We start from the raw sequence: 115,343 nt of genomic DNA, 5'->3' as shown, positions 1-115,343 counted from the left end.
TACACCGCATGCACGATCCCTGGGATGTAGCCCAACAGGGTCAGCAGTATGTTCAGCCAGAACGCCCCGCCAAACCCCACCTGCAGAAACACACCCAGCGGCGGCAGGATGATGGCGATGATGATGCGAATGAAGTCCATGCGGGTCTCTCCTGAAGGGGTTACAAGGAAGACCCGTTGCGCTTGCTGGAGGTTCCACAGGCAAAAAAAAACGCCCCGGGCCAAATGAAACAGGCACGGGGCGATGCGCAGAAACGCCAGACGGTTCGTAGAATTCTTGATCAGGCCGGCATTTCGCGGCGGGCCTGTTGTTGCGCATGTAAGCGGGCAAAGGCCCGGGCCAGGCGCAGGAGCATCTCGTCGATGTTGCCCTTGCTCACGGTCAGCGCTGGCGAGAAGCGCACGACATCGGCCTGCGGCGCGTTCAGCAGCAAACCTTCGTGCAAGGCAGCCTCGACCAGTTCCTTGGCCAGGTTTTCCTGCAACTGCAGCGCCCACAAAAGCCCCTGGCCGCGCACTTCGCCCTGGCCATAGCGGCCGGCCAGACGGCTCAGGCCATCTCGCAGATGACGACCACTGTCCTGCACCTGACCGAAGAAACCCGGCTCAAGCAAGGTTTCCAGCACAGCCAAACCCGCAGCGCTCATCAGGGCATTGCCGTGATGGCTGCCCTCCAGTTCGCCAGGTTCCGCACAGCAGGCTGTCCCGCGAGCGAGCAAGGCTGCCAGTGGCACGCCGCCACCCAGGCCCTTGCCCAGCGTGATGATGTCGGCACGTACACCGTAGGTTTCTTCGGCCAGCAATGCCCCACAGCGGCCAATGCCCGTCTGCACTTCGTCGAGAATCAGCAGAATGCCCAGTTCCCGGCAGAGCTTTTCCACGCCCTGCAAGTACTCACGTGTCGCCGGGATCACCCCCGCCTCGCCCTGGATCGGCTCGAGCATGATCGCCACGGTGCGCGAATCGACCTCGGCATGCAGCGCCGCCAGGTCGTTGAACGGCACTTTGCTGAACCCCGGCAGGCCCGGCTCGCAGCGGTTGCACGGCAGCGGGTCGGAGGCCGACAACGCGCCCAGGCTGCGGCCATGGCAGGCCTGGCTGGCAGTAATGATGTGGTAGGCGCCGTTACGGTGCAGCTGGCCCCACTTACGCGCCAGCTTGATCGCCCCTTCACAGGCCTCGGCACCGCTATTGAGCAAGTAGGCCTGGTCGCTACCCGTGCTCTGGCACAGGCGGTTGACCAGCTCCAGCAGGCCACGGCTGTGGTAGCCCGCGCCCGGGTTGATCAGCGCCTGGGCCTGGTTGCCCAGCGCCTTGACCAGCGCCGTCGGGCTGTGACCGAGACTGTTGACCGCGCCGCCCTGGGTGAAGTCCAGGTAGGCATGCCCTTCGTTGTCCCACAACCAGGAACCTTGGCCACGCACAAACACTTGCGCCGCACGTTCGGTGCTCGGCATCAGGCGCTCGCGCGACAACTGCGGCGCATCCGCCACGATCACCGGCGCACGCTTGGGCTCGGCAACCGCGGCAGGGGCCGAACGGCGCAGGTTGAACAGGTTCATTGGGGCTCCAACCAATCACGGTAAAGGGGCGGCCAGGGGTCCGGTCTTGCTGCCGGCGCTGGATAATTTTGCCTTTCCTATCAAAAGTGTTTTTCAAACGCGGTAACAATGAGCTGATTGATCGCTGTAACCCGTTGGAATACGGCGATAGACTAGGCCTCGGCGGCGTTTGCGGCCATTTCGTTTTCTCAGCTTTTTCGATAAGTGTTACTTATGGATTTTCGCCAACTGCGTTATTTCGTCGCGGTGTATGAAGAAGGCCACGTTGGCCGCGCCGCCGAACGCCTGTCGCTGTCGCAACCGGCTCTGTCACAACAGATTCGCCAGCTTGAGCACAGCCTCGACCTGAGCCTGTTCGAACGCAGCAACAAGCGCCTGCTGCCGACCCTGGCTGCACACACCCTGTACAACCATGCCCTGCCGCTGCTGGATGGCCTGCAGCGGGCCCACGAGGCCATGCGCAACTTCAAGGGCCAGTCACTGCGCACCCTGGCCATCGGGGTACTGCAGACCGTACGCCCAAGCCTGGTGCCACAGCTGCTGGAACGTGTGCGTAAGGCCCAGCCGCATCTCGTGGTGCAGATCTACGAACTGTCGGGGCTGGAGATCGAACGGCGGCTGCTCAATGGCAACCTGGACATCGGCATCAGCTACCTGCCACCACGCCAGCCAGGGCTGCACGGCTCGCTTCTGTACGAAGATGAATTGCAGGTTGTCATCCCGGATAACCACCCTCTGAAGGACTTCAAGAAAGTCTCCATCAAGCAGGCCGCCGAATTACCCATGCTGATGCTCGGCGAGGAATTCCAGATCCGCCAGATCTGGAAGGAGCAGCTGGCGGCACAAGGACGCAGGCCGCAGGTGCAAGCCGAGATGAACAACATGGCGGGGATTCTCGACAGCCTGGCGCACACCGCGCTGGCGACCATCCTGCCTGGGCGGGCCAAGGATGCCGCCGAGGATGAACAAGGTTTACTGTGGAAACCGTTGAGCGAGCCACGCGTGCCGCTCAAGGTCGGCTTGGTGTTCCGAGATGCCCAGCGCCAACAGGCGTCGGTTGAACTGCTGCGCACGTTGCTGGAGGAAGAGGCTGACGCCCGGCAATTGGGTACCACGCCGCTGGATGTGCTTGGCTGAAAAAACGCAGACGAAGAAAACCCCGCCGAAGCGGGGTTCTCTAGACTGTTTCCCTGTGACATCCCTATCGCCCCGCCATCCTGGCAGGAAATCCTTCGTTGTCCCTGTTCTGTCCTTTGCGCTTCCTGCGCAACGTCCATGTAGAAAGATTAACTGTGGATCCAATCTGGCGCCAGTGGCGAAAAGTCACCACGTCATGTAGGAAAAGGCTTACAACAAGTAATCTTTCGCAAACATTTCAAAACTGTTCGGCATCCAGCAGGTACAGCGATTCACTGCCCGCCTTCACCGAGGCCACCAACGAATTCACCCGTGGCAGCAAGCGCGCGAAGTAGAACCGTGCAGTGCCCAGCTTGGCCGAGTAGAACGCCTCGTCGCCCTCACCCGCCATGGCCGCACGCGCCATCAGTGCCCACATGTAGGCATAGGCGACATAACCAAAGGCCTGCAGATACTCGACCGACGCGGCACCGATCTCATTCGGATTACCCTTGGCCTGCTCCAGCACCCACTCGGTCAACCCGTCGAGCTGATCCAGGTAGGCGCCCAGCGGCTTGGTAAATTCGCCCAGCTGACCATCAGCACTGGCAATGAACTGGCGAATCTCGTCAGAGAAGAGCTTGTAGTACGCGCCACCGCTGGCCACCACCTTGCGCCCCATGAGGTCCAGCGCCTGGATACCGTTGGTGCCTTCGTAGATCTGGGTGATACGCACATCGCGCACCAGTTGCTCCTGGCCCCACTCGCGAATGTAGCCGTGGCCACCGAATACCTGCTGGCCGTGCACCGTGCACTCAAGGCCAAGGTCGGTGAGGAAGGCCTTGGCCACCGGAGTCAGCAGCGCCACCAGCTCTTCGCTGCGTTTGCGTGTGACCGGGTCTTCGCTGTACTTGGCGCTGTCGAGCTGCATCGCCACATAGGTGGAGAAGGCACGACCACCCTCGATCAGCGCCTTCATGGTCAGCAGCATGCGCCGCACATCCGGGTGGACGATGATCGGGTCGGCGGCCTTGTCCTTGGCCTGCGGCCCGGTCGGGGCGCGACTCTGCAGGCGATCACGGGCGTACTCCACGGCGTTCTGGTAGGAACGCTCGGCCGACGCCAGGCCCTGGATACCTACGCCCAGGCGTTCGTAGTTCATCATGGTGAACATGGCCGCCAGGCCCTTGTTCGGCTCGCCGACGATGTAGCCGATGGCCTCGTCGAAGTTCATCACGCAGGTCGCCGAAGCCTGGATGCCCATCTTGTGCTCGATCGAGCCACAGGTGGCCGGGTTGCGTGCGCCGAGGCTGCCGTCTTGGTTGACCAGGAACTTCGGCACTAGGAACAGCGAGATGCCTTTAGGCCCCGCCGGTGCGTCCGGCAGCTTGGCCAGCACCAGGTGGACGATGTTCTCGGTCAGGTCATGCTCGCCGCCGGTAATGAAAATCTTGGTGCCGCTGACCTTGTAGCTGCCATCGGCCTGGGGCTCGGCCTTGGTGCGGATGATGCCCAGGTCGGTGCCGGCATGCGGTTCGGTCAGGCACATGGAGCCGGCCCAGACGCCGGCGTACATGTTCGGCAGGTACTGTTCCTTCAGCGCTTCACTGGCGTGGGCGTTGATCGACAGGCAGGCACCGGCAGTCAGCATCGGGTACAGGCCGAAGGCCAGGCTCGAGGCGTTGACCATTTCCTCGACTTGGGCCGAGATCGCCTTGGGCATGCCCATGCCACCGAATTGCGGGTCACCGCCCACGCCCACCCAACCGCCTTCGGCGTAGGTGTTGTAGGCCTCGATGAAGCCGGCTGGCGTACGCACCGCACCGTTGTCCCAGTGGCAGCCTTCTTCGTCGGCGGCGCGGCTGAGGGGGGCAATGGTCTTGCTGGTGACCTTGCCGGCTTCTTCCAGCACAGCCATGGCGGTATCCGCGTCGACCGCCTCGGCCAGTTCGGGCAATTGCGCCCACAGCTCGGCCACATTGAAGACTTCATTCAGTACGAAGCGCATGTCGCGCAGGGGCGCTTTATAGTCAGCCATGACAACCTCTCGCTGGTCGGGACGGGGCGGCTCGTGAAAAAAGCAACCCGGGGTTGAATCCAGTGTAACCGAACAACTTTTGCGAGACATAGGGTCATTACGCGACCGCATAGTCTTTTCCGGTCACGCCATCCGCACGGCCCCGCGCTGGGATTGTTGACCATAGACCATGACACAGTTACGCCCGGCTCCCTTGGCACTGTAAAGCGCCTGGTCGGCGGACTTGAGCACTTCCTCCGGGTTGCGGTGGTCGACCAATCGCTCGGCGACGCCGATGCTGATGGTTACCGAGACCGTTCCGCCGGCGCTGCCGCTGCGACGCTGACGCCCGGTGGAATCGTCCTGCGGGCGGCTGTTCTGGTCACGCAGGTGCATGGTGTAGTTGGCGATCATCTCGCGTACCGCTTCCACGTGCGGTACGCACTCTTCGGCGGTCTTGCCGGCAAACACCAGGGCGAATTCCTCGCCACCGTAACGATAGGCGCGGCCACCGCCAGTGACCTTGGACAACCGGCTGGCGACCAGTCGCAGCACCTGGTCACCGACATCATGGCCGTGGGTGTCGTTGAATTTCTTGAAGTGGTCGACGTCGGTCATCGCGATCACGTAATTGCGACCCAGGCGTTGCATGCGCTCGTTCAACGCACGGCGCCCAGGCAAACCGGTCAGTTCGTCACGGAAGGCCATCTGGTAGGCCTCGTGCGATACTGCGGCGGCAATCATCAGCATCACCTGGCTGCACATGATGTTCAGGGTAAAGGGCAGGATGAACGTCTTGGGCAGCATCCAGAAGATACCGACCAGGCCGATCAGCTGCGCCGCATGCAAGGGCCGGGGCTCGCGCAGGTATTGCACGACCAGCAGGACAAACACCACGAAGAACACCGGGTAGACCATCTGGATCAGGCTCATCCACTGGCCATGCAGCGACGGCCAGCGGATCTCCGCCAACCAGGCCAGCAGCGCCTGCGGGAAGCTTTGTTCCAGGGCCACGGCCACGCTGCCGACGGCAAACAGCACGGCGAAGCGCGCCAGCAGGTCCTGGGCCAGGTGGGTGCGCTCCTGCCAGGCCCCGAACAGCCCGTACAAGGCGGGCAACAGCAGGCACACCAGGTGGAAGATCACGGCCGCATCCTCGCGCACGCGGCCGTTGTCACGATAGAAGTCGGTCTGGGTATCGAGCAGGAAATAGGCGATGTACACCGTGACCATCAGGAACAGCTCACGCTGGCGGCGATACACAGCGCAGTAGGCACCGCCCAGCAGCAGGACCAGGGTGGGGAGGACATTGAACAGTGACGTGAAGAAGACGCTGAGGTCTCTTACATAGGCCGCCGCAAGCCCAGCCAGCAGCAAAAACAGCGAAGGCAGGAAATGGCTCGCGCGAACAGCGTTTAGACGAAACAAGGGCAATCTCCGACCCGGCAGATCAATAATAGCATTGTGCCTCTACTTCATCGGCAGCACACGTGAATAGATGAGTACAACGGTGGGGTTAACGGCAGCGGGTGTGGAGGGCTTGAGCTTTTCCCGTGATTGAAGTCATCTCGATCCCTGTGGGAGCCGAGCTAGCCGCGGTTCGTCGCCACGACAAGCGCGGCCTCACATGAACCGCGCAGCCACAGAGATATCCCTACAGGTCGTTATTGAATGGCAGCAGCGGCCCCTGCAGCGTGGAGCGACCTGAGGCACCGACAGCATTGAGCTGGAACTCGGCGTCCAATGCTTGCCGTGAGCTATTGCCCGGCTTTTGCGTAACCGCGTTTTCGTCACCCTTCTCACCCTGCGGCAGTATCAGTGACGGGTGATCGAACGGTGCCCGCTCCCAAGCGACACGCGGGTCGGTCAAGCCAACCTCCATGAACTTGACCAATGCATCCACTTCATCCGGGGTCAGGTTCAGCGCGGTCATGTCTGGATCAAGGTTGGAGCCGTTGTGCTGATTGACTGCCGGGTGCTCGAAGCCGCTGGTGTTGCTGGCGTCTTCGCCACGCCGGTCACCGCCGCGGTTGTAGAACTCCATCACCTGCTGCAGCGTTGCCCGGCTGCCGTTGTGGAAGTACGGCCCGGTCAAGGCAATGTTGCGCAGGGTCGGGGTCTTGAAGGCACCATCGACCGAGTCGCGGAAGCCGACACTGGGCTTGAGGGTCGGGTCGCAGGGGACCGCAGCGCTCAGCGGCGCCTCGAAGGTGCACACATCGACTTCCAGTGGGTCAGGAATATTCCCGCCTTGCAGGTGGGTGTTGTACTGACGGGTGAAGGACAGAGGATTGCCCCAGGCATCTGAGCCACCCAGCGCCAGGTCCTCGGAGGTCGGGCGCACACCGGTGTTGTAGAACCCGTTGTCGTAGAGCGTGGTCAGGCCGTCGGCCATGACCATGCGCTCGATGCGCTCATGAGGCTGGAACAGCAGCCGGCTGCCCGCGTTGGTCAACTCGGCACCTCCATGGCAGGCGACACACTTGCCCTTGCCCAGGAACAGCTCCATGCCTTGTACCTGCTGAGCGTTCATGGCGGTGTGGTCGCCCTGCAGATAGGCATCCAGTGGCGCCTGGTCGGAGATCAGCGTGGACTCGTACATCTGGATAGCCAGCCCGAAGAACAATGGGAAGTTCGCTTCCATCTGGGTATAGGGCTCACTGCCCAGCAGAACCTGCTGCGTGGCATTCCACAGGCGGGGCTGGAAGGCGTTCTTGATCAGTTCGCGATAGGTCGGCCGACGGGCACTGGAGACAGGCCCGAGTACCGAGTCGGTGGGCGAGATCTTCTGCCCCTTGAGCATCATGGTGTCGAGCATGCGCCGGCCAATGTCGGCGAAGGTGCGCCCGCCACAGGACATTTCCACCGCGCTGCCGGGAGGCCCGACGGCTTGCGAGGCGGCCGAGGCATCCTTGAGGGCCAGCCGCACCTTGACCGCCACGCCACTGGCATCTTTGGTCACGAAGATCCCTGCGTCAGGGTCGCGATTACCGAACGGCGAGAGGCCGTTGAATACGTTGTTGGCCCGGCCATCCCAGAAGTTGCGCACGTTGAATGCCGCGTTGATCACCGACGGCGCGTTGCGCCCGGTGGCGCGGCGCACGTTGATGCCGCCCACCTGGAAGATGCCGTCCGCTTGCTGGGTGCACTTGTCGAAGCGCGATTGACGGGGTTTGACGAAGTTGGCATCGAACACACCTTGCGAGCCGATGACGTCATCACTCGAATAGACGATCGCCGAGTTGCGATCCAGGGGATCGGCCAGCACGTGGGTCGGAAAGTCGCCCTTTTTCAACGTGTAGTTAGGGCCGCCCTTGCCACCGGAACGCATGGCGTAGCTCGGCACGTCGCCGGGAATATCAGCGGCCGTGAACGGCTTGTTGAAGATCGACGTGACGTTGGCATTGGTATTGGCCTGGCCGGGGTTGATCTGGTTGGTGACCCGGTGATCGACACCTGCGTGGTAGTGACAGGAAGCGCAGGCGGTGGCGCCGTCACTACCGATCGCCATGTCCCAGAACAGGGCCTTGCCCAACAGCACCACCGCCCCGCGATTGATCACATAATCGGACATCAGGTCGACCTTGCGGCCACCTTCGGTACCCGAAGGGTCCGGCGGCGTCATGCCGCGCAGTGACTGCAGGCTGGGCACATCCGGCACCACCGGAGCGGTCCCGGCCGGGTCTGCAGCCCGAGCGCTGGTCAAAGGGAGGCCGGCGGCGAGGGTCATCGCTATCGCACAGGCCAGACGGGGGATTCGCAAGTTACTCAGATAGTCGACCATGATGGACTTCCCGACGGCTCAGGTTTTTCAGGCTTATCGTTCACGCAACTAAGTGCGCTTAATGCCACCATAGCTGTAACAAAGTATTTCGGCGCGTAACATTCAGTGATTTTTTATACCGGTTTATTTAGGCACTCATACCAATAAATACTGACCACCCAACTTACTCAGTTCCGGTGTAAATTCGCCCCCACTAGTGGGTGGCATTCCCCATGCTGCGTTCACAAAGCGTTCACAGACGCCAGAAAGCCCCAGCCTACAGGCATCCTGAGCTTAGGTTAAACCTGGCAACGTATTTGCTATCTCATACAGAACGGCTGGCCTATAGTTGGAGAAGTGTGGAATAAAGCCAAGCTGAAACTTGGAAGAGCGAAAGCGATACGCGCACGAAAGTTGCGCCGCGCCAGCCATGCTTATTTAAAAGTGCTGAAACAACAACGACAGGCCCGAGCAGCTCTGATTAAATTTAAAGCAAAAAAAACGCCGCTCACTAGGAGCGGCGTTTTTTCAGTAGCTCACCAGGGCTTAGTAACCCAGCGAGAAGTCTTCTTCTTTCATGTCCATCAGGTTGTTGGCGCCCGACAACATGGTGGCCACGTGAGCACGGGTGCGCGGCAGGATGCGCTGGAAGTAGAAGCGCGCGGTCTGCAGCTTGGCGGTGTAGAAGCCTTCTTCGCTGGTGCCGGCTGCCAGTTTTTCAGCCGCCAGGCGGGCGATGTCAGCCCAGAAGTAAGCCAGGCACGCATAGCCGGAATACATCAGGTAATCCACCGACGCAGCACCGACTTCCTCACGGTCCTTCATCGCAGCCATGCCCACTTTCATGGTCAGCTCGCCCCACTCCTTGTTCAGCGCAGCCAATGGCTGGACGAACTCCTTGACCGCGTCATTGCCTTCCTGCGCCTGGCAGAACTTGTGCACGATCTTGGTGAAGCCCTTGAGCGCTTCGCCCTGGGTCATCAGTACCTTGCGGCCCAGCAGGTCGAGGGCCTGGATGCCGGTGGTGCCTTCGTACAGCATGGAGATGCGGCTGTCGCGCACGTTCTGCTCCATGCCCCACTCGGCGATGAAGCCATGGCCGCCGTAGATCTGCACACCGTGGTTGGCAGCCTCGAAGCCGACCTCGGTCATGAAAGCCTTGGCGATCGGGGTCAGGAACGCCAGCAGGGCGTCGGCCTTCTTGCGCTCTTCCTCATCCTGGCTGTACTTGACGATGTCCACCTGCTTGGCGGTGAAGTACACCATCGCGCGGTTGCCCTCAGCGAAGGCCTTCATAGTCAGCAGCATGCGACGCACGTCCGGGTGGACGATGATCGGGTCAGCGGCTTTGTCCGGTGCTTTCGGGCCGGTCAGGGAACGCATCTGCAGGCGTTCACGGGCGTATTTCAGGCCGCCCTGGAAGGCCACTTCGGCGTGGGCCAGGCCCTGCAGCGCAGTCCCCAGGCGTGCGGTGTTCATGAAGGTGAACATGCAGTTCAGGCCTTTGTTGGCCGGGCCGATCAGGTAGCCGGTGGCAGCGTCGAAGTTCATCACGCAGGTGGCGTTGCCGTGGATGCCCATCTTGTGCTCGATCGAGCCACAGCTCACGCCGTTGCGCTCACCCACGCCGCCTTCGGCGTTGGGCAGGAACTTCGGCACGATGAACAGCGAGATACCTTTGGTGCCCGCCGGAGCATCCGGCAGACGCGCCAGCACGATGTGGACGATGTTGTCGGCCATGTCGTGTTCGCCGGCCGAGATGAAGATCTTGGTGCCGGAGACTTTGTAGCTGCCGTCGGCCTGTGGCTCGGCCTTGGTGCGCAGCATGCCCAGGTCGGTACCGCAGTGTGGCTCGGTCAGGCACATGGTGCCGGTCCACTCGCCGGACACCAGCTTGGTCAGGTAGGTGTGCTGCTGCTCGGCGGTGCCGTGGGCGGAGATGGTGTTCATCGCGCCGTGGGACAGGCCTGGGTACATGCCCCACGACCAGTTGGCACCACCGACCATTTCGCTCAGGGCCAGGCCCAGCGACTCTGGCAGGCCCTGGCCGCCGTGCTCGACGTCGTGCGCGAGGCTCGGCCAGCCACCTTCCACGAACTGCTCGTAGGCCGCCTTGAAACCGGTCGGGGTCTTCACGCCCGACTCGCTCCAGGTACAGCCTTCCTGGTCACCGACACGGTTCAGCGGCGACAGCACCTGCTCACAGAACTTCGCGCCTTCTTCCAGGATCGCGTCGACCATGTCCGGTGTGGCGTCCTGGCAACCCGGCAGGCTCTGATAGTGCGCCTCGTAGCCGAGCAGCTCGTCGCGAACGAAACGAATATCACGCAAGGGGGCTTTGTAATCAGGCATTGCGATGAACCTCTGTGATGAGTTCGGTAGGGGACCGCTGATACCGACCAGCGCTTGTCGGCTTTCGGTCAAACAGTTGTTTGAAACTTACGTTTAGGACCGCCCGATGTCAAGGAGGGACTATAGTGCCATTTACGCCGCGAAAGATGGCGTTTATGCCATTTCGTGAAACCGCAGGCAGAAACGACTGTGGGAGCCGGTTTACCCGCGAAAGGGCCCGCCCGAGATCAGCGATTTCGGGTGGACGCATTCGCGGGTAAACCGGCTCCCACAGGGTTCGCCAAGGAGGCTGGAGTCAGGCGTAGGTATCGATGAACCGCCCGAGCATTTCGTCGGAAGCCTTGGCCACCTTGGCGCCGAGTTCGACCTCGGTCTTGCCCAGGTTCAATTGCACGGTGCTGGTTGCCAGGTCCATCTGCTGGCTGCGGTCGACCCCACGCAGGCGCTCGGCCTGGAAGTCGCTGGACTGGCTGGTGGCGGCGCGCTCGACCGAGGCATTGGCGATCTGCCCGGCGGCCTGATCGACGCGGTTCTGGCCGTTGTAGATGGCGTTGAGGCCGGCGTAGTACGCGGTGCTGCCGGTGATTTCCATGTCAGAACTCCAATGACGCTGGATATGAACAGGGCTAATTAAAGCAGGCCAGGCGCGAAAAGGCCCGTTTAAATCCCTAATGGCCCAGTGCTACTTGATAGGCCATGGGCATACCTGCCAACGCTCAATCCAGCAAGTCGAGTTGCAGGTGCTCCGCCACGGCATCCGCCGTAGCGTGCTTGAGCTTCGGCACCCGTCCCAGGCACGGCGCTGGCAAACGCTCGGCCAGGCTGGCCAAGTTTTCCTCCAGCCGCGAAGTCCGCGGTTCGATGATGTTCGCTACCCAACCCGCCAGCTGCAGCCCGTCCCGGGCAATGGCTTCGGCACTGAGCAGCGCATGGTTTATGCAACCCAGGCGCACCCCGACCACCAGAATCACCGGCAGCTTGAGGGCAATTGCCAGGTCCGACAGGTTGGCGTGGTTGGACAATGGCACCCGCCAACCGCCCGCACCTTCGACCAGGGTGAAGTCTGCCCTCTGGTCCAGCACATGGCGCATGGCCCTGGACAACACGGCGACTTCCAGCGCAACACCCGCCTCCCGGGCAGCCACGTGCGGTGCAATGGCCGGTTCGAAGGCAAACGGGTTGACCTCTTCGTAGGCGAGCTTGACCGAGCTTTCGTCGATCAGCGCCTGGGCATCACTGTTGCGCAGGCCCTTGGCCGTCATCGTGCAACCTGAAGCAACCGGCTTCGCGCCCAAGGTACTCAGCCCCTGCAACCGTGCCGCATGCAGCAGCCCCGCGGCGATGGTGGTCTTGCCGACATCGGTGTCGGTCCCGGCTATGAAATAGGCCTGGCTCATGTCGCTCCTCTCATGCCTGTGGCTTGCGCAACACACCATAGACCACCTGATAGGTGGCTGGCAGCCCCTGGGGCTGGCGAAACGCTTCATAGGCCTGCAACAGGCCTTGCATGCGCGCACGACCGGTCAGGCCAGAAGGCCGCCCAGGGTTGAGGTTGTGAGCGCCGAGCGCCTTGAGCTCGTGAGTCAGGCTGCGCACATCAGGGTAGTGCAGCACATGGGCCTGACGCTGCAGGCTGACCTGTGCGAGGCCACTGGCTGCACACAGGCGCTGATAGACTTCAAACCTGCGGAAACGATTGACATGCACCATGCCATCCACCGCCTGCCAGCTGGCACGCAACTCATCGAGCGTACCGACGCACAGGCTGCTGAAGGCCAGCACCCCACCCGGACGCAATACGCGTCGGGCTTCGTCCAGCACGCTGGCGAACTGACCGCACCACTGCACCGCAAGGCTGGTGAATACCAGGTCGACACAGGCATCACGCAGCGGCAGGCGCTCGGCATCGCCGGCCACGTAATACCGCGCCCCAGCCGGCTCACCCCGTGCGTGGCAGAGCATGCCTTCGGCGATATCCACGGCAACTCCGGTTGCCTGGGCAAAACGTTCGCCCAGCACCCGGCTGAAATGCCCCGTGCCACTGCCAAGGTCGAGCCAGCGCGTCGGCGCCATGTCGTCCGGCAACTGGTCCAGCAGGCTAACGCCCACCGCACGTTGCAGGGCCGCAACGCTGTCGTAGCTGGCAGCCGCACGGGAGAAGGAGGCGGCCACCTGGCGCTTGTCCGGCAGCGCACCGGGCAGGTTTGGACGGGAAAGGTCAGTCATCGCCACTCTCATGCAGGAAACTCTTGATGCCCGCCGCCAGCTCCTGTGGATATTCCAGCAGGAAGGCGTGGGAACTGTCTTCGACCAGGCCGACTTCCACGTCGGGAAGCAGCTCGCTCAGCGCTTTGGCCGCCTCGGCCGGCACCAGCGCATCGCTGCCGGCGAACAAGTGCAACTGCGGGCCGCCATAGGCCTGCAGGGCCTCGCGGGTATCGAGCCTGGCAAGCACTTCCAGGCCGGTGGCCAGGTACAGCGGGTCGGTGTCCGGCACGCCGACACCCAGTTGGCGCAGCAGCGTGCGAGGTTGCAGGGCACCATCGCTGCACAGGGTGCGGAAGCGCTTGAGGGTCACCGAGGTGTGGCTGCGGCAACCATCGAGAAACGTGCCGAACGTGTCCTCGGCCATGCCATGTGGCCAATCGGCGCGGGCCACGAAACTGGGGTTGCTGCCCAACGTCAGCAGGCCGCAGCAGTGGTCGCCCCGCTTGCGCGCCAGTTCGCTGGCGAGCATGCCGCCGAGCGACCAGCCACCCAGCCAGGTATCGCTGGGCAACTTGCGGTCAAGGTAGTCTACCCACGCCTGCACATCGGCATCGGCCAGTTCCGGCAGGGGCATCAGTTCGACCTGCAGACGTGCGTCCTGGGCCCGCAGGCTGGCGGCGAGCGGCTCGAGGGCGGCGGTGCCCAGCCCCCAGCCGGGAAGAAGTATCAAACGGTTACGCATCGGCGGCCTCCAGCTGTGGATAACACTCGGCCAATGCATTCAACAATAGCTGTACCTGCGCCTCGCTGTGCGCGGCGCTCAGGGTGACCCGCAGACGGGCGCTGCCAGCAGGCACGGTAGGCGGGCGGATTGCGGTCACCAGCAGGCCGCGGTCACGCAGCATGCGCGACAGCTTGAGGGCCTGGGCACTGTCGCCGATCAGGATCGGCTGGATCGGTGTCGGGCTGTCCATCAGCTGCAGGCCGATTTGCTCGGCGCCCTGGCGGAACTGGCGGATCAGCGCAGCCAGGTGCTCGCGGCGCCAGGTTTCGCGGCGCAGCAGCTCCAGGCTCTTGAGCGTGGCGCAGGCCAGCGCCGGCGGCTGGCTGGTGGTGTAGATATAGGGCCGGGCGAACTGCACCAGTGCTTCGATCAGCTCTTCGCTGCCGGCAACGAAAGCGCCGGCGGTGCCACAGGCCTTGCCCAGGGTGCCGATCAGCACCGGCACGTCGTCGATGCCCAGGCCGAAGTGCTCGACGATGCCGCCACCCTGAGCCCCCAAGGTCCCCAGGCCATGGGCATCGTCGACCATCAGCCAGGCACCGCGGGCGCGGGCCACAGCGGCCAACGCTGGCAGGTCAGTAAGGTCACCGTCCATGCTGAACACGCCGTCGGTGACTACCAGGGTGTTGCCGGTGGCCTTGCCCAGGCGGCTGGCCAGGCTGGCAGCGTCGTTGTGCAGGTAGCGGCTGAAACGGGCACCACTGAGTAGCCCGCCATCAAGCAGCGACGCGTGGTTCAGGCGGTCCTGCAGCACGGTGTCGCCCTGCCCCACCAGTGCAGTGATGGCGCCAAGGTTGGCCATGTAACCCGTGGAGAACAGCAGCGCACGCGGGCGGCCGGTCAGTTCGGCCAGAGCCTCTTCAACGGCATGATGTGGCGAGCTGTGGCCAATCACCAGGTGCGAGGCTCCACCACCGACCCCCCAGCGCTCGGCGCCAGCCTGCCAGGCAGCGATCACTTCAGGGTGGTTGGCCAGCCCCAGGTAGTCATTGCTGCAGAAGGCCAGCAGGCGCTGGCCATCGACCACGACTTCCGGCCCCTGCGGACTTTCCAGCAACGGCCGCTGCCGATACAGGTCTGCGGCGCGCCGTTCGGCCAGGCGCGCCGCCAGGTCGAAGGCCATCTCAGACCATTGCTGCGTCGTAGAACAGCTCGCTGCTGCGTTGCTCGACCAAAGCCTGCTCGATGGCCGCCTGGTGCACTTCGTCGGCATGCTCTTCGCGCGCTTCGGGCTTGATGCCCAGGCGGGCGAACAGTTGCATGTCCTTGTCGGCCTGCGGGTTGGCGGTAGTCAGCAGTTTCTCGCCGTAGAAGATCGAGTTGGCGCCAGCCATGAAGGCCAGGGCCTGCATCTGCTCGTTCATCTGCTCACGGCCGGCGGACAGGCGCACGTGCGACTTGGGCATGAGAATACGGGCGACTGCCAGCATGCGGATGAAGTCAAACGGGTCGACGTCTTCTTCCTCGGCCAGCGGGGTGCCAGCAACCTTGACCAGCATGTTGATCGGCACCGACTCCGGGTGCTCGGGCAGGTTGGCCAGCTGGATCAAGAGGCCAGCGCGGTCGTCCAGCGACTCGCCCATGCCGAGGATGCCGCCAGAGCAGATCTTCATGCCGGCATCGCGCACGTAGGCCAGGGTTTGCAGGCGTTCGCCGTAGGTGCGGGTGGTGATAATGCTGCCGTAGAACTCAGGCGAGGTATCGAGGTTGTGGTTGTAGTAGTCCAGGCCGGCCTGGGCCAGGGCCACGGTCTGCTCCTGGTCGAGCTTGCCGAGGGTCATGCAGGTTTCCAGGCCCATGGCCTTTACGCCTTTGACCATCTCCAGCACGTAAGGCATGTCCTTGGCCGACGGGTGCTTCCAGGCCGCACCCATGCAGAAGCGGGTGGAACCGATGGCTTTGGCGCGAGCAGCTTCCTCGAGCACCTTCTGCACTTCCATCAGCTTCTGTTTTTCCAGCCCGGTGTTGTAGTGGCCGGACTGCGGACAATATTTGCAATCTTCCGGGCAGGCACCGGTCTTGATCGAAAGCAGCGTCGAAACCTGTACGCGGTTCGGGTCGAAATGCGCGCGATGCACGGTCTGCGCCTGGAACAGCAGGTCATTGAATGGCTGCTGGAACAGTGCCTTGACCTCAGGCAGGGACCAGTCGTGACGTGTTGTTGCAGTTGTGCTGGCGCTCATCGGCGTTTCCTTGTTTAGGCTGTAACTGGCGCCGAGGCACAAGTGCCCGCCAGCGCATCACGGTTAGCTCGCATAGTCATGGAAGGCCTATGAACTGTCAACCTTGGTTAAAAGCACTGGTTTACAAGTGTATAAATATTAATCACACCTGCTTGCTGTGCGGTGAACTCGCCGAACAGCGCTACCCGCTGTGTGTCGCCTGCGAGCAGGAACTTCCGTGGCTCGATGAACATTGCCTGCGCTGCGCCCTGCCCTTGCCGATGGCCGGCCTGATCTGCGCCCAGTGCAACCGCCGCCCGCCGGCTTTCGATCAGGTTGTCGCGCCTTGGCACTATGGGTTCCCGCTGGACACGCTGATCAGCCGTTTCAAGCACAACGGTCAATGGCCGCTGGGCCGGTTGATGGCTGAAATGCTCGGCCTCAATTTGCACCATCGCTACCAGGATGGCCTGGCCAGGCCAGACTTGCTGTTGCCTGTCCCGCTGGCCCGGCGTCGACTGCGCGAGCGCGGTTTCAACCAGGCCGGCATGCTCGGGCGGTGGCTGTCGAAGGCCCTGGCTATCGAATGTGATGAGCGGTTGTTGCTGCGCACACGCGAAACACCGGCACAACAGAACCTCGATGCCCGGGCACGCCGAGGCAACCTGCGCGAGGCTTTCGCGCTGGCCAGCGCGGCATCGCTCAAGGGCAGCCACGTGGCCGTGGTCGATGACGTGTTGACCACCGGCGCCACCGCGCAGGCTGTCGCGCAACTGCTGCAAGAGGCCGGCGCACGCAGGGTCGATGTGTATTGCCTGGCACGCACGGCAAAACCGGGGCAAGCTTGAGGGGTCAGTTCCAGATAGGCGCCACCCATGTCCCTGCCCGCACTCCTCACCCAGCACATTGCCCGCCGCCCGCAGCGCATCGCCCTGCTCCAGCACATCGCCGAACAAGGCTCGATCACCCGCGCGGCCAAGGCTGCCGGCATCAGCTACAAGGCTGCCTGGGACGCGATCGACGAACTGAACAACCTGGCCAGCCAGCCCTTGGTCGAGCGCAGTACGGGCGGACGTGGCGGCGGTGGCGCAAGGCTCTCGGTAGAAGGTGAACGGGTGCTGCGCCTGTACCAGAAAGTGCAGGCACTGCAGGCACAGATTCTCGAAGCGGCGGAAGAGTCCAGCGACCTTGACCTGCTTGGCCGCCTGATGCTGCGCACCAGCGCACGCAATCAGCTGCAGGGGCAGGTCAGCGGGCTGCGCAGGGAGGGCCGGCATGACCGGGTCAGCCTGGCGCTGGGCGGCGGGCTGGAAATCGACGCATTGATTACCCATGACAGCACGGCGCGGCTAGAACTGACCCTGGGGACCACGGTGATGGCGCTACTCAAGGCCGGATGGGTGCAGTTGCTGGGAGCGGAGGATGAAGCCGAGGCCGGCAGCAATGTGCTCAGCGTCACCGTTGAAGAGGTACTGGCGGATGTGCAGGGCGACAGCGAAGTGCGGCTGGCGCTGGGCAATGGGCAGACGTTGTGTGCATTTGCCGGAGCGCAATGGATGGCCGGAAAGGCTGTCGATGAAGGGAGCAGACTGCGGGTGCAGTTTCATCCTTCCTATGTACTGCTCGGGGTACCGGTTTGACCTGTGCCGTCCTCTTCGCGGGTGACCCCGCGAAGAGGACGGCACAGGCAACATCTGGGCAACTCCCGGAATGGGGTACCATGCCAACACGCCGCCACCCCCGGAGCCCCCATGTCTCACCCCTTCGATACCCTCACCCCCGACCTGGTCCTGGACGCCGTGGAAAGCCTGGGCTTTCTCAGCGATGCCCGGGTCCTGGCGCTGAACAGCTACGAGAACCGCGTCTATCAGGTGGGCATCGAAGATTCTCAACCGTTGATCGCCAAGTTCTACCGCCCGGGCCGCTGGAGCGATGCGGCAATTCTCGAAGAGCACCAGTTCACCGCCGAACTCGCCGACTGCGAAGTGCCCGTGGTCGCGCCGCTGCAACACGGCGGCCAGACCCTGTTCGAGCACAAGGGCTTCCGCTTCGCCCTGTTCCCGCGCCGGGGTGGCCACGCGCCGGAGCCCGGCAACCTCGACCAGCTTTACCGCCTCGGCCAGTTGCTCGGCCGTCTGCACGCGGTTGCCGCAACTCGCCCGTTCGAACACCGCGAAACATTGGCTGTGGACAACTTCGGTCACGCTTCACTGCAAACACTCCTGGAGGGCGATTTCGTCCCGCGTGAGTTGCTGCCTGCGTTCGAATCCGTAGCCCGCGAACTGCTCAAGCGGGTCGAAGATATCTACGCACGCACTCCGCATCAGGTGATGCGCCTGCACGGCGACCTGCACCCTGGCAACCTGATGCATCGCGACGACGTCTATCACGTCGTCGACCTGGACGACTGCCGCATGGGCCCGGCCGTGCAGGACCTATGGATGATGCTGGCTGGCAGCCGCGAAGAGCGCCTTGGCCAATTGGCCGAACTGATCGACGGCTACAACGAGTTCCACGACTTCGACCCACGCGAACTGCCACTGATCGAGCCCCTGCGCGCCCTGCGCCAGCTGCACCACAGCGCCTGGCTGGCACGGCGCTGGGATGACCCGGCGTTCCCGCGCAGCTTCCCCTGGTTTGGCCAACCGCGTTACTGGGGTGACCAAATCCTCGCCCTGCGAGAGCAGACGGCGGCTCTGGACGAACAACCATTGAAATTGTTCTAGATAGCCGCAGGGGTCTGTCTACAATAGGCGTCGCTGTATTTAGCTACCTAAGCAAGGATTCTGCATGCAAGCCGCAAACCCGCGTCGCGGGTATATTCTTGGCCTGTCGGCCTACATCATCTGGGGTTTGTTCCCCCTGTATTTCAAAGCCATCCAGAGCGTCCCGGCGGTGGAGATCATCGTCCACCGGGTGCTTTGGTCCGCGTTGTTCGGCTCCCTGCTGCTGCTGGTGTGGAAACACCCAGGCTGGTGGCGCGAGCTGCGCGACAACCCCCGCCGCCTGGCGATTCTGGCCCTGAGCGGGACGCTCATCGCTGCCAACTGGCTGACCTACGTGTGGTCGGTGAACAGCGGTCGCATGCTTGAAGCCAGCCTGGGCTACTACATCAATCCACTGATCAATGTACTGCTGGGCATGCTCCTGCTCGGAGAACGCCTGCGCCGCCTGCAATGGCTGGCCGTGGGCATGGCTGCGGTGGGCGTGGCGCAACAGGTGTGGCAGGTGGGTAGCCTACCGTGGGTGTCGCTGGCGCTGGCATTGACCTTCGGTTTCTATGGGTTGATCCGCAAGCAGGCTCCGGTAGCAGCGCTTCCGGGGCTGGTGGTGGAAACCTGGATGCTGGTGCCACTGGCACTTGGCTGGTTGCTGCTGAACCCCACGGCAGTCAGTGCCCAGAGTGAGTTCTATACCAGCAGCGAAGCACTGTGGCTGATGGCAGCAGGCCCAGTGACGCTGGTGCCGTTGGTCTGCTTCAACGCCGCCGCTCGTCACTTGCCTTATACCACCCTGGGCTTCCTGCAGTACCTGGCGCCAACGCTGGTGCTGCTGCAGGCAGTGCTGCTTTTCGATGAGCATTTGTCTTCGAGCAGCCTGGTGGCCTTCATCTGCATCTGGGCGGGCCTGGCGCTCTACAGCGTCGATGCCTGGTTGAATCTGCGCAAGCGCGCCTGATCAAAAAACGATCAAAACTGCGCAGACCACGTCGTTCGTGGCCTGTAGCAACCTCTCCAAAGGTTATCCACACCCTCGTCCCCGCGCTTTGTGCACAAGCGACTGATTTTTGCGCGTTTTTTGCCCAAACCTCTGGAAGGCTTGCCGCTCCTGGGCTAGCGAGGTGCGCCCCCAGGTTATCCACAGGGCCTTCCCCGTGAAATCGGGATAACCGCAAGGGGCTGCTTCGCAGCCCCGGCAATCTCGAATCAGTCCTCCGGCCGCAGCTTCAACTCCACCATCAAGTCATCCGCCAGGCTCTCCAGCCTCTGCTGCAGGTCATCCAGAGACAAGGTCAACGGTAGCGCCAGCAGCGCATCGGCATGGAACAGCGGCTCACTGCTCATCGGTGCCGGCCGCACTTCGGTGGTGAAGCGCTCCAGGTTCACGCCCTGGTCCGCCAGCAGGCGGGTGATATCACGCACGATGCCTGGGCGATCATTGCCCACCAGCTCCATGGCAATAGGCTTCCAGGTACATGACGGCTCAATGCCACTCTCGGCGATGAGCACGCGAATATCGTATTGCCCCAGCGCCTGCAGCGACTTCACCAACTCGTCGTAGTTTTCCGCCGGCACCGCCACCCGCAGGATCCCGGCAAACTGCCCGGCCATCCGCGACATGCGGCTCTCCAGCCAGTTGCCGTTATGATCGGCGATGCACTGGGCAATGCGCTCGACCTGGCCGGCCTTGTCCGGGGCAATCACGGTCAGTACAAGATGATCCACAGGCCCTTCCTCTGCGTCGGGCCGCCCAAGGCGGCGAAAATACGGGGGATCGACTCAGTATAGGCAAGGCGCGTCAACCTGCCGCAGGGCAATCCGCACAAACAATCGTGTACTGTTTCAAGATTTATCTGGAACAATCCACTGCTTTTTTGCGAACATACGTTCTCCCAGCGTGACCATACGCGACCAACCGGTCGCATAACGGCGCTTTTAGTCTGATTTTGCCTCGCCTACTGCTTCATGTAGTATCCCGTGGCGCGGACTACAAAACGTCGTTTGGATGTCTGCCAAGGCGCCTGTGAAAATACGCACACTGTCTGCCAGCCTGTCTGGCCGGCTGCACCCAGCCGCCTTCGGGTCTAGTCCGATGGCAAGCACTGGTACGTGTTTAGAGAAGCGCTACAGGCTTAATACAGAAGAGCGAAATAGCTGAGCAGAGGTGAGGCAAGCAATGACTGGATACGTTCAAGTCGGTGGCCTTCAGGTCGCCAAGGCCCTGTACGACTTCGTCAACAACGAAGCGATTCCTGGAACCGGCATCGACGCCGATAAGTTCTGGGCAGGGGCGGCAGAGATCATTAAAGACCTCGCTCCAAAGAACAAAGCCCTGCTCGCCAAGCGCGACGAGCTGCAAGCCAAGATCGACGCCTGGCACCAGGCACGCAAAGGCCAGGCACACGACGCCGTAGCCTACAAAGCATTCCTCCAGGAAATCGGCTACCTGCTGCCACAAGCCGACGATTTCCAGGCCACCACCCAGAACGTGGACGAAGAAATCGCCCACATGGCCGGCCCACAGTTGGTCGTCCCGGTGATGAACGCCCGTTTCGCCCTGAACGCCGCCAACGCCCGTTGGGGCTCGCTGTACGACGCCCTGTACGGTACCGACGCCATCAGCGATGAAGGCGGCGCCGAGAAAGGCCAGGGCTACAACAAGCTGCGCGGCAACAAGGTCATTGCCTTCGCCCGCGCCTTCCTCGACGAAGCCGCACCACTGGCGGCCGGCTCGCACGTCGACTCCACCAGCTATCGCATCGAAGGCGGCAAGCTGGTCGTCGCCCTGAAAGGCGGCAGCAACAGCGGCCTGCGTGATGACGCCCAGCTGATCGGCTTCCATGGCGACGCCAAGGCGCCGACCGCCGTGCTGCTCAAGCACAACGGCCTGCACTTCGAGATTCAGGTCGACGCCAGCACGCCTGTCGGCAGCACCGATGCCGCCGGCGTCAAAGACATCCTGATGGAGTCGGCCCTGACCACCATCATGGACTGCGAAGACTCGGTCGCCGCCGTCGATGCCGATGACAAGGTCATCGTCTACCGCAATTGGCTGGGCCTGATGAAAGGCGACCTGGCCGAAAGCGTGAGCAAGGGTGGCAAGACCTTCACCCGCACCATGAACCCAGACCGCGAATACGCAGCGCCCAATGGCGGCAGCGTAACCCTGCACGGCCGTTCGCTGCTGTTCGTGCGCAACGTCGGCCACCTGATGACCAACCCGGCGATTCTCGATGCCCAGGGCAACGAAATCCCCGAAGGTATCCAGGACGGCCTGTTCACCAACCTGATCGCCCTGCACAACCTCAACGGCAACACCAGCCGCAAGAACACCCGCAGCGGCAGCGTGTACATCGTCAAGCCGAAGATGCACGGTCCGGAAGAAGTCGCCTTCGCCGCCGAGATCTTCAGCCGCGTCGAAGACCTGCTGGGCATGAAGCGTAACACCGTCAAGGTCGGCATCATGGACGAGGAGCGCCGTACCACGGTCAACCTGAAGTCCTGCATCAAGGCGGCCGCCGAGCGCGTGGTGTTCATCAACACCGGCTTCCTCGACCGCACCGGTGACGAAATCCACACCTCTATGGAAGCCGGCGCCGTGGTGCGCAAGGGCGCCATGAAGAACGAGAAGTGGATCGGCGCCTACGAGAACAACAACGTCGACGTCGGCCTGGCCACCGGCCTGCAAGGCCGTGCGCAGATCGGCAAAGGCATGTGGGCCATGCCCGACCTGATGGCCGCCATGCTCGAGCAGAAGATCGCTCACCCGCTGGCCGGCGCCAACACTGCCTGGGTACCGTCGCCGACCGCCGCCACCCTGCACGCCCTGCACTACCACAAGGTCGACGTGCAAGCGCGTCAGCGCGAACTGGCGTCGCGCACCCCGGCATCGGTCGATGACATCCTGACCATCCCGCTGGCAGCCGACACCAACTGGTCGGCCGAAGAGATCCGCAACGAGCTGGACAACAACGCCCAGGGCATCCTCGGCTATGTGGTGCGCTGGATCGACCAGGGTGTGGGTTGCTCGAAGGTACCGGACATCAACGATGTCGGCCTGATGGAAGACCGTGCCACCCTGCGCATCTCGGCCCAGCTGCTGGCCAACTGGCTGCGCCATGGCGTGGTCAGCCAGGAGCAGGTGCTGGAAAGCCTCAAGCGCATGGCTGCAGTGGTCGACAAGCAGAACGCCGGTGACGCCCAGTACCGCCCGATGGCGCCGAACTTCGACGACAACATCGCGTTCCAGGCGGCCATCGAGCTGGTGGTCGAAGGTGCCAAGCAGCCGAACGGCTACACCGAGCCAGTGCTGCACCGCCGCCGTCGCGAGTTCAAGGCGCGTAACGGTTTGTAAGCAACATCAGTGAAAGGGGCCGCTTTGCGGCCCCGATCCTGTGTCACTCGATCTTGAGTTCCTTCTTCACCAACCCCAGCAGTTTCCCCAGATCCACCGGCTTCAGCAAAAAATCCACCACCCCCAGGTGCATCACGTCCACCGCCTCCTTCACATCGGTGTCGCCCGACACCACGATGATCGACAACGCCGCTCGTTCCGACTCACGAATCTCCCGGATCAGTTCCAGGCCGTCGCTGGGCTGCATACGCAGGTCGGTAATCATCAGCGCGATGCGCGGTTCGTAATGCAGCTTGAACATCGCTTCCTGCGCGCCGTCAGCGGTCATGCACTCGATGCCCTTGCTTTTCAGGTACAGCTTCAACGCCTCGCTGTTCACTGTATTGTCATCGACAATCAGCACCACCGGGCTGGATGCTACAGGTGCGCTCACCACGGCCAACGCCTCGCGTTCGGCGTCACTCAGAATGTCGTCATGCTCAGCCATGGTCATCTCGTCAAAAAAATCCCGCTCAGTGGTTAGGACCGCAAAAGCCTTGTAACCCGGCTCGCCTTTCGTCGGGTCTTTGACAGCGCCACTCATAGACTTACGTCCAATGGGCACCACCCCGCTGCCAGCCGACCATGGGGACCGAAAACAACAAGGCCGCTCCTATATATAGATATATATAGTTCGGCGTAGCGATACGGTCAGTGTCATGAGCAAAAAGGACGCCTACAGTCAGGCAGGAAGAACGGCAGTACTGCAGAACATCCAGGGCACATTGCAGTTCCTGCAGCGTTTCCCGCCTTTCAACCAGATGGAGCAGAGCCACCTGGCCTTCCTGGTGGAACAATGCCAGCTGCGCTTCTATGCCAGCGGCGAAAGCATCATCAAACCTACGGATGGGCCAGTCGAGCACTTCTACATTGTCAAGCAGGGCCGGGTCGTCGGCGAGCGCCAGCACCTGGTCAAGCCTGGGGTGGAAACCACCTTCGAGATCACCGGCGGCGAATGCTTCCCGCTGGCAGCGCTGCTCGGCGAGCGGGCGACACGCACCGAACATTTGGCCGGCGAAGACACCTTCTGCCTGCAGCTGAACAAGGCCGCGTTCATCCGCTTGTTCTCGATGTCGGAAGTGTTTCGAGATTTTGCACTGCGTGGTGTCAGCAGCCTGCTCGACCAGGTCAACCAGCAGGTCCGCCAGCGCGCAGCGGAAAACCTCGGCACCCAGTACTCGCTGAATACCCCGCTGGGCGAACTGGCCATGCGTCACCCAGTGGTCTGCGCGCCGGATACACCGCTGCGCGAGGCTGTGCGGATGATGCATGAACAGCAGGTCGGCAGCATTGTCGTGGTCGACCCGCAGCGCCACCCGCTGGGCATCTTCACCCTGCGCGACCTGCGCCAGGTGGTGGCCGCCGCCGATTCCGACCTCGGCGCGCCAATCGAGCAGAACATGACCGCCAAGCCGTTCTACCTCAGCCCCCAAGCCAGCGCCTTCGATGCGGCCATGGCGATGACCGAGCGGCATATCGCCCATGTCTGCCTGGTGGACAACCAGCGCCTGTGTGGCGTGGTGTCCGAACGCGACCTGTTTTCCCTGCAGCGGGTCGACCTGGTGCACCTGGCGCGTACCATCCGCCATGCGCCACGCCTCGACTCGCTGGTGCAGCTGCGTGGCGAGATCGGCCAGCTGGTCGAGCGCATGCTCGCCCACGGCGCCTCCTCGACGCAGATCACCCAGATCATCACCCTGCTCAACGACCACACGGTGTGCCGGGTGATCGAGCTGGCCATTGCCGAACGTGGCGACCCCGGTGTGCCGTTCAGCTGGCTGTGCTTCGGCAGCGAAGGGCGCCGCGAACAGACCCTGCACACCGACCAGGACAACGGCATCCTCTTCGAAGCCACCGACGACGCCGAAGCCGAGGCCATTCGCGCACGCCTGCTGCCCTTGGCGCAGTACATCAACCAGTGCCTGGCCCAGTGCGGTTTCACCCTGTGCAAGGGCAACGTCATGGCCGGCAACCCCGAGCTTTGCCTGTCACGTGCGCAGTGGGCGCGGCGCTTTGCCAGCTTCGTGCGCGAGGCCAGCCCGGAGAACCTGCTGGGTTCGAGCATCTACTTCGACCTGCGCGTGGTCTGGGGTGATGAACAGGGCTGTGAACAACTGCGCCGGCAGCTGCTGGAGCAGGTGGCGGACAACCGCATCTTCCAGCGCATGCTGGCCGACAACGCCCTGCGCCAGCGACCTCCGGTGGGCCGCCTGCGCGAGTTCGTGCTGACCCGCCAGGGCAACGACAAGGCCGCCACCCTCGACCTCAAGGTCCAGGGCCTGACACCTTTCGTCGATGGTGCCCGCCTGCTGGCCCTGGCCAACGGCATTGGTGCGTGCAACACTCTGGAGCGCCTGCGCCAGCTGGTCGACAAAGGGGTCATCGAAGCGCTCGACGGCGCAGCTTATGAAGAGGCCTACCACTTCATCCAGCAAACCCGCATGCAACAGCACCAGCGCCAGACCCGCGACAACCTGCCGTACTCCAATCGCCTCGATCCGGACAGCCTCAACCACTTGGACCGGCGCATCCTGCGCGAATCGCTGCGCCAGGCCCAGCGCCTGCAGAGCAGCCTGGCCCTGCGGTATCAATTATGAGCCTGTTCGCCTGGTTACGCCCCGCTGCCCCGCCGCTGGACGATGCCTTGCGTCAGCGCCTGGCAGGGCTACCCAAGGCCAAGCCGCCAGGGGTGTGTTCGTTGCGCGAGCAGCGCTGGGTGGTGCTCGACCTGGAGACCAGTGGCCTGAACCCGAATCGCGACCAAGTTCTGTCGATCGGCGCGGTGGCCATCGAGGACGGCGCCATTGATTTCGCCCAGCAATTCGAACGCACCCTGCACCGACCCGAACAGAAAACCAACGCCAGCGTGCTGATCCACGGCCTCGGGCCAAGTGCCCTGGCCGCTGGCTGCGACCCGGCCGAAGCTTTGCTAGAGCTGCTCGAATTCATCGGCGACAGCCCGGTGCTGGCGTTCCATGCACCGTTTGACCAGCGCATGCTTGCCCGCGCCTTGAAGGAGAGCCTGGGCCATCGCCTGCAGTTGCCGTTCCTCGACGTGGCAGAACTGGCGCCGATGCTCAACCCCGACACCGTGTTGCGCGAAGCCGGGCTGGATGACTGGGTAACACACTTCGGCCTGCAGGTGGATGAGCGTCACCATGCCAGCGCCGATGCGCAGGTCACGGCGGAACTGGCGCTGATCCTGTTCAGCCAGGCCCGGCGCCAGCAGCTCGACAGCCCGCTGCAGCTGGAGCAGCGGCTGGGCGGCTGGCGGCGGCGCAAGGCGCATCACCACGGTTTTTGATGATGGCCATCCGATAAGCGTCCATTGCACCGACACCCTCCCCTCTGTAACAATCGCGAATAATTATCGTTAGTTAATGCATTCGTTCCGGGGGGACGCTGCGTGTCTTCTGTCCACAGCCCACACGCCGAACTGGTTGGCTCGCTGTACCGCGACCACCGCAGCTGGCTGCTCGCCTGGCTGCAGCGCAGCATGGCTTGCCGCCAGCGTGCCGAAGACCTGAGCCAGGACACCTTCGTGCGCCTGCTCGGGCGCGAGCAATTCGACACCCCGCGCGAACCGCGTGCCTTCCTCGCCGCCGTGGCCAAGGGCCTGATGTTCGACCACTTCCGCCGCGCGGCGCTGGAGCAAGCCTACCTGGCCGAACTGGCGCTGATCCCCGAAGCCGAACACCCGTCCGCGGAAACCCAGCACCTGATCCTCGAAGACCTCAAAGCCATCGACCGCCTGCTCAGCAAGCTGTCGAGCAAGGCCCGCGCAGCCTTCCTGCACAACCGCCTGGATGGCATGGGCCACGCCGAAATTGCCGAACGCCTGGGCGTTTCGGTGTCACGCGTGCGCCAGTACATCGCCCAAGGCATGCGCCAGTGCTATGTGGCCCTGTACGGGGAACCGACGTGAACAACACACCGGTTTCGTCGCGGGTGCTGGAAGCCGCCATTGCCTGGAAAATGAGCCTGGACGATGGCAACGACACCCCTGACGAGCGCAACGAATTCATCCGCTGGCATGCTGCCAGCGAGGAACATGCCCGGGCCTGGCGCCAGCTAGGCGCCCTCGACCAACGTGTCAGCGTCGCTGCCGGCCCGGCTCGCCAAGCCCTGCTGCAATCGCGCGTCAGCCTGCGACGTCGGATCGGCAAGGCCGGAAGCGGGCTTGCCGGCCTGTTTCTGCTCGGCGCGATACTCAGCTGGGTCGGTACGCCTTCGTTGGCACCCAGTTACTGGCTCGCTGATCAGCGCACCGCCACCGGTGAACTGCGTACCTTGCGCCTGGCCGACGGCACGCTGCTTAGCCTCAATACCCACACCGCCGTGGATATCGACTTCGACGGCGACCAGCGTGTGCTGGTGCTGCATCAAGGCGAAATTTCGGTGGAAACCGGCCACGACGACCCTCGCCCGTTGTGGGTACGTACCGACGATGGCCGCCTTCGGCCGCTGGGCACGCGCTTCCTGGTGCGCCGCGAAGCCAACGGCACGCGCCTGGAAGTTCTGCAGTCGTCGGTAGCCGCCATGCCGCACAACAGCGGTGACGAACAGGTCCTGCACGAAGGCCAGCAAGTGCTGATGAACAGCAACGGGCTGGGCCAGATAGGTCCGGTGCACGCCGGGGCCGATGCCTGGACCCGCGGCATGCTGGTGGTCGACAACGTGCGCCTGGCCGACCTGCTGAAACAGCTGGGCCACTACCGCAGCGGTCACCTGGGCGTGGCCGATGAAGTGGCCGACTTGCGTGTGACCGGCAGCTTCCCGCTGACCGACACCGACCTGGCCCTGGCTTCGCTGGTGCCGGCGCTGCCGGTGAAAATCGAGCGGCATACGCCGTGGTGGGTGACCGTCGTTCCCAAGTAATCCTGTACCGGCCTCTTCGCGGCGGTTCGGCGCCCCGACAAGCCCGCTCCCACAGGATTTCCGCAGCCCTTGAATCTGCGACACACCTGAAGGAGCGGGCTTGTCCCGCGACGGGCCAGCGCAGGCAAAAGCCAGATTCAAATAATTCTCACTTTTCTTCCGATTCCCCCTGTCACTTCTGGAATCTCGCTCGGCAAGGAAGCAGTTAGCACTTATCCGTCGAGGAACCGCTGCATGTCCCGTGCCGTTGATCGTATCCTGCGTCCTAGCCTGATGGCCCTGGCCATCGCCATGGCCGCACCATTGTCCAGTACCGCACTGTTCGCCGCCGAGCAGTCCGCGCCGCGCGCCTACAACCTGCCCGCCGCACCGCTGGCAAGCACCCTGAACCAGATCGCCAGCCAGGCGGGCATCGCCCTGGCCATCGACCCGGCGCTGGTCAGCGGCCGTACCTCGGCCCCGGTCAATGGCCAGTACGATGGCCTCGGCGCCCTGCAGGCCGCCCTGCTGGGCACTGGGCTGCAACTGCAGCAGAGCAGCGTCGGCAGTTACAGCCTGGTCGCCGTACCGGAGGGCGCCCTGGCCCTGCCGGAAACCACCGTGAATGCCGCCAGCGCTTACGAGAGCGCCTGGGGCCCGGTCGACGGTTACCTGGCCAAGCGCACCGCCGCTGGCACCAAGACCGACACCGCGCTGGTCGAAGTCCCGCGCTCGATCTCCGTGGCCACCCGTCAGCAGATGAGTGACCGCGGCGTGCACAGCCTGGACGACGCCGTGAAATATATGCCGGGTATCGTCTCCGCCAGCTTCGGCAGCGACACCCGCTACGACTGGATGCGCGTGCGTGGTTTCGAGCCGACCCAGTTCCTCGACGGCCTGCCACTGCCTCGCGGCGTGTATGCCAATCCGAAAGCCGAAACCTGGAACCTCGACCGCCTGGCCCTGCTGCGCGGCCCGGCCTCGTCGCTGTATGGCCAGACCCCGCCCGGCGGCCTGCTGGACATGGTCAGCCGCCGCCCGCAGGCTGAAAGCGCCCACGAAATCGAACTGCAGTACGGCAGCGACAATCACCGCCAGATCAACTTTGCCAGCACCGGCAAGATCGATGACCAGGGTCAGTTCCTGTACAGCGTCAGCGGCGTGATCCGCGATGGCGGTACCCAGATCGACCACATCGACGACAAGCGCTACAACATCGCCCCGAGCCTGACCTGGAACATCGACGACGATACCTCGCTGACCCTGCTTACCCAGTTCACCCGCGACGATACCGGCGCCACCAGCCAGTTCCGGCCGATCCAGGGCACCAAGATCGACATGCCGTTCGGCAAGATTTCCCACCACAAGAACCTGGGTGACCCGGACTACGAATTCTACGACCGCACCTACTACGCGCTGGGCTACGCCTTCGAACACCGCATCAACGATGTCTGGCAGTTCCGTCAGAACCTGCGCTACACCAAGACGGACCTGGCGTTCCAGACCATCACCCCCGGAAGCTACAACGCAACCACGCCGCCAGTGAAGGACGATGGCACCGTCAGCCGCATGTCCACCAACACCGATGAAGACATCAGCCAGTTCGCGGTGGACAACAACTTCCAGGCCGACTTCGCCACCGGCGACGTGACCCACACCCTGCTGCTGGGCCTGGACCACCAGCGCGTCAACACCAACTACCTGTCGATCTTCGGCTTCAACGTGCCGGACAGCAACGTGAACAACCCGGTTTACGGGGTGCCGATCACCCGCCCGGACCGCTCCACAGCGTTCTACGACTATGACCAGAAAACCCGTCAGACCGGCGTGTACGTCCAGGATCAGATGGCCCTCGGCAACTGGCGCCTGACCCTGGGCGGTCGTGAAGACTGGGTGCACACCAGCACCAAGTACTTCAACCAGGGTGATGCCACCAATACCCAGCGGGACAAGCAGTTCAGCGGCAACGCCGCCATCAGCTACGTGTTCGATTCGGGCTTCGTACCGTACCTGTCGTATGCCGAGTCGTTCCAGCCGGCCGCCAATGCCTCCGCGTCCGCTACCGAATCGTTCAAACCGACCGAAGGCAAGCAGTGGGAACTGGGCATCAAGTACCAGCCACCGGGCTCCAACACCCTGTTGTCGGCAGCCGTGTATGACCTGACGCAAAAAAACGTCTCGGTCACCAACAACGAAGGCGGTGTGACCTTCACCAGCCAGACCGGTGAAGTGAAAGTCCATGGCCTGGAGCTGGAAGCGGTTTCCGACGTCACCGAAAACCTCAAGCTGACCGCCGCCTACACCCTGGCCAAGTCGCAAGTGCAGGATGGCCTGTACAAGGGCAACCGCCTGCAGCTGATGCCCAACCAGCAAGCTTCGCTGTGGGCCGACTACACCTGGCACAGCGGCATGCTCGACGGCTTCGGTATCGGCGGCGGCGCGCGCTATACCGGCAACACCTACGGCGACCAAGCCAACACCTACCTGGGCAAGGCCAACGCCTACACGGTGTTCGACGCTACCGTGCACTACGACCTGGGGCGCCTGAGCAACAGCCTCAAGGGCGCGTCGGTGGCGGTCAATGCCACCAACCTGTTCAACAAGGACTATCTCTCCACCTGCGATGGCTACTACTGCTACTACGGCGACGAACGTAGCGTCGTGGCCAGCGCTTCCTACAAGTGGTGATGACCTGACTGGCTGAGCATGTCGACCAAGCCGTCCACCTGGGGCGGCTTTGGTCTTTCTGGACGTTGAGAAACATAATGTAATGAAAAGCCCAACTATCCGCCGCTGGTCCGTGGTCCACACCTGGAGCAGCCTGGTCTGCACCCTGTTCCTGCTGTTGCTGGCACTCACCGGCCTGCCGCTGATCTTCCACCACGAACTCGAACACCTGCTCGGCGATGCCGCAGAACTGCGCGAGATGCCCGCCGGCACCCCGCACCTGGACCTGCAACAGCTGGTGCTGAAAGCTGAGCAGCACCGCTTCGGTGAGGTCGTGCAGTACTTCGGCTTCGATAAGGACCAACCCAACGGCGTACTTGCGATCACAGCTGCCACCGCCGGCACCGAACCCAATTCTTCCCATACCTTCATGCTCGACGCCCGCACCGGCGAAGCCGTGGCGATGCCGGCCGCCAATGGCGGGTTCATGATGCTCATGCTGCGCCTGCACGTAGACATGTTCGCCGGCCTCCCCGGCAAGCTGCTGCTGGCCTTCATGGGCGTGCTGTTCGTCGTTGCGATCGTCTCCGGCAGCGTGCTCTACGCACCGTTCATGCGCCGCCTGGAGTTCGCCACCGTACGCACCGACAAGTCCCGCCGCCTGCGCTGGCTCGACCTGCACAACCTGATCGGCGTGGTCACCCTGGCCTGGGCCTTGACTGTCGGCGTCACCGGCGTGATCAGCGCCCTCTCCGACCTGGTCATCGCCGCCTGGCGCAACGACAGCCTGGCCGCCATGGTCGCCCCTTATCGTGATGCCCCGCCGCTCACCGAAAGGGCGCCAGCCAGCCGCTTGCTGGACATCGCCGAACAGGCCGCACCCGGCATGCGCCCGGACTTCATCGCGTTCCCTGGCACACGCTTCTCCAGCGAGCACCATTACGCAGTGTTCATGAACGGCGCCAGCCACCTGAGCTCGCACTTGTTCACACCGGTGCTGATCGATGCCCGCACGCTTGAGGTGACCGCAGTCGGTGAGCGGCCCTGGTACATGGACGCCATGGGGCTGTCGCAACCGCTGCACTTCGGCGACTACGGTGGCCGTCCGATGCAGATCCTGTGGGCGGTGCTGGACGTGCTGACCATCATCGTGCTCGGCAGCGGCGTGTACCTCTGGTGGGGCAAGCAACGCCGGCCACGGGAGGCAAAGGCATGAGCCATCGTTCGCGATCAACTGCCAGAGTGCTCGTCTGGCCAGCCGCCATTGCCTTGCTGGGCGCGCTGGGGCTGTTCGCCGCCCTGCTCGGTGATGGTGCCTGGGACATGCTCGCCTGGCTTGGCCTTGGCATACCCGCGTGGCTTAGCCTGCGCGGCCTGCTCCAGTGAGGTAGACGTTTAACTCCCAGGCGCCACCTGCTCGCCTGAGCATGCCCGCTCCCTGACTCGCGGAGAGCGGAACATGCTACCCCTGCAACGTATTGATTTCCTGCACCACCAGGTGCTGGCCTTGCTCGAAGCGATGCCAGTTGTCACCCTGCCACCGCAGTCACGTCAGCACCTGCATGGCGAGCTCGCCGACTATTGGGCCGCCACCGACAGCCAAGGCCGCTCGCGCGCCACCCGGCTGGCCGACATCCGCCGGGCGATGATGCATGCCGAGGCCGACCTGCGCGCGGCCGACCAGACGTTGAGCGCGGACCTGGCCAGTGTCATCGGCACCTTCCTCGACCTTCCTCATGCCTGGCAGCGCCGGCACCAGCCGCTCGCACGTCGCGCCCAGGCCTACCGCCCGGTGCTCTTGCGCGGCAGCCCGGCATGGCGCGCGGCACTGCCGGGCATGTTCGTGATCGTCACCGGAAAGGCAGAAGGGCAAAACCTCGAAGCCGACCAGGCAACCGGCCCTGCACTGCTATTGGGCTTGGCACAGGGCATGGAAGCCTATTCCTCGCTGCACGAACTGCACCAAGAGCTGTGCGAGCGCCTGGACGATCCACTTCAAAGCGGGCCATTGCTGCAGTTGCTGGTGAACGATACGCAAATCGAGAATGCCCGCCTGGCCGACCGCCTGCGCTACGAGTGGTACGCCGATGACCCGTTGCAAGCGCAGGTCGACTGCCTGCTGGAAGCCCAGCGCCTGCGCCTCAACCAGACCTGGTCGACACTGCCGGCCAACGCCCCGGAGCGAGCGGCCGAAAAGCTGCGCGAGGCCATGGCACTGCGCGTGGAGGCTGGCAGCAAGGCACTGCTCGACACCCGCTATGCGGCGCTCCTGGATAAAAACCTGCCCGACTGGCTGCGCTCGGCAACGCCTCAGGCGCTCGCACACATCATGCAAGGGATGCAGGAGCTTATCGCTACCGGCGAGCAAGTCGCCGCTCCCGGCATCCTCACGCTCAAGCAGTTCCAGCAACGCGAATCGCTGCAGGGCTGGGCCAGGCAACGCGTACGAAACCGCCTTCGTCATGACCTGGGCTTGACCGTTGAGCCGTCAGAGATCCTGGTCAAGGTGGTGTACACACGCCAGACCGGGCCCTGGCTCAACCCCTTGCAACCTTCGTCCTACGTGACCTGGCGGGGCTTCCAGAACGTTGGCGGAGAACTGGTCGAGGCCATCCATGCCAGTTACCCGCTGGATGAGCTGGCCATCCGCAATCTTGCCTGGTTCGACTATGACTACTGGCTGACCGCACGGGTAGCCAGGAGCGACGGCACAGCCCTGCCGGCGCAGCTGAACCCAAGCTACATCAAGACGCTGGTCAGAAGCCTGAATGTCGGTGACAGCTACGCCAGCTACCTGCGCACGCAGTTGATCGACTCAGTGGAAGGCAAGTGGCGGTTGCATGCACACAGCATGGTCAACCGTGCACGCATGCGCGCCGAAGCGGCCAAGGCACGTTACGCCGGACACCTCTCCAAGGACTGGTCAGAGCGCCACTATCGCTGGGTGGAGCAGTTGCTGTCGCAACCGCACAATGCCTTGCGCCCGCGCGTGGACGGGCACGCGGTGATTGCCCGCCAGCTGTTGATCCAACGCAACACCGTGCAGGGAGTGCTATTGCTAGCCAGTGGCTCACGCAACATCACCGCCTTCGTGCTCTATACACCCAACGCACCGGACCGACGCGCCTGGCGCTCATTTGCCAACCCCCGTGCACTGCTGCGCCTGCTGCGCGACAAGCCTTTGCTGCGCACCTACTTCGCCCGGCGCCTGCCGCTCCTGCCCGCTGCGCAGGTCGAGAAGCTGCTGCTCAGAGGGCGCCTGGGCCGAGTGTTAGAGACACCGGCCATCGACGACGACTTGTTCCTGGCCTGTTACATGGCCGAAGTTCGCGGCATGCTGGCAGCGGCAGACGCCAACAGCCACAGCACTGCCGAAGTGGATGCCGAACAGGCGCTGAAACTAAGCTGGACCTTACTGGACCTGATCAGCCTCCTCCTGCCGACCAAACTCATGGTCCCGTTGGCACTCGGGCGCATGGCACTGGAGATCTGGAACGGCATTGACGCCTACCGCCAGGAGGACCTCAATGGAGTGCTCAACCATGCCTACAATGCCCTGAGCCACCTCAATGATGCGGGTACCAGCCTGGCCAGCACCGGGCTGATGCGCCGCATGCTGCGGGGAATGCCCAAGCAACCGCCGCTGCCACTGCCGCCACGTTTCAGTGTGACCCCTGAAACGAGCAACCTGCGCTATCGCATCGGCGGCGTGTACGGCGAGGAAGTGTTTGAAAAAACTTCCGCCTTCGACGGCTTGTCCGAGTACTTCATTCAGGATGCCCAAGGCCGTTACTTCAAGGTCACGTTCGATGGCAGCCGCTGGCGGGCCATCGACCCTGACCGCCCGGATGCCTATCTCACGCAGCCAATCAAGCGTCTGGCGGACGGCAATTGGGTCATCGACTCGCCACTGTTCTGGTACGACGGCCTCCCGGACCTGGTACGCCTGTTCGACGATTGTCGCCTGCAGGTGCGGCTGGCCGGCTTACCGAGCAGCGACGCCGAGGGCCTGTTCACGGATCATCTACAGCTCTACCTGCAGACCCAGGGCGGTCAGCTGCCACTGCGGCGCCACCTGCTGGCCGGTCACTATCACTTGCAGATCCCCGAAGCCACCAACGCCGGCGTCGTGCCATGGGCCATCCTGCGCTGGCGGGATGGCCAGTGGCGCATCCGCCTGCGTCAGGCTGGGCGCAGCAGCGACTGGCTGGCCCTGCCTGAGGCTTACTCGGTCAGCTTGGGCAGCAGGCGGTCGAGCCGCTGATGCAAGGCACTGCCCGTAGGCCAGTTGCGCAGCAAGCGCGCTCGGTCCCGGGCATAGGCCGGTGCGAAGCTGAGCTGGGTGGCGTGCTGGCACATGGCGTCGAGGTCGATCAGCGACCATTGGCCGTTGTGCCAGAACAGGTTGTGCCCCTTGAAGTCGCCATGGCTGATACGCTCGCGGATCAGCTGCTGCATCACATGCACCAACGCATCGACCTGCTCTTCAGGCGCATCCCCATTTTCCACGTAGGGCGCAAAGCACTCAGTCAGGTCCGGGCCATCGACATACTCGGTGACCAGGTAAGCGCGGCTGCGCAGGCCCATCACCCGTTGCTCCAGCACCGCCAGCGGGCGGGGCGTGGCGATGTCGAGGAATTCCAGGCGGTGCCCTTCGATCCACGAATGCCAGGCGCGACTCGGGCGCCAGAACCGCTTGAACCAGTGCGCGGTGTTCTTGATGTTATAGCGCTTGAGCACCAGCTTGCGACCGTTCACCTCGATGCGCGCCACGCTGGCCGCACCTCCGGTCTTGTACAGGTGGCCCTTGTCGATCAGCGCGTCGGCCTGCTCCAACACCGGCAGCATGGCGTCCACCTCGCTGCGACGAATTGCGCGCAGGCCCGAAAGGCTGCGCTCGACGCTGAACAGGCTGCACTCGCGACCGGCCTTTTCCAGGTAATCCTTCTGCCGCCAGCTGCGCACCTTGTCCACCTGCTTCTGCAGCGCCTCCATCGGCAGCGCATGCTCGGCGTTGGCCAGCAGGTAGTGCACCAGCAACTCTTCGATGAACGGCTCCAGGCGCTTGGGCAACTGGGCAAAAAACACCCCGAGGTTTTCCAGCACACGTGGGCGCGACAGCTGCTGACCGGGCGTCTCTGCCTTGATGCCGGCGCCGTCGATCAGGTACAGCTTGCCGCCGTGGCGCAACAGGTTGTCCAGGTGCAGGTCTTCCTGCCACAGGCCTTGGGCATGCATCTGTGCCACGGCCGTGAGGGCTTCGCCCAGGACCAGGTGCTGCTCGTCGGCCAGTACCGGCAGGTTTTCCACCGCAGCCCAGGCATCGGCCAGGCTTTCAGCGCCATCGAGGAACTCGAACAGCAGCCAGCCGCCCTCGCCTTCCTTCAGGCCGTCGGCCAGCAGTTGCGGTGTGGTCAGGCCCTCTTTGGCCAGCAGCTTCACGCCATCCAGTTCGCGCTGGAAATGCCGTGCAGCATTGCTGCCGACCAGCAACTTGGCCAGCACCGGGGTGCCGCGCCAGATGCCAGCGCCGACATAGCGCTGGCCAGGCAACACCCGCAGCAGCCTGAGCAATTGCAGGTCCGCCGTGCCGGCGGCATCGGCGAGGGTGATGCTCAAGGGCAGTGTCGGGCTGCGCCCGGCGTCTTTGAGTTGGGACAAACGCATCAACGGGCCTCTTTTTCACGACGGCGTTGCATCAGACGTTGCAGCCAGGTGTCGACCAGGGCGCTGTCAGCAGGCTGCTGCAGGTAGGCGGCCAGCAACTGGCGCACGTCCGCCTCGCTCCAGGCACTGGCACGGCGCAGCAGCGGCTCCAGATCGCGCAGGCGGTCGCGCATGCCGAACAGCAACGGCCGGGTCTTTTCCAGGTCTATCAGCTGGGCTTCCCAGCCTTCGCGGCGTTGGCGCAGGAAGATGTGCTTGGGATAGAAACAGCCGTGCACCTGGCCGGCACCGTGCAGGGTACGCGCCAGATGTCCGCAGGCCTTGAGGATGCCCACCCGGGTATCATCGGCAAGCTGTGACCACTGGGCCAGCAGGCCCTCCAGGTCGCTCCATTCGTCCAGCGCACGGGTCATCAGGATCGCCCGGTGCTGGCCGTTCTGCTTGCGCTCGCCGTAGAACACGGCCTGCAAAGCCGGGATGCGCAGTTTCTGGTAGCGGCTGATATTGCGGAATTCGCGGGCGAAGGTCGGTTCGCCAAACGGCCGGTGCAGGGTGCGGGTCAGGTAATCGCTCTGGCGCTTGAGGTAATAGCCTTTGCCTTCAAGCTCCAGGCGGTAGACGCTGCTCCAGCCGCCACGGCCGGTGTTGGGTTCGTCCACGGCGTCAAGCTGCAGCGCCCACAGCGCTTCGAAGTCGTTCAAGCCATGGCGTTTGAGCAGCGCGAGGTCCGCGCTGGCCAGGTAATCGGTCATTCCCTTCCCTCGAAGAAGCTCAGCACCTGGCGAATGCGTCGCTTGTCGCGCACATTCAGGCGCTGACGCCCACGGTACTGCAGGTAGAAGCGCAGGCGCTGGGTCGCCGACAGGTGATATTTGGCCACCTTGTCCAGGCAGGCCAGGTCTTTGATCATGCGGTGGCGCCACATGAAGCCGCGCCAGAAGTCACCGGTCGGGCAGTCGATGAAGAACAGCGTGCCCAGGTCGTCGACCAGCAAGTTGCGCCATTTCAGGTCGTTGTGGGCGAAACGGTGCTCGTGCATCACCCGGGTGTGGCGCGCCAGCTGACGGCTCAGCTTGTCGACCCACATCCGGTCGGCCAGGCGTGGGTCGTTGCGCTCAGCCAAGGCCGAGAGGTCTTCGGTGTGCGGCAGCTCACGGGTGATCATCGCGCCACGGCCAAAGGCCAGGCCTTTGCGTTCCAGGCCCCAGCCCACCACTTCGGCCGTGGGAATCTCCCACTTGGCGAACTGCTTGAGGTTCTGCCATTCGGCCTTGATACGTGGCCGGCCCAGGTAGCGACGCATATGCTTGCCAGCGCCGGTGTAGCGCTTGACGTAGTAGTTGACCCCGTCACGCTCGATGCGGATGACCTCGCTGAGCGGATCACGCGTGAGGTGTTCGCCCTTGAGGGCAAAGACCGCATCGAGGCTGCCAAAGTCCGACGCCAGATGTTCGTAGCCTGGCGCCAGTGTCCAACCCGCCATCAGAGTGCATCCCCATAGCGTTGCTTGCGATCGTAGAGCTTCTGCGCCTTGCGTTCGAGCCAGGCGAGCAGCGCGGCCTCCTCGGCCAGGATCTGCCGCAACGGTTGCTGGAAATAACCGCGCAGGAAGCGCAGCTTGTCGCGCCGGGTCAAGCCGATGTCCAGCGCCGAGAAGTACAGCGCGGCCAGGTCCTTGTCACGCCAGCGGCGGCTGATTTTCGCCCGGGTCTGCGCGCGGTGCAGGTCGATGACCGACAGTTTGAAGTCTTCCGGCGTCACCGGTCGGTCGGTGTGCAGCAGGAAGTGGCAGATGTAGCAGTCGCGGTGATTGACCCCGGCGCGGTGCATGCCGCCGGTCATCTTCGCTACTTCAGCAATCAGCGCACGCTTCAGACGCGGCTCGGGCGGTTTTTTCACCCAGTCGATGCTGAAATCTTCCAGGCTGATGGTCGGCGCCAGCTCTTCGGTGATGATGAACGAATGCTGGCTGGCCGGGTTGCTGCCGCGCTCGCCATAGGCCACGGCGGTCATGGTCGGCACGCCCACCTCATGCAGGCGCTGGATGGCCTGCCATTCCTGGCCGGCACCCAGCACCGGCAGTTTGGCGGTGAGCAGGTTCTTAAAGATCTCGCCCCAGCCGATGCCGCGGTGAATCTTGACAAAGAAGCCTTCGCCCTGGACTTCGGTACGCAGCGTGCGACGGCCTTCCAGCTCGCGATAGACCTCGCCTTGCAGCGCTTCCACGGCCTCGAAGGCGTCACGCCCGGCCCATAGGCGCTTGAAAGGTTCGGCCACTATCAGCTTCATGCGGTCTCCTGTCCCAGGATCACATCGGCAGCATGCTGCGGCATGCTGTACAGGTCGGCGCTGTCGGCGAAGGCCAGGCCATTGCGCGACCAGTCGGCGCGGGCCTGCCCGTCTTCCAGCATGCGCTGCAGATAAGCATTGAGCTGCTCCTGTTCGAACGGCTCGTCCAGCACCAGGCCACTGTCGGCCTCGGCGATGTAGTGGGCGTAGCCGCAGACCTTGGACACCAGCACCGGCAGGCCGGCCACCAGGGCCTCGAGCAGCACCGTACCGGTGTTCTCGTTGTACGCCGGGTGGATCAGCAGGTCGGCGCCCAGCAGGAAGCGCGGGATGTCGCTGCGGCCCTTGAGGAACTGCACCTGTTCGCCCAGGCCCAGGGTGGCGCTCTGCAACTGGAACACCTTGGGATCGTCCTGGCCGATGACCATCAGCCTGGTGCGCTTGCGCAGCGCCGATGGCAGCGCGGCCAGGGCCTTGAGGCTGCGGTCGACGCCCTTGGTCTTGAAGCCCGACCCGATCTGCACCAGCAGCAGCTCGTCATCGCCCAGGTTGAATTCCTTGCGGAACTCGGCGCGGATCTCGGCGGCATTGGCCGGCGCGCGGCGGTCCTGGGAAATGCCCGGTGGCAGCAGGTGGAAGCGCTCCACGGGGGTGCCGTAGTGCTTGATGAACAGCGGCTGCTGCACTTCGGAAATCATCAGCACTTCGGTGCGCGCGTCCTTGGCGAACACCGCGCGCTCGTATTCGGCGAAGTGCCGGTAGCGGCCCCAGCGGCGGTACAGGCCACCGCGCAGGGTCTGCGCCTTGTCCTCGAAGCAGCCGTCGGCGGCGTAGTAAACGTCCAGCCCCGGCATCTTGTTGAAGCCGATCAGGCGGTCGACCGGGCGCTTGGCCAGGTCCGCTTCCATCCAGGCGCTGAGCTTCTCGTTGCGGCGGTGGTTGAAGATCGCCTTGACCGGCGCCACCAGCACCTCGAAGCCCGGCGGAATGTCACCCTCCCAGATCAGCGTGTACACGCGGATCTGGTGGCCCCGCTTCTGGCATTCCAGGGCAATGCGCATGAAATCGCGCTGCAGCCCGCCGAAGGGGAAATATTTGTAAAGCACGAAAGCCAGTTGCATCAACGAACATCCTCAGCCAGCAGCAGCGCGCTCAGGCGGCTCGCTACATGCTCGGGATTCAGGCGAGTGAAGCACAGCGGCCACTCGCGTTTCAGATCGAACCGGCGCAGGTCGTCCGCGCTCGGTTTATAGGTGCACTTCTTCTGCAGGCACGGTGCGCACGGGAAATCGCTGGCCTGGTGAACCTGCACGCGCCCGTAGGCGCCGGTCAGGCCCGGGTTGGTAGGCCCGAACAGTGAAATGGTCGGCACATCCAGCGCTGCAGCCAGGTGGCCGAGGCCGGTATCCACCGCCACACAGGCCTTGGCCGCCGCCAGCACACGGGCAACGCCGGCAAGGTTCAATTTGGGGAGCACCTGGCAGTTGTTCAAGCCTTGGGCGATGCGCTCGGCGCGGGCCTTCTCGGCCGGGTTGCCCCACGGCAGGCGCACCTGCAGCTTGCGCCGGCCCAGGCGCTCGGCCAGTTCACGCCAGTAGGCTTCGGGCCAGTGCTTGGTCGCCCAGGTGGTGCCGTGCAGGAATACCACGTAGGGCGCAGCCGGCGGCAGTTGCAGGCGGTCAAGGTCGAGGCCGTAGTAGCCGATGCCTTCCGGCAGGTCGTAGGCCAGGGCCATGGCGAACAGTTGGCGCACACGCTCCACGGCATGCTGGCCGACGGCAACCGACAGCGGCCGGTCGTAGAAACGGCTGGCCCAGCCTTCACGGGCCGAGAAGCGGTCCAGGCCGGCGACCGGGGCCTTGACGTAGCGGGTCAGCCAGGCCGACTTGACCAGGCCCTGGGCATCGATCACCAGGTCATACTTGTGCTCGCGAACGCGCTGCTTGAACGCCTTCCACTCGCCGCTCTTGATCGTCTGCCAGATGTTCTTGCGCCAGCGGCGGATCGCCACCGGGATAACCTGGTCGACCGCCGGGTGCCAGCTGGGGATCTCGGCGAAGCCTTCTTCCACTACCCAGTCGAAACGGATGCCCGGGATGGCATGGGCGGCGTCGGTCAGCGCCGGCAAGGTGTGGATCACATCACCCAGCGACGAGGTCTTGATGATCAGTACCCGCACTTAGTCGACCTCGGCCACGGTATCGATCAGGTTCGGACCGCCCAGGCTGTGCAGGGCAGCGATGACTTTGCCAGGCTCCAGCAGGCGCAGGCAGTTATAGTGGCCGAAGCGGCAGGTGCGGTCGAAGCACGGGCTGCATTCGATGCCGGTGCGCACCACTTCCACCTGTTCGGCCAGCGGCGGCGTGAAGCCTGGCGAAGTGGAACCGTACACCGCGACCAACGGGCGGTTCAGCGCGGCGGCCACGTGCATCAGGCCGGAGTCGTTGGACACCACGGCATCGGCGCAGGACATCAAATCGATGGCCTCGGCCAACGAGGTTTCGCCCGCCAGGTTGTACGACTCTTCACGGAACCCCGGAATCAGCCGGTCGCGAATCTGCTCGCCGACCGGGTGATCATTCTTCGAGCCGAACAGCCACACCTGCCAGCCCTGGCGGATCATCGCGTCAGCAACTTGGGCATAGTGCTCGGCCGGCCAGCGCTTGGCCTCGCCAAACTCGGCCCCAGGGCACAGCGCAAGCACCGGGCGGTCCAGCGCCAAGCCGAACTTAGCCATGGCAGCTTCACGGCTCTGCGCTTCGATCTGCAGGTTCGGCCGCGGATACGGCTGCGGCAGCTCGGCACCGGGCGCGTAGGCCAGGGCCATGAAGCGCTCGATCATCAGTGGGTAGCGAGCCTTGTCCAGCTTGCGCACGTCGTTGAGCAAGCCGAAGCGCATTTCGCCACGCCAGCCGGTGCGCTTGGGGATGCCGGCAAAGAACGGCACCAGCGCCGACTTCAGCGAGTTGGGCAGCAGGATGGCCTGGTCGTACTGGCCGGCCAGGGACTTGCCGATGCGCCGACGCGTGGCCAGTTCCAGCGCGCCGTGGCCGAGCGGGAAGCTCAAGGCCTGGCGCACTTCGGGCATGCGCTCGAGGATCGGCCGGCTCCACTCGGGTGCCAGCACGTCGATCAGGCAGTCGGGGTGCTGCTGTTTCAGGCACTGGAACAGGGTCTGCGCCATCACCATGTCGCCGACCCAGCTGGGGCCAATGATCAGTATTCTCATGCTTAGTCCAGAAACGCTCGGGGAGGCTACAGGCTGCATACAGCCTGGCCTCCCCTCTTTATATTCAGGCTATGTGGCGGACAGTGTACCACTCAGACCCTTTCCGGGCCTTCAGGACAGCCCCAGCTCACCCCAGATCCGCCGCACCTGGCGGCGCTCATCGGCAAACTGCGCCGCATCGATCACCCCGGCCTGCTTCTGCAGGGCCTGGCGGTGCGACGCCGAGCGGAACGCCTTGTACACCTCACGCAACAGCACCGCGTCACTGGCCGGCATCAAACCTGCCTGCTCCAGCTCTTCCAGAATGCGGATGTTATCGGTCCATCGGAGTATGGCCGGGTGCTCGTGAGACCAGGCCAAAGCGGCGTATTGCACCATAAATTCGATATCGACGATACCGCCGGCATCCTGCTTGATATCGAACGGCACACCGGCCTCGAAGGCATTGGCCGCGGTACCGGCAAGCGTGGCCTTGGTGCCGAGGTTGTCGCGCATCTTGGCGCGCATCTCGCTCACCTCGCTGCGCAACTTGCCCAGATCGCGGGCCTGGCCCAGGACCTTGGCGCGCACCCCCTCGAACGCCGTCGCCACCTGCTTGCAGCCCACCAGCACACGGGCACGCACCAGGGCCTGGTGCTCCCAAGTCCAGGCTTCGCTCTGCTGGTAACGCTCGAACGCCCCCAGCGAGCTGACCAGCAGCCCCGCCGCGCCGGATGGGCGCAGGCGCATGTCGACGTCATACAGCTGGCCGGAGTTGGTCTGGGTGGTCAGCAGGTGGATGATGCGCTGGCCCAGGCGAGTGAAGAACTGCGCGCTGTCGATCGGCTTGGCGCCGTCGGTTTCCGCTTGCGGGTCGCCATCGTGGATGAACACCAGGTCCAGGTCCGAACCATGGCCCAGCTCCAGGCCGCCGACCTTGCCATAGCCGATTATGATGAAGCCTGGGTCGCACAGGCTGCCGTCACTGCGCTTGGGCTGGCCATGGCGGGCCACGGTCTGGCGCCAGGCCAGGGCCAGCACCTGGTCGAGAATGGCTTCGGCCAGCCAGGTCAGGTAGTCGCTGACTTTCATCAACGGCAGGTTGCCGCTGATTTCCGACGCAGCCACACGCAGGCTGTGGGCCAGCTTGAAGTGGCGCAGCGCCTCCATCTGCTGTTCCAGGTCGTCCTCGGGGATGCGCGTCAAGCGCTCACGCAGCTCGGCGGCCAGTTCCGGCGCCAGTGGCGGGCTGAACAGGCGGCCTTCGTTGAGCAACTCATCGAGCAGCAACGGGTAGCGGGCGATCTGCTCGGCAATCCACGGGCTGGCGGCGCACAAAGTCAGCAAGCGCCGCAGCGCACCCGGATTTTCGGTGAGCAATACCAGATAGGCCGAACGCCGCGCTACGGCTTCGACCAGCGGCAGCACGCGCTCCAGCACCAGGTCCGGGTTGTCATGCTCCACGGCCTGGGCCAGCAAGCGTGGAATGAACGCATCCAGGCGCTCGCGGCCGATGCGCTGCATCGAGCGCAGCTGCGGGCTGGCACGCAGCGCGGCCAGGCGGCGCAGCGCTTCGGCCGGCTGTTTGAAGCCCGCTTCCTCCAGCTGGCGGCCCGCGGCCTCTTCATCTTGTGCCTGTTCCCACAGTGGCGACCACTCGCCGCCCACCACCAGCTCGCCCTCGCCTTCGTCTTCATCCGGGTCGGCGATGACCTGGCGGAAGTGCCAGTCGACCCGGCCGCGCCAGTGCATCAACTGATCGTGGAAGCTCTGCCAGTCAGCAAAGCCAAGGATATAGGCAACCCGCTCACGGTCCAGCTCGCTGTCCGGCAGCATCTGCGTCTGGCGGTCGGCGATAGCCTGGATGGCGTGCTCGGTGTAACGCAGGAATTCATAGCCTTCACGCAGCTCTGCGACCACGGCGGGTGGCAGATAACCCTGGCCTTCCAGGGTTGCCAGCACCTTGAGCAATGGCCGCAGTTGCAGGCTCAGGTCACGACCGCCATGGATCAGCTGGAAGGCCTGGGCGATGAACTCGACCTCGCGGATGCCACCGGCACCCAGCTTGATGTTGTCGGCCATGCCCTTGCGCCGCACTTCCTGCTGGATCAGCTGCTTCATGGTGCGCAGCGCTTCGATTGCGGAAAAGTCCAAGTAACGCCGGTACACGAACGGCTTCAGCATGTCCTGCAGTTGCGCGCCAGCGGCCTGGTCACCGGCCACCACCCGCGCCTTGATCATTGCGTAGCGTTCCCAGTCGCGGCCCTGGTCCTGGTAGTACTGCTCCAGCGCATTGAAGCTGAGCACCAGCGCGCCGGCCGAACCATAAGGGCGCAGGCGCATGTCGACGCGGAACACGAAGCCATCGACGGTCACCGGGTCGAGCGCCTTGATCAGGCGCTGGCCGAGGCGGGTGAAGAACTCCTGGTTCTCCAGCGAGCGCTTGACCCCTTCGGTTTCGCCGTTTTCGGGGAAGGCGAAGATCAGGTCGATGTCCGACGACAGGTTCAGCTCCACCGCGCCCAGCTTGCCCATGCCCAGCACCACCATATGCTGCGGCTGGCCGCTGCGGTTGCCGATCGGCGTGCCGAACTGCTGGCAATGGCGCGGGTACAACCACTGGTAGGCTTCATCGATGGCCGCGTCGGCGAGGTCCGACAGGTCGCGGCAGGTCTCGCCCAGCTCGGCTTGGCGGGTGATGTCGCGCCAGATGATCCGCAGCTGCTGGCGGTTGCGCTCGCGGCGCAGGTTGCGCGCCAGCTCGTCCTCGCTCTGCGCGGCCTGGGCCGCAGCGGCGATTTGCCCGCGCAGCTCGCCCGGGGCGTAGCGGCGGTCCAGCTCACCGCTGGCGATCAGGGCGAACAACATGGCCGGCTCGCGCTGGGCCATGCCAAGGACGAAGTCGCTGGCAGCGGCAACCTGATCGAACTGTTGCCGGTGCAACGGGGTCCAGGTGTGCAGGTCGAGGTCAGCGTGGCCTGCCACGGCATCGCTCAGAAACTGCTGGTTGCGCACGACCAGCGGTTGCAGGGAAGCAGGCAGTTCGAGCGGCAAAGGTAGGCGCATGGTCTATCCTTGATCGGCGTGAAATGAAGGGGAAAAAGCGGCCAAGAGGAAGCCGAACCTCGGTTGGACTGTCATACAAAAGTTGGAAATAGCTGAAAAAAACGAATCATTGGCAAGAAACATCAAGATTCACCTGTTCGCGACACATCGCCAACCAACATGAACGTTTTTCCTCACAAGCCAAGGTGCGACCAAACGTCGCATTTGTGTAGTTTTACTACTACCCATGGCGTGCAAAAGCATGAAATGCCGAAGCAAATGTAGTAAAACTACACGGCGCCGGGAGACACCCCGGTAATCCAAGAATTCACGACGTCTGCCCATAAGGCCAGTCGCAAACTCAGGCCCCCGATTCTGGTGGCCTTTCCGCCCTGGAGCAAGCCATGCAAGACCTCGATCCAATCGAAACCCAGGAATGGCTGGATGCCCTGGAGTCGGTCCTCGACAAAGAAGGCGAAGACCGCGCTCATTACCTGATGACCCGCATGGGCGAGCTGGCCACCCGCAGTGGCTCCCAGCTGCCGTACGCAATCACCACGCCATACCGCAACACCATCCCTGTCACCCACGAAGCACGCATGCCTGGCGACCTGTTCATGGAACGCCGCATTCGCTCGATGGTGCGTTGGAACGCGCTGGCCATGGTGATGCGCACCAACCTGAAGGACTCGGACCTGGGCGGCCACATCTCCAGCTTCGCTTCCAGTGCCACCCTGTACGACATCGGCTTCAACTACTTCTTCCAGGCGCCAACTGAAGAACATGGCGGCGACCTGATCTTCTTCCAGGGCCATGCATCGCCAGGCGTCTACGCCCGTGCCTTCATGGAAGGCCGCATCAACGAAGACCAGATGAACAACTTCCGTCAGGAAGTGGACGGCAACGGCCTGTCTTCGTACCCGCACCCATGGCTGATGCCTGACTTCTGGCAGTTCCCGACCGTTTCGATGGGTCTGGGCCCGATCCAGGCTATCTACCAGGCACGTTTCATGAAGTACCTGGAAGCCCGTGGCTTCATCCCGGCCGGCAAGCAGAAGGTCTGGTGCTTCATGGGCGACGGCGAGTGCGACGAGCCGGAATCCCTGGGCGCAATCGCCCTGGCCGGCCGCGAGAAGCTGGACAACCTGATCTTCGTCATCAACTGCAACCTGCAGCGGCTCGACGGCCCGGTTCGCGGCAACGGCAAGATCATCCAGGAACTCGAAGGCGTGTTCCGTGGCGGTGGCTGGAACGTCAACAAGGTCGTCTGGGGCCGCTTCTGGGACCCACTGTTCGCCAAGGACACCAACGGTGCCCTGCAGCGCCGCATGGACGAAGTCATCGACGGCGAGTACCAGAACTACAAAGCCAAAGACGGCGCGTACGTTCGTGAGAACTTCTTCAACACCCCAGAGCTCAAGGCCATGGTCGAAGACCTGTCCGACGACGAGATCTGGAAGCTCAACCGTGGCGGCCACGACCCGTACAAGGTCTACGCGGCTTACCACCAGGCTGTAAACCACAAGGATCAGCCAACCGTCATCCTGGCCAAGACCATCAAGGGTTACGGTACCGGTGCTGGCGAAGCCAAGAACACCGCGCACAACACCAAGAAGGTCGACGTCGACAGCCTGCGTCACTTCCGTGACCGCTTCGACATCCCGGTCAAGGATGCCGACCTGGAGAACCTGCCGTTCTTCAAGCCGGAAGAAGGTTCTGCCGAAGCCAAGTACCTGGCCGAGCGCCGCAATGCCCTGGGTGGCTTCGTGCCTCAGCGCCGCGCCAAGAGCTTCAGCGTGCCGACCCCGCCACTGGAAACGCTGAAAGCGATCCTGGACGGCTCGGGCGACCGCGAAATTTCCACCACCATGGCCTTCGTGCGCATCCTGGCGCAGCTGGTCAAGGACAAGGACATCGGCCAGCGCATCGTCCCGATCATCCCGGACGAAGCCCGTACCTTCGGTATGGAAGGCATGTTCCGCCAGCTGGGCATCTACTCGTCGGTCGGCCAGCTCTACGAGCCAGTCGATAAAGACCAGGTGATGTTCTACCGCGAAGACAAGAAGGGCCAGATCCTCGAGGAAGGCATCAACGAAGCCGGCGCCATGTCGTCGTTCATCGCTGCCGGTACCTCGTACAGCTGCCACAACCAGCCGATGCTGCCGTTCTACATCTTCTACTCGATGTTCGGCTTCCAGCGCATTGGCGACCTGGCCTGGGCTGCCGGCGACAGCCGCACCCGTGGCTTCCTGATCGGCGGTACCGCCGGCCGTACCACCCTCAACGGTGAAGGCCTGCAGCACGAAGACGGTCACAGCCACATGATGGCGGGCACCATCCCGAACTGCCGCACCTACGATCCGACCTACGGCTACGAGCTGGCGGTGATCATCCAGGACGGCATGAAGAAGATGACCGAAGAGCAACAGGACATCTTCTACTACATCACCGTGATGAACGAATCCTACCAGCAGCCAGCCATGCCGGCCGGTGTCGAGGAAGGCATCATCAAGGGCATGTACCTGCTCGAAGAAGACACCCGCGATGCCGCGCACCACGTGCAGCTGATGGGCTCCGGCACCATCCTGCGCGAAGTCCGCGAAGCGGCGAAGATCCTGCGTGAAGAGTTCAACGTCGGCGCCGACGTGTGGAGCGTCACCAGCTTCAACGAACTGCGTCGCGACGGCCTGGCCGTGGAACGCGCCAACCGCCTGAAGCCTGGCCAGAAGCCACAGCAGACCTACGTCGAGCAGTGCCTGAACGGTCGCAAAGGTCCGGTCATCGCCTCCACCGACTACATGAAGCTGTTCGCCGAACAGATTCGCCAGTGGGTGCCGAGCAAAGAGTTCAAAGTCCTGGGTACCGACGGTTACGGTCGCAGCGACAGCCGCAAGAAGCTGCGTCACTTCTTCGAAGTCGACCGCCACTTCGTGGTGCTGGCTGCCCTGGAAGCCCTGGCTGACCGCGGCGAGATCGAACCCAAGGTTGTGGCTGACGCCATCGTCAAGTTCGGCATCGACCCGGACAAGCGCAACCCACTGGACTGCTGAGGAGTATTTTTAAGTGAGCGAACTCATTCGCGTACCTGACATCGGCAGCGGTGAAGGTGAAATCATCGAGCTGTTCGTCAAGGTCGGTGATCGTATCGAGGCTGACCAGAGCCTGCTGACCCTGGAGTCCGACAAGGCCTCCATGGAGATCCCAGCCCCCAAGGCCGGCGTGATCAAGGAACTGAAGGTCAAGCTGGGCGACCGTCTGAAAGAAGGCGACGAGCTGCTGGTTCTGGAAGCCGAGGGCGCCGCTGCTGCGGCCCCTGAGGCTCCAGCTGCCGCTGCTGCTCCGGCTCCAGCTGCTGCGCCGGCTCCGGCCGCCGAAGCCGCCCCTGCTCCGGCAGCAGCACCGGCTGCCGCCAGCGTGCAGGACATCCACGTGCCGGACATCGGTTCGTCGGGCAAGGCCAAGATCATCGAAGTGCTGGTCAAGGTCGGCGACACCGTCGAAGCCGACCAGTCGCTGATTACCCTGGAGTCCGACAAGGCCTCCATGGAAATCCCGTCGCCGGCTGCCGGCGTGGTCGAAGAAGTCCTGTGCAAGCTGGAAGACGAAGTCGGCACTGGCGACCTGATCTTCAAGCTCAAGGTTGCTGGCGCAGCACCTGCTGCTGCCCCGGCTCCAGCCGCTGCTGCACCTGCCCCGGCTGCCGCGCCTGCTGCTGCCGCTCCAGCTGCTGCTCCAGCCGAAGCTCCAGCGCCGATCGCTACCGCACCGGCTGCCGGCAGCAATGCCAAGGTTCACGCAGGCCCGGCAGTTCGCCAGCTGGCCCGTGAATTCGGTGTCGACCTGGGCGCAGTGGCCGCCACCGGTCCCCACGGTCGCATCTTGAAAGAAGACGTGCAGGTCTACGTCAAGGCGATGATGCAGAAAGCATCGGCCGCACCAGCCGCCGCTGGCGCAACCGGTGGCGCTGGCATCCCGCCGATCCCGGCCGTGGACTTCAGCAAGTTCGGTGAAGTGGAAGAAGTCGCCCTGACCCGCCTGATGCAGGTCGGCGCCACCAACCTGCACCGCAGCTGGCTGAACGTGCCGCACGTGACCCAGTTCGACTCCGCCGACATCACCGAGCTGGAAGCCTTCCGCGTTGCGCAGAAGGCCGTGGCCGAGAAGGCTGGCGTCAAGCTGACCGTGCTGCCACTGCTGCTCAAGGCCTGCGCCTTCCTGCTCAAGGAACTGCCGGACTTCAACAGCTCGCTGGCGCCAAGCGGCAAGGCCATCATCCGCAAGAAGTACGTGCACATCGGCTTCGCTGTGGACACCCCGGACGGCCTGCTGGTCCCTGTGATCAAGAACGTCGACCAGAAGAGCCTGCTGCAACTGGCTGCCGAAGCCGCTGCACTGGCCGAGAAGGCGCGCACCAAGAAGCTGTCGGCCGACGACATGCAAGGTGCCTGCTTCACCATCTCCAGCCTCGGCCACATTGGCGGCACCGGCTTCACGCCGATCGTCAACGCGCCGGAAGTGGCGATCCTGGGCGTCTCCAAGGCGACCATGCAGCCAGTCTGGGATGGCAAGGCCTTCCAGCCGAAACTGATGCTGCCACTGTCGCTGTCCTACGATCACCGTGTGATCAACGGCGCTGCCGCCGCGCGCTTCACCAAGCGCCTGGGCGACGTGCTGGGCGATATCCGCACCATGCTGCTGTAAGGCGGCACACTGCCCCTCCTTGCGAGGGGCAGTACTCTTTTCGAGCTGCCACGCTCGTACCTCAACCCCGCCAGATGGCGGGGCTTTTTTTGCCTGCCAGTTCCCAAATCCTCAAGCCAAACTAAGGATTTCGGCCAGCCGGCCGAAAACATATACATGACAGCCCTCATGGCCGCTTGCCAGCCTCAGGGACATGATGCAACCTTGCCAGATGCGCCGCCGCCCAGGCCGCGTCCCCCTTCAAGCGAGTCTTCGATGAAAAGCCAACCCGATGCCGCCAGCCGTGTGGCGGCCGAGGTCGTCACGCAGCTCCCCGTGCCCTCGCGGCTCGGCATGTTGCGTTTCGAAAGGCTGAACGAAGCCAACTGGGCGATGCTTTACCTGGACCCGGCCTGCGACCGCCAGTTCGGCTTGCCCGCTTCCGAGCTGTGCGCACTGATCGATTCGCCCTACGCCAGCCTGATGGAACCCGAAGCACGCTATCGGCTGCACGATGAGATCCAGCTGCAACTGAGCAACCGTGGCTACTACCGCGTGCGCTATACCCTGCATACCCAGGCCCGCGCGCTGCCCCTGCTGGAAGCCGGCGAAGCGTTCAAGCAGCACAACCGCCAGCTGCTGCGCGGCTTCCTGACGGTGCTTGATGACGAAGACGACAGCGACCTCGACACCAACGATCTGGAATCGCGCAACAACCGCCTGCAACTGGCCCTGCAGATCAATCAGCGCGCCCAGCAGGAGCAGCTTGAGCACCTGGAGCGCGTGCGCGCCCAGCAAGACCTCATCCTGCGCCTTGCCCGCCAGCGCTACAGCGCCGAAAACTCGCTGCTCGAAGCCGCCCAGCTGATCACCCGCAGCGCCTGCGAAATCTACAAGGTCGACAGTGCCAGCATCTGGCACCTGGACGACCAGCGCCTGGAGCCGATCAGTGCCTGGCTGCGCAACGAGCAAGTGCACCGCCTGCCCGAACCGATCGATGCCAGCCGCTTCCCCGACTACCTCGAAGCCCTGCACGCCAGCCGCGCCATCGACGCGCACAACGCCAACCACGACCCTCGGACCCGAGAGCTGGCCCAGACCCTGTATGCCGACAACAACGCCATGCTCGACGCCAGCATTCGCGTCGATGGCCAGGTGGTCGGCGTACTGTGCCTGGAGCAGACCGGCCAGCCGCGGGCCTGGCAGTCCGACGAAATCGCCTTTGCCGGTGAGCTGGCCGACCAGTTCGCCCAGGTCATCACCAACCACAACCGGCGCACCGCAGCCAGCGCCCTGCACCTGTTCCAGCGGGCTGTGGAACAGAGCGCCAGCGCCTTCCTGCTGGTCAACCGCGACGGCGTGGTGGAGTACGTCAACCCAAGCTTCACGGCGATCACCCAGTACAGCACCGAGGAAGTCCAGGGCCACCACCTGGCCGAGCTGCCTGCCCTGGAAAACCTCAGCGAGCTGCTGTTCGACTCGCCGTCGAGCCTGGCCATGGGCAACAGCTGGCAGGGTGAATTCAAAAGCCGGCGCAAGAACCTCGAACCCTACTGGGGCCAGCTGTCGATCTCCAAAGTGTACGGCGACAACCGTGAGCTGACCCACTACATTGGCATCTACGAAGACGTCACCCAGACCAAACTTGCCCAGCAGCGCATCGAGCGCCTGGCCTACACCGACAACCTGACCAACCTCGGCAACCGCCCGGCGTTCATCCGCAAGCTCGACGAGCGCTTCGCCCGCGACAGCGAGAACCCGATCTGCCTGCTGCTGGTGGACATCGACAACTTCAAGCGGATCAACGACAGCCTCGGCCACCAGACCGGCGACAAGCTGCTGATCAGCCTGGCCCGGCGCCTGCGCAACAGCCTGAGCGTGAACGGCGTGCTCGCCCGTTTTGCCAGCAACGAGTTCGCCGTGCTGCTCGACGACACCAGCCTGGAAGACGGCCAGGGCGTTGCCCTGCAGTTACTGCGCACCCTCGACAAGCCGATGTTCGTCGACAACCAGCTGATCAACGTTACCGCCTCGGTGGGTCTGGCCTGCGCGCCGCTGCACGGCAGCGATCCGACCACCCTGATGAAGAACGCCGGCCTCGCCCTGCACAAGGCCAAGGCCAACGGCAAGCACCAGGTGCAGGTGTTCACCGAAGTGCTCAACGCCGAAGCCAGCTACAAGCTGTTCGTCGAGAACAACCTGCGCCGCGCCCTGACCCAGAACGAGCTGGAGGTGTTCTACCAGCCCAAGCTGTGCCTGCGCAGCGGTCGCCTGTTGGGCCTAGAGGCCTTGCTGCGCTGGAACCACCCCGAACGCGGCATGATCCGCCCGGACCAGTTCATCAGCGTGGCCGAGGAAACCGGCCTGATCATTCCCATCGGCAAGTGGGTGGTGCGCCAGTCGTGCCGCATGAGCCAGCAACTGCAGGAAGCCGGCATGGGCTGCCTGCACGTGGCCATCAACCTGTCGCCCAAGCAGTTCTCCGACCCCGACCTGGTGGCCTCGATCGCCTCCATCCTCAAGGAAGAAGGCCTGCCTGCGCACCTGCTGGAGCTGGAGCTGACCGAAGGCCTGCTGCTGGAAGCCTCGGAAGACACCCACCGCCAGCTCGACGAGCTCAAGGCGCTGGGCCTGACCCTGGCCATGGATGACTTCGGCACCGGCTATTCGTCGTTGAGCTACCTGAAGAAGTTCCCGATCGACATCATCAAGATCGACCGCAGCTTCATCAACGAGATCCCCGACAACCAGGACGACATGGAAATCACCTCGGCGGTAGTGGCCATGGCCCACAACCTCAAGCTCAAGGTGGTGGCCGAGGGCATCGAGACGCCAGAGCAACTGGCGTTCCTGCGCCGGCACCGCTGCGACGTCGGCCAGGGCTACCTGTTCGACCGGCCAATCCCGGGCCGCGAGCTTGCAGAAAAACTCAAGCGCTATCCACGCGGCCCAATGGCCTGACAGCTGCCTCAAGCTCGGGCACACTAGACCCCATTCGGGCCCTTCCACGGGACAAGCCCGCGCCTGCACGATCCCTGTAGGAGCGGGCTTGTCCCGCGAATGGCCCCAACACCTATCCAACTGAATTAACACAGAGGAACGGCCATGGTCCTGCGCTCGGAAATCCTGGTGAACAAAAACGTCATGCCAACCGCGGAGCAAGCCCTGCCTGGCCGCGAAACGCCCATGCAGCTGCCCGAATTCCACTACGTCTTCAAAGACACCCCACTGCTCGGCCCGTTCTTCGAAGGCGCCATCGATTTCGCCATCTTCGGCCTGGGCTGCTTCTGGGGCGCCGAGCGCCGCTTCTGGCAGCGTGAAGGCGTGGTCAGCACCGTGGTCGGCTACGCCGGCGGCTTCACCCCTAACCCGACCTACGAAGAAGTCTGCTCGGGCCTGACCGGCCACACCGAAGTGGTGCTGGTGGTGTTCGACAAGGACAAGGTCAGCTACCAGGAGCTGCTGGCGATGTTCTGGGAACTGCACAACCCGACCCAAGGCATGCGCCAGGGCAACGACATCGGCACCCAGTACCGTTCGGCCATCTACTGCACCAGCCCTGAACAGCTGGAGCAGGCCAAGGCCAGCCGCGACGCCTTCCAGGCTGAACTGAGCAAGGCCGGCTTCGGCGAAATCACTACCGAAATCGACCAGGCGCCGACCGTGTACTTCGCCGAGGCCTACCACCAGCAGTACCTGGCCAAGAACCCGGACGGCTACTGCGGCATCGGCGGCACCGGCGTGTGCCTGCCACCGAGCCTGCAGGGCAACTGAACCATGAGCACGATGACCCTGTTCCACTCGCCACTGTCGCCTTTCGTGCGCAAGGTCATGGTGGTGCTGCACGAGACTGGCCAGCTTGATCGCGTCAGCCTTCAGCCGGTGAACATCAGCCCGGTGAGCGGCGACGAGCAGCTTAACCATGGCAACCCGATCGGCAAGATCCCGGCCCTGCGCCTGGAAGACGGCACCGTACTGCACGACAGCCGGGTGATTTGCGAGTACCTCGATCTGCAGCATGTCGGCCTGCCGCTGCTGCCACGCGAGGGCTCGGCGCGCTGGCGGCGCATGACCCTGGCCTCGCAGGCGGATGCGATCATGGATGCGGCGGTGTCGAGCCGTTACGAGAGCTTCCTGCGGCCTGAAGAGAAACGCTGGGACGGCTGGCTCGAAGCGCAAGGCGAGAAGATTCGCCGCAGCCTGGCGAACCTGGAGCAGGAGCACCTGGCTGAATTGGCTAGCGGTTTCGACCTCGCGGCGATCGGCGTGGCTTGTGCTCTAGGGTACTTGGACCTACGTCAGCCAGAGTTCGGCTGGCGTGAATGCCAGCCTGGCTTGGCGGCATGGTACGCCGAGGCGGCCCAACGGCCGTCAATGGTTGCCACTGCTCCGGTGGCCTGACGGGCCTCTTCGCGGGACAAGCCCGCTCCTACAGGTACCTCACGAGCTTGTAGGAGTGGGCTTGCCCCGCGAAAGGGCCGGCAAGACCTACATCACATTCAGCAATCAGGATTGCCCGCAGTAAACTTCTTGGCCGGGTTCACCGCCGCCTTGAACTGTCGCAATGCCTTGGAACCAATCAGCAACGGGTAGTTGAAGTGGCTGCGGTCCACCAGGTTGACCTCCATGGTGCGCTTCACGCCACCCAGGCACATCTCCAGGTCGACCACCGGCCGCTTGGAGATGTCCGGTGCATCACCCTCGTCCTCTTCATCGGCACGGCCCTTGATCTTGCTGATGCGCGAGACCTGGTGCTCATACACCTTGCCGTCGGAGTCCTTGGTTGCCAGGCGGAAACGTACCCACTCCTCGCCATCGCGAGTGAACAGCTCGATGTCCTTGGCCGACAGCGACGCGGTCCAGGCGCCGGTGTCCATCTTGGCCTTCAGGGTCTGGCCAAGCTCGGGCAACTTGATGTTCTCGTAACGGCCATACAGCGTGGGTTCGGCGGCCATGACCGGCAACGCCAGCAGCGATAACAGGGCAAGCAGAGATTTCACAGGCAGGCTTCCTTGAGAAGGGTCAGTGCTTAGACTGCACTGGCTGGATAGGTTCGCTCTCACAAGCCTAACCAACATGTTGTGAAACATTTGTCCCCACCGTCGGGCATTGGACATTTGGCGTAGACCCCAGCGCTGCTTATCATTGCGCCCTGCCAACTTCCCACAACAAGAGTTTCCTTATGCGTCGCCTGTTTACCGGCATTCTCACAACCACCCTGCTGCTGCTCAACACCGTGGTGATGATCTGCCCGCTGATGGTCTTCGCCCTGCTCAAGCTGGTACTGCAGGGGCGCTGGCGCGACTACGCCTCCGCTGCCGTGATGTGGTTTGCTGAAGCCTGGTCAGAGGTCGACAAGGCCATCTTCGCCCTGTGCATCCCCACCAAATGGGACATCCGTGGCGTCGAGAACCTGCGCAAGGACACGTCCTACCTGGCCGTCAGCAACCACCAGACCTGGGTGGACATCCCGGCGCTGATCGAAAGCCTCAACCGCCGCACGCCGTTCTTCAAGTTCTTCCTCAAGAAGGAGCTGATCTGGGTACCGCTGCTGGGCCTGGCCTGGTGGGGCCTCGATTACCCGTTCATGAAGCGCTACAGCAAGGCGTTCCTGGAAAAGCACCCAGAGCTCAAGGGCAAGGACCTGGAGATCACCAAGGCCGCCTGCGAGCTGTTCAAGCGCCAGCCGGTGACCGTGGTCAACTACCTCGAAGGCACCCGCTTCACCGAGGCCAAGCACCGCGAACAGCAATCGCCCTACCGTTACCTGCTCAAGCCCAAGGCTGGCGGCGTGGCGTTCGTGCTGGCAGCGCTGGGCGAGCAGCTGGATGCGCTGCTGGACGTGACCATCGTCTATCCCGGCAACCAGGCGCCGGGGTTCTGGGACCTGCTCAATGGCAGTATCAGCCGGGTGATTATCGACATTCAGGTGCGTGAGCTGGACCCGGCATTGTGGGATGGGGATTACGAGAATGACCCGGCCTTCCGCCAGACCGTGCAGGCCTGGGTCAACCAGCTGTGGTTGGACAAGGACCAGCGGATCGCGCAGCTGCGGGCAGAAATAGGCTGAACCCACTTCGCCTGTGCCGGCCCATTCGCGGGACAAGCCCGCTCCTACAGGAATACCGCCGTCCTGTAGGAGCGGGCTTGCCCCGCGAAGAGGCCGGCACAGGAATGCTCACAACCCCGATTAAAACCCAGGCTAATAATTAGAATAAGTAATACTTTTTTGTCTTCACCCCCCTAAGTGGATAAAAATCGACCAAAGCACAACTACAAAAATGCCTGGATCGATCGATGGCCAACCCACCCAGCTCCAACTCCGCCCAACTGCGCCGTGTCCTCAGCCTCCCCGCCCTGGTGTTCTTCGGCCTGGTGTACATGGTCCCGCTGACCATCTTCACCACCTACGGCATCGTCACCGAACTCACCGGTGGCCGCACCGCCAGCGCATACATGGTCACCCTGGTAGCCATGCTGTTCACCGCTGCGTCCTACAGCTTCATGGTCAAGCGCTTCCCGGTCGCGGGCTCGGCATACTCCTACACCAACATGGCCTTCGGCCCCAACGTCGGCTTCCTCGCCGGCTGGTCGCTGCTGCTGGATTACCTGTTCCTGCCGATGATCAATTACCTGTTGATCGGCCTGTTCCTCAACATCGCCTTCCCGGCCATTCCGGCGTGGTCCATCGCCCTGGCCTCGATCGTGCTGGTAACGGTGCTGAACGTGGTCGGCATCCACTCGGTGGCCAAGACCAGCAACCTGATCGTCGGCGCGCAGATCGTCTTCATCGTGGTGTTCGTCGCGCTGTCATGCCAGTCCCTGGCCGGCCAGCCGCTGGACCTGCTGTCGCCGCTGATGGGCGATGGCTCCAAGCCCGGCTTTGGCGCAATCATGGCCGGCGCGGCGGTACTGTGCCTGTCGTTCCTCGGCTTCGACGCCGTCTCGACCCTGGCCGAAGAGTGCCGCGATGCCCGCCGCGACGTGCCACGGGCAATCATCCTCACCACCCTGTTTGCTGGCGTCCTGTTTACCGTGCTGGCCTATGTCAGCCAGCTGGTGATGCCAGGCACCACCTTTGCCAATGCCGATGCAGCGGCCAACGAGGTGATGTCCAAGGCGGGCGGTCAGTTCCTGGCCAACTTCTTCACTGCCGCGTATGTCGCGGGCAGCCTGGGTTCGGCGCTGGCCTCGCAGGCGGCGGTGTCGCGCATCCTGTTCACCATGGGGCGGGACAATGTGCTGCCGCGTCGCAGCTTCGGCTACCTGTCGCCACGCTTCGGCACGCCGGTATTTGCCATTGCGCTGGTGTCGGCGTTCTCGCTGCTGGCATTGGTGATCGACCTGGCTACCCTCGCCTCGCTGATCAGCTTCGGTGCGTTGGTAGCGTTCTCGGCGGTGAACCTGGCGGTGGTGAAGACCCACCTGATGGACGATGGTGCCCAGCGTAACCTCAAGGGGTTGCTGTGCTATGGCGCGGTACCGCTGGTGGGGTTGGCGCTGACCCTTTGGCTGTGGACCAGCCTGTCGGCCCTGACCTTGGTTATCGGCCTGTGCTGGTTTACCTTCGGCCTGGCCTACCTGGCAGTTCTGACCGCCGGTTTCCGCCGCCCAGTGCGCCTGGTGGACTTCAGTGAGGCTGCCTGATCACCACGATAACGCGTCGAAATAGAAGGCGGTCGCGCGCTGATCCCACGGGACTGATTGGCCCGAAACAGACGTAGGAGCGAGCGATAGCTCGCGATGCGACGCGTGGGCGGCGCTCGATCGGATAGGCGCTGAAGGTGTGATGCCGAGCACCTGGGTGCCTCTCCATCATCTTCCGGTATAAACCCCTGGCGTCATACCTGAAAGGCCTGTGTGACCATGCCAGGAGATTGGCAGGCGACCCGGTCAGGGCCGCCATGCGCATGCCTTGAGGAGTGTGGCGCCTGTGACATCGAGCGCCGCCCGCGCGGCGCATCGCGAGCTGTCGCTCGCTCCTACGTCTGTTTCGGGCCAGTTAAGCCTGTACCTGGGCACGCGCACCCTTGGGGCATGGTTTGAGATCGGGCATTAAACCGAAGGCTGGGCCAGCGGCGCTGGTGTAGTCCACAAACTCCCCAGATTCTGCAACAACGACCCGGCAATCCCCTGCTGCCCCAGGTACTGCAGAATCAACGGCGCAAACTGCCCGATCATCCCGGTATCCATCCCCAGCGCCTTGAACGCATTGTCAAGGTCGCCACGGTTCTCCACATCGTTGCCCAGCGCCTTGTCCAAGGCCGACTGGCTGCCCTTGCTGTTGCCCAGCAACTCACCCAACCCACTCAACCCGCCCAGGGCATTGGCCCCCGACAGCAGGTCCAGGCCCGGCACGGCCTTGGTCAGCTGGCCATAGTCGTCGCTGCTCAGGTTGTTGCGCGCCAGCCCCAGCATGGCTCCTGCCCCGCCCACGGCCTGTTCGGGGGTGATGTTCAGCTGGCTGCCCAGGGTGTTGAGCAGGTTGGCCTGCCCTTCCGGCGCCTGCACCTGGCCTTGTTGCTGCTGGTTCTGCATGGAAGAGACGGCGTTGGCGGCGTCGCTGAGGTTGAAGGCGAACACCGGGCTTGCGGCCAGGGTCATCAGGGTTGCCAGAGTGAATGCTTTCATCGGGAGGGACCTCGTTGGCCGGGATGGCCGGGGAAACGAGGCATTGGACTGGCGCCACGGAACTTTGTTCCAGGCCGATTATCGTCCTGCTGAAAGTACAACGCCCCCTTGCGGGGGCGTTGCATCTAGCGGTTAGGCTGCGCCCCACATCTTGTGCGGGTCGATCACGAACTTCTTCGGCACACCTGCATCGAACTCGCCGTAACCTTCCGGCGCCTGATCCAGGTTGATCACCTGCACACCCACCACTTCGGCGATGTTGATGCGGTCCCACATGATCGCCTGCATCAGCTGGCGGTTGTACTTCATGGTCGGGGTCTGGCCGGTGTGGAAGCTGTGCGACTTGGCCCAGCCCAGGCCAAAGCGGATGCTCAGCGCGCCGATCTTGGCAGCGGCATCCACCGCGCCCGGGTCTTCGGTCACGTACAGGCCCGGGATGCCGATGTTGCCGGCCACGCGGGTCACTTGCATCAGCGAGTTCAGCACGGTGGCCGGCGCTTCATGCTTGGCACCTTCGTGGCCGTGGCCGCGGGCTTCGAAACCTACGGCATCGACAGCGCAGTCCACTTCAGGCTCGCCGAGAATGTCGACGATCTGCTCGTGCAGCGGGGTGTCCTTGGACAGGTCGACCACTTCGAAACCCTGGGACTTGGCGTGTGCCAGGCGGGCTGGGTTCAGGTCACCGACGATGACACAGGCCGCTCCGAGCAGGCGCGCCGAGGCAGCGGCGGCCAGGCCGACGGGGCCGGCGCCAGCGACGTAGACGGTGCTGCCTGGGCCAACGCCGGCGGTGACGGCGCCGTGGTAGCCGGTCGGCAGGATGTCGGACAGGCAGGTCAGGTCACGGATCTTCTCCATGGCCTTGTCGCGGTCCGGCAGCTTCAGCAGGTTGAAGTCAGCGTACGGCACCAACACGTACTCGGCCTGGCCGCCGGTCCAGTCGCCCATGTCGACGTAGCCATAGGCACCACCGGCGCGGGCCGGGTTGACGGTGAGGCAGACACCGGTGTGCATCTCTTTGCACGAGCGGCAGCGCCCGCACGCGACGTTGAAGGGTACCGACACCAGGTCGCCGATCTTCAGGCGTTCTACATCACGCCCCATCTCGACGATTTCACCGGTAATTTCGTGGCCCAGGACCAGGCCGACCTGGGCAGTGGTGCGGCCGCGGACCATGTGCTGGTCAGAGCCGCAGATGTTGGTGGAAACCACTTTGAGGATGACGCCGTGCTCGATCTTCTTGCCGCGTGGGTCTTGCATTTTCGGGTAGTCGATCTTCTGCACCTCGACCTTGCCCGCGCCGAGATACACCACTCCACGATTGCCAGACATGCTCTTACCTCGCTTGATTTTTATTTATGCAGCGGTGGTGAACGCGCCGCCATCCATGGGCGGCTTGTGTTACTGGAGTGCAGGAATTGTGGGCCTGATACGGCTGATCACGCTGACTGGAAACGACAGACAGATGCCTTTTTACGGCAGTGCTGTCGCCATTGGCCATAGTCGCTACCGCTGGTGAGGAGGAGGCTGGGCCAGGGTCACGTCGGCCTCACGGCCCGCTGGCCAGCCGTCTCCTCAACTTCTGGAAGTAGCACAATGAACGAACTACCTTGGCTGAACGAAGCACGTAAACTGATTGGTATCAGCGAGATACCTGGCAGCCAGCACCACCCGGAAATCCTGCAGATGTGGAAGGACATCAAGCGCGGGGGGATAAAAGATGACGAAACGCCCTGGTGCGCGGCATTTGTCGGCGCAATGCTGGAACGCGCGGGTATCAGGTCCAGCCGTTTCGAAAGCGCGAAGTCCTACCTTGACTGGGGCACCCAGCTGGAACAGCCAGCTGTGGGCTGCATTGTAGTGTTCACGCGTGTCGGTGGCGGCCATGTCGGCTTCGTGGTCGGCAAGGCGGCGAATGGCAACCTGATGGTCCTGGGCGGCAATCAAAGCGATGCTGTGAACATCCGGGCCTTCGAGCTGAGTCGAGTCAGTGGCTATCGCTGGCCGACTGGCGTGCCCTTGGCCAGTACAGCATTGCCGATACTCGCCAATGACGCTCCGCTTTCTGCGTCGGAGGCTTGAAGCGCACCACGAACTACGCCGCAAAACGGCTGTAGTTCGTGACTACCAATAAAAAATTACAGAACCACGGTCCGGTTGGCGTTGAGGAACACCCGCCGCTCGATGTGATAGCCCACCGCCCGCGCCAGGGTCAGGCACTCGATATCACGCCCCTTGGCAATCAGGTCTTCGGGGTAATGGCTGTGGTCCACCACCTCGACGCCCTGGGCAATGATCGGCCCTTCGTCGAGGTCGTTGTTGATGTAGTGCGCCGTGGCGCCGACCATCTTCACGCCCTTGTTGTACGCCTGGTGATAGGGCTTGGCGCCCTTGAACCCTGGCAGCAACGAGTGGTGAATGTTGATCGCCCAGCCATCCAGGCGCCGGCACAGCTCCGGCGACAGCACCTGCATGTAGCGGGCAAGCACCACCAGCTCCGCACCGGTCTCTTCGATCACCTGGATCACCTTGCGCTCTTGCGCAGGCTTGTCCTTCGGGTCGAGGGCGAAGTGGTAGTAGGGAATCTTGTGCCAGTGCGCCAGGGGTTCGAGGTCCGGGTGGTTGGACACCACCGCGACCACGTCCATGGCCAGTTGGCCGATGCGCTGGCGGTACAGCAGGTCGTTCAGGCAATGGTCGGCCTTGGACACCATGATCACCACCTTGGGGCGGTGATTGGGGGCGGTCAGCTCGAAGGCCATGCCGAACGCATCGCTGCGCTCGGCGAGGCCGGCGCGAAAGCCCGCCTCGTCGAAATCGTCCGGCTGGCGGAACTCCACGCGAATGAAGAAGCGCCCCGACAGCCGGTCATCGAAGGAGTGGTGCTCCGTGACGTAGCAGCGCTGCTCGTAGAGGTAACGCGTCACCACGTCGACGGTGCCGAGCATGCTCGGGCAGTCGGCGGTGAGAATCCAGGTATCCGGTGCCCGACTCATGTTCTGCTCTCCTTACGCCTCGATGCTCAGGCCGTACTCGGCCGAAGCGTCCTGCAGCCACAGCCACCAGTAATCGGCGAAGCTGCGGCGAATCACCAGTTCCCAGGTGTCTTCGGCAGTGCGGCGGATCACCAGTTGCGACTTGGCGAACACGGTGCCGACAGCCTTGCCGACCGGGAAGTTGTTCGGGTGAACATCATAGCTGGTGGACTTCATCAGCACTTCGCGCACGTTCGGGCCGCGCAGCTCCAGCAGGCTCTGCCCGCCGCTGACGTTGACCACCTGGATGTGCTGGCCGTCGAGTGCCGCGCGCAGTTTCTGTTCGATCGCCAGTTCCTGGCCGCCTGGGACGATCAGCAGCCATTCGTCAGGGCCGACCCACTGCAGCGACATCTCGTTGTTGGCGACCACGGTCAGGGCAACCGGCAGCTCCAGGCCCAGGGCCTTGTGCACGCCAGCGGCGAATTCCGGGTTGTGGCCATCGCCACGAAGGGTCAGGTGACCGAGGAATTTCTTTTCACGCAGGGTCACGCCTGCGTTCTTGCGGCCTTTGCCAACCAGGCTGGCCAGGTCGGCGTGGTGCAGTGGCGACTGGGCCTTGGCCTCGGCGCCGGGGTTTTGCTGGAAGACGTTGATAGCGCTCATTTCTTACCTGCCTTGAATTCTTGTTCGTCAGGGCTGCGCAGCGCTGCAAGCAGGCTGCGCGGCCATCCGGGGCCTTAGACGTTCTGCCGCTCACCCTTCGGATCGAAGAACACCGAAGACACGATCTCCGCCTCGATCACGCTGCCATCCGCCTGCGGCGAGTACACACGCTCGCCCATGCGCTTGAGGCCGCCCTTGACCACACCCATGGCAAACGAATAGCCCAGGGAGTTGGAGGCGTAGCTGGAGGTGACGTGGCCCACCATGTCCATCGGGATTGGCTGCTTCGGATCGAATACCAGCTGGGCGCCTTCCGGCAGCCACTTGGTCGGGTCGATCGGCTTCAGGCCCACCAGCTGCTTGCGGTTGTCGCGCAGGCAGTCTTCGCGGTTCATGCCACGCAGGCCGATCCACGAGAACGGCTTGTTGCGGCCCACGCACCAGCTCATGTTGAGGTCGTCCGGGTTCATCGAGCCATCGGTGTCCTGGCCAACGATGATGAAGCCCTTCTCGGCACGCAGTACGTGCATGGTCTCGGTGCCGTACGGGGTCAGGTTGTACTTCTTGCCGGCCTCGATGATCTGTTCCAGCACGCCCATGGCGTAATTGGCCTGCACGTTGACTTCGTACGACAGCTCACCGGTGAACGAGATACGGAACACGCGGGCCGGTACGCCGCCAACGTTGCCTTCCTTCCAGGTCATGAACGGGAAGGCTTCCTTGTCCATGTCGATGTCGGTCAGCTCGCTGAGCAGCTTGCGGCTGTTGGGGCCGGACAGGGTCATGGTCGCCCAGTGGTCGGTGACCGAGGTGAAGTACACCTTCAGCTCCGGCCATTCGGTCTGGTGGTACAGCTCCATCCACTGCAGCACGCGGGCTGCGCCGCCGGTGGTGGTGGTCATGATGAAGTGGTTGTCGCCGACGCAGGCGGTCACGCCGTCGTCGAAGACCATGCCATCTTCCTTGCACATCAGGCCGTAGCGGGCCTTGCCCACCTCGAGCTTGGTCCAGGCGTTGGTGTAGATGCGGTTGAGGAACTCGCGCGCATCAGGGCCCTGGATGTCGATCTTGCCCAGGGTCGAGGCGTCCAGCAGGCCCACGCTGTCGCGCACGGCCTTGCATTCACGGGCAACGGCGGCATGGATGTCTTCACCGGCTTTCGGGAAGTACCACGGGCGCTTCCACTGGCCGACGTCTTCGAACTCGGCGCCGTTCTTCACGTGCCAGGCATGCAGGGCGGTGAAGCGCACCGGCTCGAACAGGTGGCCACAGTGACGACCGGCTACTGCACCGAAGGTCACCGGCGTGTAGTTCGGGCGGAACATGGTGGTGCCCATTTCCGGGATGGTGATGCCGATCGAACGGGCAGCGATGGCCAGGCCGTTGATGTTGCCCAGCTTGCCCTGGTCGGTACCGAAGCCCAGTGCGGTATAGCGCTTGACGTGCTCGACCGACTCGAAGCCTTCGCGGGTGGCCAGTTCGATGGCGGCCGCGGTGACGTCGTTCTGCTGGTCGACGAACTGTTTGGGTGCGCGGGCAGTGCCTTTGTCGTGCGGCACCTGGAACAGCGCCACGGTGGCCTCTTCCTTGCGCGCCACGGTTTTCGGCAGGCTGCCAACGGTGGCCTTGAAGCCGGCTTCAGTGGCTGCGCGGGCGCCGCCTTCGAAGCCATCGGTAATCACATCGCCGAGGGCGTAGACGCCGTTGATGCCACCCACGCATTCGCGTTTCTGCGGGGCATCGCCTGGCACGAAGCCGAGGATGTCTTCACGCCAGACCGGGCGACCGCCCAGGTGCGACGCCAGGTGCACGATCGGGCTGTAGCCGCCGGAGGTGGCGATCAGGTCGCATTCGAGGGTTTCACCCGGGCTGGTGACCTTGTGCGCCTGCACATCGATGGCGGCCACACGGGCGCCGCTGACGTGCTTGGTGCCCTTGGCCTCGATCACGGCGCTGGAGGTGAGGATGCGGATGCCCTTGGCACGTGCTTCTTCAACCAGCGAACCGCGTGGGTTGTGGCGGGCGTCGGCAATGGCGACCACCTGCAGGCCAGCGTCGTGCCAGTCCAGCGCGGCGCGGTAGGCGTGGTCGTTGTTGGTCGACAGCACCAGCTTGCGGCCTGGGGCCACGCCGTAACGGCGGACGTAGGTCGACACTGCGCCAGCCAGCATGTTGCCCGGCAGGTCGTTGTTGCCGTACACCAGTGGGCGCTCATGGGCACCGGCAGCCAGCACCACGCGCTTGGCGCGGACACGGTGCACGCGGTGGCGCACCTGGCCGATCGGGGCGCGGTCGCCGAGGTGGTCGGTGAGGCGCTCGTGAATGGTCAGGAAGTTATGGTCGTGGTAGCCGTTGACCGTGGCGCGTGGCAGCAGGGTCACTTCCGGCAGGCTTTCCAGCTCTTTGACCACGGCGTTGACCCAGTCGGTGGCAGGCTTGCCGTCGAGGGTTTCGCGGGTGTCGAGCAGGCTGCCGCCGAACTCTTCCTGCTCATCGGCCAGGATCACGCGGGCACCGCTGCGGGCAGCGGCCAGCGCGGCGGCCAGGCCAGCAGGGCCGGCACCGACGATCAGCACGTCGCAGTGCTGGTTCATGTAGTCGTAGCTGTCCGGGTCGTTCTGCAGCGGCGCGCGGCCCAGGCCGGCGGCTTTGCGGATGTACTTCTCGTAGGTCATCCAGAACGATTTCGGGTACATGAAGGTTTTGTAGTAGAAGCCCGGCGGCATCATGCTGCCGCCAACCTTGCCGAGGATGCCCATGACGTCATTGTTGACGTTCGGCCAGCCGTTGGTGCTGGTGGCGACCAGGCCTGCGTACAGCGCCTGTTGGGTGGCACGCACGTTGGGGATCTGGGTGGCTTCGCTGGAGCCGATCTGCAGGATGGCGTTCGGCTCTTCGGTACCGGCGGCGATGATGCCGCGTGGGCGCGAGTACTTGAAGCTGCGGCCAACGATGTCGACGCCGTTGGCCAGCAACGCGGCGGCCAGGCTGTCACCGGCATAACCCTGGTAGGTCTTGCCGTTGAAGGTGAAGTTCAGGACCTTGCTGCGGTCGATACGGCCGCCGCTGGCGAGGCGATAGGTCTGGCTCATACTTTTTCCCCTTGGCCTTTGACGGTCGACGGTGCGCTGCTTGGCTTGCCGGCGTCGGTCACTTGCGGCTTCTCGCCAATCTTGTAGGTTTCCAGAATCTCGTAGGTCACGGTGTTACGGGTGACGTTGAAGTACTGGCGGCAGCCGGCAACGTGGTCCCACAGTTCGTGGTGAATACCGCGTGGGTTGTCACGGTAGAACATGTAGGTGCCCCACTCCTCGTCGGAGCAGGCGTTGGGGTCCAGCGGGCGGGCGATGTGCGCCTGGCCAGAGGCGTGGAACTCTTCTTCGGAGCGCAGCTCGCCACAATGGGGACAGAAAATATGCAACATGACGGTGGCTCCGGTTAGTGGGCGACGGCGGCAGCGCCGTGTTCGTCGATCAGTGCGCCGTTGTAGAAGCGGTCCATGGAGAACGGCGCGGCCAGTGGGTGCATTTCGCCCTTGGCCAGGCTCGCGGCGAAGACGTTGCCCGAACCCGGGGTCGCCTTGAAGCCGCCAGTGCCCCAACCGCAGTTGAAGAACATGTTCTTGACCGGGGTCTTGGTGATGATCGGGCACGCGTCCGGCGAGGTGTCGACGATGCCGCCCCACTGGCGGTTCATGCGCACGCGCGAGAGGTTGGGGAACATCTCGACGATGGCCTGCAGGGTGTGTTCGATCACCGGGTACGAACCGCGCTGGCCGTAACCGACCCAGCCGTCGATACCGGCACCGATCACCAGGTCGCCCTTGTCGGACTGGCTGATGTAGCCGTGTACGGCGTTGGACATGATCACGCTGTCGATGATCGGCTTGATCGGTTCGGATACCAGCGCTTGCAGCGGGTGCGATTCCAGCGGCAGGCGGAAGCCAGCCAGCTTGGCCATGTGCCCGGAGTTGCCGGCGGTGACCACGCCGACGCGCTTGGCGCCGATGAAGCCTTTGTTGGTTTCTACGCCGATCACTGCACCGTTTTCCTTGCGGAAGCCGATCACTTCGGTCTGCTGGATCAGGTCCACGCCCAGGGCGTCGGCGGCACGGGCGAAGCCCCAGGCCACGGCGTCGTGACGGGCTACGCCGCCACGACGCTGAACAGTGGCGCCGAGGATCGGGTAGCGGGTGTTCTTCGAGCAGTCCAGGTAGGGGATTTCAGCCGCAACCTGGGCGGTGTTGAGCAGCTCGCCATCGACGCCATTGAGGCGGTTGGCGGAGACGCGGCGCTCGGAGTCACGCATGTCCTGCAGGGTGTGGCACAGGTTGTAGACCCCGCGCTGGGAGAACATCACGTTGTAGTTGAGGTCCTGGGACAGGCCCTCCCACAGCTTCATGGCGTGCTCGTACAGGTGCGCCGACTCGTCCCACAGGTAGTTGGAACGCACGATGGTGGTGTTACGGGCGGTGTTGCCGCCGCCCAGGTAACCCTTCTCGATCACCGCGACGTTGGTGATGCCGTGTTCCTTGGCCAGGTAGTAGGCCGTGGCCAGGCCATGGCCGCCACCGCCAACGATGACCACGTCGTAGACCTTTTTAGGGGTCGGCGTGCGCCACATGCGCTGCCAGTTTTCGTGGTGGCTGAGGGAGTGCTTGAAAAGGCCGAAGCCCGAGTAGCGTTGCATGGTCGTTTACTCCACTCAGCGGTAAACAGGGAAGTCAGCGCACAGGGCCGCGACGTTCTTCGCCACATCGGCTTCGACGTCAGCGTCACCGAGGTTGTCGAGGATGTCGCAGATCCAGCCGGCCAGGGCCACGCACTGAGCGACCTTGAAGCCGCGAGTGGTGACGGCCGGGGTGCCGATACGCAGGCCGGAGGTGACGAACGGCGACTGTGGGTCGTTCGGCACGGCGTTCTTGTTGACAGTGATGTGCGCGCGGCCCAGGGCGGCGTCGGCATCTTTACCGGTCAGACCCTGGCGGATCAGGCTGACCAGGAACAGGTGGTTGTCGGTACCGCCAGAGACCACGTCGTAGCCGCGGTCGATGAATACCTGGGCCATCGCCTGGGCGTTTTCGATCACTTGCTTCTGGTAGGCCTTGAAACCAGGCTCCAGCGCTTCCTTGAAGCACACCGCCTTGGCGGCGATCACGTGCATCAGCGGGCCGCCCTGGGCGCCCGGGAATACCGCGGCGTTGAGCTTCTTCTCGATCTCTTCGTTGGACTTGGCCAGGATCAGGCCGCCACGTGGACCGCGCAGGGTCTTGTGGGTGGTGGTGGTGACCACGTCGGCGAACGGGATCGGGTTCGGGTACAGGCCAGCGGCAACCAGGCCGGCAACGTGGGCCATGTCGACGAACAGCAGCGCACCGACCTTGTCGGCGATGGCGCGGAAGCGTGGGAAGTCGAGGGTTTTGGAGTAGGCCGAGAAGCCGGCAACGATCATCTTCGGCTTGTGCTCGACGGCCAGGCGCTCGACTTCGTCGTAGTCGATCAGGCCGGTGTCGGTATTGATGCCATATTGAACGGCGTTGTACAGCTTGCCCGAGGACGACACCTTGGCGCCGTGGGTCAGGTGGCCGCCGTGGGCCAGGCTCATGCCGAGGATGGTGTCACCGGCCTGCAGCAGGGCCAGGTAGACCGCGCCGTTGGCCGACGAGCCGGAGTGCGGCTGGACGTTGGCGTAGTCGGCACCGAACAACTGCTTGGCGCGCTCGATGGCCAGCGCCTCGACCTTGTCGACATGCTCGCAGCCACCGTAGTAGCGCTTGCCTGGATAGCCTTCGGCGTATTTGTTGGTCAGGCCGCTGCCCTGGGCCTGCATCACGCGCTTGCTGGTGTAGTTTTCCGAAGCGATCAGCTCGATGTGATCTTCCTGACGCTGTTCTTCGGCATTCATCGCCGCCAGCAGTGCATCGTCGTAACCCTGGATCTGGTCTTGCTTGCTGAACATCGTGTATCTCCCGGCAGCGATCGTTTTTTGTCGTGGGGCACTGTGGCCCTTTGTGGCGATGTTATGACTGGCCGGGGCGGGTCAGATGCCTGCGCACGCCTTGCAATGGCGCGTTTACGACATTCCGCCTTCGAGGCAGCTGCGCCTGTCGTTGGGTTGAGCCTGGGCCGAACACGTGCAGACCTAGCATTTCTGCCAGTTGCTGAGCTTGATATGGGTGCCTGAAGATTCTCTCATCGGGAAGCTCATTCTTGCTGAAACAAAAGGAGATAGACCATGCAAGTCAACGCTAGCTTTGGACTGTTTACATTTCCATTGGAGCCTCAAGCCTATGGCTCATTAATTCATGCGAGGGCTGGAGATTTTCTTGACATCAAGTCTTTTGATCAAAGGCGTTCTACCGCAAAACTAAGCTTGATTGAATCCGACCTGATTGAAACGCAGCCATTAGTTCGTATCACGGGCGCTGAACTAAAAGCAGAGGATATTTCGGCGAAAATCAACGCACAACGCCTTCAGGACAGAAAGGCCGAGCGATCGAGCCGCCACCGCCGTGAAAACGTCACGAAAAAAATTTATACTTTCGTCCATATTTACACTAACGGGGAACTTATTGGCGTATTTCCTGAAGACAAGAGCGCACTGGGTAATGCGGCAATAGCCAATAGCGGAAATCTAAAATTTAACAATAAGGATTATAAAATTGATTTTCGCTATATCGATGTAACTTACGACGAAGTCACCGGCCTTCTCGATAGCATCTATTGGGACATTTACTTGATAGGAAATTGAGAATACTAGCGAATTTGGTGCGACACTCTGCACGCTCTTGCGTTGCTGGCATGCCCGATCGTCGACCTGGTGCATGCCCCCGCAGTCCATTCACCTAAACGAACTTGTATAGGCAACCCACCAAATGATGGTTTAGAGTGCTGTTCTGCGTCGTTCACAAGACAGAAGCGCCATGACAGACAAGAGCCAACAATTCGCCAGCGACAACTATTCCGGCATCTGCCCCGAAGCCTGGGCCGCGATGGAAAAGGCCAACCACGGCCACGACCGTGCCTACGGCGACGACCAATGGACCGAGCGTGCGTCGGAATACTTCCGCAACCTGTTCGAAACCGACTGCGAAGTGTTCTTCGCCTTCAACGGCACCGCCGCCAACTCCCTGGCCCTGGCCTCGCTATGCCAGAGCTACCACAGCGTGATCTGCTCCGAGACTGCCCACGTCGAAACTGACGAGTGCGGCGCGCCGGAGTTCTTCTCCAACGGTTCCAAGCTGCTCACCGCACCCAGCGTCAACGGCAAGCTCACGCCGGAATCGATCCGCGAAGTGGCGCTCAAGCGCCAGGACATTCATTACCCCAAGCCGCGGGTGGTCACCATCACCCAGGCCACAGAGGTCGGCACTGTCTATCGCCCCGACGAGCTGAAGGCGATCAGCGCCACCTGCAAGGAGCTGGGCCTGAACCTGCACATGGACGGCGCGCGCTTTACCAACGCCTGCGCGTTCCTCGGTTGCAGCCCGGCCGAGCTGACCTGGAAGGCCGGCGTGGATGTGCTGTGCTTTGGCGGCACCAAGAACGGCATGGCGGTGGGTGAGGCGATACTGTTCTTCAACCGCCAACTGGCCGAGGACTTCGACTATCGCTGCAAGCAAGCCGGGCAACTGGCATCGAAGATGCGCTTCCTGTCGGCGCCGTGGGTCGGGCTGCTGGAAAATGGCGCCTGGCTGCGCCATGGCAATCACGCCAACCATTGTGCGCAGTTGCTGGCGTCGCTGGTGGGTGATCTGCCAGGGGTCGAGCTGATGTTCCCGGTGGAGGCCAACGGGGTGTTCCTGCAAATGTCTGAGCACGCCGTTGAAGCGCTGCGCGGCAGGGGCTGGCGGTTCTATACCTTCATTGGTAGCGGTGGCGCGCGGTTCATGTGTTCCTGGGATACCGAGGAAGAGCGGGTGCGTGAGCTGGCGGCGGATATCCGCAGCATCATCAACGCCTGACAGATCGCATTCGCGGGACAAGCCCGCTCCTACAGGGATACGCGATCACCTGTAGGAGCGGGCTTGCCCCGCGAAGAAGCCAACACCGATCTAGAGCTTGAACCCACCCATCTGCCGTGCCAGATCATCGGCCAAGCCACGCAACGCCTGACATTCCTCGCGACACCCCTGCACCTCGGCCGCCGTCTCCCGCGCCAGGTCGGAAATGCCCTGCACCGTCCGGTTGATCTCCTCGGTCACCGCCGACTGCTCCTCGGTCGCCGTGGCCACCTGGTGGTTCATGTCGCTGATGTGCTCCACCTGATCGGTAATCGCGCCCAGCGATGTGCCCGTGCGCAGGCTCGATTCAACCCCGCTGCCCGTCGCTTGTTGCCCCGCCTGCATCGAACTGACCGCCGAACCTGCCCCCTGCTTCAGGCGCTGGATCATCTGCTGCACTTCATCGGTCGACAATTGCGTACGCCGGGCCAAGGTACGCACCTCATCGGCCACCACGGCAAACCCGCGGCCCATCTCTCCTGCCCGCGCGGCCTCGATGGCGGCGTTCAATGCCAGCAGGTTGGTCTGTTCGGAAATGCTACGGATCACTGCTAAGACTTCATCGATCGAAGCAACTTCATCCGCCAACTGGCCGACGGCATCGGCCGCCTTGCCGATATCACCCGACATGCCCTCGATACCGCGGATTGAACGCTGCACGACTTCACGTGCCTGCAACGCCTCCTCCCGCGCCGATTGCGATGCCTGGGCCGCATCGCCGGCATTGTGGGCAATGTCTTGCACGGTCAGGCCCATCTCATGCACGGCAGTAGCGACCATCTCGGTCATTTCCTGCTGGCGACCGGAGCGTTCGGCCGTGTTATCCACCACCTGGGTGACCTGCTCCACAGCCAGGTGCAGCCGCTGACTGGTGCGCAACACCTCGCCAATCAGGCCGCGCTGGCTGTCAAGGAAGCGATTGAAACCACGGGCCAGGTCGCCCAGTTCATCCTGGCGGGCATCGTCCAGGCGATGGCTGAGGTCCCCGCCCCCACCGCCAATCTCTACCAGCGCGGCGGTGACGCGGCGAATCGGCCGCACCAGACCACGCGCCAGCAGTACCACCAGCAGCAGCGAAATCAACGCGATCGCGCCGCCGACCAGGCTGGTCAGCCACACCGCCTGGCGCATCTGCGCGTAGATTTCCGCCTTCGGCACCTCGGCCACCAAGGTCCAGTTCAAGTCGCGCAGGGGCAACCCGAGCGCCAGATAGTCTTCGCCGTCCCGGCTGAACTGGCCGCTGTGCAGTTGGCCCCCCTTGGCCATTACAGCCCTGGCTGCGTCCTCGCCCATTTGCTCGGCGAGCTGGCGCTTGCCGCTGAAGGCCGCGTCCGGATGCACCTGAATGAGGCCGTCGTTGCGCACGAGGAAGACCTTGCCGCGCTCGCCGAAGCTGAAGTCGTGGATCAGTTTCGACAGTTCGGTCATGCGCAGGCCCATGCCGGCGACGCCGACCAGCTTGCCGGCCTTTTCCACCCGGTAATCGATGAACAGCGCCAGTTCGCCCGTGGCATGGTCGATGTCGATATTCACCAAGCGTTCGGCACCACTGTCGATGTAGCCGTAGAACCACCTGTCATTGGGGTTGCCGCGACTGAGGACGCGGTCCCGGCCATTCTCGTTGTAGTAGTTGCCGGTTTCGGTCGAGGCGAACAGCGCAGTGAACGCATGGTTGCGCTGCTTGGCGGCCTGCAGGTATTCCAGGAATTGCGGCGCTTGAGCGGGATCTTCGCCAGCGGCAAGCCAATCGCGCAGCAGCGTATTACCCGCGATGTCGGCTGCAGCCACCAACGGCTGGCCAAGCATGCGCTCGATGTCATTACGGATGGCTTCGATGCTGGCCGGCAAGGCGGTATCGACCAGGTAACGCTCGGTCAGGCGGTTGAGCGCCACCGTGAAGATGATCACAACCACCAGGATGCTTGCCAGCAGGGCCGCGCCCATGCTCGCAATCAATTGCCACTGGATGCTCTTACGCCAGATACGCATGCCCCGCTCCCCGCTAATTATTGTTTTGCGAGAAGTGTATACACTTGAGTATTCAGTTAATCCAGTGATCTGGAACAATGGGGCCGCATCGCGACCCCGAAGAGGTGTCAGGACTCAGCAATAGTCTTGACGATGGCGTCCACCGTGGCGTCGATCTGCGCCTGGGTACGCTCGAGGGTCTGCTGGTGTTCCTTTTGCAGTTCAACCTGTTTGGAACACAGGTTCAGCGCGGCCAGCACCAGCAACTTGTCGCCGATCAGGGTCGGGTACTGGCGCTTGGTTTCATTCAGCGCGGTGTTGAGCATCCGCACTGCCTGGGCCAAGGTCTCTTCCTGGCCTTCGGGCGCCTTGATCGAATAGTCGCTGCCGAGGATCGACACGACATTGATCGGCTGCGCTTGCAGTCTCATGCGCCGACGACGCCTGCACTGGCGCGGTCAACCAGCGCCTGGATACGCGCAGCGGTGGCGCCGTGCTTCTCTTCCTGCTCCATCAGCGACAGCTGCAGGGTTTCGTTTTCTTCCTTGGCCTGGGCCAGTGCCTGGCCGAGGGTGGTGTTCTGCTCGGTGAGTTGAGCGTTTTTCTGCATCAGGTCACTGACCAGTTGCTCGAGTTGATTCAGGGAGGCTTCCAGCATGGGTCTATCTCGGGTTGTTGCAAAGGGCGCACACGATAAAGAAAAGCGTGAGCCCCCGCCATTAAATATCGGATTCTTAAGGTTTCTACCCCGCAGATTGACAGGGTATCGGCCCCCTTGTTCCGACTTGGGTCAACCGCCGGTCAGGTAAATAGTTAGCTGGCTCACATTTTTCTCGGTCAGCCTCAAGACTGGTCAGTCACGACCGATACACAGGTAGGTCGTATTTCGTCGCACGGACCGCGCCTCCATATTCCTTGCCTGGACTATTCCCCATGTCTCTACGCAACATGAACATCGCCCCGCGCGCGTTGCTCGGGTTCGCCCTGATCGGCGTACTCATGCTCGGCCTTGGTATCTTCTCGCTCATGCAAATGGGCAACATCCGCCAGGCCGGCGTGGACATCGAGAATATCAGCGTGCCCAGTATCAAGACCCTGGACGAGCTGACCGCGCTCAACCTGCGCATGCGCACCCTGTCCTATCGCCTGCTGCTCAATCGCGCCCCGGATACCCAGCGCGATACCCTCAACCTGCTGGACCAGCGCAACGCCCAGATCGACCGTGCCCGTCAGGCCTACCTGCCGATGATCGGTGCCGCCGACGAGCAGGCCGCCTTCGACCAGTACACCCAACTGCTCAACCAGTACCGCCAGCTCGAGTCGCGCATGCGCAGCCTGAGCCAGGCCGACCGCCTGGACGAACTGCGCGACCTGCTCAATCGCGACCTGCTGGCCAACTCCGAACAGATCAACAAGGTCATGGACACCCTGGTGCAGATCAACACCGACCAGACCCGCGCCACCAATGAAACCGCCGCCAACCAGTACGCCGCCGCCTTCGCCCTGGTGATCGGCCTGTTGATCGCCGCCACTGTGCTGACCTTCCTCTGTGCCTTCCTGCTGACCCGCAGCATCGTCAAGCCGATCGAAGAAGCGCTGCAGGCGGCCGAGCAAGTGGCCGACGGCGACCTGACCAAGGTCATCCGCGCCGAAGGTACCGACGAAGCAGCTCGCCTGCAGCGCGCCATGGCCCGTATGCAGGACAAACTGCGCGACACCCTGCAATTGATCGCCGGTTCCGCCACCCAGCTGGCCTCGGCAGCCGAGGAGCTGAACTGCGTCACCGACGAAAGCGCCCGCGGCCTGCAGCAGCAGAACAACGAAATCGAACAGGCCGCCACCGCCGTCACCGAGATGACCAGCGCCGTGGAAGAAGTCGCGCGCAATGCGGTCAGCACCTCGGAGGCGTCAAGCGAAGCCAGCCGCTCGGCCGGCGACGGTCGTGACCTGGTCATGGAAACCGTGGGTGCCATCGAGCGCATGAGCGGTGACGTGCAGGCCACCGCCCAGCTGATCACTCACCTGGCCGAACAATCGCGCGACATCGGCAAGGTGCTCGACGTGATCCGTGGCCTGGCCGACCAGACCAACCTGCTGGCGCTGAACGCGGCGATCGAAGCGGCACGTGCTGGTGAGGCTGGTCGTGGCTTTGCCGTGGTGGCGGACGAAGTGCGGGCGCTGGCCCACCGCACCCAGCAGTCGACCAGTGAGATCGAGCGCATGATCGGCAGCATCCAGGGCGGTACCGAACAGGCGGTGGAGTCGATGCGCACCAGCACCGAACGCGCCGAGTCGACGTTGAACATCGCCAAGGGTGCGGGTATGGCGCTGGATACCATTGCCGGGGCTGTGGCGCAGATCAACGAGCGTAACCTGGTGATCGCCAGTGCGGCGGAAGAGCAGGCCCAGGTGGCGCGGGAAGTGGACCGCAACCTGGTGAACATCAACGACCTGTCGGTGCAGAGTGCTACCGGGGCGCATCAGACCAGTGCGGCAAGTGCCGAGCTATCGCGCCTGGCAGTGGACCTCAATGGCCTGGTAGCCCGGTTCCGTACTTGAAGTAACTGGGGCCGCCTTGCGGCCCCGGCAATTTCGGATCAGTAATCGATCCGCACATCCCCTTTCGGCACACTGCAGCACGACAGGATGTAGCCCTCGGCTTCGTCTTCCTCGGTAATCCCGCCGTTGTGCTCCATCTCCACTTCGCCGCCCAGCTTGAGCACCTTGCAAGTCCCGCAGATGCCCATGCCGCAGGCCTTCGGAATCATCAGCCCGACCTTCGCCGCCGCCGCATGCACGGTCTCGCCCGGGGCGACGCGGATGCTCTTCTCGCTGCCGATGAACTCCACCAGATTGAGGTCCGAAGCCGCCACTTCCGGCGCATCGGCTGCCTGCTCGGCATGCTCCACCGCATCGGCCTTGGCTTCCGGTGGCGTCGCGCCGAACGATTCCTCGTGGTAGTTCTTCATGTCGAAGCCGACCGCTTCAAGCATGCGCTTGACCGCACTCATGTACGGCGTCGGGCCGCAGCAGAACACCGTGCGCTCCATGTAGTCTGGCGCAATCAGTTCCATCAGGCGCTGGTTCAGGTAGCCGCGATAACCTGCCCATGGCTCACCCAGCCCGTGCTTCTCGCAGATGATGTGCAGGCTGAAGTTGGGGATGCGCGAAGCCATCTGTTCCAGCTCACGGTGATAGATGATGTCTTTCGGTGAACGGGCACTGTGCACGAACACCATGTCGACGTTGGCGTTGGTGTCGTAGAACCAGCGCGCCATCGACATCACCGGGGTAATGCCCACGCCACCGGAGAGGTACAGCACCTTGCCCGCCGGGAAGTCGATGGCGTTGAACAGCCCCACCGGGCCGTGTACCGGCAGCTCGGCGCCTTCGTGCATGGTGTCGTGGAGGAAGTTGGACACCAGCCCACCCGGCACGCGCTTGACCGTGATCGAGAAGCTGTAGGGCACCGACGGCGAACTGGAGATGGTGTACGAGCGCATCACCGGCTTGCCTTCGATCTCCAGCTCCAGGGTGACGAACTGCCCGGGCTTGAAGAAGAACATGATCGGCTGGTCGGCCATGAAGCAGAAGGTGCGCACGTCCCAGGTCTCCTGGATGACCTTGACGCAGCGCACGATGTGGCGGCCGTTGGCCCAGGTCTGGGTGGTGACCGGATTGAGGAAGGTATCGGACATGTTCATCTCCAGCGGCCGACTATGGCCCTTTTTATGGCTTGGATAATGCGCAAGCTGAAGGCTGCGTACATTCCTGCCAGCGACATCGGCGTGCTTATCGCGACCAGCCCCGCGCTACAAGGGCTGGCGCGTCGTAATTCAAATCGGCCATGTCGCCCATGGATACGGTTCATGGCGTCTTCGGACGCACACTCCACGGCAAAACGAACTGCTGTTTTTGAAAAGCAGCCTTGCGGCACCACAACAACGATTAGCCACCTTTTGCCGGCCGCACGCGGCCCCGAGGAATACACGATGGACGTCACCGCAACCCTGAGCCTGGGCGATCCACTGGAACCTGCACGCAAGGCCACCGCCGAGATGCTGCAGACCCGCGAGCGCACCTACTCGCTGCCCCAGCCTTTCTACACCGACGAGCGTCTGTTCCAGATCGACATGCAGGAGATCTTCCAGAAGGAATGGCTGATCGCCGGCATGACCTGCGAGATCCCGGCCAAGGGCAACTACATCACCCTGCAGATCGGCAAGAACCCGATCCTGGTGGTGCGTGGTGCTGAAGGTAAGGTGCACGCCTTCCATAACGTCTGCCGCCACCGCGGCTCGCGCCTGTGCGTGAGCGACAAAGGCAAGGTGGCCAAGCTGGTCTGCCACTACCATCAGTGGACCTACGAGCTGGACGGCCGCCTACTGTTTGCCGGCACCGAAATGGGCGCCGACTTCGACATGAAGGAGTACGGCCTCAAGCCTGTGCACGTTAAGGTCGCAGGCGGCTACATCTTCATCAGCCTGGCGGAAAACCCGCCTGCCATCGACGAGTTCCTGGCCACCCTGGACCACTACATGGAACCGTACGACATGGAAAACACCAAGGTGGCGGTGCAGACCACCTTGATGGAAAAGGCCAACTGGAAGCTGGTGCTGGAAAACAACCGCGAGTGCTACCACTGCTCCGGTTCGCACCCGGAACTGCTGCAAACCCTGCTGGAATGGGACGACACCAACGACCCGCGCGCCAGCCAGGAATTCAAGGACCACGTGGCCAGCTCCGCCGCCGCCTGGGAAGCCGAAAAGATCCCGTACCTGCACAAGAGCCATGGCCTGCGTAACCGCATCGTGCGCATGCCGCTGCTCAAGGGCACCGTGTCGATGACCATGGACGGCAAACAGGCCTGCCAGAAGCTGATGGGCCGCATCAAGAACCCGGACCTGGGCTCGATGCGCATCCTGCACCTGCCGCACTCGTGGAACCACTGCATGGGCGACCACATGATCGTCTTCACCGTGTGGCCGATCAGCGCCCAGGAGACTATGGTCACCACCAAGTGGCTGGTGCACAAGGATGCCGTCGAAGGCGTGGACTACGACCCGGAGCGCATGCGCAAGGTGTGGGATGCCACCAACGACCAGGACCGCCGACTGGCCGAAGAGAACCAGCGCGGGATCAACTCCACGGCTTACCAGCCTGGGCCGTACTCGAAGACCTACGAGTTCGGCGTGGTCAACTTCATCGACTGGTACAGCCAGCGGGTGCTGAACAACCTGGGTGCGGAGCCAGCGCCCTACCTGAAGGAAGTGCAAGCGCAGTAATGGTTCAACTGTACTGAAAACGCCACGGCCGGGTTAACCGCCGTGGCGTTTTACATGACAATCCAGGGCTTCTTCACACGTTATCCACAGCTTTAGCTACAGCCCTTGTGGACAGCAATGCAATCACTTCAGCAATACCCCCAAACAACAATCGATCATTATTTGATCAAAACACTGTAACCCTCTGATTTAAAGGCTTACAGCCTATATCGAACATCTTGTCCACAGAAGCGCCAACAGTTTTTGTGCGCAGTTGCATTTTGATCTGTGAAACTCTGTGGGTAAGCAGCACAACTGACTGAAAATGCTGACTCTGCGCGAAACTGCAGCCTTTTGATCATTTATTGAACAACACGCTAGAGCACCCATAATTCGCGGCCTTCAGCTGTTACCAAACAGATTATCCACAAGCCCACCAACAGTGATTGTGGGAAACTTGGCTTGCCTGTTCTGCAGCTGCCTGTTTTCATTATCCGTGCCGCTGATCATATTTTGACCACTCCCGCTTAGCCAGCGCCAGGCAAGGGCCCCAGCGAAGCGCAAACACTTTATCCACATAGTGGCGAACAGATTCCGTGGGCAAAACTGCGAAGCAACTGACATTTTTGTCAGTTTCGCCCAATTGCCCCTGTACTTCAGTATTGGCCACTACTTTGATATTACTGAGGAGCAACTTATGCACAGGCGTCTGGCTGGAACTGTGAAATGGTTCGATGAGGGCCATGGGATGGGGGTAATCAGCGCTGATGGGCAAAGTTGGGATTACCTGGTGTTGCGCTGTGCGATAGAGAATGGAGGATTGTCGGCGGGGGAACGGGTGTCGTTCATGCCGGTGACCGCAGCGCTGGCGAGCTGGGCGTTCAACGTGGTCCGGCAGTAACCGCTTTTTGCAGGAGCGGCCTTGCCGGGGCGCTCCTGCAAAAAGCGCAGGCAGGCTCAGCGCAGCACGCCCTCCTCTACCAGCAGCTTGAGGATGGCCTCGGCGCCGTCCTGTGGAGAAACATCCTTCAGCACCTTGCCGCCGCCACCACTGGCCTTGGCGGTGGCCGCCTTCATCCGGTCCGCACCGCTCTTGGCCTTGATCACCTTGAGGCGCTTAGGTCGTGGCCGCGCTGGCTGCAATTCGGCTTCGGCCAGAAGTTCATCTTCAACGATCGCCACATTGCGCGCTGCCAGCAAACCCCGCCGTGCCGGGCCGAATGCACTCTGGCGCGGCTTCGGCGCAGCGTTATCCACAGTGGCCAATAACGGCAGCCGCACCTTGAGCCGACGCCGCTGACCGCGTGGCAGCGCTTGCAGCACCTGGGCAGTACCATTTTCGATCGACTCCACTTCGGCCAGCCCCACCACCAGCGGCCAGCCGAGCTTCTCGGCCAGAAGGAACGGCAGCATGCCCGACCCTTCACCGGTCTCGGCCTGGCTTCCGGTCAGTACCAGTTGGGCGCCAGCATCGCGCAGGTAATCACCCAGCACGCCCAGCACATCGGCGCCAGCCGGCTGTTCCAGCACGTCCAGATGGTCCAGGCCCATGCCCAGGTAGGCGCGCAGTGCTTCCTCCCGCGGGTCGCCGGCATGCACCACCTGCAAGTTATCCCCAGCCAGCTGCAGGCCCAGCTCCACGGCGCGGGCATCCTGCTCGGCGCGACGGGCGCGACCAGAGCTGGGGTGGGCACCGATGGAAACCAGGCTGATCACTTTCGTACTCATGCTCGTGCCCTTATGCCGCGTCGCGTTGAGCGCCGCTGCGGAAGTTGTCCACAGCCTCGATCAATGCCTTGAGAATCGCCGAACTGTCGCCAATCACCGACAGGTCAGCCCGTTTGATCATGTCGCAGCCTGGGTCCATGTTGATCGCCACCACCTTGTCGCAAGCGCCGATGCCCTGCAGGTGCTGGATCGCGCCCGAGATACCCACAGCCACGTATACGCGTGCAGTCACCCAGGTGCCGGTGGCACCGACCTGGCGGTTGCGCGGCATGAAGCCGTCGTCCACCGCCACCCGCGAGGCGCCTTCGGTGGCGCCGAGGGCCGCCGTGGCCTTGTGGTACAGGTCCCAATCCTTGACACCGTTGCCGCCCGAGACGATGAACTCGGCTTCGGCCATGGCGATGGTCGCCGGGTCGACGGCCACCGAACCCAGGTCCTCGATGCGCGACAGGCTGCGCACCACGCTTGTGGACAACTCCACCGGCAACGCTTCGTGGCGGGTTTCGCTGACCGGCTCGGCACACTCCGCCGCGCCCAGGATCAGGCGTGGCACGGCGCGGTGCAGGTCTTGCTGGCCGGCACCGGCACGGCCGATGCACTGGCCGTCCTTGACCTGCCAGACCCGCGTTGCCGGGCGCTCGCCGAGGGACGCACCGAGGCGCCGCCCCAGCTCGCCGCCACCGCTGCGGCTGTCGGGCAGCAACCAGTGGCGCGGTGCGAACTGGTTATCCACAGCGCGCAGGCCCTGCACCAGTTGCTCCGGTGCATAACCTTCAAATTCCTCGCCTTCGAGTACCAGCAGGCGATCGACACCGGCTGTGGAAAAGTTTCTTTCCTTGTGTTCGCCGAACACCACTGCCAGCACTGCGCCGTCGCTGCCAGCCAGGCCATGGGCCAGGCCCAGCAGGTCGCGGTCGTGGCTGCTCAGGCGGCCGCCCACCATGTCCGGCACCACGGCGATATAGAACGCCGGCGCCGGCACCTGATGCAGCGGCAGCTGCACTTCGGCTGCCGCCGTACGCCGCCCACCGACACCGGTGCCCTGCTGGGCACCGCTGCGGTCGATGCGCTTGAGGCCGGCAGGGCCGATGAAACCTGCGGCAATCGCATGGGGGTTCTTGCGAATCAGGCCGTTTGGCCCCATCCAGCGGGTCTGTTGCGTCTGCATCGCCGCATGCAGCGGATGCAGACGGTTACGGGCGATCCACTCGGCGCGTGGGTCGCGGCGGATGATTTCGCTCATCAATGCACCTCCGCAGGTTCGCGTTTAACCGTTGGCGACTTTGGGGCCGCGGGAGTTTCCTCTTCGATCAGCACATCAGCCACCAGCTCGGCGAGGTCCTTGATCTGTGGCCGCGGTTCGACCACACCTTCGAGCATCGCGGTGCACTGCGGGCAACCCACGGCGACCAGTTCGGCCTGGGTCTCGCGGATGTCGTCCATGCGCATATCCGGGATCCGCTGCTTGCCAGGGATGTCGGTGATCGGCGCACCGCCGCCACCGCCGCAGCAACGGGAACGGAAGCCCGAGCGCTCCATTTCGCGCACTTCGATCCCCAGCGCCTTGAGCACTTCACGCGGGGCTTCGTACTCACCGTTGTAACGGCCCAGGTAGCACGGGTCGTGGTAGGTGACGCTGCCGCCCTTGTGCTGGCCGAGGTTCAACTTTCTGGCCGCAATCAGTTCGGCGATATACGTGCTGTGGTGCTGCACCTGGTACTCGCCACCGAGGGCACCATATTCATTTTTCAGCACATGGAAGCTGTGCGGATCGCAGGTGACGATGCGCTGGAACTTGTACTTGGCCAAGGTCTGGATGTTGCGTTTGGCCAGTTGCTGGAAGGTCGCTTCATCGCCCAGGCGGCGCGCCACATCACCGCTGTCGCGCTCTTCCAGGCCGAGCACGGCGAAGTCCACGCCGGACGCCTTGAGTACTTTGACGAACGAACGCAGGGTGCGCTGGTTGCGCATGTCGAAGGCACCGTCACCGACCCAAAACAGCACCTCGGTGGACTTCACCTCCGACATCAGTTGCAGGTTGAGGTCGGCCGCCCAGTTCATCCGCCCGCCAGGCGCAAAGCCGCCAGGGTTGTCGGTGGCGATCAGGTTGTCCAGCACCTCGGCGCCCTTGTTCGGGGTCGCGCCCTTTTCCAGGGTGAGGTGGCGACGCATGTCGACGATGGCGTCGACGTGCTCGATCATCATCGGGCATTCCTCGACGCAAGCGCGGCAAGTGGTGCACGACCATAGCGTCTCGGCGTCGACCAGGCCGTTGACGATCGGCTGGTGCGGGTTGCCGCTGTGTTCGCCAATCGGCTTGCCTGGGTAGGGGCTACCGGCGAAGTTGGCGTCACTGCCACCGGCCAGGCCGATGACCATGTCCTGGATAAGTTTTTTCGGGTTCAGTGGCTGGCCGGCGGCGAACGCCGGGCACATGGCTTCACATTTGCCGCACTGCACGCAGGCATCGAAGCCGAGCAGTTGGTTCCAGGTGAAGTCCACTGGCTTTTCCACGCCCAGTGGTGCGTTCGGGTCTTCCAGGTCCAGCGGCTTGAGGCCGGTGGAGCGGCCACCGCCGAAACGTTCGGCGCGGCGGTGCCAGGCCAGGTGCAGGGCACCGGCGAAGGCGTGCTTCATCGGGCCGCCCCAGGTCATGCCGAAGAACAGCTCCGACACGCCCCACAGCACGCCCAGGCCGAGAATGCCGACCATCACCCAGCCACCGGTGTTGGCCGGCAGGATGCCAGCGACCGGCAAGGTGGCGATGAAGAAGCTGGCAGCGAACACCAGCAGGCTTTTCGGCAGGCGCATCCACGGGCCCTTGGACAGGCGCGAAGGCGGGTTCAGGCGGCGTTTGAAGACGAAGATGGCGCCGCTGAACATGATCACCGTGGCCACCAGCAGCGCGTAGCCGAGGATCTTGCTCTGCAGGCCGAAGCCGTGCACCAGGATCGCCAGCGCCGCCGACAGCACGAAGCCGCCGGCAGTGGCCACGTGGGTCTTGGACATGTACTTGTCGCGCTCGACCACGTGGTGCAGATCGACCAGGTAGCGCCGCGGCATGGCCAGCAGGCCGCCGATCAGGTCAACCTTGGACGGCCGGCCACGCCGCCACATGCGCACCCGGCGCAGGGCGCCGAGCACTGCCAGGCCAAGGGCAGCGAACAGCAGGATGGGTAGAAGGGTGTTCAACATGGGAGGCTCCCACAACAGCTGGATTCTTGCGCCGCCTCAAGGGCGGCGCGGACCCCTGTAGGAGCGAGCATCGCTCGCGATAGCGCCCGATCAGACAACCCGGTTGCCAAGGCTGACGCCATCGCGAGCTCTGCTCGCTCCTACAGGGGGGCCAGTCCCGCCTCTACAGAGGCGGTGCGATCAGAAGTCCTTGCACAGGCGCAAGGCGTCGTAGATCGCCGCATGCACGTTGCGCTGGGCCACGCAGTCGCCGATGCGGTACAGCAGGTAGCCCTCGCCCGGCTGGCTGAGGATCGGCTGTGGCTTGATGGCGAACAGCGCCTCCACGTCGATCTGGCCCTTGTTGCGCGAACCGTCCTTCAGCGCGTAGTACAGCTGCTCGTCCGGACGCACGCCGTTTTCCACCACAACCTGGTCAACCACGCGTTCTTCCTTGGCGCCGGTGTATTCGTTCTCCAGGACCGCCACCAGTTTGTCGCCTTCGCGGTAGACCTTTTCCAGCATCATGTCGCCGGTCATGATCACTTCTTTGGGGTACATGCTGCGGTAGTAGGTCGGGAAGGTGGTACCGCCCATGGCCACGCCCGGCTTGATGTCGTCGGTGACGATCTCGACCTGGCTGCCCTTGTCGGCGATGAAGTCGGCCACCGACATGCCGGTGAATTCGCAGATGGTGTCGTACACCAGCACGTTCTTGCCCGGTGCGACCTTGCCGTCGAGCACGTCCCAGCTGCTGACCACCAGCCCTTCGGCGGCGCCCCAGTGCTCGTTCTGCTCAAGGAACGAATGGCCACCCACCGCCAGCACGATAACGTCCGGGCGCAGATCCTGGATGGTCGCCACGTCAGCGGCGGTGCCCAGGCGCAGGTCGACCTTCAGGCGCGCCAGCTCCAGCTGGTACCAACGGGTGATACCGGCAATCTGGTCACGCTGCGGCGCCTTGGCGGCGATGGTGATCTGCCCGCCGATCTGGTCCTTCTTCTCGAACAGGGTCACGTCGTGGCCGCGTTCGGCAGCCACGCGGGCTGCTTCCATGCCGGCGGGGCCTGCGCCAACCACTACCACCTTGCGCTTGACGCCGGTGGTCTTCTCGATGATGTGCGGCACGCCCATGTATTCACGGGAGGTCGCGGCGTTCTGGATGCACAGCACATCCAGGCCCTGGTACTGGCGGTCGATGCAGTAGTTGGCACCGACGCACTGCTTGATCTGGTCGATCTGGCCCATCTTGATCTTGGCGATCAGGTGCGGGTCGGCCATGTGCGCACGGGTCATGCCGACCATGTCCACGTAGCCGCCTTCCAGAATGCGCGTGGCCTGGTTCGGGTCCTTGATGTTCTGCGCGTGCAGCACCGGAACTTTGACCACTTCCTTGATGCCGGCCGCCAGGTGCAGGAACGGCTCCGGCGGGTAGCTCATGTTGGGGATGACGTTGGCCAGGGTGTTGTGAGTGTCACAGCCCGAGCCGACCACACCGATGAAGTCGAGCATGCCGGTGGCGTCGTAGTACGCGGCGATCTGCTTCATGTCCTCGTGGCTGAGGCCATCGGGGTGGAACTCGTCACCGCAGATACGCATGCCGACGCAGAAGTCGTCACCGACTTCGGCACGCACGGCCTTGAGCACTTCCATGCCGAACTTCATGCGGCCTTCAAAGGTGCCGCCCCACTCGTCGGTACGTTTGTTGACCCGTGGGCTCCAGAACTGGTCGATCATGTGCTGGTGCACGGCCGACAGTTCCACGCCGTCCAGGCCGCCCTCCTTGGCACGCCGCGCAGCCTGCGCGTAGTTGCCGATCACGCGCCAGATCTCTTCCACCTCGATGGTCTTGCAGGTGGCGCGGTGCACAGGTTCACGGATACCCGACGGCGACATCAGGGTCGGCCAGTTGAAGCCGTCCCAACGCGAGCGGCGGCCCATGTGGGTAATCTGGATCATGATCTTGGCGCCGTGCTTGTGCATGGCGTCAGCAAGGTTCTGGAAGTGCGGGATGATGCGGTCAGTCGACAGGTTGACCGAGGCCCACCATTCCTGCGGGCTGTCGATGGCAACAACAGACGAGCCGCCGCAGATCGCCAGGCCGATACCACCCTTGGCCTTCTCTTCGTAGTACTTCACGTAGCGGTCGGTGGTCATGCCGCCGTCAGTGGCGTAGACCTCGGCGTGCGCAGTGCTGAGTACACGGTTGCGGATGGTCAGTTTGCCGATCTGAATCGGCTGGAACATTGCTTCGAATGCCATGACGCTATCTCCGGCTTACAACGGCTTTGTAACGAACAGGCCATCTTCGTGGCCTTCTTCCGAACCGCCGTAGACCTGTTCGGCCACGGTGCGGATCTTGCTGCCGCGGGCAGCGAGAATCTGGTCCATGGCGCCGGCGAACCAGCCGGTGAACATGTAGTCGACTTTGCGGCCGCACTTGCCATAGACGTACACGAAGGCGGAGTGCTTGAGCTTGACGCTGCAGGTGCCTTTATCCAGGTCGATGTCCTGGATCTCGAACAGGCCCCAACCACGCTGGCTCAGCCGCTTCATGTAGTGCTCGAACACCGCTACGCCTTCCAGGCCATGGCATTCGGCTTCCTTTTCGCACCAGTGCCAGGCGGACTTGTAGCCGGCCTTGTAGAGGATCTCGGCGTAGGCGTCGGCGCCCAGCACTTCCTCGATGCCGATGTGGTTGTTGACGAAGAAATGGCGTGGCACATACAGCATCGGCAGGGCGTCGCTGGTCCAGACACCGGTCTCGCTGTCGACTTCGATTGGCAATTGCGGGGCGATCTTGGCCATGGAAACTCAACTCCATAAAATTTTTATGTGGGTGCCCCGGCGTTGCTGGCAGGGGCTATCAGGCTTGGAGAGCGGCTTACTCGCCCCAGACGTCCTTGAGGACGTTGACCCAGTTCTCGCCCATGATCTTGCGCACCACGCGCTCGGAATGGCCGCGCTTGAGCAGGGTCTCGGTTAGGTTGGGGAACTCGCCGACAGTGCGAATGCCCAGCGGGTTGATGATCTTGCCGAAGTTGGTCAGGCGACGGGCGTAGCCCTTGTCGTGGGTCAGGTACTCGAAGAAGTCCTGGCCGTGACCCTGGGTGAAGTCGGTACCGATACCGATGGCGTCTTCACCGACGATGTTCATGGTGTACTCGATGGCCTCGGCGTAGTCGTCGATGGTCGAATCGATGCCCTTGGCCAGGAACGGCGCGAACATGGTCACGCCGACGAAGCCGCCGTGGTCGGCGATGAACTTGAGCTCCGCGTCCGACTTGTTGCGCGGGTGTTCCTTCAGGCCCGAAGGCAGACAGTGGGAGTAGCAGACCGGCTTCTTCGATTCGAGGATGACTTCCTCGGAGGTCTTGGAGCCGACGTGGGACAGGTCGCACATGATGCCGACGCGGTTCATCTCGGCAACGATCTCGCGGCCGAAGCCCGACAGGCCGCCGTCACGCTCGTAGCAACCGGTGCCGACCAGGTTCTGGGTGTTGTAGCACATCTGCACGATGCCCACGCCCAGCTGCTTGAACACATCGACGTAGGCGATCTGGTCTTCGAACGCATGGGCGTTCTGGAAGCCGAAGAGGATACCGGTCTTGCCCAGTTCCTTGGCCTTGCGGATGTCGGCGGTGGTACGTACCGGCATCACCAGGTCGCTATTGTCGCGGATGAGCTTCTGGCTGGCGGCGATCTGGTCAACGGTCGCCTTGAAGCCTTCCCAGACCGACACCGTGCAGTTGGCCGCAGTCAGCCCGCCCTTGCGCATGTCCTCGAACAGCTCGCGGTTCCATTTGGCAATGATCAGGCCGTCGATGACGATGCTGTCGGCGTGAAGTTCGGCTGGGCTCATCAGGCTGTCCCCTTTGTTGATTTGGGCCGCGCCGAATCTTCTGCCGGCGCTTTGGGGCCAGCATATGCCTGTGCCCAAAGGCGCCCCGATGCAAAAACGACAGGGGGTTTGCCGAAAGCGTCAATGCGCGACATCGCGGCCTCTGGCACGCCGCCTGGGGATGAGAGACAGTCTCGATAACGACATCCCACGCCGTTTCATGAACATTTCGTCTGGGAGCTATCGTCTTCTCTGCGGCTGAGCGAGAATCCAGCCGATTCGTCAGCCTTGTTAAGGAGAAAACGGATGAAATCAATGGCATGGCTGGTACTGCTGGCGGTCGTCTCGGGCGCCCACGCCAGCGAGGAAGAAAGCACCCCGTGCGACAACGTCGAGAGCGACCAGCAGACCTTCGCTTGTGCGGCATTCAACAAGCAGACCGCCGAGCGCGAGCTGAAATCGGCGTATGACGACCTGATCCAGCGCATTCGCGACCAGTATGCCGATGAAGGCGACAAGGCAACGGCGCTGGTCGGGCGCATGGAGGCCGCCGAGAAATTGTGGACGCAGCTGCGCGATGCCGATTGCAAGGTCGAGACCTATGCCGAGAAGCCTGGCAGCAAGGCATTCCAGGCAGCCTGGGATACCTGCGTGGCACAGCGCAGCGATGACCGCTCGGAATATTTGCAGTCCATTGGCCAGCAGTAGAAATGTCCGCTGAGCGGGAAAGGCTTTCAGCTTATCTGCGTGGGTGATCCGAACCACAGTGCATCCCAGGCGCCTCACCCGAGGCGCTGGAATGTACTTGATCGGAATCCAAGATATGACCTCCAACCTCAGCAAAACCGACATGGACGGCGCCATCGCTGCCCTGAAGAAAGAAGGCGAAGAGCGCGCAGTCATGGTCGCCAACACCGTCTGCATCTTTGCTCCGGATGTACCGGCAAGCGTTGCGGAAGACGTGCTGGATGGCATGCGCCTGATGAACCTGTCGGCCAACAAGAAGTTCGACAAGGAAACCCAGCAGCGCGAGTGGTACAACTACTACAACGACGGCCTGGGCAAGTTCGGCTGGACACTGACCGGCGCCGCCCATGTTGAGGAAGCCCTCGACAAAGACACCCACACGCTGGCAACCCTGGCGCCGGAGATTGTTACTGTCCAGATCGGCCGCAGCCATCGCTTGAGCCGCTGTGTGAAACGCTCTTTCGAAGTGATCGTGAAAACGCCAAAGGCGCAGCAACTGCTTGAAGAAAGCAGCGTGAGCGTGTCGGGCAAATCCAGCACTATCCAGATTTCCGCCTGCGAAATGTCGCCGCAAGGGCTGCCGATCATGCACATGACCAGCGTTCAGCTGAGCTACGACAAGGCCGAAAAGGCGGCAGGTTCCGCTGGCCGCATCATCGACAAGTCGAACACTCGTGTGTACCGCGCCTCGCAACAAGGCTCGTTCAGTGTTCGCCACTTCGAAGCCATGCGCGAGGCCGTCAGGTTGAAGCTGGCCAGCCAAGCGTTCGACATCCTGGCTCTCGACATCTGACCCGAACCTGGCGCCGCCTGCGGCGCCAGTTTCCCCTTCTTGCGCATAACCCGAGCGCCCGCAACATGCCTGCGAAACCTGCCGCCCAGCGTTACGAAGACCTGCATGCCTGCTTGCGCCTGGCGCAACTGGAGGCCAACGGGAGTCATGACCGCCAGCAAGATGGCCAGCGTTGGCTCAGTCGCTTTCTGCTCACCCTGGAAGATTACGGGGCCAAGCTGTTTGAACGGACAACAAGAAACATCACCTGCACGCCTACGGACGCTGTGTTTGAAGATGTCTTCTCTGGCTGGATTCCGCCACCTCAACAGCCAAACCTCAAGTTCAAACGGGTTGCCAGTGACATACTCCATGGTTTGAAACAGCCAGACCTCGCACTGCTGCGCAGCACATCGGCCAGCTCGCATATGAGCATCGCGTTCGACGTGGATGATGAGGGCGAGCCCGTGGCAATTATATTTCACCTGTGGTGTGCGACCGACCCGGACGCCCCTCGCACGCGTCTGGCCCTGCTACTGAATCACCTGGGCGCGAAACTTGACACCCAGGCATTCGAGGCTCGGCGAGCCCAGCTCGAAAGCCGACTGCAGGCGCTTTCCAACCTCGATCAGTTCTGATCTGGCGCCTGTGGCTTCAGTACTTGACGTTCTTCGCGCGGGCAGCGGCCAAAGCGCCGCTTATATCGGCGAGTGAAGTACGACGGCAGCTCGAAACCACACGCCACGCTGACCTGGGTGATGCTCATCTGCGTCTGGCACAGCAGCTGACGTGCCTTGTCCAGGCGCAGGCCGAGATAAAAGCCACTTGGCGTGTCATTCAGGTATAAACGAAACAAGCGCTCCAGTTGACGCCTGGTGATCATGGCTCGGGACGCCAGTTCCAAGGTGCTCAACGGCGGCTCGGTGTGCTTTTCCATCTCACCGATCACCTGCACCAGCTTGCGGTTGCTGATGCCATAGCGTGAGGCAATTTGCATCCGCTGGTGGTCCTGGCGCGGGCGGATGCGGCCGAGCACGAACTGTTCTGACACCTGCACCGCCAGCTCGCTGCCATGGGCCTGCGCTATCAGGTCCAGCATCAGGTCGATCGACGCAGTGCCTCCCGCGCAAGTGATGCGCCGCCGGTCAATCTCGAACAGCTCCTGAGTCACTTGCAGGCGCGGATAACGCTCCTTGAACGCATCCAGCGCTTCCCAGTGCAAGGTCGCGCGATAACCGTCAAGCAGTCCGGCCTCGGCCAACACCACCGGGCCGGTGTCGATACCACCGAGAATCGCCCCTTCATGGTCAAGCCGGCGCAGTACCTGCTGCAGGCGGGGGCCATAACAGGCCAGCGGCTCGAAGCCGGCAACAATCAGCAGCACATCACCTGGCTCGCTCTCCGCCAACGCAGCGTCGGCGTTCACCGACATGCCATTGCTCGCCTGCACCGCACCGCCATCCAGGCTGAGCACGCGCCAGCGATACGACGGCCCTTTGAAACGGTTGGCCACGCGCAGTGGCTCCAGTGCGCTGATGAACCCCATTGCCGAGAACCCCGGCAACAACAGGAAATGAATCAGTTGCGGCATTACTTGCTCCACGACGAAAGGTGGTCGCCTCCGTGCAAATCTTGGTCGCCAGGGTGCGATTTCCCACCCTGTCGCCAGCGTAGCTTATCCACACGGCCCGCAGAGGCCGCCCTCAATAACAATATGTACTGCCGATGGAGAGCCACCATGCATAGCTTGATCCGCCGCAGCCTGTTGACCCTTGCCCTGAGCAGCATCGCTTCCACCCCGCTATTCGCCGCCGAGCCGGCAGTTTGCAAGAACGTCCGCCTGGGCGTGGTCAACTGGACCGACGTCATCGCCACCAGCGCCATGGCCCAGGTGCTGCTCGACGGCCTGGGTTACCAGACCAAACAGACCAGCGCCTCGCAGCAGATCATCTTCGCTGGTATCCGCGACAAGCGCCTGGACATGTTCCTGGGTTACTGGAACCCGATCATGACCCAGACCATTACCCCGTTCGTCGACGCCAACCAGGTCAAGGTGCTCGACAAGCCCAGCCTGGAAGACGCCCGCGCCACCCTTGCCGTGCCGAAGTATCTGTATGACAAGGGCCTGAAGACCTTCGCCGACATCCACAAGTTCGAGAAGGAGCTGGGCGGCAAGATCTACGGCATCGAGCCCGGCTCCGGCGCCAACACCCAGATCAAGGCGATGATCACCAAGAACCAGTTCGACCTCGGCAAGTTCCAGCTGGTCGAGTCCAGCGAAGCCGGCATGCTCGCTGCCGTCGATCGCGCCGTACGGCGCAAGGAAGCGGTGGTGTTCTTCGGCTGGGCGCCGCACCCGATGAACGTGAACATCGACATGGCCTACCTGGGCGACAGCCAGGACGCCCTGGGCCCGGACGAAGGCCGTGCCACGGTGTGGACGGTGACCGCGCCGGACTACGCCGAACGCTGCCCCAACGCCCACCGCCTGCTGGCCAACCTGAACTTCAGCGCCGAGGACGAGAGCCGCATGATGCAGCCGCTGCTCGACCACAAGGACGCGCTTGAATCGGCCCGCCAGTGGCTCAAAGATCACCCCGACGACAAAGCCCGCTGGCTTGAGGGTGTGACCACCTTCGATGGCAAGCCGGCTGCGGACAACCTCAAGCTCACCGCCAACTGATCCGGCCTCTTCGCGGGACAAGCCCGCTCCTACAGGTTACACGCATGCCAGGGCCTCCACGGTCCCCTGTAGGAGCAGGCTTGCCCCGCGAAAGGGCCAGCAAAGACAACCCAAGGAACCTCGCCATGAACCACGACGTCATCATCACCTGCGCCCTCACCGGCGCTGGCGACACGGTCGCCAAGAGCCACCTGGTCCCGGTCACCCCGAAACAGATCGCCGAATCCGCCGTCGAAGCCGCCAAGGCCGGCGCCACCGTGGTCCACTGCCACGTCCGCGACCCTCAGACCGGCCGTTTCAGCCGTGACGTGGCGCTGTACCGCGAAGTCATGGAGCGTATCCGCGAGGCCGACGTCGACATCATCGTCAACCTCACCGCCGGCATGGGCGGCGACCTGGAAATCGGCCCAGGCGAATCGCCGATGGAATTCGGCCCCGGCACCGACCTGATCGGCCCGCTGGAGCGCCTGGCCCACGTCGAAGCCCTGCTGCCGGAAATCTGCACCCTCGACTGCGGCACCCTCAACTTCGGCGACGGCAACGCCATCTACGTCTCCACCCCCGCGCAACTGCGCGCCGGCGCCAAGCGCATCACCGAATTGGGGGTGAAGGCCGAGCTGGAGATCTTCGACACCGGCCACCTGTGGTTCGCCAAGCAGATGATGAAAGAAGGCCTGCTCGACGACCCGCTGTTCCAGCTGTGCCTGGGCATCCCGTGGGGCGCACCGGCCGACACCACTACCATGAAGGCCATGGTCGACAACCTGCCAGCCAACGTTACCTGGGCCGGCTTCGGCATCGGCCGCATGCAAATGCCAATGGCCGCGCAGGCCGTGCTGCTCGGCGGCAACGTGCGAGTAGGCCTGGAAGACAACCTGTACCTGGACCGTGGCGTGCTGGCCAGCAACGGCCAGCTGGTGGAGCGCGCAGCCGAAATCATCACCCGCATGGGTGGCCGCGTGCTCAGCCCGGCCGAAGGCCGGGAAAAAATGAACCTCAAGCGCCGCTGATCCCCTTCAGGAGACCGATATGCCCTTCATCACCGAGATCAAGACCTTCGCCGCTCTGGGTAGCGGCGTGATCGGCAGTGGCTGGGTCGCCCGCGCCCTGGCCCATGGCCTGGACGTGGTCGCCTGGGACCCGGCGCCCGGCGCCGAGCAGGCCCTGCGCAAGCGCATCGCCAACGCCTGGCCGGCACTGGAGAAACAAGGCCTGGCGCCAGGCGCATCGCAGAGCCGGCTGAAGTTCGTGGCCACCATCGAGGAGTGCGTGCGCGACGCCGACTTCATCCAGGAAAGCGCACCCGAGCGCCTGGACCTCAAGCTCGACCTGCACGCGAAGATCAGCGCCGCCGCCAAGCCCAACGCGATCATCGGCTCCAGTACCTCGGGCCTGCTGCCCAGCGAGTTCTACGAATCGGCCACTCACCCCGAGCGCTGCGTGGTCGGCCACCCGTTCAACCCGGTGTACCTGCTGCCGCTGGTCGAGATCGTCGGCGGCAACCGCACCGCACCTGAAGCCATCGAAGCCGCCAAGACCATCTACACCGCCCTCGGCATGCGCCCGCTGCATGTGCGCAAGGAAGTCCCCGGTTTCATCGCCGACCGCCTGCTCGAAGCGTTGTGGCGCGAGGCTCTGCACCTGGTCAACGATGGCGTGGCCAGCACCGGTGAAATCGACGACGCGATCCGCTTCGGCGCGGGCCTGCGCTGGTCGTTCATGGGCACCTTCCTCACCTACACCCTGGCCGGTGGTGATGCCGGCATGCGCCACTTCATGGCCCAGTTCGGCCCGGCGCTGAAGCTGCCCTGGACCTACCTGCCGGCACCCGAGCTGACCGACAAGCTGATCGACGATGTGGTCGAAGGCACGTCGGAACAGTTGGGTGACCGCAGCATTGCGGCGCTTGAGCGCTATCGTGATGACGCCCTGCTGGCCGTGCTGGAAGCGGTGAAGACCAGCAAGGCCAGCCACGGCATGGCCTTTGGCGACTGAGGAGCAGACGATGCCCGCATTGATCACCTATCGCACCCCAGTCCAGGAGGACTGGGTCGACTACAACGGGCATCTGCGCGATGCCTTCTACCTGCTGATTTTCAGCTACGCCACCGATGCGCTGATGGAGTGCATCGGCCTGGACGCCGACAGCCGGGGACAGAGCGGTAACTCACTGTTCACCCTGGAAGCCCACGTCAACTACCTGCACGAGGTGAAGCTGGGGACCGAGGTGTGGGTGCAGACGCAGATCATCGGCTTCGATCGCAAGCGCCTGCACGTCTATCACAGCCTGCATCGGGCGGGGTTTGACGAAGTACTAGCCGCGAGCGAGCAGATGCTGCTGCATGTGGATCTGGCGGGGCCGAAGTCGGCGCCGTTCAGTGAGCGAAGTAACGGCTTGCTACAACGCTTGGCGCATGAGCAACATAAACTACCGGCAGCCAAGTACGTCGGACGGGTCATGAGCCTGGGTGCTGGCTCCTGAATACAGTCTTCCCTATATACAGGTACCGGCACGTTCAATCGTGCCAGCTCATGGAATATATTGATATAAGAGGGACGGCGTTATGCCCCCCTGCAAAATAGAAATATTCATCGTGGCAAGCTAAAGTATAAAGCTGCGAACCGCCCTGACGCGGTTCGCAGTTTATGAAGCGCGAGCAGCGCATGACTACTTCGGAGTAGTAGTTACCCACTTTATTTTTCCAGTCTCGCCATGAAATTCGACATCGAACCCGATGGGTGCGATTGACGAGCCTATAATAAGAGCTCTCAGAATGGTCATGTCACCCACATTGACAAAGCTGATAGAGCCTTCATCGGACCCAAACCTCACCCTGTACCCCGGCTTCAAATAAGTGACTAGAGCCGATCCCACATCGCTCCAATCAGACCCACATTGTTGCTGGATATCAATTTTATCTTCTGAGTTTCGCTCAAATCTGCAGGCCTTACCTTTGTGAAATGGTTTCTCGTATAGGGTATAGTGTATTGGGGTAACGGGTGGCGGATAGAAATTTTCTACCGTTTCTCTACGTTCATTGAACCGTCGTGCGACATCATGATGCTCAACGGTGCCAATTGCGATACCTTCATAGGTGAGACGAGGGTTCGAATGATAACCTATCTTAGGACATGCTCCCCCAGAGCAGTCGTATGACATTTGAGTTCGGAAGCGAGGTGTACCAGTGTAACGAAATCCATATTGGTATTTTGGGTTACCCTCTGCTTGACCCTCTTCCCAATTATGGTTTGCTCCCAGATTGTGCCCTAACTCATGTGACATTGAAGAAAGGCAAGAGATCACCGAAAACGCGGTACTGCGGCCAGCATTGACGAACCCCATTCCACAATAGCTTGGATTTGTTGAATACATTGTTACCAGATCAGCACGGAGCTGGTCACGTATGGGCGCCACTGCGGCCCCGAGTGGCCGGGTCGGCTCTTTTAAGTCCCCCAATTGGCTACCCTTACCCTCATCCGAGTATTCAGCATCGTAGTAGCCGGCGATCTCATAAGTAATGGCAACATTACTATTTATCATATAAACATTGGCGTCCTGTAATGCTTGGGCCATTGCTGCTTTGTAGTTGGGATTTTTAGCGCGTGCCTCGATGGTTGACACCAACAGTACTCTAATGAAGCTTCTTGCGGAAGTTGGTATAACAGGTGCATCCTCAGTGGGTGCGCTCTGCGCATCTATAAGTAGTTCTTTTTCAGGTGGTAACTTGCTCTGGTCAACCTCGATCAGTACAAATTGTGCAGGACCAATTGATTCAAGGCGATAGTGCGTTCCGTTATCGACTACTTCCCCCACCAGATTTTCTCCCTCGCGCACAAGGGAAATTGAATAGAGTGGATCAGCATCAATCTCTTTCGTTGCTTCTGGATGCTCCGCTTTCCACACGGAAGGTTTATATCCAACCCAACCAGATACTCCGGGAGCAAGCTCATTAAAAGCTCGCTTGCTGAACAGCGTAGATTGCCCACCGGGCAAAGTTACAGCGATGTGCTCTGAGGCTGCATCAATGATCGCCAAATTGACATCAACAAAGGTTACTTTCTTACTGCTGGGATCCATTGACAGTGATTTCAGGTATTTATTGTCTGACCGCTCCAGAAGCACCGATCTCGCTCTACTTGTTTCAGTAAAAAGCTGTTGTGCAGGGGCGATGGCAGTAGACCCATTTTTCGTCAACGCAGCACACGCAGACAATAATAGCAAAACCAAAATCGCCGGCAGACTCACCCATACTTTCAACTTCATAATGGCCACGCCCAAGGAGTGTTTTCCATATTGTAAGAAGGCTGTGCCGCTTACCGCACCTGGCAAAAATGATAGGTGCATGTGATTGACGATGGCACGCATTGTCATTATGGAAAAAAAATAACCCCGGAAAGCCGTGAGCATCCGGGGCCAAGAGCGAGCAACATCCACTGTGCATGAGTGAGGGTGACCAAACCCCCGTGGACCGTGAATGGATGCAGTCTGCTGGCTTCCCGGCTCGTGCAATTAGCCGGGAACGACCTGTTCTTAGCCAAACCAGCCATGGCGACATTCTGCCCTTGCGAGCCTGTCGCTGCGGACACAGAATCGGTCGTAAATCACAGCAGCACTCTCTTCGCGATAAAAGGGACAACAGCCATGATGCATGCGGATTTGATAGACCAGGACGACCTGGCAGGCCACCTGCGCGCTCGCGGGTTCGACATACCGGCCGGGGCCAGTGCCGAGCAGGCCTGCGAAGCGGTGGTGCGGGGGCTGACCGAGCCTAATGCACGGGCGTTGAAGGGGATGGTGGAGCAGATGTATACCGGAAGCGCGACCATTTTACCGGCAGTGCGCCAGGCCATCGACAAGCAGCTGTTGCCAGCGTTGGCGCAATTCAACAAGCGCGCTTGACCGAGTTTTCCTGAACCGGCCTCTTCGCGGGCAAGCCCGCGAAGAGGCCGGTGCTATTTCAGAGCCTTACGCTGGCAAAGGTCGACTCGTTGCGAGCCTGGCTCAGGGCCGCCATCGGCCCGCTGTGCGGCGACAGGGTCATGGCCTGCGGGATAGGCATCATCGCCACCTGCTGCGCAGTGTTGGAGCCGACACGCTCGTCACGCGGCGGAATGCCGAAGTACTCGCGGTAGCACTTGGAGAAGTGCGGCGTGGAGACGAAACCGCACACCGAGGCCACTTCGATGATCGACATCGGCGTCTGCTTGAGCAGCTGCCGCGCGCGGATCAGGCGCAGCTTCAGGTAATAGCGCGACGGCGAGCAATGCAGGTACTTCTGGAACAGCCGTTCGAGTTGGCGGCGCGATACCGATACGTACACGGCCAGTTCGTCGAGGTCGATCGGCTCTTCGAGGTTGGCCTCCATCAGCGCGACAATTTCCTGCAGCTTCGGCTGGTTGGTACCGAGCATGTGCTTGAGCGGTACGCGCTGGTGGTCCTGTTCGTTGCGGATGCGCTCGTAGACAAACATCTCGGAGATCGCCGCCGACAGCTCGCGGCCGTGATCGCGGCTGATCAGGTGCAGCATCATGTCCAGCGGCGCGGTGCCCCCGGAGCTGGTGAAGCGGTTACGGTCGAGGGTGAACAGACGGGTGCTCATGTTGACCCGCGGGAAGGCCTCCTGCATGGCTGCCAGGCATTCCCAGTGTACGCTGCAATCAAAACCATCGAGCAGCCCGGCGCAGCCCAGTGCCCAGCTGCCGGTGCATACTGCACCGAGGCGGCGCGACTGGCGCGCCTGGGCCTGCAGCCAGGTGACATGCTCACGGGTGACGGTACGCTGGATGCCGACGCCACCACAGACGATCACGGTATCGATCGGCGGTGCGTTATGCATGGCGGCATCGGGGGTGATCTGCAGGCCGTCGCTGGCCCACACCTGGCCGCCATCGACGGTCAGCGTATGCCAGCGGTACAGCTCGCGGCCGGACAGCTGGTTGGCCATGCGCAGCGGCTCGACCGCCGACGCCAGGGAAATCAGGGTGAAATTGTCCAGAAGAAGAAACCCGATGGACTGGGGTGCTGTGCGGTTCTGGGTTGGATTCCCGGAGGTGTACGACGTCATCGCGATTTCTCCTCACACAAATGCAGGGTATGCCTCAGGCGGGCACTGATTTCTTGTTATGGCCCCAGATTCGTATGCAGGGGCTTGGTTGCCAATCTCAACGCAAAGGCCGTGCCTGAAATTGAACGGCCATCCAAAAAAACCTGAAAACGACGCCTTCGTTCGGCAAATCAGGGACTTCGGTCGAGTTGGCCAGTCTGCGCAAAGCGCCGTGCTAGCGCCTTGCGTGTAACAACTGAGCAATTTGGTGACACGCGCAGTGTAGGTTGCCCAGAAACGACACTCTTGAGTGTCACCGACAATGCCCGCACTGATAGCGACACCCGACGATCGGTAGAAACACAAACGCCCCGAAACGGGGCGCTGTAGGCGGATCAGCGCGTTATCGGCGCATCAACATTCAATGGCGCTGACCGCCAGGCCACCGCGCGAGGTCTCTTTATATTTGTCGTGCATGTCGGCACCGGTGTCGCGCATGGTACGGATCACCTGGTCGAGGGAGATGAAGTGCTCGCCATCGCCGCGCAGGGACATCTGCACAGCATTGATCGCCTTCACCGCAGCAATCGCGTTGCGCTCGATGCACGGCACCTGTACCAGGCCTCCGACCGGGTCGCAGGTCAGGCCAAGGTTATGTTCCAGTGCGATCTCTGCGGCGTTCTCCACCTGCGGCGGGGTCGCCCCGAGGACTTCGGCAAGGCCCGCAGCGGCCATGGCGCAGGCCGAGCCGACCTCACCCTGGCAACCGACTTCGGCACCGGAAATCGACGCGTTCTTCTTGCACAGGATGCCCACGGCAGCGGCAGCGAGGAAGTAGTCGACCACGCTGGACTCATTCACGGCATCGCTGAAGCGCATGTAGTAGTGCAGCACCGCTGGGATGATGCCGGCCGCGCCGTTGGTGGGCGCGGTAACCATGCGCCCGCCGGCGGCGTTCTCTTCGTTGACCGCCAGGGCGAACAGGTTGACCCACTCCATGGCGCTCATGGTCGAGCCGATCACGTTGGGCTTGCCGATTTCCTGCAGGCTGCGGTGCAGCTTGGCAGCGCGGCGGCGCACATTGAGCCCGCCGGGCAACGTGCCTTCGTACTTCAGGCCGTTGTTGACGCATTCCTGCATGGCTTCCCAGAGCTTGTGCAGGCCGGCGCGGATCTCTTCCTCGCTGCGCCAGACCTTCTCGTTGGCCATCATCAATTGCGACACGCTGAGGTCGTTTTGCTTGCACAGACGCAGCAGTTCGGCGGCGCTGTTGAAATCATACGGCAGCACCGTCTGGTCGGCATCCAGCACGCCGCTAGCGGCCTGGGCGGCGTCGACCACGAAGCCGCCACCGACCGAGTAGTAGGTATCGCGGTGCAGCTCGCCCTGGGCGCCTTCGGCGATCAGGGTCATGGCGTTGGGGTGGTATGGCAGGTTCTCGTCCAACAGCAGCATGTCGCGGGCCCAGACGAACTCGATGGGCAGGCGGTTATCCAGCTTCAGGGTGTTGGTTTCGCGCAGGTCGGCGATGCGCGGGACGATCTGGGTCGGGTCGATGGCGTCCGGCCATTCGCCCATCAGGCCCATGATGGTGGCGTTGTCAGTACCGTGGCCGATGCCGGTGGCCGACAACGAACCGTACAGCCGCACTTCGATCCTTTGCACCTGTTCCAGCTCGCCGCGCTCACGCAGGCCCTGGACGAACAAAGCGCCAGCACGCATGGGGCCGACGGTGTGGGAGCTGGAAGGCCCGACACCGATCTTGAACAGGTCGAACACGCTGATGGCCATTGTCGAATCACCTCTTGCTGGGCTTGTCTCTGCGCGCCATGCGCAGGGCGGGGCAACTGCTAGGCTGAAGCTGCGAGCCGCCACGAATGCACGCATCATCGGGCTTTTGCCTGCCCCCTCGCCGTCTGCAACCGACGTACTTTTGTCCAGCAGCGCCGCAGCCTTTTCGGCCACCTGCGCGCCGCTTTCGAGCGGCCTGGTGACGCAAAAATGCGGCTACGGGGGTGGAAAAACTCATAAACGACATCGCCAGTACTGGATGCGACCCGTTCCGTACTGGTTACGACCCCACCAGTAGGCGATTGCCCGGCGCTGGAGGATTATCGAAAGCGACTCGTAAAGCACGGCCACGCAACCTGCCCTCTGCAGGCCTGGTCGACCGGACCCTGAGAAAGCCCGGCGACCCATGCGAACCCGAAGACAAAATCACAGGAGTCCATCCATGAAAGGTTCACCCTCGCTGTTGCTGGTTGCGATGCTGTCCGCACCTCTGCTGGCCCAGGCCGCCGAGCCCGAGCAGTGCCAGACGGTACGCTTCTCCGATGTCGGCTGGACCGATATCACCGTGACTACGGCAACCACCAGCGTTGTGCTCGAAGCACTGGGTTACAAGACCCACACCACCATGATCTCGGTACCGGTGACCTACAAGTCGCTGGCCACCGGCAAGGACCTGGACGTGTTTCTCGGCAACTGGATGCCGACCATGGAGAACGACATCAAGCAGTACCGCGACGCCGGCACTGTGGATACCGTGCGCGCCAACCTGGAGAACGCCAAGTACACCCTGGCGGTACCCCAGGCGCTGTATGACAAGGGGCTCAAGGATTTCAGCGACATTCCCAAGTTCAAGAAGGAACTGGACGGCAAGATCTACGGCATCGAGCCCGGCAACGATGGCAACCGCACCATCCAGAGCATGATCGACAAGAACGCCTTCGGCCTGAAGGATGCCGGTTTCAAGATCGTCCAGTCGAGCGAAGCCGGCATGCTGTCGCAGGTAGACCGTGCGCAGAAGCGTAACGAGGCGGTGGTGTTCCTGGGCTGGGAGCCGCACCCGATGAACACCCGCTTCAAGATGCAGTACCTGACCGGCGGGGACGAGTTCTTCGGCCCCGAGTTCGGCAAGGCCACCGTGCTGACCAACACCCGCAAGGACTATGTGCAGGAATGCAGCAACGTCGGCCAGCTCTTGAAGAACCTGTCGTTCGAGCTCAAGGATGAAAGCACCATGATGGGCTATGTCCTGGACGACAAGATGAAGCCCGAGGCGGCCGCCAAGAAGTGGCTCAAGGACAACCCCGGCAAGCTGGACACCTGGCTGGCGGGCGTCACCACCGTGGATGGCAAACCCGGCCTTGAGGCGGCCAAGGCCAAGCTCGCTCAATAACGCAATACGTCGTAGCGCTACCTCGGGGCGGGACCGTGCCCGCCCCGGACTGATTTCAATCTTTGCAGGTGGAAGCTCGCTATCATGCTCATCGATCAGAAAATACCCTTGGGTCAGTACATCGCGTCGTTCGTCGAATGGCTGACCCAGAATGGCGCGAACTACTTCGACGCCATTGCCCGAGGCCTGGAGTTCATGATCCATGGCGTCACCAGTACCCTGACCTTCTTCAACCCGTTCGTGCTCATCGCCCTGTTCGCCGCCTTGGCGCACTTCATCCAGCGCAAGTGGGCGCTTACCGCATTCGTCGCCCTTTCCTTCCTGCTGATCCTCAACCTGGGGTACTGGCAGGAAACCATGGAGACCCTGGCCCAGGTGACCTTCGCCACCGTGGTCTGCGTGGCCATCGGCGTGCCGCTGGGCATCGTCGCCGCGCACAAGCCAATGTTCTACACCGCCATGCGCCCGGTGCTCGACCTGATGCAGACCGTGCCAACCTTCGTCTACCTGATCCCGACCCTGACCCTGTTCGGCCTGGGCGTGGTGCCGGGGCTGATCTCGACGGTGGTGTTCGCCATCGCCGCGCCGATCCGCCTGACTTACCTGGGCATCTGCGACGTGCCGCAAGAACTGATGGACGCCGGCAAGGCGTTTGGCTGCTCGCGCCGCCAGCTGCTCACTCGTATCGAACTGCCGCACGCGATGCCGAGCATCGCCGCCGGCGTCACCCAGTGCATCATGCTGTCGCTATCGATGGTGGTGATTGCCGCCCTGGTGGGCGCCGATGGCCTGGGCAAACCTGTGGTCAACGCACTGAACACCGCTGATATCTCCCTGGGCTTCGAAGCGGGCCTGGCGATCGTGCTGCTGGCGATCATGCTCGACCGTATCTGCAAGCAACCGGAACTGCCGGTAAGGGGTGAGGCATGAGCATCATTCGATTCGAAGACGTAGACGTCATCTTTTCCAACAAGCCGCGCGAAGCACTGGCGCTGCTGGACAAGGGCCAGACCCGCGAACAGATCCTCAAGCAGACCGGCCTGGTGGTCGGTGTGGAAAAGGCCAACCTGGATATCAACAAAGGCGAGATCTGCGTACTGATGGGCCTGTCCGGCTCGGGCAAGTCGAGCCTGCTGCGCTGCATCAACGGCCTCAACACCGTGAGCCGCGGCAAGCTGTTCGTCGAGCATGAGGGCAAACACATCGACATTGCCCACTGCACCCCGGCAGAGCTGAAGATGATGCGCACCAAGCGCATCGCCATGGTGTTCCAGAAGTTCGCCCTGATGCCGTGGCTGACGGTGCGCGAGAACATCAGCTTCGGCCTGGAAATGCAGGGCCGCCCGGAAAAGGAACGGCGCAAGCTGGTCGACGAGAAGCTCGAACTGGTCGGCCTGACCCAGTGGCGCAACAAGAAGCCGGACGAACTTTCCGGCGGCATGCAGCAGCGTGTGGGCCTGGCCAGGGCGCTGGCGATGGATGCCGACATCCTGCTGATGGACGAACCGTTCTCGGCCCTCGATCCGCTGATCCGCCAGGGCCTGCAAGACGAGTTGCTGGGCCTGCAGGCCAAGCTGAGCAAGACCATCGTGTTCGTCAGCCACGACCTCGACGAGGCCCTGAAGCTGGGCAGCCGCATCGCCATCATGAAAGACGGGCGGATCATCCAGTACAGCAAGCCGGAAGAGATTGTGCTGAACCCGGCCGACGAGTACGTGCGTACCTTCGTCGCCCACACCAACCCGCTGAACGTGCTGTGCGGCCGCAGCCTGATGCGCAGCCTGGACAACTGCAAACGGGTCAATGGCTCGGTGTGCCTGGACCCGGGTGGCGATTCGTGGCTGGACCTGGGTGAAGGGAATTCGATCAAGCGTGCACGCCAGGGGCAGAACGGGCTGGACATGCAGAACTGGGTGCCGGGGCAGGCCGTGGAAGGGCTGGGGCGCAAGCCGACGCTGGTGCACGCCGATATCGGAATGCGTGAGGCGCTGCAGATTCGTTACCAGACGGGCAACAAGCTGGTGCTGCAGGAGAATGACAAGGTGGTGGGGATACTTGGGGATACCGAGCTTTACCACGCCTTGCTCGGCAAGAACCACGGGTGATGCCATTGGGGCTGCACAGCAGCCCCAATCAATGGTTCAGCGAACGACGATACCGCGCGAAGCCATGTAAGCCTTGGCCTCAGGCACCGTGTACTCGCCAAAGTGGAAGATGCTGGCCGCCAGCACCGCGCTGGCATGCCCTTCGAGAATCCCGTCAGCCAGGTGCTGCAGGTTACCCACACCACCCGAAGCGATCACCGGAATCCCCAGCGCATCGCTAATGGCACGGGTCACACCCAGGTCAAAACCGTTCTTCATGCCGTCCTGGTCCATGCTGGTCAGGAGGATCTCGCCGGCACCCAGGCCTTCCATCTTCTTCGCCCATTCAACGGCATCCAACCCGGTAGGCTTGCGCCCGCCGTGGGTGAAGATCTCCCAGCGCGGCGCTTCACCTGGCCCGGACACCTTCTTGGCGTCGATGGCGACGACGATGCACTGCGAACCGAAACGGTCCGCCGCCTCGCCGACGAACTCCGGATTGAACACCGCAGCAGTGTTGATCGAAACCTTGTCGGCACCGGCGTTGAGCAGGTTGCGGATGTCCTGCACGGTGCGCACGCCACCGCCCACGGTCAGCGGGATGAACACCTGGCTGGCCATGCGCTCGACGGTATGCAGCGTGGTGTCGCGGCCATCAACGCTGGCCGTGATGTCGAGGAAGGTGATTTCGTCGGCACCCTGCTCGTTGTAGCGACGGGCGATTTCCACCGGGTCGCCGGCATCACGGATGTTCTCGAACTTGACGCCCTTGACCACCCGGCCGTTGTCCACGTCCAGGCAAGGGATGATGCGCTTGGCCAGTGCCATGGTTCAGTCCTCAGCCTTGGTAGTTGTCGCAGAAGGCCTGGGCCTCGGCGACATCGAGGGTGCCTTCGTAGATGGCACGGCCGGTGATGGCGCCGATGATGCCCGGGGCCTTGGCGTCCAGCAGGGCCTTGATGTCACCCAGGTTGTGAATGCCGCCCGAGGCGATTACCGGGATGCGCGTAGCTTCGGCCAGGGCTTTGGTGAAGGGCACGTTGCAGCCCTGCATCATGCCGTCCTTGGCGATGTCGGTGTAGACGATCGCCGAGACGCCATCGGCCTCGAAACGCTTGGCCAGGTCGATGACCTGCACCGAACTCACTTCCGCCCAGCCGTCGGTGGCGACGAAGCCGTCTTTGGCATCCAGGCCGACGATGACCTTGCCCGGGAACGCCTTGCACGCTTCGGCAACGAATTCAGGCTGCTTGACCGCCTTGGTGCCGATGATCACGTAGCTGACGCCAGCCTTGACGTAGTGCTCGATGGTTTCCAGCGAGCGGATACCGCCGCCGATCTGGATCGGCAGGTTCGGGTAGCGCTTGGCGATGGCAGTAACCACTTCACCGTTGACCGGCTGGCCTTCGAAGGCGCCGTTGAGGTCAACCAGGTGCAGGCGGCGGCAGCCACCCTCGACCCACTTGGCGGCCATGCTCACCGGGTCGTCGGAGAATACCGTGGAGTCTTCCATGCGGCCCTGGCGCAGGCGCACGCAGGCACCGTCCTTCAGATCGATAGCGGGGATAATCAGCATCTTGGGAACCTGTCTGTTCTTGGGGGTTCAGGGCTTTTCGAGTGCCCACAGATCGCTTTCGATGCTCTCGAACCGCTCCTTGAGGTGCAGCTGAACATCGGCAATCGCCCTGTTGTAGTAATGGGGTGCAATTTCTTTGCTGAACAGCTCGAGGACCTCGGCCACCTCGAACGACCCGAGCTGCAGCTCGAAGCGGTCTTCGAGAAAACGCTTGAGCGTGTCGAGCGCCTCGCGTTCCTCTTCGGGGGCCAGGGTGATGACCGGGGCCTTGGTCTTCGAACGGCTCATTTACCAGCGCCCGTCCCAGGCGACGAAGTTCTGCAGCAGCTGCAGGCCATGGGTATGGCTCTTCTCCGGGTGGAACTGCACGGCAAAGCGCGAGCCATCGGCCAGCGCGGCAGCGAAGTCGACGCCATAGTGGCCGCGGCCGACTACCTGGCCAGGCTTGCCGGCATTGATGTAGTAGCTGTGCACGAAGTAGAAGCGTGCACGGTCGGAAATGTCGTGCCACAGCGGGTGGTCGATGGTTTGGCTGACTTCGTTCCAGCCCATGTGCGGCACCTTCAGGTGTTCGCCGTCTTCTTTCAGGTCTTTGCCGAAGAAGCGCACCTGGCCAGGGAACAGGCCGATGCAGTCGACACCGTCGTTCTCTTCGCTATGGTCGAGCAGCGCTTGCATGCCGACGCAGATGCCGAGGAACGGGCGGTCCTGGCTTACTTCGCGGACCAGGCTATCGAAGCCCAGCCGGCGGATTTCGGCCATGCAGTCGCGGATCGCACCCACACCAGGGAACACCACGCGGTCAGCCTCGCGGATCACCGCAGCGTCGCTGGTGACCAGCACCTTGCCGGCGCCGACGTGCTCGAGCGCCTTGGCCACCGAGTGCAGGTTGCCCATGCCATAGTCGATTACGGCTACCGTCTGCATTTACAGGCACCCTTTGGTCGACGGCATCTGCCCGGCCATGCGCTCGTCGAGGGTCACGGCCATGCGCAGGGCGCGGCCGAAAGCCTTGAACACGGTTTCGATCTGGTGGTGGGTGTTGTGGCCACGCAGGTTGTCGATGTGCAGGGTCACCAGGGCGTGGTTGACGAAGCCCTGGAAGAACTCCTGGAACAGGTCGACATCGAAGCCGCCAACGGTAGCGCGGGTGTAGGGCACATGCATCTGCAGGCCAGGGCGGCCGGAGAAGTCGATGACCACGCGCGACAGCGCTTCGTCCAGCGGCACGTAGGCATGGCCGTAGCGGAAGATGCCTTTCTTGTCGCCGATGGCCTGGGCGAATGCCATGCCCAGGGTGATACCGACGTCTTCGACGGTATGGTGATCGTCGATATGCAGGTCACCCTTGCACTCGATATCCAGATCGATCAGCCCATGACGGGCGATCTGGTCCAGCATGTGTTCAAGGAAAGGCACACCGATATCGAATCGGGCCTTGCCACTGCCATCGAGGTTGATCGAGCACTTGACCTGGGTTTCCAGGGTATTGCGCTCGACGGAAGCCTTACGTTCGACCATCACCAGCTCCGCAAAATCATTGGGCGAAAAGGGCTCCATTATAGGCCCAGAACGCGCCAGCTTGAAACGCGGATGACATATGGCATGGCAAGGAATTGCGGGGCCGGACGGCCCTACAGGTCTATACAAGCAGGTCATGGGGGCTGCAAGGCAACCCCCAGATGGCTACATCAATGGAACAGTACAGCGGTCTTCTGCAGGGTCACCCACACACCCCAGGCCAAAGGCACGACCACCACAGCCCAGGCCAGCAGCACCAGCGGCAGGCTACCCGGTGCGGCATGCCACTCCAGCGAACGGGCACCGTCAGCACCCTTGTCGTGGCTCAGCGCACGTTCGGCAGCCAGCTCGGCATCGCTCATGAAGTGCTTGTCGGCGACCGGGCGGATCAGCAGGTTGCAGAAGAAGCCCAGCACCAGCAGACCGGCGAGAATGTACAGGGTCATGTCGTAGGCCGCTGCACGCTCCACACCCGCCGCCAGCTGGTACTCGCGCAGGTAGGTGATCAGCACCGGGCCCAGCACGCCGGCTGCAGCCCAGGCAGTCAGCAGGCGACCGTGGATGGCGCCGACCATCTGCGTGCCGAACAGGTCTGCCAGGTAGGCCGGCACGGTAGCGAAACCACCGCCGTACATCGACAGGATGATGCAGAACGCCGCGACGAACAGCGCCACGTTGCCCAGGTGGCCCATGTTGGGCACCAGGCTATAAAGGCCGACGCCCAGGGCGAAGAAGGCGAAGTAGGTGTTCTTGCGGCCGATGTAGTCGGAGAACGACGCCCAGAAGAAGCGGCCACCGATGTTGAACAGGCTCAGCAGGCCGGTGAAGCCAGCGGCAATGGCCGCGATCTGCGCCAATTGCGCGGCATTCAGCTCACTGAAGCTCAGCTCGTTGCCCAGCAACTTGCCAGCGAACACTTCCTGCAGCAGCGGCGACGCCATGCCGAGGATGCCGATACCGGCCGAAACGTTCAGGCACAGCACCAGCCATACCAGGGCGAACTGAGGGGTTTTCCAGGCAACGCTTACATGCACGTGACGATCGGTGACCATGCCGTTACCCGCTTTTCTCACCGGAGCGGTCCAGCCTTCAGGTTTCCAGCCGGTCGGCGGCACGCGGTAAGCCAGGGCGCCAGCGGTCATGAACACGAAGTAGATCGCGGCCATGGCGACGAAGCTCTGCCACACGCCCACCTCATGTTCGTTGCCGAAGTGGCCCATCAACGCGGTGGCCAGCGGTGCGCCAACCATGGCGCCCCCCCCGAAGCCCATGATCGCCATGCCGGTGGCCATGCCGCGCTTGTCCGGGAACCACTTGATCAGGGTCGAGACCGGCGAAATGTAGCCCAGGCCCAGGCCGATACCGCCGATCACACCGGAGCCGAGCCACATCAGCCACAGCTGGTGGGTCTTCACGCCGATCGCCGAGATCAGCATGCCGCCACACCAGCACAGCGCCGAAACCAGGCCGGCCTTGCGCGGGCCGGCGTGTTCCAGCCAGCCGCCGAGTACTGCGGCCGAGCAGCCGAGGAAGACGAAGAACAGGGTGTAGATCCAGCTCAGCATCGAGATCGGCCAATCGCATTCGGCGCTGAACATACGGGCGATGAAGCCCATGTCGGCCGAACAGGCAACCGGCGCGGTGATGCCAATGGCTTGCGACAGTGGCAGCCAGAACACCGAGAAGCCATAGGCCATGCCGATGCACAGGTGGATGGCCAGGGCGGCTGGCGGGACCAGCCAGCGGTTGAAGCCCGGGCGGGCAATGATACGCTCCTTCGACAGGAAGCTCGGCGCGCTGGCCAGCCCCTCTGCCGTGATGGTACTGCTCATGGATTCGATCCTTTTATAGGTAGTCAGTGCTGGCGGATGGCATCCCGGGCTCTTGTGCTCGCACGCAGGGCGAACTGGACTTTTCCCTGGGCAACGGCCCGCGACAATGAGTCGCGGCCGCTCCGCAAAGCGGCACAAGGGTACCAGTTCGCAGATGACATGAAAGCAATCTGATATCGTTATTTTTCGCCTGGCTGAATCGGTATTTCTACACAATCCAGCGGCGAAGGAACTGACAAAACCACCGCTGTCGAATCACGCAAACATCGGAAATGCCCTGCATCGCTAGTCGAATACGCAGGCCCCACCCCTGCGGCGCTATACTCAGCCGCTCGGAATTCACACTACGGACTACAAGGACTCGCCCATGAAAGCGTTCGGCAAAATCCTGGGACTTGGGCTTCTCGGGTTGCTGCTGATCATCGTGGCGCTGGGCTTCGCCCTGACCCACCTCTTCGATCCCAACGACTACAAAGACGAGATCCGCCAATTGGCGCGCGACAAGGCCCACGTCGAGCTGACCCTCAACGGCGACATCGGCTGGAGCCTGTTCCCCTGGTTGGGCCTGGAACTGCACGAAGCGAGCATCGCCACCCTGACCAAACCCAAGGAACCGTTCGCCGACCTGCAGATGCTCGGCCTCTCGGTGCGCGTGCTGCCATTGCTGCGTCGCGAAGTGCAGATGAGCGATGTACGCGTCGAGGGCCTCAACCTGACCCTGGCGCGTGACGAAAACGGCCACGGCAACTGGGAAGACATCGGCAAGCCGCTGCCGGCTGCAACCGACGGCACTGCCAACGCCCCCGCCCAGGCACCTGCCGAGCAGCCCGCCAAACCTGTCGAAAGCAGCAGCGAGCGCGCGGTGAAGCTCGACATCGACAGCCTCACCGTGAACAACGCCCGGGTCTACTACACCGATGCCAAGAGCGGCCAGAGCTACAGCGCCGAAAGCATCCAGCTGAGCACCGGCCCGGTCCACGAAGGCACCAACATCGCCCTCAAGGCCAGCGCCTTCCTCAGCGCCAGCCAGCCGGCCATCAAGGCCCGCACCGAGCTGGCTGGCGAGCTGCGCTTCGACCGCAAGCTCAAGCGCTACAACTTCGAAGACCTGCGCCTGACCGGCGAAACCTCGGGCGAACCTACCGGTGGCAAGACCGTCACCTTCGGCGCACAGGGCCAGTTGCTGGTCGACATGGGTGCCAACGTGGCCTCGTGGAACAGCCTGAAGGTCTCGGCCAACCAGCTGCGTGCCCTCGGCGAGCTGAACGTGCGTGAACTGGACAAGACCCCGCAACTGAGTGGCGGCTTGTCCATCGCCCAGTTCAACCTGCGCACCTTCCTCGACGGCATCGGCCACCCGCTGCCGGTCACCACCGACCCCGCCGTGTTCGGCAAGCTGGAGCTGGTGACCCGCCTGCAAGGCACGCCAACCAGCCTGAGCTTGGCCGACCTGGCCGTGAAACTGGACGACAGCACCTTCACAGGCCGTGTGGCCATCGAGGACTTCGCCAAGCAGGCCCTGCGCCTGCAGCTCAAAGGCGATAAGTTCGACGCCGATCGCTACATGCCGGCCAAGAGCGAAGAGGCCAAGGGTGCCACTGCCGCACGTCAGGCCGAGGTCCAGCAACAGGAATCCAGCGCCGTGGCCGCTGCCGGTAGCTCGCCGCTGCCCAGCGCCCCGACTCAGGTGGCCTGGAGCGGTGACAAGCTGCTGCCGGTCGACCGCCTGCGCGCACTCGACCTGCAGGCCGACCTGGCCTTCGGCTCGCTGACGCTGGACAAAATGCCGATCAGCGACGCCCAGCTGCAGGCCACCGGCCAGGGCGGCCTGCTGACCTTGCAGGCGCTACGTGGCGGCCTCTACAACGGGACTTTCGAAGCCAAGGGCAACCTCGACGTACGCCCTGCCGTGCCGCAGCTCGGTATCAACACCAAGATCAACCGGGTACCGGTCGAGCACTTCATCAAGGCCGAAGGCAAGGAGCAGACCCCGCCGGTCAAAGGCCTGCTCACCCTGACCAGTGATCTGACCGCCACCGGTAACAGCCAGAAGGCACTGGTCGATACCCTCAATGGCAGCGCAAACTTCGCCATCAATGACGGCGTGCTGGTCAACGCCAACCTTGAGCAGCAACTCTGCCAGGCCATCGCCACCCTCAACCGCAAAACCCTGAGCGGTGAGCCGCGCGGTAAGGACACCCCGTTCGAAGAACTGCGCGGCAGCCTGGTGATTCGCAATGGCGTGGCCAGCAACCCTGACCTCAAGGCACGTATCCCGGGCCTGACCGTCAACGGCCATGGCGACCTCGACCTGCGCGTGCTGGGCATGGACTACAACATCGGCGTGATCGTCGAAGGAGACCAGCGCGCCATGCCCGACCCGGCTTGCCAGGTCAACGAACGCTTCGTGGGCGTGGAAGTGCCGCTGCGCTGCCGCGGCCCGCTGGAACTCGGTGCCAAGGCCTGCCGCCTGGACCAGGACGGCCTGGGCAAGGTCGCGGCCAAGCTGGCCGGCAATCGCCTCAAAGACAAGATCGATGAAAAACTCGGAGACAAAGTGAGCCCAGAACTGAAAGACGCGCTCAAGGGGCTGTTCAAGCGATGACCCCCACGCAGTTCTCCAGCGCCGTGCTGGACTGGTACGACCAGCACGGTCGCCATGACCTGCCCTGGCAACAGGGCATCAACCCATACCGGGTATGGGTGTCGGAAATCATGCTGCAGCAGACCCAGGTCAGCACCGTGCTGAACTACTTCGACCGCTTCATGCAGGCCCTGCCAACCGTGCAGGCTCTGGCTGCGGCGCCGGAGGACGAAGTGCTGCACCTGTGGACGGGCCTTGGCTACTACACCCGCGCACGCAACCTGCAGAAGGCCGCGAAGATCGTCGTCGAGCAGCATGGCGGCGAATTCCCGCGCAGCGTCGAGCAGCTCACCGAGCTGCCCGGCATCGGCCGCTCGACCGCAGGTGCCATCGCCAGCATCAGCATGGGCATCCGCGCGCCGATTCTCGATGGCAACGTCAAGCGCGTGCTGGCCCGCTACACCGCCCAGGCCGGCTACCCCGGCGAGCCCAAGGTGGCCAACCAGCTGTGGGCCACGGCCGAGCGCTTCACCCCGCAGCAGCGCGCCAACCACTACACCCAGGCGATGATGGACATGGGTGCGACGCTGTGCACGCGCAGCAAGCCCAGCTGCCTGATCTGCCCGTTGCAGCGCGGCTGCGAAGCGCACCTGCACGGCGAAGAAACCCGCTACCCCGAGCCCAAGCCACGCAAGGCGTTGCCACAACGGCGCACGCTGATGCCGCTGCTGGCCAACCCTGAAGGCGCCATCCTGCTTTACCGCCGGCCATCCAGCGGCCTGTGGGGCGGCCTGTGGAGCCTGCCGGAACTCGACGATATTGCCCAGCTCGACGACCTCGCCTACCAGCATGGCCTGCGCCTGGCCGAAAGCCGCGCACTGGACGGCCTGACCCACACTTTCAGCCACTTCCAGCTGGCGATCGAGCCCTGGCTGGTACGCGTCGACCCGGTTGGCCAGCACGTGGCCGAGGCCGACTGGCTCTGGTATAACCTCGCCACCCCGCCGCGCCTGGGCCTCGCCGCCCCGGTCAAGAAGCTGCTCAAACGCGCGGCCGACGAACTGATTGCAGGAGAAGCCGAATGACCCGCACCGTGATGTGCCGCAAGTACAAAGAAGAACTCCCAGGCCTGGACCGCCCGCCCTACCCCGGCGCCAAGGGCCAGGACATCTACGAACACATCTCGGAGAAAGCCTGGGAAGACTGGAAGAAGCACCAGACCATGCTGATCAACGAAAAGCGCCTGAACATGATGAACGGCGAGGACCGCAAGTTCCTTCAGGGCGAGATGGACAAGTTCTTCGCCGGCGAGGAATACGCCCAGGCGGAAGGCTACGTTCCACCCGCCGAATGACCCCATGAAACGTAAGCGACGGAATTAATTTAAAATTTTTTCAAAAAGTCGTTGACGGGCCGTCAGAAAATCTATTTAATTCACCTCGTCGCCCAGATAGCTCAGTCGGTAGAGCAGAGGATTGAAAATCCTCGTGTCGGCGGTTCGACTCCGTCTCTGGGCACCACCTTCAAGCTTCTGGTGGTTGCAAAGTTACCCGAAGCGACAACGAGAAACCCGCCTAGTGCGGGTTTTTTGTTGTCTGTGATTTATTGCCCCGCCCTCCCTTCTGCCGTTGACCGGTATCAACAAGCCCTTTCTCGCTCAGACTCAAAATTGCAGGTGGACATTCGACCCGACCTCGCAAGGACCTCCATGAGCGAAGAAGCCACCCTCCTCCTCCCCGCCCCCGGCGAATCCTCTTCCCCCGCCCCTGTCGCACCTCGCCCTCGCCGCCCTCGCCAACGCAAACCCGAGCCCACCATCACTCAGGTCAGCCAGGCCCCAGCCGCGCTTGAAGTGGCCAGCGCACCGAAGGGCAGTACCGAAGACAGCACCTCGGCGCGCCTGCCGGCCAGCTACCCGTACCGCACCCGCCTGCGCCGCCAGGATTACGAAAAGGCCAAGCACGCGCTGCAGATCGAACTGCTAAAGGTACAAAGCTGGGTCAAGGAAACCGGCCAGCGCGTGGTGATCCTGTTCGAGGGGCGTGACGCGGCGGGCAAAGGTGGCACCATCAAGCGCTTCATGGAGCACCTGAACCCACGCGGCGCACGAATCGTCGCATTGGAGAAGCCTTCCGAGCAGGAACTGGGGCAGTGGTACTTCCAGCGTTACATCCAGCACCTGCCCACGGCGGGTGAAATGGTCTTCTTCGACCGCTCCTGGTACAACCGCGCGGGTGTCGAGAAGGTCATGGAGTTCTGCTCGCCGCTGCAATACCTGGAGTTCATGCGCCAGGCGCCGGATCTGGAACGCATGCTGTGCAACAGCGGCATCCTGCTATTCAAGTACTGGTTCTCGGTGAACCGCGAAGAGCAGCTGCGCCGCTTCATTTCACGCCGGGACGACCCACTCAAGCACTGGAAGCTGTCACCCATCGACATCAAGTCGCTGGACAAGTGGGAGGACTACACCGCAGCCAAGGAGGCGATGTTCTTCCATACCGATACCGCCGATGCGCCATGGACGGTGATCAAGTCGGACGACAAGAAGCGCGCGCGGATCAACTGCATCCGCCACTTCCTGCATTCACTGGATTACCCGGGCAAGGACCACCGGGTGGCGCACGCACCGGATGATCTGCTGGTCGGGCGGGCATCGCGCGGGTTCGAGGAGGATGAGCCGACAACACCCGCCAGTTGAATCACCCGGGCCGCTGCGCTTCAATACGCGCAATTTCCGAACACCCCAAGGATTCACCCCATGGCCACCCCAACCAAGCAACAGAAACGCGCCAAGCGCGCCGCCAGCAAAGCCAAGCAGAACCGCATGGTGCGCAGCGGCCAGGCGGTCAAGGCCAGCGCCGGTGACAGCGCGAGCATCGAGCAGGTGTTCAACAAGGCCATGGAGACCGACAGCTACAAAGAGCTGTTCGACAAGATGAAGGCCGCCCAGGAAACCAGCCTGGTGGCGATGATCTCGGTGTTCCTGGTCGACCCACTGCTGGCCCTGGTACTCAAGGGCCACAAGGAAGAGCACGCCACCGACTACATCGTGCTGGTGTTCAACGCCTACCGCACCTGGCTCGACGGCGCCGACGAAGACACCACCATGGCCTGGCTGGAGAGCGATGAGTTCCAGGAAGCCTATATCGCCGCTTCCGAGCTGGTGGCCAAGCAGCAGCAACAGCAGAAGCAGTTTGGCTGATCGGGCTTGGCAACCTGTTCCGGCCCATTCGCGGGGCAAGCCCGCTCCTACAGGATCACCTCAAGCCTAGGGCATGCGCTGTACCTGTAGGAGTGGGCTTGCCCCGCGAATGGCCAGGAACAGGCAATAGAAAAGGCCGCATCCTTCGCAGGATGCGGCCTTTCTTCATTTCAGAAAGCGCGGATCAGTTATCCAGCGCCACCCGCCCGGCAGCTTCGCGCTTGCGGTGCACCAGCAAGCCAGCCGCCACCACGCCAATGCTCAGCAGCGCAGTCGCGATGATCTCGGCACGGTGATCTTCACGCAGCGCCATCACCGCCAGCACGGCCACGATGAAGGCGATGGTCGCCCAGGTCAGCCCCGGGAACAGCCACATCTTGAAGTCGATCTTCTCGCCACGCGCTTCACGCTGGCTGCGCATGCGCAGCTGCGACACGGCAATCACCAGGTACACCAGCAGTGCGATGGCGCCGGAGCTGGCCAGCAGGAACTCGAACACCTGGGCCGGGGCCACGTAGTTGGCGAACACGCAGAGGAACGCGGCAGCGGTCGACAGCAGCACGGCCACATGCGGGGTAGCCGCCTTGGTGGTGCGCTGGGCGATGGCCGGGGCGTCGCCACGCTTGCTCAGCGAGAACAGCATGCGCGACGAGGTGTACAGCGCCGAGTTCAGACAGCTGGTCACGGCGACCAGTACGACGATGTCGACGATCAGCTTGGCGTTCGGCACCCCGATGCGGCTCAGCACGGTCTGGTAGGAACCCACTTCGGCCAGCGCCGGGTCGTTCCACGGCACCAGGGCCACAACCAGGAAGATCGACACCAGGTAGAACAGGCAGATACGCCAGATCACCGAGTTGGTGGCACGGCTGATCTGCTTGCCCGGGTCTTTCGATTCGGCTGCGGCGATGGTGACGATTTCGGTACCCATGAACGAGAACATGGTGGTCAGCATGGCCGCCAATACCGCGCCCAGGCCGTTGGGCATGAAGCCCTGGGTATCGAACAGGTGCGAAGCGCCGCTCACCTGGCTGCTCGGCACGAAACCGAACATGGCAATGCAGCCGACGACGATGAAGCCGATGATCGCCAGCACCTTGAGCAGGGCGAACCAGAACTCGAACTCACCGTAGTTCTTGACGCTGCACAGGTTGGTCAGGGTCAGCGCCAGGGTAATAAGAAGAGAGAAGGCCCACAGGTCCACGGACGGGAACCAGGCATGGAGAATGGCAGCAGCGGCGTTGGCTTCCAGCGGGATAACCAGCACCCAGAACCACCAGTACAACCAGCCGATGGTGAAACCGGCCCAGCGGCCAATGGCGCGGTCGGCATAAGTAGAGAACGAACCGGTATCCGGCGAGGCGATCGCCATTTCGCCAAGCATGCGCATTACCAGTACGACCAAGGTACCCGCGGCGGCATAGGCCAGCAGTACGGCCGGGCCGGCCGCTGCGATAGCGTGGCCGGAACCCACGAACAGACCGGCGCCGATAACGCCAGCGATGGACAGCATGGTGACATGCCGTTGTTTGAGCCCCTGAGCGAGGTCATTGGAATTGTTACCGCTCATTAAAACTACCTTTGTAAGGAGTGGACCACGCCGACTGCGGGAACAGAGCGCACCTGGGGTTGGCCTAGGCGTCGCTGCAATCGGCGGTTTCCTACTGGCAATAAGCGCGCCATGTGCTGAATGCATTCGTCAGATGGATACCCCGACCTCGTAACGGCGCGGGCTGCAGGGCATTCGGCCAACCTTTGACCGAAAGGCCGCCAAATCCCCATTCCAGGTCCGGATTACGGAAATACCCACTTACAAACGCACCAAAGGTGCTCCTCGGTAACACCTTTGCACCGACGCAATGCACAAAAAGCGCAACCCATAGGTACAACCTTCAGTCTTCGAATCAGCAGGTCGCAGTCGCACCCGTAGCCGCAGTACAGATCAGCAAATGGCTCGCGAATGGTCTAAAACAGCTTCCCAGTGCCGGCCAAAACTGGCACCATCGCGCCTTTTTTCATCAAGGCTATGGAGCTGGGCGAGACCCTTTGCGGACATCTGCGCGACGTTGCACTGCAACGATGCGACAAACTGCCCCGGCAACACCTTGAGCCCCCTGCGACCCTGTTGGCCGTCATATTGCCGCTATGCTAGCGTGGCGCTCGCCAGGAAGGCCGCCAACAGCTGGGAACGCACCCGATCACATGAGGACCGCACATGGCCCAGGCCACGCCCGCGCTGGAAATCCGCAATCTGCACAAACGCTACGGCGAGCAGGAAATTCTCAAGGGCATTTCGCTGACCGCACGCGACGGTGACGTGATCTCCATCCTGGGGTCGTCCGGCTCCGGCAAGTCCACCCTGCTGCGCTGCATCAACCTGCTGGAAAACCCTCACCAGGGCGAAATCCTCGTTGCCGGCGAGAGCCTCAAGCTCAAGGCCGCCAAGAACGGCGACCTGATCGCCGCCGACAACCGCCAGATCAACCGCCTGCGCAGCGAGATCGGCTTCGTCTTTCAGAACTTCAACCTGTGGCCACACATGTCGATCCTCGACAACATCATCGAGGCGCCACGCCGGGTGCTCGGCCAGAGCAAGGCCGAGGCCATCGAAGCCGCCGAAGCACTGCTGAACAAGGTCGGCATCTACGACAAGCGCCACAGCTACCCCGCCCAGCTTTCCGGTGGCCAGCAACAGCGTGCTGCCATCGCCCGCACCCTGGCCATGAAGCCCAAGGTCATCCTGTTCGACGAGCCGACCTCGGCGCTCGATCCGGAAATGGTCCAGGAAGTGCTTAACGTTATCCGCGCACTGGCCGAAGAAGGCCGTACCATGCTGCTGGTGACGCACGAGATGAACTTTGCCCGCCAGGTGTCCAGTGAAGTGGTCTTCCTGCACCAGGGCCTGGTTGAAGAGCAAGGATCGCCGCAGCAGGTCTTCGAGAACCCGACCTCGGCGCGTTGCAAGCAATTCATGTCCAGCCACCGCTAACGGAGCAATACATGCACACTTACAAGAAGTTCCTCCTGGCAGCCGCTGCCACCCTGGTGATGTCGGCAAACGCCATGGCCGCGGAAAAACTGCGCATGGGTATCGAAGCCGCCTACCCACCGTTCAACAACAAGGATGCCAGCGGTAACGTCGTCGGCTTCGACAAGGACATCGGCGACGCCCTGTGCGCCAAGATGAAGGTCGAGTGCTCGGTGGTCACCTCCGACTGGGACGGCATCATCCCGGCCCTGAACGCCAAGAAGTTCGACTTCCTGGTGTCGTCGCTGTCGATCACTGACGAGCGCAAGCAGGCCGTCGACTTCACCGACCCGTACTACTCCAACAAGCTGCAGTTCATCGCGCCGAAGAATGTCGACTTCAAGACCGACA

98 protein-coding genes, 1 tRNA gene and 1 pseudogene (2 of these 100 cut by a window edge) are annotated in these 115,343 nt (G+C 62.9%); 48 read left to right on the top strand and 52 right to left on the bottom strand.

Features of this window, described 5'->3' with window-relative positions; translation table 11 throughout:
* Together BGP85_RS15305 and BGP85_RS15300 are read right to left on the bottom strand one after the other, a co-directional pair.
* Positions 1-140, bottom strand: the 5' portion of a protein-coding gene (locus tag BGP85_RS15305) for a YqaE/Pmp3 family membrane protein (RefSeq protein WP_009681539.1). It extends 19 nt beyond the left edge of the window; the window shows 140 of its 159 coding nt (coding positions 1-140); it begins with the start codon at positions 138-140; the stop codon falls past the left edge of the window.
* A gap of 140 nt (positions 141-280) precedes the next feature.
* Complete coding sequence (locus BGP85_RS15300) at positions 281-1,561, bottom strand: aspartate aminotransferase family protein (RefSeq protein WP_103448703.1); 1,281 nt, start codon at positions 1,559-1,561, stop codon at positions 281-283.
* Between the two features lie 213 nt (positions 1,562-1,774).
* On the opposite strand from BGP85_RS15300, the gene BGP85_RS15295 reads away from it, so the two are divergent.
* Positions 1,775-2,698, top strand: coding sequence for a LysR family transcriptional regulator (locus BGP85_RS15295; RefSeq protein ID WP_103448702.1), 924 nt, complete (start codon positions 1,775-1,777; stop codon positions 2,696-2,698).
* A gap of 238 nt (positions 2,699-2,936) precedes the next feature.
* Here the strand turns inward: BGP85_RS15295 and BGP85_RS15290 are convergent, their stop codons facing one another.
* From BGP85_RS15290 to bioB, 10 genes are all read right to left on the bottom strand, one after another.
* Positions 2,937-4,715 carry an acyl-CoA dehydrogenase C-terminal domain-containing protein gene (locus BGP85_RS15290; protein WP_103448701.1) on the bottom strand — a complete coding sequence of 593 codons (1,779 nt, stop codon included), beginning with the start codon at positions 4,713-4,715 and terminating at the stop codon, positions 2,937-2,939.
* Between the two features lie 123 nt (positions 4,716-4,838).
* Positions 4,839-6,122 carry a GGDEF domain-containing protein gene (locus tag BGP85_RS15285; protein WP_103448700.1) on the bottom strand — a complete coding sequence of 428 codons (1,284 nt, stop codon included), beginning with the start codon at positions 6,120-6,122 and terminating at the stop codon, positions 4,839-4,841.
* A gap of 226 nt (positions 6,123-6,348) precedes the next feature.
* Entirely contained in the window at positions 6,349-8,478 is a 2,130-nt protein-coding gene (locus tag BGP85_RS15280; protein WP_103448699.1) for a cytochrome-c peroxidase, read from the bottom strand.
* Positions 8,479-9,003: 525 nt separating this feature from the next.
* Positions 9,004-10,809, bottom strand: a complete 1,806-nt coding sequence (locus tag BGP85_RS15275) for a phenylacyl-CoA dehydrogenase (RefSeq protein ID WP_103448698.1) — start codon at positions 10,807-10,809, stop codon at positions 9,004-9,006.
* Between the two features lie 295 nt (positions 10,810-11,104).
* Positions 11,105-11,401 carry a pyrroloquinoline quinone biosynthesis protein PqqE gene (locus BGP85_RS15270; protein WP_103448697.1) on the bottom strand — a complete coding sequence of 99 codons (297 nt, stop codon included), beginning with the start codon at positions 11,399-11,401 and terminating at the stop codon, positions 11,105-11,107.
* A gap of 124 nt (positions 11,402-11,525) precedes the next feature.
* On the bottom strand, positions 11,526-12,206 hold the full coding sequence (gene bioD / locus BGP85_RS15265) for a dethiobiotin synthase (protein WP_103448696.1): 681 nt from the start codon (positions 12,204-12,206) through the stop codon (positions 11,526-11,528).
* A 10-nt stretch (positions 12,207-12,216) separates the two neighbouring features.
* Positions 12,217-13,035 (bottom strand): malonyl-ACP O-methyltransferase BioC, encoded by an 819-nt coding sequence (gene bioC / locus BGP85_RS15260; RefSeq protein ID WP_103448695.1) that lies wholly within the window; start codon positions 13,033-13,035, stop codon positions 12,217-12,219.
* The gene (locus BGP85_RS15255; protein WP_103448694.1) at positions 13,028-13,759 is read right to left on the bottom strand and encodes an alpha/beta fold hydrolase; all 732 of its coding nucleotides are present in this window, start codon (positions 13,757-13,759) and stop codon (positions 13,028-13,030) included. The genes bioC and BGP85_RS15255 overlap by 8 nt, the downstream gene beginning before the upstream one ends.
* On the bottom strand, positions 13,752-14,924 hold the full coding sequence (gene bioF, locus BGP85_RS15250) for an 8-amino-7-oxononanoate synthase (RefSeq protein WP_103448693.1): 1,173 nt from the start codon (positions 14,922-14,924) through the stop codon (positions 13,752-13,754). Before bioF ends, BGP85_RS15255 begins: the two co-directional genes overlap by 8 nt.
* Before the next feature lies 1 nt (position 14,925).
* Complete coding sequence (gene bioB / locus BGP85_RS15245) at positions 14,926-15,984, bottom strand: biotin synthase BioB (RefSeq protein WP_103448692.1); 1,059 nt, start codon at positions 15,982-15,984, stop codon at positions 14,926-14,928.
* Between the two features lie 89 nt (positions 15,985-16,073).
* Here bioB and BGP85_RS15240 point away from each other — a divergent pair, with 89 nt between their 5' ends.
* From BGP85_RS15240 to rarD, 4 genes are all read left to right on the top strand, one after another.
* Positions 16,074-16,811: a ComF family protein gene (locus tag BGP85_RS15240; RefSeq protein ID WP_103448691.1), complete on the top strand. Its 738-nt coding sequence runs from the start codon at positions 16,074-16,076 to the stop codon at positions 16,809-16,811.
* Between the two features lie 27 nt (positions 16,812-16,838).
* Positions 16,839-17,603 (top strand): TOBE domain-containing protein, encoded by a 765-nt coding sequence (locus BGP85_RS15235; protein ID WP_103448690.1) that lies wholly within the window; start codon positions 16,839-16,841, stop codon positions 17,601-17,603.
* Between the two features lie 111 nt (positions 17,604-17,714).
* A complete protein-coding gene (locus tag BGP85_RS15230) occupies positions 17,715-18,689 on the top strand; it encodes a serine/threonine protein kinase (protein ID WP_103448689.1) in 975 nt (324 codons plus the stop codon).
* 64 nt (positions 18,690-18,753) lie between these two features.
* Positions 18,754-19,641 carry an EamA family transporter RarD gene (gene rarD / locus BGP85_RS15225; protein ID WP_103448688.1) on the top strand — a complete coding sequence of 296 codons (888 nt, stop codon included), beginning with the start codon at positions 18,754-18,756 and terminating at the stop codon, positions 19,639-19,641.
* Between the two features lie 248 nt (positions 19,642-19,889).
* Here rarD and BGP85_RS15220 read toward each other — a convergent pair whose 3' ends face one another.
* Complete coding sequence (locus BGP85_RS15220; RefSeq protein ID WP_103448687.1) at positions 19,890-20,408, bottom strand: glycine cleavage system protein R; 519 nt, start codon at positions 20,406-20,408, stop codon at positions 19,890-19,892.
* A gap of 451 nt (positions 20,409-20,859) precedes the next feature.
* Here BGP85_RS15220 and BGP85_RS15215 point away from each other — a divergent pair, with 451 nt between their 5' ends.
* Entirely contained in the window at positions 20,860-23,037 is a 2,178-nt protein-coding gene (locus BGP85_RS15215) for a malate synthase G (RefSeq protein ID WP_103448686.1), read from the top strand.
* A gap of 43 nt (positions 23,038-23,080) precedes the next feature.
* Here the strand turns inward: BGP85_RS15215 and BGP85_RS15210 are convergent, their stop codons facing one another.
* Entirely contained in the window at positions 23,081-23,620 is a 540-nt protein-coding gene (locus BGP85_RS15210) for a response regulator (RefSeq protein WP_103448685.1), read from the bottom strand.
* Positions 23,621-23,735: 115 nt separating this feature from the next.
* On the opposite strand from BGP85_RS15210, the gene BGP85_RS15205 reads away from it, so the two are divergent.
* From BGP85_RS15205 to BGP85_RS15175, 8 genes are all read left to right on the top strand, one after another.
* Positions 23,736-25,673, top strand: coding sequence for a DUF294 nucleotidyltransferase-like domain-containing protein (locus BGP85_RS15205; RefSeq protein ID WP_103448684.1), 1,938 nt, complete (start codon positions 23,736-23,738; stop codon positions 25,671-25,673).
* Complete coding sequence (locus tag BGP85_RS15200; RefSeq protein WP_103448683.1) at positions 25,670-26,380, top strand: 3'-5' exonuclease; 711 nt, start codon at positions 25,670-25,672, stop codon at positions 26,378-26,380. The genes BGP85_RS15205 and BGP85_RS15200 overlap by 4 nt, the downstream gene beginning before the upstream one ends.
* A 102-nt stretch (positions 26,381-26,482) precedes the next feature.
* Positions 26,483-27,001: an RNA polymerase sigma factor gene (locus tag BGP85_RS15195; protein WP_103448682.1), complete on the top strand. Its 519-nt coding sequence runs from the start codon at positions 26,483-26,485 to the stop codon at positions 26,999-27,001.
* On the top strand, positions 26,998-27,954 hold the full coding sequence (locus BGP85_RS15190; RefSeq protein ID WP_103448681.1) for a FecR domain-containing protein: 957 nt from the start codon (positions 26,998-27,000) through the stop codon (positions 27,952-27,954). The genes BGP85_RS15195 and BGP85_RS15190 overlap by 4 nt, the downstream gene beginning before the upstream one ends.
* A 234-nt stretch (positions 27,955-28,188) precedes the next feature.
* On the top strand, positions 28,189-30,621 hold the full coding sequence (locus BGP85_RS15185; protein WP_103448680.1) for a TonB-dependent siderophore receptor: 2,433 nt from the start codon (positions 28,189-28,191) through the stop codon (positions 30,619-30,621).
* Between the two features lie 82 nt (positions 30,622-30,703).
* Entirely contained in the window at positions 30,704-31,816 is a 1,113-nt protein-coding gene (locus tag BGP85_RS15180) for a PepSY-associated TM helix domain-containing protein (RefSeq protein WP_103448679.1), read from the top strand.
* Positions 31,813-31,986 carry a hypothetical protein gene (locus BGP85_RS28915; RefSeq protein WP_181004529.1) on the top strand — a complete coding sequence of 58 codons (174 nt, stop codon included), beginning with the start codon at positions 31,813-31,815 and terminating at the stop codon, positions 31,984-31,986. The genes BGP85_RS15180 and BGP85_RS28915 overlap by 4 nt, the downstream gene beginning before the upstream one ends.
* Positions 31,987-32,059: 73 nt before the next feature.
* Complete coding sequence (locus BGP85_RS15175) at positions 32,060-34,864, top strand: dermonecrotic toxin domain-containing protein (protein WP_103448678.1); 2,805 nt, start codon at positions 32,060-32,062, stop codon at positions 34,862-34,864.
* Here the strand turns inward: BGP85_RS15175 and BGP85_RS15170 are convergent.
* The 8 genes from BGP85_RS15170 to glnE form a co-directional block, all read right to left on the bottom strand.
* Positions 34,825-36,267 (bottom strand): lipopolysaccharide kinase InaA family protein, encoded by a 1,443-nt coding sequence (locus BGP85_RS15170; protein ID WP_103448677.1) that lies wholly within the window; start codon positions 36,265-36,267, stop codon positions 34,825-34,827. The two genes, BGP85_RS15175 and BGP85_RS15170, sit on opposite strands and share 40 nt — an antisense overlap.
* The gene (locus tag BGP85_RS15165) at positions 36,267-37,019 is read right to left on the bottom strand and encodes a lipopolysaccharide kinase InaA family protein (RefSeq protein WP_103448676.1); all 753 of its coding nucleotides are present in this window, start codon (positions 37,017-37,019) and stop codon (positions 36,267-36,269) included. The genes BGP85_RS15170 and BGP85_RS15165 overlap by 1 nt, the downstream gene beginning before the upstream one ends.
* On the bottom strand, positions 37,016-37,750 hold the full coding sequence (locus BGP85_RS15160; protein ID WP_103448675.1) for a lipopolysaccharide kinase InaA family protein: 735 nt from the start codon (positions 37,748-37,750) through the stop codon (positions 37,016-37,018). The genes BGP85_RS15165 and BGP85_RS15160 overlap by 4 nt, the downstream gene beginning before the upstream one ends.
* The gene (gene rfaP, locus BGP85_RS15155; RefSeq protein WP_103448674.1) at positions 37,750-38,556 is read right to left on the bottom strand and encodes a lipopolysaccharide core heptose(I) kinase RfaP; all 807 of its coding nucleotides are present in this window, start codon (positions 38,554-38,556) and stop codon (positions 37,750-37,752) included. Before rfaP ends, BGP85_RS15160 begins: the two co-directional genes overlap by 1 nt.
* Positions 38,553-39,677, bottom strand: coding sequence for a glycosyltransferase family 4 protein (locus BGP85_RS15150; protein ID WP_103448673.1), 1,125 nt, complete (start codon positions 39,675-39,677; stop codon positions 38,553-38,555). Before BGP85_RS15150 ends, rfaP begins: the two co-directional genes overlap by 4 nt.
* A complete protein-coding gene (gene waaC, locus BGP85_RS15145; RefSeq protein ID WP_103448672.1) occupies positions 39,677-40,735 on the bottom strand; it encodes a lipopolysaccharide heptosyltransferase I in 1,059 nt (352 codons plus the stop codon). The genes BGP85_RS15150 and waaC overlap by 1 nt, the downstream gene beginning before the upstream one ends.
* Positions 40,736-41,785 carry a lipopolysaccharide heptosyltransferase II gene (gene waaF / locus BGP85_RS15140; protein ID WP_103448671.1) on the bottom strand — a complete coding sequence of 350 codons (1,050 nt, stop codon included), beginning with the start codon at positions 41,783-41,785 and terminating at the stop codon, positions 40,736-40,738.
* Positions 41,786-41,896: 111 nt separating this feature from the next.
* Positions 41,897-44,830 carry a bifunctional [glutamate--ammonia ligase]-adenylyl-L-tyrosine phosphorylase/[glutamate--ammonia-ligase] adenylyltransferase gene (gene glnE, locus BGP85_RS15135; RefSeq protein ID WP_103448670.1) on the bottom strand — a complete coding sequence of 978 codons (2,934 nt, stop codon included), beginning with the start codon at positions 44,828-44,830 and terminating at the stop codon, positions 41,897-41,899.
* A gap of 383 nt (positions 44,831-45,213) precedes the next feature.
* Here glnE and aceE point away from each other — a divergent pair, with 383 nt between their 5' ends.
* The 5 genes from aceE to BGP85_RS15110 all read left to right on the top strand — a co-directional run bounded on the left by aceE (position 45,214) and on the right by BGP85_RS15110 (position 53,890).
* Complete coding sequence (gene aceE, locus BGP85_RS15130; protein ID WP_103448669.1) at positions 45,214-47,859, top strand: pyruvate dehydrogenase (acetyl-transferring), homodimeric type; 2,646 nt, start codon at positions 45,214-45,216, stop codon at positions 47,857-47,859.
* Positions 47,860-47,872: 13 nt separating this feature from the next.
* Entirely contained in the window at positions 47,873-49,510 is a 1,638-nt protein-coding gene (aceF, locus tag BGP85_RS15125; protein ID WP_103448668.1) for a dihydrolipoyllysine-residue acetyltransferase, read from the top strand.
* Positions 49,511-49,765: 255 nt separating this feature from the next.
* Positions 49,766-52,450 (top strand): putative bifunctional diguanylate cyclase/phosphodiesterase, encoded by a 2,685-nt coding sequence (locus BGP85_RS15120; RefSeq protein WP_103448667.1) that lies wholly within the window; start codon positions 49,766-49,768, stop codon positions 52,448-52,450.
* 144 nt (positions 52,451-52,594) lie between these two features.
* Positions 52,595-53,263, top strand: coding sequence for a peptide-methionine (S)-S-oxide reductase MsrA (gene msrA, locus BGP85_RS15115; RefSeq protein ID WP_103448666.1), 669 nt, complete (start codon positions 52,595-52,597; stop codon positions 53,261-53,263).
* 3 nt (positions 53,264-53,266) lie between these two features.
* Complete coding sequence (locus tag BGP85_RS15110; RefSeq protein WP_103448665.1) at positions 53,267-53,890, top strand: glutathione S-transferase; 624 nt, start codon at positions 53,267-53,269, stop codon at positions 53,888-53,890.
* Positions 53,891-53,988: 98 nt separating this feature from the next.
* Here BGP85_RS15110 and rloA2 read toward each other — a convergent pair whose 3' ends face one another.
* Positions 53,989-54,489 (bottom strand): retropepsin-like aspartic peptidase RloA2, encoded by a 501-nt coding sequence (gene rloA2, locus BGP85_RS15105; RefSeq protein ID WP_103448664.1) that lies wholly within the window; start codon positions 54,487-54,489, stop codon positions 53,989-53,991.
* A 182-nt stretch (positions 54,490-54,671) separates the two neighbouring features.
* Here rloA2 and BGP85_RS15100 point away from each other — a divergent pair, with 182 nt between their 5' ends.
* Together BGP85_RS15100 and BGP85_RS15095 are read left to right on the top strand one after the other, a co-directional pair.
* Positions 54,672-55,559 (top strand): acyltransferase, encoded by an 888-nt coding sequence (locus BGP85_RS15100; protein WP_103448663.1) that lies wholly within the window; start codon positions 54,672-54,674, stop codon positions 55,557-55,559.
* 227 nt (positions 55,560-55,786) lie between these two features.
* A complete protein-coding gene (locus BGP85_RS15095; protein WP_103448662.1) occupies positions 55,787-57,136 on the top strand; it encodes an APC family permease in 1,350 nt (449 codons plus the stop codon).
* 408 nt (positions 57,137-57,544) lie between these two features.
* On the opposite strand, the gene BGP85_RS15090 is transcribed toward BGP85_RS15095, so the two are convergent.
* Both BGP85_RS15090 and fdhA read right to left on the bottom strand, forming a co-directional pair.
* Positions 57,545-58,120, bottom strand: coding sequence for a DUF2780 domain-containing protein (locus BGP85_RS15090; RefSeq protein WP_103448661.1), 576 nt, complete (start codon positions 58,118-58,120; stop codon positions 57,545-57,547).
* A 132-nt stretch (positions 58,121-58,252) separates the two neighbouring features.
* Positions 58,253-59,452, bottom strand: coding sequence for a formaldehyde dehydrogenase, glutathione-independent (fdhA, locus tag BGP85_RS15085; RefSeq protein WP_060480490.1), 1,200 nt, complete (start codon positions 59,450-59,452; stop codon positions 58,253-58,255).
* Between fdhA and BGP85_RS28720 the strand changes: the two genes are divergently transcribed.
* Together BGP85_RS28720 and BGP85_RS15080 are read left to right on the top strand one after the other, a co-directional pair.
* Positions 59,451-59,639 carry a hypothetical protein gene (locus BGP85_RS28720; protein ID WP_146048986.1) on the top strand — a complete coding sequence of 63 codons (189 nt, stop codon included), beginning with the start codon at positions 59,451-59,453 and terminating at the stop codon, positions 59,637-59,639. The genes fdhA and BGP85_RS28720 overlap by 2 nt on opposite strands.
* A gap of 77 nt (positions 59,640-59,716) precedes the next feature.
* Complete coding sequence (locus BGP85_RS15080) at positions 59,717-60,202, top strand: TIGR02594 family protein (protein ID WP_103448660.1); 486 nt, start codon at positions 59,717-59,719, stop codon at positions 60,200-60,202.
* 56 nt (positions 60,203-60,258) lie between these two features.
* Here the strand turns inward: BGP85_RS15080 and purU are convergent, their stop codons facing one another.
* The 6 genes from purU to BGP85_RS15050 form a co-directional block, all read right to left on the bottom strand.
* Positions 60,259-61,116 carry a formyltetrahydrofolate deformylase gene (purU, locus tag BGP85_RS15075; protein ID WP_103448659.1) on the bottom strand — a complete coding sequence of 286 codons (858 nt, stop codon included), beginning with the start codon at positions 61,114-61,116 and terminating at the stop codon, positions 60,259-60,261.
* Positions 61,117-61,128: 12 nt separating this feature from the next.
* Positions 61,129-61,761, bottom strand: coding sequence for a sarcosine oxidase subunit gamma (locus tag BGP85_RS15070; protein ID WP_103448658.1), 633 nt, complete (start codon positions 61,759-61,761; stop codon positions 61,129-61,131).
* A 74-nt stretch (positions 61,762-61,835) separates the two neighbouring features.
* Positions 61,836-64,853 carry a sarcosine oxidase subunit alpha gene (locus BGP85_RS15065; protein ID WP_103448657.1) on the bottom strand — a complete coding sequence of 1,006 codons (3,018 nt, stop codon included), beginning with the start codon at positions 64,851-64,853 and terminating at the stop codon, positions 61,836-61,838.
* Positions 64,850-65,185, bottom strand: a complete 336-nt coding sequence (locus BGP85_RS15060) for a sarcosine oxidase subunit delta (protein ID WP_103448656.1) — start codon at positions 65,183-65,185, stop codon at positions 64,850-64,852. Before BGP85_RS15060 ends, BGP85_RS15065 begins: the two co-directional genes overlap by 4 nt.
* A 14-nt stretch (positions 65,186-65,199) precedes the next feature.
* Positions 65,200-66,450, bottom strand: a complete 1,251-nt coding sequence (locus BGP85_RS15055; RefSeq protein ID WP_003255680.1) for a sarcosine oxidase subunit beta family protein — start codon at positions 66,448-66,450, stop codon at positions 65,200-65,202.
* Between the two features lie 15 nt (positions 66,451-66,465).
* Positions 66,466-67,719, bottom strand: a complete 1,254-nt coding sequence (locus BGP85_RS15050) for a serine hydroxymethyltransferase (RefSeq protein ID WP_103448655.1) — start codon at positions 67,717-67,719, stop codon at positions 66,466-66,468.
* Positions 67,720-67,995: 276 nt separating this feature from the next.
* Here BGP85_RS15050 and BGP85_RS15045 point away from each other — a divergent pair, with 276 nt between their 5' ends.
* Together BGP85_RS15045 and BGP85_RS15040 are read left to right on the top strand one after the other, a co-directional pair.
* The gene (locus BGP85_RS15045) at positions 67,996-68,511 is read left to right on the top strand and encodes a hypothetical protein (protein ID WP_103448654.1); all 516 of its coding nucleotides are present in this window, start codon (positions 67,996-67,998) and stop codon (positions 68,509-68,511) included.
* Positions 68,512-68,683: 172 nt separating this feature from the next.
* Entirely contained in the window at positions 68,684-69,724 is a 1,041-nt protein-coding gene (locus BGP85_RS15040) for a threonine aldolase family protein (protein ID WP_103448653.1), read from the top strand.
* A 90-nt stretch (positions 69,725-69,814) separates the two neighbouring features.
* Here BGP85_RS15040 and BGP85_RS29825 read toward each other — a convergent pair whose 3' ends face one another.
* From BGP85_RS29825 to BGP85_RS15025, 3 genes are all read right to left on the bottom strand, one after another.
* Entirely contained in the window at positions 69,815-71,752 is a 1,938-nt protein-coding gene (locus BGP85_RS29825; RefSeq protein ID WP_103448652.1) for a methyl-accepting chemotaxis protein, read from the bottom strand.
* A 107-nt stretch (positions 71,753-71,859) separates the two neighbouring features.
* Positions 71,860-72,162, bottom strand: a complete 303-nt coding sequence (locus tag BGP85_RS15030) for a cell division protein ZapA (protein ID WP_027917545.1) — start codon at positions 72,160-72,162, stop codon at positions 71,860-71,862.
* Positions 72,159-72,389 carry a hypothetical protein gene (locus BGP85_RS15025; protein WP_103448651.1) on the bottom strand — a complete coding sequence of 77 codons (231 nt, stop codon included), beginning with the start codon at positions 72,387-72,389 and terminating at the stop codon, positions 72,159-72,161. The genes BGP85_RS15030 and BGP85_RS15025 overlap by 4 nt, the downstream gene beginning before the upstream one ends.
* A 275-nt stretch (positions 72,390-72,664) precedes the next feature.
* On the opposite strand from BGP85_RS15025, the pseudogene BGP85_RS29605 reads away from it, so the two are divergent.
* Positions 72,665-73,435: pseudogene (locus tag BGP85_RS29605) on the top strand (MCP four helix bundle domain-containing protein); the annotation flags it as partial.
* Entirely contained in the window at positions 73,418-74,290 is an 873-nt protein-coding gene (locus BGP85_RS29600) for a methyl-accepting chemotaxis protein (protein WP_374755329.1), read from the top strand. The pseudogene BGP85_RS29605 and the gene BGP85_RS29600, both read left to right, overlap by 18 nt.
* A gap of 38 nt (positions 74,291-74,328) precedes the next feature.
* On the opposite strand, the gene gbcB is transcribed toward BGP85_RS29600, so the two are convergent.
* Positions 74,329-75,429, bottom strand: coding sequence for a glycine-betaine demethylase subunit GbcB (gbcB, locus tag BGP85_RS15015; RefSeq protein ID WP_103448649.1), 1,101 nt, complete (start codon positions 75,427-75,429; stop codon positions 74,329-74,331).
* A gap of 294 nt (positions 75,430-75,723) precedes the next feature.
* Between gbcB and gbcA the strand changes: the two genes are divergently transcribed.
* Positions 75,724-77,016 carry a glycine-betaine demethylase subunit GbcA gene (gene gbcA / locus BGP85_RS15010; protein WP_103448648.1) on the top strand — a complete coding sequence of 431 codons (1,293 nt, stop codon included), beginning with the start codon at positions 75,724-75,726 and terminating at the stop codon, positions 77,014-77,016.
* A gap of 676 nt (positions 77,017-77,692) precedes the next feature.
* Positions 77,693-77,896 (top strand): cold shock domain-containing protein, encoded by a 204-nt coding sequence (locus tag BGP85_RS15005; protein WP_103448647.1) that lies wholly within the window; start codon positions 77,693-77,695, stop codon positions 77,894-77,896.
* A gap of 56 nt (positions 77,897-77,952) precedes the next feature.
* Here BGP85_RS15005 and etfB read toward each other — a convergent pair whose 3' ends face one another.
* The 6 genes from etfB to BGP85_RS14975 all read right to left on the bottom strand — a co-directional run bounded on the left by etfB (position 77,953) and on the right by BGP85_RS14975 (position 85,759).
* Positions 77,953-78,723 carry an electron transfer flavoprotein subunit beta gene (etfB, locus tag BGP85_RS15000; protein ID WP_103448646.1) on the bottom strand — a complete coding sequence of 257 codons (771 nt, stop codon included), beginning with the start codon at positions 78,721-78,723 and terminating at the stop codon, positions 77,953-77,955.
* A 10-nt stretch (positions 78,724-78,733) separates the two neighbouring features.
* Positions 78,734-79,966: an electron transfer flavoprotein subunit alpha gene (etfA, locus tag BGP85_RS14995; RefSeq protein WP_103448645.1), complete on the bottom strand. Its 1,233-nt coding sequence runs from the start codon at positions 79,964-79,966 to the stop codon at positions 78,734-78,736.
* Positions 79,966-81,918: a dimethylglycine demethylation protein DgcB gene (dgcB, locus tag BGP85_RS14990; protein WP_103448644.1), complete on the bottom strand. Its 1,953-nt coding sequence runs from the start codon at positions 81,916-81,918 to the stop codon at positions 79,966-79,968. Before dgcB ends, etfA begins: the two co-directional genes overlap by 1 nt.
* Positions 81,919-82,098: 180 nt before the next feature.
* A complete protein-coding gene (gene dgcA / locus BGP85_RS14985) occupies positions 82,099-84,159 on the bottom strand; it encodes a dimethylglycine demethylation protein DgcA (protein ID WP_103448643.1) in 2,061 nt (686 codons plus the stop codon).
* 15 nt (positions 84,160-84,174) lie between these two features.
* Complete coding sequence (locus tag BGP85_RS14980; RefSeq protein ID WP_008091518.1) at positions 84,175-84,705, bottom strand: DUF5943 domain-containing protein; 531 nt, start codon at positions 84,703-84,705, stop codon at positions 84,175-84,177.
* Between the two features lie 76 nt (positions 84,706-84,781).
* Positions 84,782-85,759 carry a dipeptidase gene (locus tag BGP85_RS14975; protein WP_009682902.1) on the bottom strand — a complete coding sequence of 326 codons (978 nt, stop codon included), beginning with the start codon at positions 85,757-85,759 and terminating at the stop codon, positions 84,782-84,784.
* A gap of 285 nt (positions 85,760-86,044) precedes the next feature.
* Between BGP85_RS14975 and BGP85_RS14970 the strand changes: the two genes are divergently transcribed.
* The 3 genes from BGP85_RS14970 to BGP85_RS14960 all read left to right on the top strand — a co-directional run bounded on the left by BGP85_RS14970 (position 86,045) and on the right by BGP85_RS14960 (position 87,895).
* Positions 86,045-86,446 (top strand): lysozyme inhibitor LprI family protein, encoded by a 402-nt coding sequence (locus tag BGP85_RS14970; RefSeq protein ID WP_103448642.1) that lies wholly within the window; start codon positions 86,045-86,047, stop codon positions 86,444-86,446.
* Positions 86,447-86,561: 115 nt separating this feature from the next.
* Positions 86,562-87,278, top strand: coding sequence for a hypothetical protein (locus BGP85_RS14965; RefSeq protein WP_258035894.1), 717 nt, complete (start codon positions 86,562-86,564; stop codon positions 87,276-87,278).
* Positions 87,279-87,343: 65 nt separating this feature from the next.
* Positions 87,344-87,895, top strand: a complete 552-nt coding sequence (locus BGP85_RS14960; protein ID WP_103448640.1) for a hypothetical protein — start codon at positions 87,344-87,346, stop codon at positions 87,893-87,895.
* Here the strand turns inward: BGP85_RS14960 and BGP85_RS14955 are convergent.
* Positions 87,886-88,848 (bottom strand): GlxA family transcriptional regulator, encoded by a 963-nt coding sequence (locus BGP85_RS14955; protein ID WP_103448639.1) that lies wholly within the window; start codon positions 88,846-88,848, stop codon positions 87,886-87,888. The two genes, BGP85_RS14960 and BGP85_RS14955, sit on opposite strands and share 10 nt — an antisense overlap.
* Positions 88,849-88,995: 147 nt before the next feature.
* Between BGP85_RS14955 and choX the strand changes: the two genes are divergently transcribed.
* The 4 genes from choX to BGP85_RS14935 all read left to right on the top strand — a co-directional run bounded on the left by choX (position 88,996) and on the right by BGP85_RS14935 (position 92,422).
* Entirely contained in the window at positions 88,996-89,940 is a 945-nt protein-coding gene (gene choX / locus BGP85_RS14950; protein WP_103448638.1) for a choline ABC transporter substrate-binding protein, read from the top strand.
* A 125-nt stretch (positions 89,941-90,065) separates the two neighbouring features.
* Positions 90,066-90,950: a BKACE family enzyme gene (locus tag BGP85_RS14945; protein ID WP_103448637.1), complete on the top strand. Its 885-nt coding sequence runs from the start codon at positions 90,066-90,068 to the stop codon at positions 90,948-90,950.
* A gap of 19 nt (positions 90,951-90,969) precedes the next feature.
* Complete coding sequence (locus tag BGP85_RS14940) at positions 90,970-91,935, top strand: L-carnitine dehydrogenase (protein WP_103448636.1); 966 nt, start codon at positions 90,970-90,972, stop codon at positions 91,933-91,935.
* Between the two features lie 10 nt (positions 91,936-91,945).
* The gene (locus tag BGP85_RS14935) at positions 91,946-92,422 is read left to right on the top strand and encodes a thioesterase family protein (protein WP_103448635.1); all 477 of its coding nucleotides are present in this window, start codon (positions 91,946-91,948) and stop codon (positions 92,420-92,422) included.
* 186 nt (positions 92,423-92,608) lie between these two features.
* On the opposite strand, the gene BGP85_RS14930 is transcribed toward BGP85_RS14935, so the two are convergent.
* Positions 92,609-94,348, bottom strand: a complete 1,740-nt coding sequence (locus BGP85_RS14930; protein ID WP_103448634.1) for a reprolysin-like metallopeptidase — start codon at positions 94,346-94,348, stop codon at positions 92,609-92,611.
* A 234-nt stretch (positions 94,349-94,582) separates the two neighbouring features.
* Here BGP85_RS14930 and BGP85_RS14925 point away from each other — a divergent pair, with 234 nt between their 5' ends.
* On the top strand, positions 94,583-94,840 hold the full coding sequence (locus BGP85_RS14925; RefSeq protein WP_003255717.1) for a hypothetical protein: 258 nt from the start codon (positions 94,583-94,585) through the stop codon (positions 94,838-94,840).
* A gap of 58 nt (positions 94,841-94,898) precedes the next feature.
* Here BGP85_RS14925 and BGP85_RS14920 read toward each other — a convergent pair whose 3' ends face one another.
* Positions 94,899-96,005 (bottom strand): choline metabolism transcriptional regulator GbdR, encoded by a 1,107-nt coding sequence (locus tag BGP85_RS14920; protein WP_103448633.1) that lies wholly within the window; start codon positions 96,003-96,005, stop codon positions 94,899-94,901.
* 393 nt (positions 96,006-96,398) lie between these two features.
* Complete coding sequence (locus BGP85_RS14915; RefSeq protein WP_103448632.1) at positions 96,399-97,775, bottom strand: L-serine ammonia-lyase; 1,377 nt, start codon at positions 97,773-97,775, stop codon at positions 96,399-96,401.
* A gap of 442 nt (positions 97,776-98,217) precedes the next feature.
* On the opposite strand from BGP85_RS14915, the gene BGP85_RS14910 reads away from it, so the two are divergent.
* From BGP85_RS14910 to choV, 3 genes are all read left to right on the top strand, one after another.
* Entirely contained in the window at positions 98,218-99,165 is a 948-nt protein-coding gene (locus BGP85_RS14910; protein WP_103448631.1) for a choline ABC transporter substrate-binding protein, read from the top strand.
* 81 nt (positions 99,166-99,246) lie between these two features.
* Positions 99,247-100,095, top strand: coding sequence for a choline ABC transporter permease subunit (choW, locus tag BGP85_RS14905; RefSeq protein ID WP_177408542.1), 849 nt, complete (start codon positions 99,247-99,249; stop codon positions 100,093-100,095).
* Complete coding sequence (gene choV / locus BGP85_RS14900; protein WP_054886704.1) at positions 100,092-101,270, top strand: choline ABC transporter ATP-binding protein; 1,179 nt, start codon at positions 100,092-100,094, stop codon at positions 101,268-101,270. The genes choW and choV overlap by 4 nt, the downstream gene beginning before the upstream one ends.
* Positions 101,271-101,306: 36 nt before the next feature.
* Here the strand turns inward: choV and hisF are convergent, their stop codons facing one another.
* The 6 genes from hisF to BGP85_RS14870 form a co-directional block, all read right to left on the bottom strand.
* Positions 101,307-102,077 (bottom strand): imidazole glycerol phosphate synthase subunit HisF, encoded by a 771-nt coding sequence (hisF, locus tag BGP85_RS14895; protein ID WP_011536177.1) that lies wholly within the window; start codon positions 102,075-102,077, stop codon positions 101,307-101,309.
* A gap of 10 nt (positions 102,078-102,087) precedes the next feature.
* Positions 102,088-102,825 (bottom strand): 1-(5-phosphoribosyl)-5-[(5-phosphoribosylamino)methylideneamino]imidazole-4-carboxamide isomerase, encoded by a 738-nt coding sequence (gene hisA / locus BGP85_RS14890; RefSeq protein ID WP_003255731.1) that lies wholly within the window; start codon positions 102,823-102,825, stop codon positions 102,088-102,090.
* Between the two features lie 27 nt (positions 102,826-102,852).
* Complete coding sequence (locus tag BGP85_RS14885; protein ID WP_060512242.1) at positions 102,853-103,113, bottom strand: DUF2164 domain-containing protein; 261 nt, start codon at positions 103,111-103,113, stop codon at positions 102,853-102,855.
* Positions 103,114-103,752 (bottom strand): imidazole glycerol phosphate synthase subunit HisH, encoded by a 639-nt coding sequence (hisH, locus tag BGP85_RS14880; RefSeq protein WP_060512243.1) that lies wholly within the window; start codon positions 103,750-103,752, stop codon positions 103,114-103,116.
* Positions 103,753-104,346 (bottom strand): imidazoleglycerol-phosphate dehydratase HisB, encoded by a 594-nt coding sequence (hisB, locus tag BGP85_RS14875; RefSeq protein WP_027917570.1) that lies wholly within the window; start codon positions 104,344-104,346, stop codon positions 103,753-103,755.
* Positions 104,347-104,516: 170 nt separating this feature from the next.
* Positions 104,517-106,178: an OFA family MFS transporter gene (locus tag BGP85_RS14870; protein ID WP_103448630.1), complete on the bottom strand. Its 1,662-nt coding sequence runs from the start codon at positions 106,176-106,178 to the stop codon at positions 104,517-104,519.
* A gap of 367 nt (positions 106,179-106,545) precedes the next feature.
* Between BGP85_RS14870 and BGP85_RS14865 the strand changes: the two genes are divergently transcribed.
* From BGP85_RS14865 to BGP85_RS14840, 6 genes are all read left to right on the top strand, one after another.
* Positions 106,546-108,783, top strand: a complete 2,238-nt coding sequence (locus BGP85_RS14865; protein WP_103448629.1) for an AsmA family protein — start codon at positions 106,546-106,548, stop codon at positions 108,781-108,783.
* Positions 108,780-109,847, top strand: coding sequence for an A/G-specific adenine glycosylase (mutY, locus tag BGP85_RS14860; RefSeq protein WP_103448628.1), 1,068 nt, complete (start codon positions 108,780-108,782; stop codon positions 109,845-109,847). Before BGP85_RS14865 ends, mutY begins: the two co-directional genes overlap by 4 nt.
* On the top strand, positions 109,844-110,116 hold the full coding sequence (locus BGP85_RS14855; RefSeq protein WP_103448627.1) for an oxidative damage protection protein: 273 nt from the start codon (positions 109,844-109,846) through the stop codon (positions 110,114-110,116). The genes mutY and BGP85_RS14855 overlap by 4 nt, the downstream gene beginning before the upstream one ends.
* A 90-nt stretch (positions 110,117-110,206) precedes the next feature.
* Positions 110,207-110,282, top strand: a tRNA-Phe gene (locus BGP85_RS14850).
* Positions 110,283-110,470: 188 nt separating this feature from the next.
* On the top strand, positions 110,471-111,460 hold the full coding sequence (gene ppk2 / locus BGP85_RS14845; protein ID WP_103448626.1) for a polyphosphate kinase 2: 990 nt from the start codon (positions 110,471-110,473) through the stop codon (positions 111,458-111,460).
* 60 nt (positions 111,461-111,520) lie between these two features.
* Complete coding sequence (locus BGP85_RS14840; RefSeq protein WP_027917576.1) at positions 111,521-111,964, top strand: hypothetical protein; 444 nt, start codon at positions 111,521-111,523, stop codon at positions 111,962-111,964.
* Between the two features lie 184 nt (positions 111,965-112,148).
* On the opposite strand, the gene gabP is transcribed toward BGP85_RS14840, so the two are convergent.
* Positions 112,149-113,534 (bottom strand): GABA permease, encoded by a 1,386-nt coding sequence (gene gabP / locus BGP85_RS14835; protein ID WP_103448625.1) that lies wholly within the window; start codon positions 113,532-113,534, stop codon positions 112,149-112,151.
* Between the two features lie 645 nt (positions 113,535-114,179).
* On the opposite strand from gabP, the gene BGP85_RS14830 reads away from it, so the two are divergent.
* Positions 114,180-114,953, top strand: a complete 774-nt coding sequence (locus BGP85_RS14830) for an ABC transporter ATP-binding protein (RefSeq protein WP_085677911.1) — start codon at positions 114,180-114,182, stop codon at positions 114,951-114,953.
* An 11-nt stretch (positions 114,954-114,964) separates the two neighbouring features.
* Positions 114,965-115,343 carry the 5' portion of an ABC transporter substrate-binding protein gene (locus BGP85_RS14825; RefSeq protein WP_103448624.1) on the top strand. Its footprint extends 374 nt past the window's final position, so 379 of the gene's 753 nt are visible here — the first part of the coding sequence; the start codon lies at positions 114,965-114,967; the stop codon falls past the right edge of the window.

Origin of the sequence: Pseudomonas putida, assembly GCF_002906855.1 — a bacterium.
In the GTDB taxonomy this organism is placed as follows: Bacteria; Pseudomonadota; Gammaproteobacteria; order Pseudomonadales; family Pseudomonadaceae; genus Aquipseudomonas; species Aquipseudomonas putida_N.
This window is presented reverse-complemented; position numbering and strand designations above follow the sequence as displayed.

What these genes read in the sequence shown, in the direction of transcription:
- etfB (WP_103448646.1), bottom strand. Translation starts at nt 78,723, where the DNA reads ATGAGTACGAAAGTGATCAGCCTGGTTTCCATCGGTGCCCACCCCAGC.
- hisA (WP_003255731.1), bottom strand. Translation starts at nt 102,825, where the DNA reads ATGCTGATTATCCCCGCTATCGATCTGAAGGACGGTGCCTGCGTGCGC.
- BGP85_RS15290 (WP_103448701.1), bottom strand. Translation starts at nt 4,715, where the DNA reads ATGGCTGACTATAAAGCGCCCCTGCGCGACATGCGCTTCGTACTGAAT.
- BGP85_RS15160 (WP_103448675.1), bottom strand. Translation starts at nt 37,750, where the DNA reads ATGGCGGGTTGGACACTGGCGCCAGGCTACGAACATCTGGCGTCGGAC.
- rarD (WP_103448688.1), top strand. Translation starts at nt 18,754, where the DNA reads ATGCAAGCCGCAAACCCGCGTCGCGGGTATATTCTTGGCCTGTCGGCC.
- BGP85_RS15230 (WP_103448689.1), top strand. Translation starts at nt 17,715, where the DNA reads ATGTCTCACCCCTTCGATACCCTCACCCCCGACCTGGTCCTGGACGCC.
- BGP85_RS14980 (WP_008091518.1), bottom strand. Translation starts at nt 84,705, where the DNA reads ATGGCCAAGATCGCCCCGCAATTGCCAATCGAAGTCGACAGCGAGACC.
- BGP85_RS14855 (WP_103448627.1), top strand. Translation starts at nt 109,844, where the DNA reads ATGACCCGCACCGTGATGTGCCGCAAGTACAAAGAAGAACTCCCAGGC.
- BGP85_RS14955 (WP_103448639.1), bottom strand. Translation starts at nt 88,848, where the DNA reads ATGCCGCAACTGATTCATTTCCTGTTGTTGCCGGGGTTCTCGGCAATG.
- gbcB (WP_103448649.1), bottom strand. Translation starts at nt 75,429, where the DNA reads ATGTCCGATACCTTCCTCAATCCGGTCACCACCCAGACCTGGGCCAAC.
- BGP85_RS15100 (WP_103448663.1), top strand. Translation starts at nt 54,672, where the DNA reads ATGCGTCGCCTGTTTACCGGCATTCTCACAACCACCCTGCTGCTGCTC.
- BGP85_RS15110 (WP_103448665.1), top strand. Translation starts at nt 53,267, where the DNA reads ATGAGCACGATGACCCTGTTCCACTCGCCACTGTCGCCTTTCGTGCGC.
- BGP85_RS15210 (WP_103448685.1), bottom strand. Translation starts at nt 23,620, where the DNA reads ATGAGTGGCGCTGTCAAAGACCCGACGAAAGGCGAGCCGGGTTACAAG.
- hisB (WP_027917570.1), bottom strand. Translation starts at nt 104,346, where the DNA reads ATGGTCGAACGTAAGGCTTCCGTCGAGCGCAATACCCTGGAAACCCAG.
- BGP85_RS28720 (WP_146048986.1), top strand. Translation starts at nt 59,451, where the DNA reads ATGCTCTTACCTCGCTTGATTTTTATTTATGCAGCGGTGGTGAACGCG.
- BGP85_RS15300 (WP_103448703.1), bottom strand. Translation starts at nt 1,561, where the DNA reads ATGAACCTGTTCAACCTGCGCCGTTCGGCCCCTGCCGCGGTTGCCGAG.
- BGP85_RS15040 (WP_103448653.1), top strand. Translation starts at nt 68,684, where the DNA reads ATGACAGACAAGAGCCAACAATTCGCCAGCGACAACTATTCCGGCATC.
- msrA (WP_103448666.1), top strand. Translation starts at nt 52,595, where the DNA reads ATGGTCCTGCGCTCGGAAATCCTGGTGAACAAAAACGTCATGCCAACC.
- BGP85_RS14975 (WP_009682902.1), bottom strand. Translation starts at nt 85,759, where the DNA reads ATGAGCCCAGCCGAACTTCACGCCGACAGCATCGTCATCGACGGCCTG.
- BGP85_RS29825 (WP_103448652.1), bottom strand. Translation starts at nt 71,752, where the DNA reads ATGCGTATCTGGCGTAAGAGCATCCAGTGGCAATTGATTGCGAGCATG.
- BGP85_RS15050 (WP_103448655.1), bottom strand. Translation starts at nt 67,719, where the DNA reads ATGTTCAGCAAGCAAGACCAGATCCAGGGTTACGACGATGCACTGCTG.
- gbcA (WP_103448648.1), top strand. Translation starts at nt 75,724, where the DNA reads ATGGACGTCACCGCAACCCTGAGCCTGGGCGATCCACTGGAACCTGCA.
- hisH (WP_060512243.1), bottom strand. Translation starts at nt 103,752, where the DNA reads ATGCAGACGGTAGCCGTAATCGACTATGGCATGGGCAACCTGCACTCG.
- etfA (WP_103448645.1), bottom strand. Translation starts at nt 79,966, where the DNA reads ATGAGCGAAATCATCCGCCGCGACCCACGCGCCGAGTGGATCGCCCGT.
- BGP85_RS14960 (WP_103448640.1), top strand. Translation starts at nt 87,344, where the DNA reads ATGCCTGCGAAACCTGCCGCCCAGCGTTACGAAGACCTGCATGCCTGC.
- BGP85_RS14945 (WP_103448637.1), top strand. Translation starts at nt 90,066, where the DNA reads ATGAACCACGACGTCATCATCACCTGCGCCCTCACCGGCGCTGGCGAC.
- BGP85_RS15095 (WP_103448662.1), top strand. Translation starts at nt 55,787, where the DNA reads ATGGCCAACCCACCCAGCTCCAACTCCGCCCAACTGCGCCGTGTCCTC.
- BGP85_RS14935 (WP_103448635.1), top strand. Translation starts at nt 91,946, where the DNA reads ATGCCCGCATTGATCACCTATCGCACCCCAGTCCAGGAGGACTGGGTC.
- BGP85_RS15175 (WP_103448678.1), top strand. Translation starts at nt 32,060, where the DNA reads ATGCTACCCCTGCAACGTATTGATTTCCTGCACCACCAGGTGCTGGCC.
- choX (WP_103448638.1), top strand. Translation starts at nt 88,996, where the DNA reads ATGCATAGCTTGATCCGCCGCAGCCTGTTGACCCTTGCCCTGAGCAGC.
- BGP85_RS15255 (WP_103448694.1), bottom strand. Translation starts at nt 13,759, where the DNA reads ATGCGTAACCGTTTGATACTTCTTCCCGGCTGGGGGCTGGGCACCGCC.
- hisF (WP_011536177.1), bottom strand. Translation starts at nt 102,077, where the DNA reads ATGGCACTGGCCAAGCGCATCATCCCTTGCCTGGACGTGGACAACGGC.
- BGP85_RS15045 (WP_103448654.1), top strand. Translation starts at nt 67,996, where the DNA reads ATGCAAGTCAACGCTAGCTTTGGACTGTTTACATTTCCATTGGAGCCT.
- BGP85_RS15005 (WP_103448647.1), top strand. Translation starts at nt 77,693, where the DNA reads ATGCACAGGCGTCTGGCTGGAACTGTGAAATGGTTCGATGAGGGCCAT.
- BGP85_RS15200 (WP_103448683.1), top strand. Translation starts at nt 25,670, where the DNA reads ATGAGCCTGTTCGCCTGGTTACGCCCCGCTGCCCCGCCGCTGGACGAT.
- BGP85_RS15280 (WP_103448699.1), bottom strand. Translation starts at nt 8,478, where the DNA reads ATGGTCGACTATCTGAGTAACTTGCGAATCCCCCGTCTGGCCTGTGCG.
- BGP85_RS14970 (WP_103448642.1), top strand. Translation starts at nt 86,045, where the DNA reads ATGAAATCAATGGCATGGCTGGTACTGCTGGCGGTCGTCTCGGGCGCC.
- BGP85_RS15080 (WP_103448660.1), top strand. Translation starts at nt 59,717, where the DNA reads ATGAACGAACTACCTTGGCTGAACGAAGCACGTAAACTGATTGGTATC.
- bioF (WP_103448693.1), bottom strand. Translation starts at nt 14,924, where the DNA reads ATGGCCTTCGACCTGGCGGCGCGCCTGGCCGAACGGCGCGCCGCAGAC.
- BGP85_RS15205 (WP_103448684.1), top strand. Translation starts at nt 23,736, where the DNA reads ATGAGCAAAAAGGACGCCTACAGTCAGGCAGGAAGAACGGCAGTACTG.
- BGP85_RS14865 (WP_103448629.1), top strand. Translation starts at nt 106,546, where the DNA reads ATGAAAGCGTTCGGCAAAATCCTGGGACTTGGGCTTCTCGGGTTGCTG.
- BGP85_RS14830 (WP_085677911.1), top strand. Translation starts at nt 114,180, where the DNA reads ATGGCCCAGGCCACGCCCGCGCTGGAAATCCGCAATCTGCACAAACGC.
- BGP85_RS15030 (WP_027917545.1), bottom strand. Translation starts at nt 72,162, where the DNA reads ATGAGACTGCAAGCGCAGCCGATCAATGTCGTGTCGATCCTCGGCAGC.
- BGP85_RS15090 (WP_103448661.1), bottom strand. Translation starts at nt 58,120, where the DNA reads ATGAAAGCATTCACTCTGGCAACCCTGATGACCCTGGCCGCAAGCCCG.
- BGP85_RS15170 (WP_103448677.1), bottom strand. Translation starts at nt 36,267, where the DNA reads ATGCGTTTGTCCCAACTCAAAGACGCCGGGCGCAGCCCGACACTGCCC.
- BGP85_RS15185 (WP_103448680.1), top strand. Translation starts at nt 28,189, where the DNA reads ATGTCCCGTGCCGTTGATCGTATCCTGCGTCCTAGCCTGATGGCCCTG.
- glnE (WP_103448670.1), bottom strand. Translation starts at nt 44,830, where the DNA reads ATGCGCCTACCTTTGCCGCTCGAACTGCCTGCTTCCCTGCAACCGCTG.
- fdhA (WP_060480490.1), bottom strand. Translation starts at nt 59,452, where the DNA reads ATGTCTGGCAATCGTGGAGTGGTGTATCTCGGCGCGGGCAAGGTCGAG.
- BGP85_RS28915 (WP_181004529.1), top strand. Translation starts at nt 31,813, where the DNA reads ATGAGCCATCGTTCGCGATCAACTGCCAGAGTGCTCGTCTGGCCAGCC.
- BGP85_RS14940 (WP_103448636.1), top strand. Translation starts at nt 90,970, where the DNA reads ATGCCCTTCATCACCGAGATCAAGACCTTCGCCGCTCTGGGTAGCGGC.
- choV (WP_054886704.1), top strand. Translation starts at nt 100,092, where the DNA reads ATGAGCATCATTCGATTCGAAGACGTAGACGTCATCTTTTCCAACAAG.
- BGP85_RS15275 (WP_103448698.1), bottom strand. Translation starts at nt 10,809, where the DNA reads ATGCCTGATTACAAAGCCCCCTTGCGTGATATTCGTTTCGTTCGCGAC.
- BGP85_RS15070 (WP_103448658.1), bottom strand. Translation starts at nt 61,761, where the DNA reads ATGAGCGCTATCAACGTCTTCCAGCAAAACCCCGGCGCCGAGGCCAAG.
- dgcA (WP_103448643.1), bottom strand. Translation starts at nt 84,159, where the DNA reads ATGGCATTCGAAGCAATGTTCCAGCCGATTCAGATCGGCAAACTGACC.
- BGP85_RS15055 (WP_003255680.1), bottom strand. Translation starts at nt 66,450, where the DNA reads ATGCAACGCTACTCGGGCTTCGGCCTTTTCAAGCACTCCCTCAGCCAC.
- bioC (WP_103448695.1), bottom strand. Translation starts at nt 13,035, where the DNA reads ATGACTGACCTTTCCCGTCCAAACCTGCCCGGTGCGCTGCCGGACAAG.
- BGP85_RS15120 (WP_103448667.1), top strand. Translation starts at nt 49,766, where the DNA reads ATGAAAAGCCAACCCGATGCCGCCAGCCGTGTGGCGGCCGAGGTCGTC.
- BGP85_RS14965 (WP_258035894.1), top strand. Translation starts at nt 86,562, where the DNA reads ATGACCTCCAACCTCAGCAAAACCGACATGGACGGCGCCATCGCTGCC.
- BGP85_RS15180 (WP_103448679.1), top strand. Translation starts at nt 30,704, where the DNA reads ATGAAAAGCCCAACTATCCGCCGCTGGTCCGTGGTCCACACCTGGAGC.
- BGP85_RS15065 (WP_103448657.1), bottom strand. Translation starts at nt 64,853, where the DNA reads ATGAGCCAGACCTATCGCCTCGCCAGCGGCGGCCGTATCGACCGCAGC.
- BGP85_RS14870 (WP_103448630.1), bottom strand. Translation starts at nt 106,178, where the DNA reads ATGAGCAGTACCATCACGGCAGAGGGGCTGGCCAGCGCGCCGAGCTTC.
- BGP85_RS15240 (WP_103448691.1), top strand. Translation starts at nt 16,074, where the DNA reads ATGAACTGTCAACCTTGGTTAAAAGCACTGGTTTACAAGTGTATAAAT.
- BGP85_RS15215 (WP_103448686.1), top strand. Translation starts at nt 20,860, where the DNA reads ATGACTGGATACGTTCAAGTCGGTGGCCTTCAGGTCGCCAAGGCCCTG.
- BGP85_RS15025 (WP_103448651.1), bottom strand. Translation starts at nt 72,389, where the DNA reads ATGCTGGAAGCCTCCCTGAATCAACTCGAGCAACTGGTCAGTGACCTG.
- BGP85_RS14910 (WP_103448631.1), top strand. Translation starts at nt 98,218, where the DNA reads ATGAAAGGTTCACCCTCGCTGTTGCTGGTTGCGATGCTGTCCGCACCT.
- mutY (WP_103448628.1), top strand. Translation starts at nt 108,780, where the DNA reads ATGACCCCCACGCAGTTCTCCAGCGCCGTGCTGGACTGGTACGACCAG.
- BGP85_RS14840 (WP_027917576.1), top strand. Translation starts at nt 111,521, where the DNA reads ATGGCCACCCCAACCAAGCAACAGAAACGCGCCAAGCGCGCCGCCAGC.
- BGP85_RS29600 (WP_374755329.1), top strand. Translation starts at nt 73,418, where the DNA reads ATGGCCCGTATGCAGGACAAACTGCGCGACACCCTGCAATTGATCGCC.
- BGP85_RS14930 (WP_103448634.1), bottom strand. Translation starts at nt 94,348, where the DNA reads ATGCTCACGGCTTTCCGGGGTTATTTTTTTTCCATAATGACAATGCGT.
- BGP85_RS15235 (WP_103448690.1), top strand. Translation starts at nt 16,839, where the DNA reads ATGTCCCTGCCCGCACTCCTCACCCAGCACATTGCCCGCCGCCCGCAG.
- bioD (WP_103448696.1), bottom strand. Translation starts at nt 12,206, where the DNA reads ATGAGCCAGGCCTATTTCATAGCCGGGACCGACACCGATGTCGGCAAG.
- BGP85_RS15295 (WP_103448702.1), top strand. Translation starts at nt 1,775, where the DNA reads ATGGATTTTCGCCAACTGCGTTATTTCGTCGCGGTGTATGAAGAAGGC.
- dgcB (WP_103448644.1), bottom strand. Translation starts at nt 81,918, where the DNA reads ATGTTGAACACCCTTCTACCCATCCTGCTGTTCGCTGCCCTTGGCCTG.
- BGP85_RS14885 (WP_060512242.1), bottom strand. Translation starts at nt 103,113, where the DNA reads ATGAGCCGTTCGAAGACCAAGGCCCCGGTCATCACCCTGGCCCCCGAA.
- BGP85_RS15150 (WP_103448673.1), bottom strand. Translation starts at nt 39,677, where the DNA reads ATGCAACTGGCTTTCGTGCTTTACAAATATTTCCCCTTCGGCGGGCTG.
- BGP85_RS15270 (WP_103448697.1), bottom strand. Translation starts at nt 11,401, where the DNA reads ATGGAAATCACCGGCAGCACCGCGTACTACGCCGGCCTCAACGCCATC.
- BGP85_RS15060 (WP_103448656.1), bottom strand. Translation starts at nt 65,185, where the DNA reads ATGTTGCATATTTTCTGTCCCCATTGTGGCGAGCTGCGCTCCGAAGAA.
- gabP (WP_103448625.1), bottom strand. Translation starts at nt 113,534, where the DNA reads ATGAGCGGTAACAATTCCAATGACCTCGCTCAGGGGCTCAAACAACGG.
- aceE (WP_103448669.1), top strand. Translation starts at nt 45,214, where the DNA reads ATGCAAGACCTCGATCCAATCGAAACCCAGGAATGGCTGGATGCCCTG.
- BGP85_RS14925 (WP_003255717.1), top strand. Translation starts at nt 94,583, where the DNA reads ATGATGCATGCGGATTTGATAGACCAGGACGACCTGGCAGGCCACCTG.
- rfaP (WP_103448674.1), bottom strand. Translation starts at nt 38,556, where the DNA reads ATGAAGCTGATAGTGGCCGAACCTTTCAAGCGCCTATGGGCCGGGCGT.
- waaF (WP_103448671.1), bottom strand. Translation starts at nt 41,785, where the DNA reads ATGAGAATACTGATCATTGGCCCCAGCTGGGTCGGCGACATGGTGATG.
- bioB (WP_103448692.1), bottom strand. Translation starts at nt 15,984, where the DNA reads ATGAGCGCCAGCACAACTGCAACAACACGTCACGACTGGTCCCTGCCT.
- BGP85_RS15165 (WP_103448676.1), bottom strand. Translation starts at nt 37,019, where the DNA reads ATGACCGATTACCTGGCCAGCGCGGACCTCGCGCTGCTCAAACGCCAT.
- purU (WP_103448659.1), bottom strand. Translation starts at nt 61,116, where the DNA reads ATGAGTCGGGCACCGGATACCTGGATTCTCACCGCCGACTGCCCGAGC.
- BGP85_RS14915 (WP_103448632.1), bottom strand. Translation starts at nt 97,775, where the DNA reads ATGGCCATCAGCGTGTTCGACCTGTTCAAGATCGGTGTCGGGCCTTCC.
- ppk2 (WP_103448626.1), top strand. Translation starts at nt 110,471, where the DNA reads ATGAGCGAAGAAGCCACCCTCCTCCTCCCCGCCCCCGGCGAATCCTCT.
- BGP85_RS14920 (WP_103448633.1), bottom strand. Translation starts at nt 96,005, where the DNA reads ATGACGTCGTACACCTCCGGGAATCCAACCCAGAACCGCACAGCACCC.